This window comes from Flavilitoribacter nigricans DSM 23189 = NBRC 102662, from assembly GCF_002646595.1.
Taxonomy (GTDB): Bacteria; Bacteroidota; Bacteroidia; order Chitinophagales; family Saprospiraceae; genus Flavilitoribacter; species Flavilitoribacter nigricans.
Window position 1 is genome coordinate 403701 of record NZ_PDUD01000001.1, and the last position, 115343, is coordinate 519043.

At 52.7% G+C, this 115343-nt stretch carries 62 protein-coding genes (2 of these 62 cut by a window edge); 30 read left to right on the forward strand and 32 right to left on the reverse strand.

Annotation, left to right across the window (positions count from 1 at the left end; all coding sequences use genetic code 11):
* On the forward strand, positions 1 to 582 hold the 3' portion of the coding sequence (locus CRP01_RS01510) for a 4'-phosphopantetheinyl transferase family protein (RefSeq protein WP_099148208.1). It extends 141 nt beyond the left edge of the window; the window shows 582 of its 723 coding nt (coding positions 142-723); its start codon lies off the left edge, out of view; it ends in the stop codon at positions 580 to 582.
* A 108-nt stretch (positions 583 to 690) separates the two neighbouring features.
* On the opposite strand, the gene CRP01_RS01515 is transcribed toward CRP01_RS01510, so the two are convergent.
* From CRP01_RS01515 to CRP01_RS01555, 9 genes are all read right to left on the reverse strand, one after another.
* The gene (locus CRP01_RS01515) at positions 691 to 1209 is read right to left on the reverse strand and encodes an RNA polymerase sigma factor (protein WP_099148209.1); all 519 of its coding nucleotides are present in this window, start codon (positions 1207 to 1209) and stop codon (positions 691 to 693) included.
* A 319-nt stretch (positions 1210 to 1528) separates the two neighbouring features.
* Positions 1529 to 3421, reverse strand: coding sequence for a DUF5060 domain-containing protein (locus CRP01_RS01520; protein ID WP_099148210.1), 1893 nt, complete (start codon positions 3419 to 3421; stop codon positions 1529 to 1531).
* 134 nt (positions 3422 to 3555) lie between these two features.
* Entirely contained in the window at positions 3556 to 5052 is a 1497-nt protein-coding gene (locus tag CRP01_RS01525) for a DUF1501 domain-containing protein (protein WP_099148211.1), read from the reverse strand.
* Positions 5053 to 5096: 44 nt separating this feature from the next.
* Positions 5097 to 8336: a DUF1553 domain-containing protein gene (locus tag CRP01_RS01530; protein ID WP_143473224.1), complete on the reverse strand. Its 3240-nt coding sequence runs from the start codon at positions 8334 to 8336 to the stop codon at positions 5097 to 5099.
* 45 nt (positions 8337 to 8381) lie between these two features.
* Complete coding sequence (locus CRP01_RS01535; RefSeq protein WP_099148213.1) at positions 8382 to 9617, reverse strand: DUF6786 family protein; 1236 nt, start codon at positions 9615 to 9617, stop codon at positions 8382 to 8384.
* A 224-nt stretch (positions 9618 to 9841) separates the two neighbouring features.
* A complete protein-coding gene (locus CRP01_RS01540) occupies positions 9842 to 11494 on the reverse strand; it encodes a glycoside hydrolase family 16 protein (RefSeq protein WP_170110174.1) in 1653 nt (550 codons plus the stop codon).
* A gap of 187 nt (positions 11495 to 11681) precedes the next feature.
* On the reverse strand, positions 11682 to 13721 hold the full coding sequence (locus CRP01_RS01545; protein ID WP_099148215.1) for a hypothetical protein: 2040 nt from the start codon (positions 13719 to 13721) through the stop codon (positions 11682 to 11684).
* Between the two features lie 58 nt (positions 13722 to 13779).
* A complete protein-coding gene (locus tag CRP01_RS01550) occupies positions 13780 to 15249 on the reverse strand; it encodes a RagB/SusD family nutrient uptake outer membrane protein (RefSeq protein ID WP_099148298.1) in 1470 nt (489 codons plus the stop codon).
* Positions 15250 to 15259: 10 nt separating this feature from the next.
* The gene (locus CRP01_RS01555) at positions 15260 to 18280 is read right to left on the reverse strand and encodes a SusC/RagA family TonB-linked outer membrane protein (RefSeq protein WP_099148216.1); all 3021 of its coding nucleotides are present in this window, start codon (positions 18278 to 18280) and stop codon (positions 15260 to 15262) included.
* Positions 18281 to 18587: 307 nt separating this feature from the next.
* On the opposite strand from CRP01_RS01555, the gene CRP01_RS01560 reads away from it, so the two are divergent.
* On the forward strand, positions 18588 to 21413 hold the full coding sequence (locus CRP01_RS01560; protein ID WP_099148217.1) for a triple tyrosine motif-containing protein: 2826 nt from the start codon (positions 18588 to 18590) through the stop codon (positions 21411 to 21413).
* Between the two features lie 42 nt (positions 21414 to 21455).
* Here CRP01_RS01560 and CRP01_RS01565 read toward each other — a convergent pair whose 3' ends face one another.
* The 4 genes from CRP01_RS01565 to CRP01_RS01580 all read right to left on the reverse strand — a co-directional run bounded on the left by CRP01_RS01565 (position 21456) and on the right by CRP01_RS01580 (position 29707).
* Positions 21456 to 22889, reverse strand: a complete 1434-nt coding sequence (locus CRP01_RS01565; protein WP_099148218.1) for a DUF1501 domain-containing protein — start codon at positions 22887 to 22889, stop codon at positions 21456 to 21458.
* On the reverse strand, positions 22879 to 25680 hold the full coding sequence (locus CRP01_RS01570; RefSeq protein ID WP_099148219.1) for a PSD1 and planctomycete cytochrome C domain-containing protein: 2802 nt from the start codon (positions 25678 to 25680) through the stop codon (positions 22879 to 22881). The genes CRP01_RS01565 and CRP01_RS01570 overlap by 11 nt, the downstream gene beginning before the upstream one ends.
* Before the next feature lie 143 nt (positions 25681 to 25823).
* Positions 25824 to 27917 (reverse strand): hypothetical protein, encoded by a 2094-nt coding sequence (locus tag CRP01_RS01575; protein WP_143473226.1) that lies wholly within the window; start codon positions 27915 to 27917, stop codon positions 25824 to 25826.
* A 173-nt stretch (positions 27918 to 28090) separates the two neighbouring features.
* On the reverse strand, positions 28091 to 29707 hold the full coding sequence (locus CRP01_RS01580) for a sulfatase family protein (RefSeq protein WP_099148299.1): 1617 nt from the start codon (positions 29705 to 29707) through the stop codon (positions 28091 to 28093).
* Between the two features lie 484 nt (positions 29708 to 30191).
* Between CRP01_RS01580 and CRP01_RS01590 the strand changes: the two genes are divergently transcribed.
* Both CRP01_RS01590 and CRP01_RS01595 read left to right on the forward strand, forming a co-directional pair.
* Complete coding sequence (locus CRP01_RS01590; protein ID WP_170110175.1) at positions 30192 to 30779, forward strand: outer membrane beta-barrel protein; 588 nt, start codon at positions 30192 to 30194, stop codon at positions 30777 to 30779.
* A gap of 137 nt (positions 30780 to 30916) precedes the next feature.
* The gene (locus CRP01_RS01595) at positions 30917 to 31378 is read left to right on the forward strand and encodes an MgtC/SapB family protein (RefSeq protein ID WP_099148223.1); all 462 of its coding nucleotides are present in this window, start codon (positions 30917 to 30919) and stop codon (positions 31376 to 31378) included.
* Positions 31379 to 31395: 17 nt separating this feature from the next.
* On the opposite strand, the gene CRP01_RS01600 is transcribed toward CRP01_RS01595, so the two are convergent.
* Positions 31396 to 33582, reverse strand: a complete 2187-nt coding sequence (locus CRP01_RS01600) for a DUF4954 family protein (protein WP_099148224.1) — start codon at positions 33580 to 33582, stop codon at positions 31396 to 31398.
* 141 nt (positions 33583 to 33723) lie between these two features.
* Positions 33724 to 37083, reverse strand: a complete 3360-nt coding sequence (locus CRP01_RS01605; RefSeq protein WP_099148225.1) for a VCBS repeat-containing protein — start codon at positions 37081 to 37083, stop codon at positions 33724 to 33726.
* Between the two features lie 212 nt (positions 37084 to 37295).
* On the opposite strand from CRP01_RS01605, the gene CRP01_RS01610 reads away from it, so the two are divergent.
* The gene (locus CRP01_RS01610) at positions 37296 to 39344 is read left to right on the forward strand and encodes a T9SS type A sorting domain-containing protein (RefSeq protein ID WP_099148226.1); all 2049 of its coding nucleotides are present in this window, start codon (positions 37296 to 37298) and stop codon (positions 39342 to 39344) included.
* 99 nt (positions 39345 to 39443) lie between these two features.
* Here the strand turns inward: CRP01_RS01610 and CRP01_RS01615 are convergent, their stop codons facing one another.
* The 7 genes from CRP01_RS01615 to CRP01_RS01645 form a co-directional block, all read right to left on the reverse strand.
* Positions 39444 to 40448 carry an NAD(P)-dependent alcohol dehydrogenase gene (locus CRP01_RS01615; protein ID WP_222845635.1) on the reverse strand — a complete coding sequence of 335 codons (1005 nt, stop codon included), beginning with the start codon at positions 40446 to 40448 and terminating at the stop codon, positions 39444 to 39446.
* Positions 40449 to 40594: 146 nt separating this feature from the next.
* Positions 40595 to 42949: a helix-turn-helix domain-containing protein gene (locus tag CRP01_RS01620; RefSeq protein WP_099148227.1), complete on the reverse strand. Its 2355-nt coding sequence runs from the start codon at positions 42947 to 42949 to the stop codon at positions 40595 to 40597.
* A 67-nt stretch (positions 42950 to 43016) separates the two neighbouring features.
* Entirely contained in the window at positions 43017 to 43985 is a 969-nt protein-coding gene (locus tag CRP01_RS01625) for an NAD(P)-dependent alcohol dehydrogenase (RefSeq protein WP_099148228.1), read from the reverse strand.
* Positions 43986 to 44330: 345 nt separating this feature from the next.
* Positions 44331 to 45992, reverse strand: coding sequence for a sulfatase family protein (locus CRP01_RS01630; protein WP_099148229.1), 1662 nt, complete (start codon positions 45990 to 45992; stop codon positions 44331 to 44333).
* Positions 45993 to 46388: 396 nt separating this feature from the next.
* Positions 46389 to 47690 carry an acetylxylan esterase gene (locus CRP01_RS01635; protein WP_099148230.1) on the reverse strand — a complete coding sequence of 434 codons (1302 nt, stop codon included), beginning with the start codon at positions 47688 to 47690 and terminating at the stop codon, positions 46389 to 46391.
* Between the two features lie 284 nt (positions 47691 to 47974).
* Positions 47975 to 49546: a RagB/SusD family nutrient uptake outer membrane protein gene (locus CRP01_RS01640; RefSeq protein WP_099148231.1), complete on the reverse strand. Its 1572-nt coding sequence runs from the start codon at positions 49544 to 49546 to the stop codon at positions 47975 to 47977.
* 51 nt (positions 49547 to 49597) lie between these two features.
* Positions 49598 to 52855 carry a SusC/RagA family TonB-linked outer membrane protein gene (locus CRP01_RS01645; protein WP_099148232.1) on the reverse strand — a complete coding sequence of 1086 codons (3258 nt, stop codon included), beginning with the start codon at positions 52853 to 52855 and terminating at the stop codon, positions 49598 to 49600.
* 426 nt (positions 52856 to 53281) lie between these two features.
* Here CRP01_RS01645 and CRP01_RS01655 point away from each other — a divergent pair, with 426 nt between their 5' ends.
* Both CRP01_RS01655 and CRP01_RS01660 read left to right on the forward strand, forming a co-directional pair.
* A complete protein-coding gene (locus tag CRP01_RS01655; protein ID WP_099148234.1) occupies positions 53282 to 57391 on the forward strand; it encodes an ATP-binding protein in 4110 nt (1369 codons plus the stop codon).
* Between the two features lie 386 nt (positions 57392 to 57777).
* The gene (locus tag CRP01_RS01660) at positions 57778 to 58794 is read left to right on the forward strand and encodes a GntR family transcriptional regulator (protein WP_099148235.1); all 1017 of its coding nucleotides are present in this window, start codon (positions 57778 to 57780) and stop codon (positions 58792 to 58794) included.
* Positions 58795 to 58843: 49 nt separating this feature from the next.
* Here CRP01_RS01660 and CRP01_RS01665 read toward each other — a convergent pair whose 3' ends face one another.
* The gene (locus CRP01_RS01665; protein WP_099148236.1) at positions 58844 to 59965 is read right to left on the reverse strand and encodes a serine hydrolase domain-containing protein; all 1122 of its coding nucleotides are present in this window, start codon (positions 59963 to 59965) and stop codon (positions 58844 to 58846) included.
* A 201-nt stretch (positions 59966 to 60166) separates the two neighbouring features.
* Here CRP01_RS01665 and CRP01_RS01670 point away from each other — a divergent pair, with 201 nt between their 5' ends.
* The 4 genes from CRP01_RS01670 to CRP01_RS01685 all read left to right on the forward strand — a co-directional run bounded on the left by CRP01_RS01670 (position 60167) and on the right by CRP01_RS01685 (position 64375).
* Entirely contained in the window at positions 60167 to 60532 is a 366-nt protein-coding gene (locus tag CRP01_RS01670; protein WP_099148237.1) for a hypothetical protein, read from the forward strand.
* A gap of 318 nt (positions 60533 to 60850) precedes the next feature.
* Complete coding sequence (gene ggt, locus CRP01_RS01675) at positions 60851 to 62623, forward strand: gamma-glutamyltransferase (RefSeq protein WP_222845636.1); 1773 nt, start codon at positions 60851 to 60853, stop codon at positions 62621 to 62623.
* Between the two features lie 76 nt (positions 62624 to 62699).
* Positions 62700 to 63473 carry an SDR family NAD(P)-dependent oxidoreductase gene (locus tag CRP01_RS01680; RefSeq protein ID WP_099148238.1) on the forward strand — a complete coding sequence of 258 codons (774 nt, stop codon included), beginning with the start codon at positions 62700 to 62702 and terminating at the stop codon, positions 63471 to 63473.
* A 305-nt stretch (positions 63474 to 63778) separates the two neighbouring features.
* Entirely contained in the window at positions 63779 to 64375 is a 597-nt protein-coding gene (locus CRP01_RS01685) for a hypothetical protein (RefSeq protein ID WP_099148239.1), read from the forward strand.
* 99 nt (positions 64376 to 64474) lie between these two features.
* Here the strand turns inward: CRP01_RS01685 and CRP01_RS01690 are convergent, their stop codons facing one another.
* Positions 64475 to 65899, reverse strand: coding sequence for a sulfatase-like hydrolase/transferase (locus CRP01_RS01690; protein ID WP_099148240.1), 1425 nt, complete (start codon positions 65897 to 65899; stop codon positions 64475 to 64477).
* An 83-nt stretch (positions 65900 to 65982) separates the two neighbouring features.
* On the opposite strand from CRP01_RS01690, the gene CRP01_RS01695 reads away from it, so the two are divergent.
* The 3 genes from CRP01_RS01695 (at position 65983) to CRP01_RS01705 (ending at position 71157) form a co-directional block, all read left to right on the forward strand.
* Positions 65983 to 67335, forward strand: coding sequence for a Gfo/Idh/MocA family protein (locus CRP01_RS01695; protein WP_099148241.1), 1353 nt, complete (start codon positions 65983 to 65985; stop codon positions 67333 to 67335).
* Positions 67336 to 67369: 34 nt separating this feature from the next.
* Positions 67370 to 68356, forward strand: a complete 987-nt coding sequence (locus CRP01_RS01700; protein WP_099148242.1) for a Gfo/Idh/MocA family protein — start codon at positions 67370 to 67372, stop codon at positions 68354 to 68356.
* Between the two features lie 236 nt (positions 68357 to 68592).
* Positions 68593 to 71157: an alpha-galactosidase gene (locus CRP01_RS01705; RefSeq protein WP_099148243.1), complete on the forward strand. Its 2565-nt coding sequence runs from the start codon at positions 68593 to 68595 to the stop codon at positions 71155 to 71157.
* 90 nt (positions 71158 to 71247) lie between these two features.
* Here the strand turns inward: CRP01_RS01705 and CRP01_RS01710 are convergent, their stop codons facing one another.
* Positions 71248 to 72231: an amidohydrolase family protein gene (locus CRP01_RS01710; RefSeq protein ID WP_099148244.1), complete on the reverse strand. Its 984-nt coding sequence runs from the start codon at positions 72229 to 72231 to the stop codon at positions 71248 to 71250.
* Positions 72232 to 72372: 141 nt separating this feature from the next.
* Between CRP01_RS01710 and CRP01_RS01715 the strand changes: the two genes are divergently transcribed.
* The 5 genes from CRP01_RS01715 (at position 72373) to CRP01_RS01735 (ending at position 80886) form a co-directional block, all read left to right on the forward strand.
* Positions 72373 to 73254 carry a 2-keto-4-pentenoate hydratase gene (locus CRP01_RS01715; protein ID WP_099148245.1) on the forward strand — a complete coding sequence of 294 codons (882 nt, stop codon included), beginning with the start codon at positions 72373 to 72375 and terminating at the stop codon, positions 73252 to 73254.
* Between the two features lie 112 nt (positions 73255 to 73366).
* A complete protein-coding gene (locus CRP01_RS01720) occupies positions 73367 to 75052 on the forward strand; it encodes a serine hydrolase (RefSeq protein WP_099148246.1) in 1686 nt (561 codons plus the stop codon).
* A 99-nt stretch (positions 75053 to 75151) separates the two neighbouring features.
* Entirely contained in the window at positions 75152 to 76762 is a 1611-nt protein-coding gene (locus tag CRP01_RS01725; RefSeq protein ID WP_099148247.1) for an L-serine ammonia-lyase, iron-sulfur-dependent, subunit alpha, read from the forward strand.
* Between the two features lie 74 nt (positions 76763 to 76836).
* Positions 76837 to 79251: a family 78 glycoside hydrolase catalytic domain gene (locus tag CRP01_RS01730; protein WP_099148302.1), complete on the forward strand. Its 2415-nt coding sequence runs from the start codon at positions 76837 to 76839 to the stop codon at positions 79249 to 79251.
* A gap of 333 nt (positions 79252 to 79584) precedes the next feature.
* Positions 79585 to 80886: an aminotransferase class V-fold PLP-dependent enzyme gene (locus tag CRP01_RS01735; RefSeq protein ID WP_099148248.1), complete on the forward strand. Its 1302-nt coding sequence runs from the start codon at positions 79585 to 79587 to the stop codon at positions 80884 to 80886.
* Positions 80887 to 80939: 53 nt separating this feature from the next.
* On the opposite strand, the gene CRP01_RS01740 is transcribed toward CRP01_RS01735, so the two are convergent.
* Together CRP01_RS01740 and CRP01_RS01745 are read right to left on the reverse strand one after the other, a co-directional pair.
* Positions 80940 to 81959, reverse strand: coding sequence for a hypothetical protein (locus CRP01_RS01740; RefSeq protein WP_099148249.1), 1020 nt, complete (start codon positions 81957 to 81959; stop codon positions 80940 to 80942).
* A 349-nt stretch (positions 81960 to 82308) separates the two neighbouring features.
* The gene (locus CRP01_RS01745; protein ID WP_143473228.1) at positions 82309 to 82905 is read right to left on the reverse strand and encodes an outer membrane beta-barrel protein; all 597 of its coding nucleotides are present in this window, start codon (positions 82903 to 82905) and stop codon (positions 82309 to 82311) included.
* Between the two features lie 334 nt (positions 82906 to 83239).
* On the opposite strand from CRP01_RS01745, the gene CRP01_RS01755 reads away from it, so the two are divergent.
* Positions 83240 to 83959, forward strand: coding sequence for a hypothetical protein (locus tag CRP01_RS01755; protein WP_099148252.1), 720 nt, complete (start codon positions 83240 to 83242; stop codon positions 83957 to 83959).
* Positions 83960 to 84260: 301 nt separating this feature from the next.
* On the opposite strand, the gene CRP01_RS01760 is transcribed toward CRP01_RS01755, so the two are convergent.
* From CRP01_RS01760 to CRP01_RS01770, 3 genes are all read right to left on the reverse strand, one after another.
* Positions 84261 to 84725 carry a hypothetical protein gene (locus tag CRP01_RS01760; RefSeq protein ID WP_099148253.1) on the reverse strand — a complete coding sequence of 155 codons (465 nt, stop codon included), beginning with the start codon at positions 84723 to 84725 and terminating at the stop codon, positions 84261 to 84263.
* A gap of 563 nt (positions 84726 to 85288) precedes the next feature.
* A complete protein-coding gene (locus tag CRP01_RS01765; RefSeq protein ID WP_099148254.1) occupies positions 85289 to 86089 on the reverse strand; it encodes a rhamnogalacturonan acetylesterase in 801 nt (266 codons plus the stop codon).
* A 49-nt stretch (positions 86090 to 86138) separates the two neighbouring features.
* Complete coding sequence (locus tag CRP01_RS01770; RefSeq protein ID WP_099148255.1) at positions 86139 to 86951, reverse strand: rhamnogalacturonan acetylesterase; 813 nt, start codon at positions 86949 to 86951, stop codon at positions 86139 to 86141.
* Positions 86952 to 87245: 294 nt separating this feature from the next.
* Between CRP01_RS01770 and CRP01_RS01775 the strand changes: the two genes are divergently transcribed.
* The 10 genes from CRP01_RS01775 to CRP01_RS01820 all read left to right on the forward strand — a co-directional run bounded on the left by CRP01_RS01775 (position 87246) and on the right by CRP01_RS01820 (position 113810).
* Positions 87246 to 88334 (forward strand): adenylate/guanylate cyclase domain-containing protein, encoded by a 1089-nt coding sequence (locus tag CRP01_RS01775; protein WP_099148256.1) that lies wholly within the window; start codon positions 87246 to 87248, stop codon positions 88332 to 88334.
* Positions 88335 to 88649: 315 nt separating this feature from the next.
* Entirely contained in the window at positions 88650 to 91364 is a 2715-nt protein-coding gene (locus tag CRP01_RS01780) for a gamma-glutamyltransferase (protein ID WP_170110176.1), read from the forward strand.
* Positions 91365 to 91778: 414 nt separating this feature from the next.
* On the forward strand, positions 91779 to 95969 hold the full coding sequence (locus tag CRP01_RS01785; RefSeq protein WP_170110177.1) for a hybrid sensor histidine kinase/response regulator transcription factor: 4191 nt from the start codon (positions 91779 to 91781) through the stop codon (positions 95967 to 95969).
* A gap of 246 nt (positions 95970 to 96215) precedes the next feature.
* Complete coding sequence (locus CRP01_RS01790) at positions 96216 to 97061, forward strand: energy transducer TonB (RefSeq protein WP_099148259.1); 846 nt, start codon at positions 96216 to 96218, stop codon at positions 97059 to 97061.
* A gap of 608 nt (positions 97062 to 97669) precedes the next feature.
* Entirely contained in the window at positions 97670 to 100759 is a 3090-nt protein-coding gene (locus tag CRP01_RS01795) for a LamG-like jellyroll fold domain-containing protein (protein WP_099148260.1), read from the forward strand.
* Positions 100760 to 101230: 471 nt separating this feature from the next.
* Positions 101231 to 104305 (forward strand): SusC/RagA family TonB-linked outer membrane protein, encoded by a 3075-nt coding sequence (locus CRP01_RS01800; protein WP_099148261.1) that lies wholly within the window; start codon positions 101231 to 101233, stop codon positions 104303 to 104305.
* Between the two features lie 102 nt (positions 104306 to 104407).
* Complete coding sequence (locus CRP01_RS01805) at positions 104408 to 106054, forward strand: RagB/SusD family nutrient uptake outer membrane protein (protein WP_099148262.1); 1647 nt, start codon at positions 104408 to 104410, stop codon at positions 106052 to 106054.
* A gap of 93 nt (positions 106055 to 106147) precedes the next feature.
* Positions 106148 to 109555, forward strand: coding sequence for a VCBS repeat-containing protein (locus CRP01_RS01810; RefSeq protein WP_099148263.1), 3408 nt, complete (start codon positions 106148 to 106150; stop codon positions 109553 to 109555).
* Between the two features lie 104 nt (positions 109556 to 109659).
* Positions 109660 to 110907, forward strand: a complete 1248-nt coding sequence (locus CRP01_RS01815; protein WP_099148264.1) for a PKD domain-containing protein — start codon at positions 109660 to 109662, stop codon at positions 110905 to 110907.
* A 134-nt stretch (positions 110908 to 111041) separates the two neighbouring features.
* On the forward strand, positions 111042 to 113810 hold the full coding sequence (locus CRP01_RS01820) for a LamG-like jellyroll fold domain-containing protein (protein WP_170110178.1): 2769 nt from the start codon (positions 111042 to 111044) through the stop codon (positions 113808 to 113810).
* 32 nt (positions 113811 to 113842) lie between these two features.
* Here CRP01_RS01820 and CRP01_RS01825 read toward each other — a convergent pair whose 3' ends face one another.
* A complete protein-coding gene (locus tag CRP01_RS01825) occupies positions 113843 to 114379 on the reverse strand; it encodes a DUF3237 domain-containing protein (protein ID WP_099148266.1) in 537 nt (178 codons plus the stop codon).
* Positions 114380 to 114587: 208 nt separating this feature from the next.
* Positions 114588 to 115343, reverse strand: partial view of a T9SS type A sorting domain-containing protein gene (locus tag CRP01_RS41800; RefSeq protein ID WP_143473229.1) — the 3' portion only. 4083 nt of this gene lie beyond the right edge of the window; the window shows 756 of its 4839 coding nt (coding positions 4084-4839); its start codon lies beyond the right edge, outside the window; the stop codon is at positions 114588 to 114590.

Consider the following 115343-nt stretch of genomic DNA (forward strand, 5'->3'; position numbering starts at 1 on the left):
TTCTATTTTGAAAAAGATCGGCACCAGTATATAGTCGGACGTGCCCGCCTGCGACTGCTGCTCGGACGATATCTGGACCTTGCTCCCCAGGCCGTACGTTTTGAGTTTAACCAGTTCGGAAAACCCAACTTCCCCAATGAGCAGGGACTTCAATTCAATATATCCCACAGCGGCGGTCTGGCCGTCATGGGCTTCACGCGAGACGCTGCGATCGGAGTGGATCTGGAAAAGATCAATCCCAACATAGAAGTAAAGCTTATCGCTTCCCGTTTCTTTGCAGAAGTGGAAAAACGCCAGATACTGGCCTTGCCAACCGAACGGCAGGCCTCCGCCTTTTACCGCTGCTGGACGAGTAAAGAAGCATTCATAAAGGCTCACGGTCAGGGTTTATCGCTACCTCTGGATCAATTTGAGGTAGAAATACACCCGGACCGGAAAGCCGCACTAAAAAATGTTCATTGGGAACCGGAACTCGTGGAAAGCTGGAGTATTATTGATTTTGTTCCGGAAGATGGTTTTGTAGGGGCGGTAATGTGTGACACTACCATTGAACGGGTTCGATGTTACAGTTATTTGAAATAATTGGGGTGTCGGTTCGCCCAGTTAAGTTGTCAGCGCCAGCAGAGAATTTCTTATTCTACACTCTACTGACTACTGACAACATCAGGGCTCTCTGCGACGTGATAAAAATTAAATACTGCTGATCGCGCTTTTCTGCTGAATAGCAGTTTTAAGCATCGAACGAGCCGTACTTAATCTACTCTTTATGGTTCCGATAGGAACGCCCATGTGTTGTGCAATGTCTTTGTATTCGTAACCGTTCAGGTGCATCAGAAATGGTGTACGGTAGATCTCAGAAAGATTATCCAGAGAACGGTAGATCTCCTGAATACGCAGATTCGATTCCCCTTCGTTGGGGACAATGTTTTTATTTTCTATAGCAAACGTAAAGGCCTCGATCGGCTCGCTCAGGTTGCGACGCTTTTGGTTATAGCGGCAACGATTGATAAAGGTGTTTCTGATGATGGTTGCCATCCAGGCCCGGAAGTTGGTTCCGGTTTCGAACTTTTCGCAGTAACGATATCCCCGGGTTGCGGCATCCTGGAAAAGGTCCTGGGCATTTTGATAGTCTTTAGTTAGTTTGAGGGCGAATGAAAAAAGTATGGATTTAGCGTTGGTCAGTTCGCGATCGAATTCTAAAGCTGTCATAGTCGTAAGCGTTTGTTAAAGTAGTAATGTAAGTAGTAAACAAGTAAACAATGCAAGTTCTTACTAATTACTAGGCAAACGGCGTGCCAACTTTTCAACAAATTGATTAACAATACCTTACGTAAAATAACAGCAAAAAAATACCCCTCCTATTGATTATATAAGATCAGGCCTGATTTTATTTAACCAGAAACTAAAAGACCGAAAAATAATTGCGGCCAAGCTGAAAAAATTTTTCATCCGCAAAAAAATTCTGGGTAGATCACCAGCACTGCGCACAGATTCACCCCAAACCTTTCACCGCGGTTTCTTCCAATGATCATTCCTTACGAAGCAGGATCACCCAATCCTGGCCATCTGTACCTGGCGGATCGCCCAGCTCAACCGATTCGCCACCGGCTACGGACGTCAGACTGCCCGTTTGCAGTTCGTCTCCCGTACGGGGATTGAACCACTGCACCTTGAAGTTTCCCGTAGCTTCCGACAGATCCAGAAGTACTGAGCCCTGGGAAGTTTTTGCGACATACACTACGTATACCTCACCCGACCGGGAAAAACAGTAAGCCGAATTTCCATGGTCCGGATTTCCGACCAGCTCATCCGTGTTTTCCATTTCCCAGAAAGGAATGTCCTGATCCCGGAAAAATTCCAGCGCCAGATTAGAATAAGACCAGGTTTTAGCCCGGCTACGCCAGTCTTCTGCGTTCAGGTCATTTTGCGGCAGGCGATACCCGAAATAATACTCAACTCCGGCCCCGCCGCCCATAAGATTTCCCCACAGCACCTCACTGCGGATCTCGTCTACCGTCGGCAGTTTGATCTTCTGCTCTCCCGATTCAATTTCCTGACGGGCCGCTTCCATGCCCGGATAATCATCATCCGGCGGCGTTCCCGTGATGGCGTTACCGGATTCATCGTGCGCGACCACCCAGGGGTATCCGGCGGCTTCGGATCGCTGGACCCAGTTTACGGCTTCCCGGTGGGTATCCGATACATCGCTATTCTGAATGGAAAGACCGTGGAGGACCTTGTCCTTTCCCAGAAGTGGCCCGTATACTTTTTCCTGTTGATTTGGATAACTATGCAGGACTACCGGATGATCGTAGGGGTCGGTATTCCGGATAAAGGCGGCCATATCCTGCACCTGAGCGGTCGTCTGGGTATTCTCTTCTCCCAAATTCCAGTTGAGCGCCAGCAGGTAGCCGTACCGGGCGATCAGCTCACGCAGATAGAGCTTTCGTTCGGGGCCCAGATCCCCGCCGTCCAGCGCCTGGTTTTCGGAGTCTTCGTTGGGGCCGTTTCGGTCGTCATTTTCCGTTTCCTGCAATTTAAAATGGAGATACATCCCCCGTTCCGTAGCGTGATCGAACAGAATGCCCCACTGATCCAGCTTGGAGCAGTCCAGGTGCAATTTGTCTTCCCGGCTGACGTGGGGCCAGACGTTATCTCCGTCCCCTCCCGCATTGTAGGTGAGAAAAGAAAACACATTGGCACCGGTACCGGACAGGTAATTAACGGCTCCGATCAGGCCCTTGCCTTTCCCGTTCTGCCAGGAAGGATCGCCGGCTTGCCAGTCCTGAACGTGGGGCGACCAGGTCTTCAGATTTGAGGTAACGGCTTCCCCCTCGCGCTTCACGCCCGCTTCCTTGGCCGAGTACGTGCCGTCAAAATCCGCGTAGGCCAGCAGCGATTCGGGAGCATCCGCCCCCGCTTTCAGGAAATAATCGCCCGTACCGGCAAAACGCAGGTACCGTTTCCCAACGTATTCCAGGCGGCCTTGGCCGCGCAGATCTCTCCCCGATTTATCGGAAGGCCCGATCTCAAAAGTTCCGTTTAATCCGGACCATTTCGTCGGCTCTCCGTTCAGGAGGAGATCAATTTGGTAAGTCCACTGGCCGGTCCGGTCCGGAGCCAGATGCGCCCGCCACTGATCCCCACTTTCGGCGGAACTCTCCGCTGCGTTACCGTCCGCCGCAAAGTAGCCGGGTACCTGGTATTCCAGGTCGCCCGATTCGTGACTAAAGGTGACCAGCATGGTATAATCGGTGAAAGGATTCGGGAGGGTATCCAGCTCGTGGGCCTCCGGTCCGTCCAGGGTAAGGGTGACTTTGTGCCACTGTTTTAATTCCCCGCTGATCATTACTCCGGGCTCCGGTTGGCAGGATACCAAAATAAGGAATCCCAGGCTTAAAAGGATCGCTATTTTTTTCATGCTTGAAGGTGTTCACATTATGAAGATCCGACCATTCGAAGAGCGTCGGTCGGTTATTGATTTGATCTTTCTCCTTGGGACAAATCAGGGTGCCGGGATCAATCCCGGAATCTGCCGTAAATCTAAAGCGGGGATCAGGCCAGCAGATCTTTGACGACCTTGCCGTGTACATCCGTCAGGCGGTAGCGCCGCCCCTGATGCTTAAAGGTCAACTTTTCGTGATCCACGCCCAGCAGATGCATCATGGTAGCCTGAAAATCGTGTACGTGGACCGGATCCTTGACAATATTGTAGCTGAAATCATCGGTCTCACCGTATACTGTGCCCGGCTTCACGCCCCCACCGGCCATCCAGATGGTAAAACAGCGCGGATGGTGATCCCGCCCGTAGTTATCATTGGTCAATCGTCCCTGACTGTAAACCGTGCGTCCGAATTCGCCACCCCAGACTACCAGCGTATCTTCGAGCAGGCCCCGGCGTTTCAGGTCCATCACCAAAGCGGCACTGGCCTGATCGGTATCTTTGGCCTGCAGCCGCAGATCGTGCGGCAGATCGACGTGCTGATCCCAGCCCATATGGTACAGCTGAATGAATTTCACATTACGCTCGGCCAGGCGACGGGCGAGCAGACAATTGGCCGCGAATGTCCCCGGTCGACGGGAGTCCGGACCGTACAGATCGTACACTTCTTCCGGTTCGCCGGAAATGTCCATCGCTTCGGGCACCGAAGTCTGCATCCGGTAGGCCATTTCGTACTGGGATATGCGGGAATACACCTCCGGATCTCCAAACTCCTTAGCCCGGATATCATTCAGTTCCGCCAGACGATCGAGTGCCCGGCGGCGATCCGGGGCTTCTACCCCATCGGGATTATTGATGAACAATACCGGATCTTTCCCAGCTCGGAACTGCACCCCCTGGTGCATGGAGGCCAGAAAGCCGTTGCCCCAAAGCCGGGAATAGATCGGCTGCGGCCGGATCAGGCCCCGCGACAATAAAACGCAGAAGGTCGGCAGATTTTCGTTATCACTACCCAAACCGTAGGACAGCCAGGATCCCATCGACGGCCGTCCCGGTTGCTGGGAGCCCGTCTGGAAAAACGTGATCGCCGGATCGTGGTTGATCGCCTCGGTATACATGGAGCGGACAAAGCACAGTTCATCGGCGATCTTTGCCGTATGCGGCATCAACTCGCTCAACCAGGCTCCGCTCTGCCCGTACTGTTTGAAAGAGAAAAAAGAAGGCGCTACCGGCAAGGAACTCTGGTAGGCCGTCATGCCGGTAAGCCGCTGACCCATCCGCACGGAGCCCGGCAGTTCGGCACCGAACATCTCGGCCAGTTTGGGTTTGTAATCGAACAGATCGATCTGAGCGGGACCTCCACTCTGAAACAAATAGATCACCCGCTTGGCCCGGGGAGCGATATGGGTCGTATCCAGGATGCCTCCCAGTCCGGTATTACCACTGACGGTCGGCACGCTCTCCGCCGGATTACATCCTGGCAAAAGGGAGGAGAGGGCCACGCCGCCCAGTCCCAGGCTCAAACGCGACAAAAATTGCCGGCGGTTGACCTGTAATGCGGCCTCGGTCTCCAGATCAGTGTATTTTAAAGGGCGGTTATGCTTAGCCATAATATCCTTGAGTTGCAGTTTTTAAATGTTTGGTTCTTTCGTGGTCAGGACCTCATCTTCGCTTCATCGAGATTCATGAGGGTATTGGCTACCATGGTCCAGGCCGCCAGTTTTCCGGGCGCAAGATCCCGGTCGGGGGCAACCGCTCCGATATCCAGATAGCGTTGGGCCCGTTGGGGATCGTCGCCGAAGGACCGCAGTTCGTCCTCCAGCAGCTGGGTTAATATGCCGAGTTCCTCTTCCGTCGGCTGCCGGGAAGTCAACATGCGGAAACCAAATTCAATCCCGGTCCGGACATCGCCGTCAGCGGCTTTTAGCATCCGGGTCGCCAGCTCGCGCGATGCCTCCACGTACTGCGGATCGTTCAGCAGCACCAGCGATTGTAAAGGCGTACTGGTGGCCTGCCTTTTCACTACACAAACGGCGCGTTCCGACGCATCGAAGGTGAGCATGGTGGGTGGCGGGATGGTCCGTTTCCAGTAGGAATATAAACTGCGCCGGTGCAGGCCGTCCCCGCGGGAAGCCCGGTATTTATTTTCTCCGATCTGATTGGCCAGCTCTTTCCAGATACCGGCCGGCTGGTAGGGTTTCACCCACTTACCGCCAATAGAATCGACGAGCAGACCACTGACGGCGAGCGCATTATCGCGGACCATTTCGGCCGAAAGCCGTTGGTTCGGACCGCGCGCCAACAGGCGGTTTTCCGGATCACGTCGAAGTTTATCCGGGCTGATCCGGCCGGACTGTCGGTAGGTTTCCGAAAGGGCGATCTTGCGCAGCATGGCTTTGATGTCCCAGTTGTTCTCCATAAAATCTACCGCCAGCCAGTCCAGCAGTTCCGGATGGGAAGGCAAAGCACCCTGGCTACCGAAATCTTCGGAAGTGCTGACGATCCCCTTGCCGAAAAGCTGCTGCCAAAGCCGGTTGACGAATACCCGGGCCGTCAGCGGATTCTCTGTATCGGTGATCCACTGGGCCAGCCCCAGGCGGTTTTTCGGTTGTTCTTCCGGAAAGACCAGCACCGAAGCGGGAGGTGCCGGTGCTACCTTTTCCGTAGGCGCATCGTAAGCCCCCCTGGCCAGGATAAAAGTTTCGCGGACGGTATCCATTTCCTCCATGATCATGATGTAGGGAATGGGCTGCACCCGTTCGCGCAGATCGTACAATTTTTCCTGTAGTACCCGGTTCTCTTCCGAAACCCGGAGCAGGTAATGCGGCAACAGGGTTTCCCGTTCGGCTTGCCGGCGGGCACCTGGCGCCATTGTCCGGTAGGCGGTAGCAAATGGCTTCTCCACGATCCCCTGTACTTCCAGCGGTGACAGTTCGCGGGCGTACACCCGGATCTCATCCAGCTTGCCCCCGGCAAACCCGTGGATATCACCGCGGGTCTTTTTGCGGTGGGTCCAGTTACCGGCCAGCAGGTCATTACCGTTGAGGATACTTTTGCGATCCAGTTGGTCCAGCAGCATCTCAACCGGCTGTTTTTCTCCATTGATGAAGAGCTGTATGCCTTTTGCTTTGCCCGAACCATTGTAAGTGGCAAAAACGTGGGTCCACCGTTCGGGCGCGATGCGGCTCCTGGTCTGGACTTCGATCCTTTCCGCGCCCTGGTTGTGGATGAGGCTCAGGCGCAGGAACCCCTCTTTGGTCAGGGCCAGCTCGTATCCGCCACGCTTTTGTTCGCCGTTCCGGCGCACCAGCAATCCGGCTGCCTTTTCGCGGTTCGGAGGCGCCTGGATCCAGGCACCCAGTGAAAAAGGATGGTACCAGTCAAAATCCCCAACATCTCCCAGATTCAGAAAATTGGAACCGTCAAATTCCAGAGCCTGCCCCCGGTAGCCGGCGATCAGGGCCGGAGGTTGCAGTTCCGCCAGCAGGCCGGTATTCATCCGGCCCGGTCGTTCCGGAGCTACTTCGTCGCGGGTTCGCAGTGCTTCAACGGCTTCCAGGCGATGGTAGCTGATGAGGTCTTCTTCCAGTTCTTCGTTGCCTTCCAGTTCTGCCCCTTCTGCCGTCAGCCATTCCCGAAAGGCCGGCAGATCGGTCCGCTGCATTAGGGAATCTTTGGTTTGCAGCTGGGTGATGGAGGTATCCAGAAAAGCGACCAGCGCTTCCAGTTCCTCATCCTCCATTTCCAGATTCGGGTAGGGCGCTTCGTTGAAATAATTGATCTGGCCTCTTTCATCGATACCATTGAAAAAAGCGAACAGACTGTAATAATCTTTCTGCGAGATCGGATCGTATTTATGATCGTGACAACGCGCGCATTCCATAGTCAGTCCCAGAAAGGCGGCCGAGGCGGTATTGGTCCGATCCGCAACGTATTCTGTGACGTATTCCTCGTTCACCACTCCCCCTTCCTGGGTAATAGCGTGGTTACGGTTGAAACCCGTCGCCAGTTTATGAGCGTAGGTAGGATTGGGCAGGAGATCTCCCGCCAACTGATAAACTACGAAGCTATCGTAGGGCATATTTGTATTAAAAGCATCGATCACCCAGTCCCGCCAGGGCCACATGGTGCGGGGCCGGTCATCCTGATAGCCGTGGGAATCGGCGTAACGCGCCACATCGAGCCAGGTAGAAGTCATGCGTTCTCCGTAAGCCGGATCAGCCAACAGGCGATCGACGACTTTTTCGTAGGCATCTTCACTATTATCCTGTACAAAAGCTTCGAGCTCTTCCGGCCCCGGCGGCAGGCCGGTCAGGTCAAAAGATACCCGGCGCAGCCATTTTCCCCGGCTGGCCGGCGACTCCGGCTTCAGTCCCTCCTGTTCCAGTTTGGCCAGGACGAACTGGTCGATCTCATTGCGCGGCCATTCGTTCCTTTTTACTTCGGGCAGAGCCGGCTTTTCCGGCGGGATAAATGCCCAGTGGTCCTTCCATTCAGCGCCCTGGTCAATCCATTTTTTCAATAATTCAATCTCGTAATCCGACAGGGTCAGATTGGATTCGGGCGGAGGCATCACCAGTTCGTGATCCAGACTCGTGATCCGCTGAATGAGGGAACTCTTTTTGAGATCGCCCGGCACAATGGCGTAGCGATTATCCGCGCTGTCCAGCAGCGCAAAAGCACCCGACTTGATATCCAGTCGCAGGTCGCCTTTGCGCGCTTTTTCATCGGGACCGTGACAGGCAAAACAGCGATCGGATAAAATAGGCTTTATGTGAAAGTTGAAATCAACTGTTTTGGGTAACTTCGCTTCCCCGCCGCTATCGGACTGACAGGCAGCCAGGGACAGTAGCAACACACTCAGTATTCCAAAGCCAGTAAAATTGGTCTTCATAATGGTGATCAGTTTGAAAAATTGAATGCCCAAATGGGCTTCGTTCTAAGGGACCATGTCCAGGGAAACGCCCAGTAATTCCCGGGCAATCCGATCGAGAATGGCCGCATCTCCTTCAAAATGGAAGGTATACTGGGTGTGACTGCCGCTCTCCCCTCCCGGCAGGGCGAGTGCGGGTGAAGAGGTTTCCAGTTCGTAAAAGGGCCCCATCGGATCGGCTCCCGGCTCGGGCGGTCCGTCATTATAGGAATTGACCGCATCTCCGGCGTAGGGCTCATCCTGGAGCTCCCACAGCGAGTTGACATAATCACTGACGCCAGCAGGCTTATCGTACCTGACAATGGTCAGGATCTGGTTCTGGGCGTCGTAGGCACCCAGAATATCTTTAGCCCGGGACGGGTTCAGACCGATCTTACTCCGGTACTGCCCGTCTGCGGTAAAGAACAGCACCCCCTCTCCTACCTGGAGTCGTTCGGCGGGTACTTTCCCAAAATAGGTATCGTTGACGGTAGCGCCCAGGGTCTCGGGATCTCCCGTTTCAAAAGGGACGATCACCGTTGTCGCATCGGAAGGATTGAACATCCCCAGTAACCAGATCGACAGCAATCCGGTCTCCTTTTTCCAGTCTTCTTTTCCGGTATTGGTAATGATGTTGGTGGTTCGATAACCGACGGACTGCAGGCTGTCGTTCGGAGGGAGTCCCAGGGTTTGAAAAATAGCAGCGGTTGGAAGTACCTCTACGCTGCGATCGATTTCCAGATCGAAGGTAAAGCCGGAGTAGTTGGTCAGCGAGGTCTGCTTTTGAAAACTTGCTTTTTGGGAAGTTTGGCCCACCGTATCGTAGACGTCCAGATCAATCACCCGGGGAGTCTGCCAGTGTTCGAAATCAAAAGGATCACCCTCCCGGAAAAAAATGGAATACTGACCACCTTCCGGGCCCAGCCAGAAACGCTCTTCACCGCCGAAAGCATTCATGTGTTCGAGGGTATCTCCCGATTCGAAGAGCCGCCGGTTGATCCAGCCGTAGCTGCGACCGGTATCTCCATTGGCCGAACTGGTCATCACCCGCCCTTGCAATGCCGGGGCTACGGCCACCCTACCGGTGCCGTTGGGTTCTTCCAGTACCATGACTTCAGTGTACTCCCGAAGAAAGTTTACATCTTCCTGAAAGGTAGTATAGGTTGGAGTGGGCTCCGGATCTTCTTCTTCCGGAGCTTCGGAGGAACAGGCGCAAAGGGCAGCCAGCGCCAGGGCCAGGCATAGGTTTTGTTGGTTCTTCATGTCCTTGTTTTGCTAAGCAATCAGGACATCAATATAGGCATTTGAAATTTCCTTCCAAAGACTTTCCCCTATTGGTTTAGGTAAATCCGAACGTCGTCCGCTACAAACTACCGGCGTTCCCGATCTCATCCAGAGGCTGGATGACGAACGGGTTTCGGATACTGGATCATTTCCCGGCACCCGAAACCCGTTCGGATCTAAATAAGGTATTTTCGCTTTTCTGCTTATTTCTGCTGGTACACACGGACATAATCCACTTCCATCACGCCTTCCGTAAAGGTGTTGTCGATCTCCCCGCCCAGAGCGCCGCCGATGGCTACGTTCAGGATCAGGAAGAAGTCTTTGTTGAACGGATAGGTTGACGCATCCTTTACCTCCGGTTCGTAGGTGTAAAAGTTGTTGCCGTCCACGCTGAATTTCAGAGCATCGGCAGTCCATTCCAGCTCGTATACGTGGAAGTCATCACTCACACCGTTTACCGTAGTGGACGCTTTATTTTCGGTATCGCCGAAGCTGGAAGGGGTATGAATGGCCGCCTGAACGACATTCTGATTGTTGCCGACATGCTCCATGATGTCCATTTCTCCGCAGGCCGGCCAGGTATTGGTCTGGTAATCCGCCCCCAGCATCCAGATCGCCGGCCAGGTGCCGCCACCGTTCGGGAGTTTGGCCCGCACCTCGATCTTGCCGTAGGTGAATTCGAATTTGTCCTCGGTTTTCAGGCGGGTGGAAGTAAACTGGGTACCGTTGTAGTTTTCGCGTTTGGCCACGATCTTCAACGTACCATTATCCACGTAGACATTTTCGGCCCGGTCGGTATAGAACTGCGCTTCTCCGTTCCCCCAGCCGTTGTCACCGGTGCCCAGGTCGTAGGTCCAGTTATCCGCATTCGGAGCACCGTCCGTATTGAATTCATCGGCCCATACTTCTTCGTATTCCACCACGGGATCTCCATCTTCGGCATCCTCGGCGATCAGCCGCTGGTACCAGGCAAACTGAGCGCCGCCGTCATCCGTCTGGATCGTCCGCAGATAGATCTCGTCTTCCGAATAGCTGATGATCTCGTAGGTATTGCTCCCCAGGAAATAACTGACGAATCCGTTATTTCCGATCGTAAAACTGATGTCCGTGGTGGTCGGGATGCCACTGTCTGATTCGAAAAATCCGACGCTGCTGCTGCCGGAGGTTTCGTAGTCGTAACAACGGTCCGCGTCCGGTACGGCTGCTCCCAGTTCCGCATTTACTTCACCGCGGTTGAAGTAGGTAATGCCCTGGTTGTTCAGCGTGTAGGAGATCGTATTATCGCCGTTCAGTGAGAAGGTCATGACGTCGTTGTACAGGCAGCCTTCGCTTTCTTTTTCAAAAGGCTGGGCCATGTACCAGATGGGTTCGCCCACCGGATTACCGCCATCATCGGCGAGCGGACCAACGCCCAGATGACCGGGCTCGGCTTTGTCCCACAGCCAGTTGCGGGAACTACCGCCCGTTAGTATAGCTACCAGATCGGTGGGCGGTTCGTAGGTTACCTCCACGGAGATCTCGGTAGTAGCATTGGTGGCCGCACCGCCCGGGCCGTAAGCAACCACGTTCACCGTGTAGTCGCCCGAGCTGCGATAAGCATAATCCAGGTTACCGTCACTACTCACTACCGGCCGCTCTCCGGCGCTTACACCCAGGTAATAGTGATAAACCATGGCGCCTTCGGCACTGGCATCAAAATTTACCAGCCCGGAGCCATCCTGCATTACGCTTGCCGTCAGCATCAGATTGGTCGGAGCATTGATGGCGGCAATTTCCGAAAGATCTTCTTCACAGGCAGGAAAGATCGCGGTGAGCAGGAGCAGAAAAAACATATTGAAATAAATCTTGGATTTCATTTTGGTAATTTTCGATTTTGCCGTGAAAGCGTTCAGCATGCCGGGCCGCCAGGCCTTCGTTCTAACTCTTAATCGCAAATCCCGGAATGTTGGACTTCCGGCGACACCCGGCATGCTCAACACCCTCACGGTAAAAAAATGTACTGCGCCTGCCGGACTGCATCCGAGCCCGGCAGGCTGAATTTGTTTATTTCAGTTGTACATCGTCATAGTAGTACTCCGACCCGTCGCCGTTGACGCCGAAGTCAAAGAAGATCACCACCTTGTGGTAAGCCTGACTTTTATCAATGGCACTCATATCGAAAGTCAGGGTTTCCCAGGCATCGGCCACGGAGTTGGTGACCTGTACTTCGTGGAAGATGTCCCCGTTCGTCGCATTTTCCAGCTTGAGCAGGACATTGATCCCGGATTTCGGAGACCAGGTTTTAATTTCGATCTGATCCATCGTGCTGAAGTCGATAGGTTCCGGCAATTCCAGAAAAGCGCCGCCCCATACTTCCGCACCGTTGGCTTTGGTTAATTTGGCTACCCGGGCTGAGGTATTGATCCCGCTTTGATCGGGATTATCCTGTACTTCGGCACTTACATTTCCGAAAGCGACGAAGCTGTAGTCCAGTGCGGTGGATTCAAAGGTCAGCGGTAGTTCCAGCACATCGTTTCCGCCGCCGGTAACGTACTGGCGAATATCATCAAAATAGTATTCGGTACCGTCACCGGTATTTCCAAAATCAAAGAAGACCACTACCCGATCGTAAGACTGATTTTTATCGATCGCGCTGAAATCGTATACCAGTTCTTCCCACGCATTGGCCTGGGTATTGGTGACATCCACTTCAAAATTGATATTCGGATCGGCGGAATTCTCCACTTTCATTTTCACGACAATACCGGACTTTGGACTCCATACCTTGAGGGCCAACTGGTCATTGGCGGCAAAATCAATGGGAGCGCCCAGTTCCATAAAGGATCCCGCCCAGATCTCCGCACCGGCCGTTTTGTTCATCGAACCAACTTTGGCGGAAGTATTGATCCCGCTGGGATCCGGATTATCCACCCGGCCGGCATAAGCATTGCCGAAATCCACAAAGGTGTAATCCACATTTTCCGCTTCAAAATCGATCGGCAATGCAAAGGCGGTCGTTTCCCCGATCAGGACGAATTCGTCAAAGTAGTAGGTCGATCCATCGCCTTCGTTACCAAAGTCCATGAAGATGACCACCTTGTGGTAGCTCTGGCTTTTATCGATCCCACTGAAATCAAAGCTGATGGTCTCCCACTGGTTGCTCGTCTGGGTGACGCCGTCCACCTCGTAGGCGATATTCGGATCCTGATCGTTCTCTACCTTTAATTTGACCACTGCGCCACTCTTGGGACTCCAGACCTTAACGGTAAACTGATCCCCGGAAGCAAAATCAATGGGGTTCGGCAATTGCAGTAAGCTTCCCGCCCAGATCTCGGCACCGGCATCCTTGACCAGTTGTCCAACTCTGGAGGAAGTATTCTCCCCACTGGCATCCGGATTGTCAACAACCGTAGCCGTAGCGCCGCCAAAATTGACGAAGACATAAGAAACGTCCGGGTTTTCAAAGTCGATCGGCAGGGCCAATTGTACGGCCGGTTTGACGATCTCCAGTTCTTCGGTGTATTCCAGGGAGGTCTGGGAGGCGCTCCGGGCTACTACCCGCAGCGTATACGTTCCCGATTCCGCGTAGGTATGTACGGCGGATGCTCCCGGCATGACCGAGGTAGGTTCTTCGTCGGCCACATCGCCGAAATAAACCTCAAATAAGGTCGCATTGTCCGCGGTCGGCGTCACGGTTACCGTATTGGTATTGACCGGATCCAGCGCTACATCCACATTCAGGTTGACCGGTGGTGTGAACTGAATATTCACATCCTGAGTCGTCTCGATACTTTCTCCGGAAAGGCTATAGGCTACCGCCCGCACGGTATAGGTGCCTTCGGTATAGAGATGGGTACCGGGCTGGCCGGTTTCCACCCGGTCCGGTTCGGTCGTACCGTCACCGTAGTAGATATCGAAGTAAGCGGCTCCGGTAGCCTCGGGATATACCGTCAGTAGCCCGGAGTCGTCGTTTGCGATAGCAAAGCTCAGTTGCAGATCGCTCGGCGGGCCGATAGCGATCTCGTAAAACTCTTTTTCATTGCAGGCCCCGAATACCAGCAGTACCAGAGCGAGAATGATAGAGGAATATTTATTGAATTTCATGTTTTTGGATTGAAGAGGCGTACAAGTCCAGGTTCCGGACCGGGATACACCTCCGGATTTAATAACCTGGATTCTGTTCCCAAATATTTCCGGCCAGTTCGATCTCTACCAGCGGAATGGGGAATAACTCATTTTTACCGGCCGTAAAATTGGGAATGGCATCCGCGGCCCGACCGGTACGAACCAGATCGAAAAAGCGGTGTCCTTCTCCGGCCAGTTCCAGCCTTCTCTCCTGGAGAATGGCATCGGTCAGAGCCGTTCCACCGGCAGCCACCGGAGCCAGACCGGCTCTCGCTCTTACCCGGTTGAGGTAGGTGAGGGCCGTTTCGTCATTATCCAGGGCGCGATGTGCTTCCGCTGCGAGCAGCAGAACATCCGCAAAGCGAATAGCCCGGTAATTCGTCGCATTGGTCAGGTTCGGATCCTGAAAGCTTTCGCCGCTGCGGGGAATGTACTTGTGGTTATAATATCCGGTGTGTTCGTAACCTTCGGAGTAAGTGACCTCAACGCCCAACGCAGCCTGGGCGGCCTGAAAGGCTTCAATATCAAAGATGGTCGGGGCCAGGCGCAGATCGCCGGGCGTGTACTGATCCACCAGGTCCTGGACCGGCACGTTAAAGCTGAAACCGCTCTGGTAGATCGGTCCGTTGTATCCCCGGACACCGCTGAAACCAACCGCCACATTACCCTCGCTACACTGGAGACAGCCGAAGCCGGCCCCCTGAATATTGGAGTATTGTACTTCAAAAACCGACTCGATGTTGTTCTCTCCCTGCTGCAGGAACAGGGTGCTAAAATCCGTGTACAGATCGTATACTCCGGAGTTGATCACCTCGTCGAGTACCGGTGCCGCTTCGGCGTATTTTTCCTGATAGACCAGCGCTTTACCGAGCAGCGACTGGGCCGCTCCTTTGGTAACCCGACCGGCATCATCCTGACGCAGGGGCAACACACTGGCAGCGTATGCCAGATCAGCCTCGATCTGAGCGTATACTTCGGAAGTACGGGCCCGCGGATAACTGGCAATATCATTGAAGTTTACCCGCTCGTCTACCGCCAAGGGTACATCACCGAACCATTTGACCAGTTCGAAATAGTAGTAGGCGCGCAGGAAGGCAGCCTGGCCCAGGATCTGCTCTTTTCCGTTGAAATCCAGTTTATCCTGGAACTCAAAAATGTAATTGGCGCGGTTGATACCGGCGTACATCCAGTTCCACAGATTGCGCAACTGATCGTTGGCGGCATTGTGCCGCATATCGTCGATCTCCTGCCAGCCGGGTACGTCATTGGCGTTCTCCCCGCCGCAAAGGGTGTTGTCCGATGCGATCTCCCCCATGATCACGTTCAGATAGGTGGAGGCCAGCAGATCGTAAGTACCGATCAATGCCTGCTGGTAGTCATCTTCGGAGTTGAAAAAGTTCTCGGAATTGATCTGGTTGATCGGCTCCACATCCAGGAAGCTCTCGGAGCAGGACTGGACGCTAAACAGGGCGATCAGGATCAGTATTCGATTATATGTTGCTTTCATTTCTATCATCTTAAAAGGTTACTTTAATCCCACCAATGAAGTTTCTCGCCTGCGGGTAGTAACCGATATCGATACCCGATGCCAGCGGACTGCCGGAAGAGATATTGGGATCATACCCCTGGTAATTGGTGAAGGTGTAGAGGTTGGTGATGGAACCGTAGATACGCAAAGCGCTCATGCCCGCCCGGGAGATCCAGGATTTAGGGAAGGTATACCCCAACTGCAGGTTCTTGATCCGCAGGTAGGAACCGTCTTCCACGTAGAAGTCCGAGAAAAGCGTATTCTCCGAAGCTCCGATCGTCAGGCGGGGGAAGTAATTGCTGGTGCCTTCGCCGTACCAGCGGTCGATGCTGTAGGCCGTACGATTGGTCAGCGGGAGGTTGCGTTCGTAGTTGCGAACGATATCGCGATTGAGTTGCGCATCGGCAAAAACGGAAAAATCGAAGTTGAAGAAGTTGACCTGGAAATTAAGGCCCAGGATATACTCCGGGATCGGATTACCGATCATGGTCCGGTCTTCCTGATCGATCGTACCGTCCTGGTTCAGATCCACAAAACGGATATCACCTGGTTGGGCGTTGGGCTGGGCCCCGTGGGCTTCGATCTCCGCCTGGTTCTGGAAAATACCGTCCGTCACCCGGCCGTAGAAATAACCGATCGGACGGCCAACTTCCCAGCGGGTGGGTGGCAGCTGACCGATACCGAAGGCGCCGCCCTGGATAAAGGCCACTCCGTCGTTCAGTCCCAGTGTTTCATTCTTCAGTTTGGTGGCGTTGAGGCCGATACTGAAATCTACCCGGTCGCTGATCCGATCCTGGTAGCTAAGCGCCAGCTCGATCCCCGAGTTGCGGATGGAACCGGCATTGGCGATCGGCAGTCCTCCGCCGGGTGCGGTGTAGCCCGTCAGGCCGGACACCGGCACGGCAAGCAGCAGGTCCTGACTTTCCTTGTAGAAATAATCCGTCGTCAGCGTCAGCCGGTTGTTGAAGAGGTTCAGATCCAGCCCCAGGTTGAACTGGACATTGCGCTCCCAGGTAATGTCCGGGTTGGCAATCGCTCCGATGGCTTTACCGGACACTAGATCGCCACCGTTGAGAATATATTCGGCTTCGCCGTTGAGCGAAGAAACGTAGCGGAAATCACCGATCTTATCGTTACCGGTTTCTCCGTAGCTGAGGCGCAGCTTGGCAAAGTCGATAAATTCGGCACCTTCCATAAAGTCTTCTTCCGACAGTACCCAACCGAGTGATACGGACGGGAAATAACCAAAGCGGTTATTGGGTCCGAAGCGAGTAGTACCATCCCGGCGCAGAATTACGGACACGAGATACTTGTAATCATAGCTATACTGGATCCGACCGAAGTAGGACGACAGGCGGAAGATCCCTTCTCCCGAACTGGCCCCGTTGTCCCGGATCTCATCGGCCTGGAAAAGGGCGGCAAATTCAAAGCTGTTGTTGGGAATGCCGAAGCCGGAGCCGTAGATCCCTTTGTAACGCTCTTCGTACAGGGAGCTACCCAGGGTGAAATTGAACTTGTGCACATCGTTGAAAAAGCGCTCGTAATTGATGACGTTATCCCAACCCCAACTGCTGTAATTTTCGAAAGACTCAGAAATGGAACTTTCCGTGGCGTTGAATACCTTACCCGCGCCGTAGTAAGCTTCCGGGCCGAAGGTCTTCGCCCGCACCTGGGAAAAGTTGTACGGCACGCTACTCTCAAAGGAAAGCCCCTTGATCGGTTCGAAGGTCAGTCCCACCTTACCGGTAAAGCGGTTGACATCTACATTATTATAGGTGTTGGCCATTTGGGCCAGCGGATTGATCACCTCGGCGCCCAGGCCTTCCGCCAGGGTGAACGCGCCTTCGGCGGTCCGGGTAGCAAAGCTCGGCGGCATGTTCAGTGCGTTGAACAGTACGGAACCGATCGCATTTTCGTTCAGGGTTTTCCGGTTCTGGTTGGCGTAGGCGACAATCGTATTGAATTTCAGATTGTCCAGGATATTAACCCCGTAGTTGAGGTTTCCGGTATAGCGCTGGAAACCGGCTTTGTCCCCACCGACAATCCCTTTCTGATCGAAAAAAGATCCGCCGATCGCATAGGTGGAGCGGCTACCGCCACCCCGCACATTAAGCGTTGTACTCGATAAAGGTGCCGATTGAAAGACTTCATCCTGCCAGTCGGTACCTGCTCCCAGTCCCGAGATATCGGTAAACGGCGGCGCACTGCCTCCGTTCACATAGGCTTCGTTGATCAGCAACGCGTATTCGGTAGCGTTGAGTACCGGGATCTTCCGGGCCGTTTCCTGCGATCCGTAGTAGGAATGGATGCTAACCGTGGGTTTCATTTCCTGCCGACCGGTCTTGGTCGTAATCAGGATTACCCCGTTCGCGGCCTGGACTCCGTAAATACTGGCGGAAGCATCTTTCAGCACATTGATACTCTCGATGCTGGAAGGATCCAGCGCGCTGAGATCTTCGTAACGTACTCCATCCACCAGGATCAACGGATTGTTATTGCCGTTGGAGGAAATACCGCGAATGCGAATATTGAATCCGCCGCCGGGAGAACCGGACTGCGAACTGATCTGCACCCCGGCCGATTGCCCCTGGAGGGCCTGTTCCAGCCGGTTGGGGTTCAGGGATTCGATCTCTTCGGCCTTCACCACGGATACCGCGCCGGTCAGTTCCTTTTTGGTGGCTGTCGAGTAACCGATCACCACTACTTCTTCCAGTTGGGAAGAGGATTCCGTCAGGCGAACGCTCAGCGGATTAAAATCCGTAACGGTGAGCCGCTGGCTGGTATACCCCAGATAACTGAACTCCAAGGTATCGCCGATGCGGGCATCGACCTTAAACGCTCCGTCCAGATCGGTTACGGTACCGGCACTGGTCCGTTTATTCAATACACTGGAATAGGGCAAGGGGTCACCACTGTCCTGATCCAGTATCACGCCCTGTACCGATCCCTCCTGGGCTGCCAGCAGCAGGGGCGCAAATACCAGTAATAAAAACGTTATTTTTGATTTCATATGGAAGGATTTTGATCTAATGGTTCCCAAAACTTAATAATGCCGGTTGAGCCTACTCATTAAGCATTTTTAGACCTCACATTTTTGATCGGTGTCCATTTTGCCTAAATCGCTCGATTTCGAATGCCGTTAAAATTAAATTTTGCTAATCATTCTAAATTTTGCATAAAATTAGGCCACAACACAGGAATCAGCATAAAATCGCAACCCAGTTAAACTACTCACTCAAAAAATTATTATAGAAATAGAGAAAGATTACTACTATTTTACTACTCACATTGCAAAAAGCACCAACGCACGACAGCGTATGAAGGGTAAGATGAGATACATTAGCCTGCGGGCGCTGAGCCCTTTGATCTGCTGCCTGTTTGCCGTTTCCGGGTACGGTCAAATGTTGGGTACTCCATTTGTGGATAGCTACTCAAAGACCGTTTATGGCTACGGTACCCAGAACTGGGACATCGATCAGGCGGCAAACGGCACTTTGTACTTCGCCAATAACGACGGATTGCTGGAATTCGACGGTGCGCAGTGGACGCTATTCCCCCTGCCCAACCGGACCGTTCTGCGATCAATTTCGGTGCAGGACCGGGTCATCTTTGCTGGTGGTCAAAATGAATTCGGGCGCTATGAATTGCATCCGGAGTTAAAATGGGCTTACCGATCGCTGGTCGATCTCATTCCTCAGGCCCATCGGGATTTCGAGGATGTGTGGGATATGCAGACGCTGGAGGGAACAATCTATTTCCGGGCTTCCGAAAAGATCTTCATTGTTCGGGATAATCAATGTAAAGTCATTGCGGATATACCCATCCACTTTATGGGGAAGGCCGGAAACCGGATATTTGTCCAGCATCGTGACGGTCCGCTTTTTTACCTGGAAGACGAAAAGCTTGTTGCTTTGCCGGATGATGAACGATTGAACGGTACGGAGGTGCGGAGCGTGATCGACAGCCCCCAGGGACTGCTGATCGCTACGCGGAAGCGGGGGATCTTCCTGCTGCGGGAAAACCAGATGGTGCTGTGGGAAAATGAAGGCGCCTTTCGGTACCCCGACCAGTTTATCAATACGCTCGGGCAGTTACCCAACCACGATATCGTACTGGGCACCGGCTTCCGGGGCGTGATCGTGGTGGATTCCAATGGGCAATTCAAATACCAGGTAGATGCGGAGGACGGACTGACTAACAACCGGATCATCTGCACCTTCGTGGATCAACAGCACAATCTCTGGCTCGGGCTGGACAACGGGATCAGTATGGTGCGGACCAACTCTCCCTTTTCCCGGATCTATCCGGATGGAGATCTGGAGGGTGCCGGTTACGATGTAGCCGTAAAAGATGATAAGATCTATTTCGGCACCAGCAGCGGGCTGTTTTACACCGACTGGCCGCAAACCTCCATTGCCAATCAGTTCCGGCTCGTGGAAAATTCGAGTGGACAGGTCTGGGGGCTGGATATAATCGACGATCAGTTGCTGCTGAGTCATAATGATGGAGCCTTTCGGGTCAACAACGGTCGGGCCGAACCCTTTTACCGCGAGACCGGTGCCTGGCTGTTTAAAGCGGATGAACAGGATTCCGAACTGGTGTTTTCCGGTAATTACCGGGGTATTACCCTCTTCGATCGGAACTCCTGGCAACTGCAGGAGCGCATTAGCGGTCTCGAAGAATCCAGTCGTTTCATCGTGCAGGATGACCTGGGTAATTGCTGGATGTCTCACCCCTACCGCGGCATTTACCGGGTCAGTTCTCCGCGCGATCCGAGCCGCCGGAAGGTGGAACTCATGGGACCAGAGCACGGGCTTCCTTCCAATCTCCATAACCATGTTTTCCGGATCAACGGAGAAATACTGATCTGCGCGGAAAAAGGAGTGTACACCTTCAATGAAAACCAACAACGCTTTGAGCACTACGAACCGATCGAGCAGTATCTGGGGGCGGATACTAAGATCCGGCGGTTGTTTGAAAGCCGGAACGGCGATGTCTGGTTCATTACCGAAAAGGAGATCGGATTATTGGAGATCGAAGATACCGGGCTCGAACGACAGATCAGCAAGCGGGTATTTCCGGAATTGAAACGCCTCATGAATGGCGGCTGGGAAATGATCTGTCCGCACGAAGATGATCAGGTCTTTATCAGTACCATCAACGGTTTTCTGCACTATAACGGTAAGCAACCGGAGGATTCGCTGCCCCGCTTCCGCGTGCTGATCAACCGAGTCCGGATCAATGAAGATAGCACTTTATTTGCGGGCATGTTGCCGGAAGGGATGCAGCTCCACTACCGGCAAAATTCACTCTTATTCAACCTGGCGGCCACCGAATTTGTCAATAATGCCGCGGTCCGCTTCCAGTACTTTCTGGAAGGTTTTGACGAAGGATGGTCCCACCCCACTGCATTGCGCTCCAAGGAATATACCAAGCTGTCGCCGGGCACCTATACCCTGCACGTCAAAGGGATCAACCAAAGTGGGGAGGAATCGGATCCGGCCAGCTTCACCTTTGAGATCAATAAGCCCTGGTATGCCACCTATCCGGCCATCTTTTTCTACCTGCTGCTGACCGGTGCGATCGCCTATTTGCTGTTCCTCAGATCGAGGAAGCGCTTCCAGGCGCTGGAGCAAAAAGTGGACTCTACCGTCAAAAGATCCAAAGAGGAGATCCAGCGGCTGGAAACCGAAAAGATCCAGGCCGAACTCGAACACAAAAAAAGGGAACTGGTTTCCGCAACGCTCCACCTGGTCAAAAAGAACGAGACCATCAGCGAGATCGCCGACCAAATATCGGTGATCAAAAAGAACAGCGGAGATCCGAAGGTGAGTCGGCAATTGCAAAAGCTGATCCATTCCCTCCGGCAGGAAGAGGTCATAGATGAAGGCTGGGAACAGGTGATGTACCACTTCAACGAACTCAATGAAGGTTACTTTGATCGGCTGAAGAAAGACTACCCCAGTCTTACGCCGAAAGACCTGAAGCTCTGTGCCTATCTGAAAATGAATCTGACGACCAAAGAGATGGCCAGTCTGATGAATGTGTCGTTAAGGGGTATTGAGGCCAGCCGCTATCGCCTGCGCAAAAAGCTGGACCTGGAAACCGAAGATAATTTGACGGCGTTTTTGATGAGCTTTTAGCCTTCCCTCCGCCCATTTTGAAAAAAAATGTCCAGTAGTGTACTACACCAGTTCCCGGATCAACTTACCGCCAAATTGTGACAACTGTTTGTAACGCCCCCCGTGAAAATAAGTCAGCCGGTTATCATCCAGTCCCAGCAAATGCAGCAGCGTAACGTGCAGATCGCTGATGGGATGCACCACTTCAACCGCTTCCTGACCGAGTTCATCGGTAGCGCCGATGGTATGTCCGGCTTTCACACCGCCACCCGCCATCCACACGGCCATCGCATTGGGATTATGGTCCCGGCCGTAAGCGATACCACCTTCCCGGATACCGTTATCGGCGGTACGGCCAAATTCTCCACACCAGACTACCAGGGTTTCATCCAGCAGACCGCGGCGTTTCAGATCCGTGATCAGGGCAGCGATGGGTTGATCGATACTTTTGATCAGCGATCCGTGGGCACGCGCCAGATAATCGTGTGAATCCCAGCCGGAAGAATAGATCTGTACGAAGCGAACGCCTTTTTCCACCAACTTCCGGGCCAGCAGGCACTTCCGGCCAAAGGCATTGGTCTCGGTCTGGCCGATGCCGTACAGTTCCTTTGTTTTTTCGTCCTCATCTTCAATATTGATCACATCGGGTACTTCCATCTGCATGCGGAATGCCAGTTCGTAATTAGCCATACGGGCGGAAAGTTCATCCTGATTGGCCTGTCCGGCACGGTGCTCCTCGTTGTATTTCCGCAACAGGTCCAGACTGGCCCGTTGGTGATAGCGGCTTACGCCGGGAGGCGGATCGATATTCAGGATGGGCGTTCCCTGTGGTCGGAAAGTTGTTCCCTGAAAGCGGGCGGGCAGGAATCCATTGGACCAGTTGGCCGAACCGCCCTGGGGAAAGGCCACTTCGGGCAACACCACGAAGGCCGGCAGATTTTCGTTGTAAGAACCCAGACCGTAAGCCACCCAGGAACCAATGGCCGGATCACCGCCAAATTGATTACCCGTATTCAGTTGGTACATCGCCGTGGGGTGATTGACGGACTCCGCCTGACAACCCCGGTAAAAACAGATCTCATCGGCCACCTTCGCCAGGTGCACAAAGGGCGCGCTCATATCGGCGCCCGACTGACCGACCTTCCGACTCGTAAACGGACTCCTGACAATATACCGGTTGCCGGAAGACATCGCCGAGAATTGCTCACCCTGGCGGGTAAACTTGCTCAAATGGTGTTTTTCCAGGGCCGGTTTGGGATCAAAGGTATCGATATGACTGGGTCCGCCCTCCATCGTCAGAAAAATACAGGCCTTGGCCTTGGGAATGAACATCGGCGGCTTGGCCTGCAGCGGATTCTCGATCGCTTTGACTACCTGTTCCGGAGTGATCTCCGCCGGATCACAGCCCAGCAGACTGCTCAGCGCCACGGCGCCGATGCCGGCACCAAGCCCGTAGAGGAAGTCCCGTCGACTGCGATGTGGTTGCTCAGTAGACATACATAAACTCGTTTGTATTGAAAAGAACCAATGCGAGATCCGCCAGCGCCCGGGTTTTCGGAGGGATATCCGTATCCTTCACATCCGGTTCGTAGTCGGCGTAAACATCGAGCACTTCGGTATAGTGAAAAGTCTCTCCCGTCATTTCTTCAAACATTTCCCGTTCCACTTCCCGGGCGTAACAGACCGGATCGGGTGGCACTTTGGTGTGGTACCGGATCATCTCCCACACAAAATCTACGGCCGGTTGTATTTCTTCCTCTTGCATCGGACGGTTCCAAACGACGGAAGCCGCCAGTTGCACCTGCTCGCGTAAACCCGCACCGGATTCTGCTTCGAGGCGAAGCGCCAATGCAATGGCCCGGTCACGCATCTGCGGGCTATTCAGCAAGCTGAACACCTGCGGGGTCACCGTAGAACTGGCCCGTCGTTCACAGGACATATCGGGAGCGGGCTGATTGAACACTTCCAGCATCGGATTGGGCAAACTGCGGTAACGCTCCGTGTAAATGGTTCGGCGGTTCCGCACTTCCGGACGCCGGGAGGGCTGGTAGGCCGGAGCGATGGAGCCCATAATATGCCGGGGTTGTAAAGCGATCTCCTGGTTGATCTCCGGCCGCACGGGAATACCTCCCGTTTCGGGATTTAATTCCCCGGAGATGGATAACATCGCATCGCGGATCTCCTCCGCGGCCAATCTACGGGGTTCAAAAACGGCCAGATATTCATTGTCCGGATCTTTCAGAGCCAATAACTCGGGATCAGCATGCTGTCCGGCTCGCTGGTAGGCTTGCGAACTCATGATCAGCCGGTGCAGGGCTTTGAATGACCAGCCCTGTTCCACAAAATATCCGGCGAGCCAATCCAGCAGTTCCGGATGGGTGGGCTTCTTGCCGGTAGTTCCCAGATTATTGGCATTTCCGGCCAGCCCCGTACCAAAATGATACTGCCAGATCCGATTGACTACCGATCGCAGGGTCAAAGGATGATCGGGTTGGGTCAGCCATTCGGCAAACGCCTCTCTTCGACCCGATACCTCATCCGGAATAGGATAAGCTTCGGGTGCCCGGGGAGCCGCATCCAGGGCCTGTTCCAGAGTGGATACCGCACTGAGAACACCCGGTCTTACCTCTTCGCCCGGAGCGTAGACCGATCCGCCCCCAAGTATGAAGGTAGCCGGTGGTGCTCCGCTGGTTTCTTCGGGAACTTTCATGGCCTGATGGCTCCGCACTTCGCGATTCGGCCCATTGTACACCGCATAGGCCAGCGGTTCGAAACGGGTGCGCGTCCGGTTGATCGTCTGAATGCGCTTATTCAATACTTTGCGGTATCCCAGGTCCTGATTGGTCAGTCCGAGGTAACGCGGCGGTTGTTCTTCATCGGGCAGTTTGCGCCGGTCTCTTTTGGTCAGATAGGGCCTGCCCTTTTGTTGAAACCAGGCCCGGGCCGCCGCTTCCTCCTTTTCGTTCATGGCTTTCTGCTCTTCGCGAGTGGAATGCAGCCATCGCTCCAGGCGAGACTTCTCCTCTTCCATCATTTCTACATTCTCTCCGGGCAAAAACGCAGCCGGGCGCTCGGCGAAATGGGTGGGTGCAAAAACTGCCTGGATCCGGTAGTAATCCCGGGTGGGAATGGGATCGTATTTGTGATCGTGACATTTCGCGCATCCCAGTGGAATGGACAAAAAAGTCTCTCCAACGATATTAGTAACATCATCCAGAAATTGTTGCCGGGTCTCCGCCGCCACGCTCATAGCCGTATGTTCCCAGGGGCCCATGCGCAGGAATCCGGTAGCGATCAGATTTTCCGGATCACCGGCATCGATCTCATCCCCGGCCACCTGCTCACGCACAAACTGATCGTAGGGTTTATCCTCATTGAACGACCGGATCACGTAGTCCCGGTACCGCCAGGCATTCGGCCGGATGAAATCATTGGAAAAGCCGTCGGTATCCGCGTAACGCACCACGTCCAGCCAGTGGCGTCCCCATTGTTCGCCGTAGTGGGGACTTGCCAACAGGCGATCTACTACTTTTTCAAAAGCCCGATCCGAGGTATCCGACAAAAAGGCCGCAATTTCCTGCTTGCTCGGCGGCAATCCGGTAAGGTCAAAAGTTGCGCGGCGGATGAGGGTTCTTTTATCCGCCGGACCGGTAGCAGGGAGGCCCTTTTCCTCCAGTTTGGTCTGAATAAAGGCATCTACCGGATGAGGGGCATCGCCAGCGGGCACCTCCGGTTTTTCCAGCGGCATAAAAGCCCAGATATTGTTGAGCTTGTACCGGCGATTATCCCAATCTTCCGATTGCCCACCGCTGGTGGCTACATTAATGCGATTACCGTATTGCCAGTCGCCGGCCGCCAGGATCGCGTCCTGTTGTGCCTCATCCGGCCAGGGCGCGCCCATTTCGATCCAGTCTTCAAATAATTCGATATCGTCGGGTGAAAGCGCCTCGTTTTCCTTGGGCGGCATGGCTTTATCGGGATCCTGTCGTTTCAGTGCCAGTACGAGCGGACTGATAGCCGGTGAGCCGGGTACGACGGCCGCTTCCCCCGATGCACCGCCGCGCAGCATGGTCCGGCGGCTCCGAAGGTCCAGATCTCCCCGCAGATCGTCCGGCTCGTTGCCGTGGCAGCTCAGACATTTGCGGTCCAGCATCGGTTGTATCTCGTGTACGAACAGGGCTTCCCCCGCACCGGCCGATGCAGCGGAATAATCTGAAGTACAGGAGTTTGCAAAAAACAGGACCGATAGAAAAAGAAATAAGCAGCAAAGGTACGGACGAAACGACATAGGCGTAGGCAGTATAAAGATGCCCCATCAAGATAATAAAAATTTGTTTAGTACCGGTCCGATACTTCCTGACTTATGTATCTTCAATTGCCCAGAAAGGTGCAAGTTGCAACACCGATCCTCCCGACCAAAACAATTCCAGGTCAGTAGATCTGCAGGCGAAGCGCACGTTTTCCGGGCACCTTCAGTTCCAGCCGGTTGATCTGCTCCGTCAATTGCACCTCCTGCCGGGAAACTTCCTTTCCGCTTTCATCCGCCAGAACCAGCTGGTAAGAGCCGGGTTGCAACAAATAAGTTTTAAACGGTACCGAACGGTGGCCGTCGAAGAAGCCAAACAGTTCCACTTCGGCGCTGCGGTCACTCTGCGTCTTTACCCGTACCGAAAGGTCGGTGCGATCCGTCAGCCACTGGAAACCGTTCAGTGGGAAATAAAGCGGATCTCCGGGGTCTCCGGTCAGGGCGCTGTACAACAAGCGGGTATTCGGTACCGGCGTTTCCGGATATTGTTTACGGAGGTAGTGGGAATTGAAATTGAGGATGCGATCCGTCCATCGCATCTCACTGGTGTAGAGCGGAAAATTACTGCTGAAAGCCGCCGCATTCTCCCGCATGGTGGTCGTGAAACCATCTTCCCGTCCGAAAAAGCTGTACGCCACGTAGGGATCCTGCTCCATTTCGAGCAATTCATCAAACTGGGTATCGCCGGTGATCAGGCGATATTTAGCCAGTGTACCGGTCAGAAAGCGGTGCATCTGAGCGGCGCACCAATCCTCGGAACCTTCCGTTTCGGGGGTTACCATTCCCTTGCGAAAATACTTTTGCCGGATCTCGGCCATTGAGATGATGGGAGTCAGGAACGAACGATCGCCAGTAATGTGGAAGGCCAGCAACAACGAATTGGTCATCATGCCCATTTGGCTGGGCCAGACGTAGAGCGGATTACTGGTATAGTTGCCGGGTTTCCACCACTGTTCTCCCACACCGCCCACTTTACCGTCCGGCCAGTGAATAGCCGAGGGGATGATGCCGGCCGGTTTTCCGCGTTCCGCGCGGCCCGCAGCATCCACCCAGGTTTTTAGCCACTGCGTAAAGATCTCGCTTAGCTCCGGATCCCGGGTGCGTTGCCAGAGCAGGAGCGCGGGTTGGACCGCCCGGGGATGATAAACCGTATCACAGGCTTTCCGGGGAGTCAGGTCTACTTCCGTATCGGTGAAATAGGTACTTTTGAATTGCAGGAACCCGCGTTCGTTCACACCCGTCCAGAGCGTTTTCATCAAATGGACCAGATGCCGGGCCCGGCTCGTCCAGGCTTCGTCCGTAGGGTCAATGTGCATCATGGCCGTGATGGTATCGGCGGAATCTTCGGCGGTGTGCTCTACATCATCGATCCGATTGGTATAGCCGCCTTTCATTTTTTCTATCTGGAATAGCCCGTGACTCAGTCGCCGTTGGGCATCCTGGATCTTTTGGTCCTGCAGACCAATGAGGGCGGGTGTCCACCAACGCCACATTTCCACGTCATCGCCCCAACCGCCGCCGTATTGCCCGTCGGTGAGTTGCCGGTTCGTGATCCACCAGTGGATGACGTCCTGCAGGCCGCTGAGTGCGGTTTTCTGAGCCACGGCCCAATCCGGCGCTTTTTCCGAAGCACGGTGATCCGTCGGCCACTTTTCCCGCTCTCCCAGGTACAGGCGGATAATACCGTTACGGGGATAAGCGTCGGCCGCTACCTGCAACAGGCGCCGGGATTCATCAATATATCGCTGCAGGATCTCCGGGTGCCCCTGGATCTCGCCGTATTCGATGGCCTGCCAGATCAACGTCCGGCTGCGATACCAACACCATAATGGATAAACGGGAGAATCTTCGGGTGGCGGCGGCGGAACGACCTCATCAATATCACCTTCACGAATTGGCCAGGGCAGGTAGTTCTTATTCTCACGATCCTGCCATTCCTGAATGGCAATAGAGCGACCGTTGGCCCAACGATCGACAAAGGGAAGCAGGGTCCGCAATTGTTCCCTGATCTCCGGATCGGTCGTATCCGACGCCATTACCGCCTCTAACAATTCCCATCGTTCTTTTTCTTCCCGGGCATTGCCCGCAGCGATGAGTTTGGAGGACGTCAGTTCACCGCTTGCAAGGCAGCCGCTAATATTCAGGCCCAGGTAGGTACTCAGGCCCAGCAATCCGGAATATTTGAGAAATCTTCGGCGTTGGTTGGCAGGGTATGGCATGATTTGGTATTTGTCATAAGACGGCACGCCACCCGGAATTGCCCTTACCGGGAATGAAGAAATGTGGTGCTGCATGCAATACTTTGCACCAGCCGCAAGGCAGTAACAACCCGGCAGCCAGCCATAACGGACCGGGCTAACGGGTTGTCACCCTGGTTTAGATCAAAATCGGATCACTTGTTATACTGATCGATAAATTTCTGATCCAGCTCGGCGGAGTCTTTGTATTTCACCCGCAATTCGGCCAGTTTATCCTTCAGTTCGGCTACGACATCGGCGTATTCCGGATCATCGTAAACATTATTCATTTCCTGCGGATCTTTCATCCGGTCGTAAAGTTCCCATTCATCCACATCGTAGTAGAAATGGGCCAGTTTGTATTCTTTGGTAACGACGCCATAGTGGCGTTTCACCATGTGCACCGCCGGATATTCGTAGTAGTGGTAATAGACCGCATCGCGATCCCAGCTGTCGTTCTCCCCTTTCAGGAGCGGCATCAGGCTTTCGCCCTGCATATCAGTAGGAACATCAATTCCGGCTGCCTCCAGGAAGGTGGGGGCAAAATCCAGATTCTGCACCATTTCATTGTTGGTGGAACCCGCTTCGATCACACCCGGCCACTTGACCATCAACGGCGTTTTGAAGGACTCGTCGTAAATGAACCGCTTATCAAACCAACCGTGTTCCCCGAGGTAAAAGCCCTGATCCGAGGTGTAGACCACGATCGTATTTTCGGCCAGGCCGGATTCTTCCAGATAATCCAGTACCCGCCCGACGTTATCGTCTACCGAGGAGATACAGCCCAGATAATCCTGCATATAGCGCTGGTACTTCCATTTCATTTTTTCTTCGTCGGTCATACCCGGCCAGTTTTCCTGAAAGAACTGGTTGATACTATCCAGGACCGGATCGTACTGTGCCCGCTGGGCGTCATTGGTCCGACCGTAGGGGCCGTTAAAACCTCCGGCAAATCCGGGCACTTCCGGTTTTACCTCTCCCATCGCTTCCAGAGTCTCCGGCCGGATCTTGCTGTCGTGGGGGTACTGCATGTGGTAAAGCAGGTTCATCTCCGCCGTTTTGGCCGCCGTGCCGCGATTGGAATAATCGTCAAACAGGCTGGCCGGTTCGGGGAAGGTCTTCTTCGTAAATTCCTTGAACTTATCCGGGCGGGGCCACCAGGGCCGGTGTGGGGCTTTGTGCAGATAGGCCATGAAGAACGGCTTATTGGGATCCCGCTTTTTATCCAGCCAGTCGATGGTCAGATCGGTAATGATATCGGTTACGTAACCCTCGATGGTGGTATCGCCTTCGGCCGTGATAAAGCGCGGGTTGATGTAATTGCCCTGTCCCGGAAGGATCATAAAATCATCTACGCCTTTGGGATTGTTACCAAAGTGCAGTTTGCCGTACATGGCCGTCTGGTAGCCGGCATCCTGAAAGATCTGGGGAAAAGTGACCTGGGTAGTATCAAACGGAGACCGGTTGTCGATCTTGCCGTTCAGGTGACTGTGTTTTCCGGTAAGGATCACGGCCCGCGAAGGTGCACAGATCGAATTCGTCACGCAGGCGTTGGAAAACAACATCCCTTCTTTTGCGATCCGGTCGATGTTCGGCGTCTGGATCAGATGATCCATGTACGCGCTGATCGCCTGGTAGGCATGATCATCGGACATGATAAACAGGATATTGGGCCGGGAAGGTGTTTCACTGGCCGTTTCCTGCTCGGTATCCGCACAGGAAAACAGACATAGCACTAAGCCAATGGTAAGGAGTACCGGGCTGAATTTCATGTTGGTGAAAGTTTTGTTTTGAATAAAGTCTTGCATGATACAAAAAAAATTTTGCCGATCGGTCTACGTCTGTAGGAGAATCTGCAAAAAGCGTTATTTTCACATCAATAATTTCTACCAATTTATCCATGCGCTTAAAGTAAAGAGCCCTAACCAATACGCTCTTTCCGGATCGCACCAACTCTGATGAAACATGACCTACGCCAACTGTACTCCCCGGCCAGTTTTATGCCCTGCTCCCAGGGCCTGTCTTCCTGCACGAACCCATCTTTTCCCTTTAAAAATATAATGTAAAGCCCCATAGGCATCGGACTACCTCTAGAATTTCCGATCACTCCCGGATACCTGACGCTCCTGTCAAACCGACGGGCGGTACGCCCTGCGTATCGGTTATGCTCCATACCCCCGAATTACTACTAATCCATTTTTTTTAACCTGTTATTTCAAATCAATGATTAAGTATTTAAAGCTCTCAGCACTCGCTATGATGCTGGCATTTTGCCAGACTTCGGCCTACAGCCAGGCCGTCGGTTTCAAGGCCGGGATCAACACCAGCCTGTCTACCATCGATGCACCGGCCACTTCGCTTTCCGGCAACATCGGTTATGTCTTAGGACTTTTTGCCGAAAGTCCCGTTGGCGCTTCGGCGATCAGTTTCCGGCCGGGCGTTTACCTCAATTTCGAGAAATACGATCTCTCCGTTCTCGATACGGAGGCCGGTAGTGGCAACCTCACTACCCTGAAACTCCCACTCTCTTTCGTTTATTCCCTGAGCGATACAGGGGAAGGGCTGGCCTTCGAAGCCGGCCCGGTGATCAACTGGATCCTGAATGCGGAGATAGAGAACCAACGGTTGATCACCAACAACTTTGATTTTGGCCTGGACCTCGGCGCCAACTATTTTGTCACCCCCAATTTTGGTCTGGGAGGGAACTTCTACACCGGATTTTCCAATCTGCTTTCCGGTCCATCTGCTACCGGCCTTCTTTTCGTGAATGAAAGCCAGGCCGGAGATTTTGAAGTAAAAATGAAGAACATGGCGGCCAATCTGACGCTGATCTACAGATGGTAAGCTGCTCATTCATCTGGTAATGAAGATACTCTGCGGACAGGCTTTGCACCGAATAGCGTGCGAAGCCTGTTCCTTCCCCAGCAAACTTCCAGCCTCCGATTGGAGTTAAAGCAGAAAGAACCCGGAAAATTCAGTTTATGGAATGGCTCGACCAGCTCAGGATCCTTCTTGATATTTTAATCGCCGCTGTTTTAGGTGGCGTGATCGGTTTTGAACGCGAAAAGAAGGATAAACCGATCGGATTTCGCACGAATATGCTGATCGCCAGCGCGGCTGCGCTGCTGGTGGCACTGGGAAAATTCGTAGCCTTTCAGATGGAGAACAGCCTGGATTCGGCGAGCCTGGGGGTTGATCCCACCCGTATCATCCACGCCATTATCGTGGGTGTGAGCTTCATTGGGGCCGGAAGTATTCTGAAAAGCGAAAAAGAGGAATCCATTAAATACCTGACCACCGCAGCCACCATACTATTTTCCGCGGGCCTCGGTATTGCGGCGGGATTGCAACTGTATCCCCTGGCCGTCGGCATCACCGTTTTGGGACTCACCATCAATTATGTGGTAGATAAGATCATGGATCTGAGTTCCGACAGCAATTGATATTCACCTGGGCGCATTTATGCGTGTCGATCCGCAAATTCAGCCGCCCGGCTGGCCATTTCCCGAATAAAGGGGTTCGCGTCGAGCGCTCCCTGCACCGCTTCCATTTCCTCCGCTGAGTTATACGTGAGCTGGCGGAACGGGTTGTCGTAGTCTTTCTGACGACTCGCTTTGGTCCTCCTGGCCATCATCCAGCTAATTTCGGTGGCCTGCTCTACCCACTTCCGCCACATCTCTTCGTTCACTGCAGGTGCATCTATCCCGTGTAACTCCAGCAGACTCGCATAAGCATTGGCGGCATTTTTCTGCCGGTAATCCCGGTCTAGGTCGACGTAGCGCGCGTGGAGTTCTTTCCAGGAATCTATATCGCCCCCTTTGATCTCGGCGAGCATCCGGTCCAGGTCCGCCCGGGCGATCAGTTGTCCGCCCAGATTAAACCAGTCTTCCCGTTGGCTTTCCCCGAATTGTGCCCGGAGGTTTTCCCAGGCCACCGGACCTTCCCCCTCCGTTTGGAGATCCAACAAAGTTCTTACGCCGTAAAAATGGAGCATCTCCCGGTAAGCCCGGTAGGCAGCGGTCACTTTCAGCAACCGGACTTCGCGGGCGGAATGTTCCATATCGTTCGCCCGGATGATGAGCCGATCAGCGATCTCCGGTCTTTCCAGCAGCAGCTCTTTTCCCAGCGCACGGCCTTCCAGTTCAATTTCCGGTGATGGATGGTCCTGCTCCCGAAATGCCCGGGCCGTGGCCTCTTCCAGATACGATAGCGCGTGAAACATTTCCGCTACCGTATCGGGAGCCAGAAAATCCGTTTCGAACGATTGCTGTTTGTAGGTTCGCTGGTCCCGCTCCCCGTATTTCCAGGCGTTGCGGGCCAGCGCGTACATATTGTACTGCCACCAAAAGGCCGGGATCACCTCCAGCCGGTCTTCGGATTCATTGTTGGCTACCAGGGAAAAAGGTAGATGGATGTGCAGCTCGGCGGGAAAATCACCCTTGGTGAGCAGACAGAAAGCCGCAAATTTGGAATTGTGTTTCAGGCTGACGCACAGTCCGGGCCAGAATCCCCGGCCGGCAATGATCTCACCGTCCGCACCGCGCGAGTTGTGATTCGAACCGATGGTAGCTCCGGCCGCAATATTGCTTTGCCCCAGGACGGTGGCGGCGATCAGGAAGGAATTATTGTGGTGCTGCTCGTGGCCTGGAAAGAGCAGAGAATTGAGCACTTCACAGCAGGAGATGGTCGAATTGTCACCCAGGATAGAGTTGATCAGCCGGGCGCCGTATTTTAGCGTACTGTTTTCTCCGAGAATAAAGCGGACGGCCTTTACCCCGTAAAACGCCCGGCTGCCGTAGCCCATGATCCCGTTGACCAGTTCCACCCCTTCGCCGATCTGGGAGGGAGCAGCTTCACTACTCTTGATGGTGAGATTCTTTAGTTTATTGGCACCTTTGATGTAGGCGTGGCTGCCGATCTTGACATCCTTAATACTCTCGGTATTTTTGATCACGCACTGCGTACCGACCGTGCCGTAGTACCCCCGACTTTGATCGAAAGCATTATCGGTCATTTTTTTAAAGGCAGCCATCAATTCCCGGTCATCGCGGGTACGGGCCCAGAGGCAGGCGTCGGCGGGCAACATATCTTCGAAGGGCAGCACTTTACGATTGCCGTTTTCGTTGCAGATCTCCAGCCAGATCCGGAGGTGCTCGGATTCGCCCTCTTTCAGGATACCGTTGCCGAATTTGGCGTGACTGGTGGTCTGCATTTCATTGACGTTGAACAGTACCGTTTCGTCGCCAATGATGTAATAAGCCAGATACTGCACGTTTTTGATCGCCACATAATTACCAATATCACAAGAGATGATGGTGCTGTTGTACAGCCCGACGGGGATACGGAGCTCGTGGAATTCCAGATAATAAGCTTCCAGTGCGCCGATGCGCACCCGGCCGTGAAAGTGACAGTTGCGCACCAGGTTCGGATCGAAGGCTTCGCTCACCCAGATGTCTTCCCAGTTATCCGCGACGTTCTCATTTTTCACCAGCGCCTCGATCTCCGATGCGGTCAGCCTCCGAAAATCCTTTCCGGGTCCGAACTGCCGGTACCGGATATGGTATTCATCCTGGCCGGGTTCCAGAAATTGGGGAAGAATAAAATCATAGCCGATCCGGCTGAGTGGTTTTCTCGATATTTTGCCCATACAACTTCAATAAAGGTTTGCTTACACCGATCAAATGCCAAATGCTGACCCGAAGTTCAATCGGTGCGCAGTTTTCATCGCGTGTTAGAGCAGATAAGCCATTCATTTCAGGTGGACGTAATACCAAGCCGCCTAAATAAATCAATGGTGATCATTATAGGAATATTGGGGAGCGGCCGTTTTCGATACTCCGAAAGTATAGGCCTGCAGCGGGCTCCCGTAACTGGAGACCAGAAACAGGCGATCCCCATTGGCCAGGGTGAGCGATTTCAGGCCCCGAACATCGCCGTCCATTTGCAGACTCGCCCCCAGGGCAGACACCGGCTCAAACTGAAAAGCGTTCCGTTGCAGCAGCAGGTCGCCGTAGGAAGCGTCGTACCAGCCAATCTGATTGGTTTCCGACGCATGAAAATTGCCGGCCGTAAGCAGGTCAATGGTACCGTTGTCGTCCAGGTCGATCAGTGCACTCCCCATTACCGGGGATAACTGACTGGAAGCGGGTAATACGTGGGTTACAAATTGACCGTTCCCCAGATTTTCCAGCACCACGGAGGCGAATCCATAGCAGGTTTTGACCAGCGCCCCTTCGAGGTCTTCTTCCGAAAAGGTATATTCCATGCCGGCGGAAGCGTATTTATCGTAATCGGGAAAGCGTCGCTTCATACCCGGTATCTGATCGATAAGCAGATCGCGCTCGTGAATGAGGTGTTCCCGGCCCTGCACATAGCAGGATAAAAGCGGATCGATCGCACCGTTTTCGTCAAAATCTTTAGCGTACAAGCGCACCGGTTCTGCTTTGCTGGCCCGTAGTTTACTGTTCAATCCGATATTTCCAAGCAGGAAATCCGTATCTCCATCCTGATCAAGGTCGGCCGCATTGAGGTGCATCCACCAGCCATTGGTCTGATTGGCGGCCTGATCGATGGTGAGCGCCATGGGTGCCAACTGCCCCTTATCATTGCCAAATACCGTAAGGGGCATCCACTCGCCAACCAGCACCAGTTCTTCCAGCTGGTCGCCGCCGATGTCTGTCCAGCGGGCATCCGTCACCATTCCCGGTTCCCGCAGGGCATCCGGCGTGACATCCCGGAAAGTACCGCTCTCGTTCCGAAGCAAATAACTGCGGGAGGCATACGGATACCGTCCCGGCTGGATACGGCCACCTACGAACAGATCAAGATCGCCGTCGCCGTCCACATCCGAAGCGCGCACACAGGAGCCCGAAGCGCTGATCTCGGGCAGGCGGTCCGGAGCGGGCTGGAATTGCCCCATACCATCATTCAGGTACAAGCGATCCTGGTAAGCCGCCATGTTCTGTACTTCAAAGGTGCCGCCGCTCACCACGTAAAGGTCCTGATCGCCATCGCGATCTACATCCAGGAACAGAGCATCTACGTCCTGATACATACTGTCCAGTGGAAAGTCCCGGGCGATAAACTTCCCCGCTGCGGATTGCAGGTAAAAACGTCCTTTCTGATTGCGGTTGCCTCCCACAAAGAAGTCTTCGAGTCCGTCGCCGTTGATATCGGCCGTGGCGAGGGCCGGACCGGCTTTTGACAGATCGTGGGGTAAGGTCCGGGTCGTTTTCAGATCGGTATGAAAGTTGTCTTTGTGGCGATAATCAATGCCCAGAGCAGCGGTTACCGGTCGAAATGCAGGTCCGGACGGTGCCGGCTGCTCCCGCAGAAAGGGTCGAGAGGGCGCGTCTTCGTAGGCGATACTGATCCGCTGATCGGCTCCGACATTCGATGTCGTGTTTTTCACCCCATTGGACCAATGCACCACGATGCTGTCCACCTGGGTATTCGTACCCAGGCCAAAATGCAGGATGTTAGTAACCGTGGATTTAAAACCCCGGTAGGGCGAGTATTCCTGGTATTGTTTCCGGTCACCGGTATAGACCAGAACCTTGGCGTTCTGTGCATTCAGATCGGGCCGGTCTTCGGTCAGCTCGATCTGCAGGTAGTGATTCCCTTCCGCTTTGACGGAGCGGTTCTCGATAATAAAAGCCGGTGCATCGATATTGTTGGTGACCAGTTCAAGGTCGCCGTCATTATCCAGGTCCACGTAGGCTGCTCCGTTGGAAAAGGAAGCTCTTTCCAGTCCCCAATCGGCGGTGGCATTTTCGAAAGCCAGTCCGCCGCGATTATGAAAAAGATAATTGGAAACGCGCACTTCGGCGATATTCTCCAGATCGCTGACGGCTTTTTGTTTTTTTGCTTCTACCGAGCCGAACATCTGGTTGTAACTGCTGTAATTGATGAAATCGAGATTGGTCACGTCCTTGCGGTAACCGTTGGTGATGTAGGCATCTTTCCAGCCATCATTATCGAAATCGGCGTAGAGTACCGACCAGCTCCAGTCCGTTGCCGCCATGCCCAGCAGATTACCGATCTCACTGAAACGCGCTTCCCCTTCGGGCGTAAATCCCTGATGGAGCTGCACCGTATTGCGCATGTATTGATCCTGGTAGCCCAGATCGCGCTTCATCTGAAATTTGTCATAATTCACCTTGGGGATCATCATTTTCTGGCGGTAATTATCCTCCGGCAACATGTCCAGTACCGTTATATCGGGCAGGCCGTCGTTGTTGAAATCGGCAATATCCACCCCCATACCGTTGTGGGTCTGGTGCTTGAGATAACGACCCGCTGCATTGCTGAAGGTGCCGTCCCGCTGATTGATCCAGATCAGGTCATTGGACAGGAAATCGTTGGCGCAGTAGATATCCGGATAGCCGTCAAAATTCAGGTCGGTCACATTCACGCCCAAGCCGTAACCTTCAATCAGGATCCCCGCTTCCTGGGAAACATTGGTAAAGGTCCCATCTCCATTATTGCGATAAAGGCGGTCCGTACTATTGGATTCCCCGGCCGTACGGCGGGGTTCCAGATTGTTGCGATTGTATTTTTCCAAAGCGTTGGTCAACAGGTACAGATCCAGGTCGCCGTCCAGGTCGTAATCCAGAAAGGCAGCCTGCGTGCTGTAGCCGGCATCGTTAAGGCCGTAAGCGACGGCGGCTTCCCGAAACTGCGGAACACCGTCCTGTCCCGGACCTTCGTTTATAAATAGAAGGTTTTCCATAGCCGCTTCCGCTACCTCGTAGCCGGCTACAGAAACGTAAATGTCGAGCCGGCCGTCATCGTTTACATCGGCCATGGCCACCCCGGTACACCAGCGGTCCGTACCCACTCCGGCGGGCAGGGTGATATCCTCAAACTGCAGATTACCCTTATTCAGGAACAGCTTGCTGCTGACCTGGTTACCGGTGAAGTACAGGTCCATCAGCCCGTCGTTATTGACGTCTCCGGCCGCTACCCCGCCACCGTTGTAGATGTACTCAAAATTGAGGGCATTGAAGGTCTCGGTAGTGGTGATATCATTGGAAAAGGTAATGCCCGTTTTTTCGGCGGGCAAAAATTCAAATACGGCAGGTTGGTGGGTACATCCAGCCGCAGCGAGAAGCAGCAGACTGAGTACCGTGTTAAGCTTTGGTCCCATAAACTTTTGATTTCCAGCCGAATTACTGCGCGTAGCCCGACCATCATTCCATCTAATTTAGGATGCTTCGTCCGGGGATGCATCCTGCCCTATGCTGCATTGTGTTAAGGGGCGGACCGTCCTATGGTGTCCGGTTGAAAATGCATTAAAATCAAGCTTTATTTGTTGGATATGCCCGGTATTTTTCAAGCTTAACGTTAAAACCTATTATCATGAAAATCCTCCAAATCGCCTGTCTGCTGCTCTTTTTCCAAATTGCTTATCTACAGGCGCAATCAACGATCACGGTCTCCCTCGATGATCAGCAACAGATCATTGACGGTTTCGGAGCTCACCAGGGCGACGATGCGGTCAACCAAAGCTGGTGGCTCGATCTCTATTACGATGATCTCGGCGCCTCGATCTACCGGGTGGATCTCACGCCGCAACTGGTATCGCCCTATTCCGACATTCGGGTATATTCCCCCTGGTTTATGGGCAGCACGGTAAACAGTGTTTTCAATTTTGAAGATCCGGACAATCCGGGCGGACCGGAAGGCAACCGGGTGCGCACCTATACCGGACCGGAAGACTATTCGCGCGAATTCGGAGGAGAGAACGCCCCGATCGCCGTCATGGGCCCGGATATCGACGCCAACGTCAACTACTTCACCTACCGGGAAAACCAGGCGATCACCACCGGACTGGCCAAAAAAGAAGAGCTGGGTGATTTTAAACTCATCGGATCCATGTGGTCTCCCCTACCCTGGGTCAAAGTTGCATCGGGCAATAGCTGGAATCAGAGCTGGTGGCCCGGTCCTGCCCAGGGTACGCCCTGGCCGTTTATCTGGGGCGGCAACTACGCCGGCGGCCGTCTGGATGTATCGAATACGCCGTTGGAAGTGTTCAATGACGGCACCGGTCCGACCAGTTCGCTTGAGCAGTTTGCCCGCAGTACAGCGGCCTACATCCGTGGCTTTCAGAACTTTTACGGGGCGCGCTTCTACGCGATCAGCATCCAGAATGAGCTGAATTTCGAGCAATATTACAACAGCGCCACCTATCCGCTTTCGTCCCAGTACATCGCTGCGATCAAGGCGGTACGCGCCGAATTTGACCAATACGAAGACCTGCGGGATATCCGCATCATGGGCCCCGAAGACCTGCTGGGCGGTGATGCCTACGGGATGTGGCAATACGGTGGCGGGGATGATCCCACCCACAAAAACCTGCAGTACCTCCAGAACCTGGCGGCGGATCCGGAAGCGCTGGAGGTCGTCGATTTCTTTTGCATTCACGGTTACGACGGCTCCGGCGTCAGTTCTTCCGGCGCGGCCTCCAAACTATGGGACTGGTGGGCGAAGGGTTGGTCCGAAAGCCCCGCCGCCGGCATTCCGGCGGATGTTGCCGGCTTCACGGCCTACGATAAAAAGAGCTGGATGACCGAAACGTCCGGCGAGAACTACCAGTGGTTGTTCCCCACTACCGGTTATCCCAGCAACGGGGGCTGGGGCACCGCCTTGCGCATTCATCAGGCGCTGACCGTCGGGCGGGAAAGCGCCTGGGTGTACTGGACCTTCTCCGGTGCGGGCGACAACGGTCAGGCTACCGATTTCACCCTGACCTCCCAGGGTACCCAGGCCACTTCTCCCAAGTACGTCGGGGCCAAACATTTTTTCCGCCACATTCGTCCCGGTTCGTACCGGGTGAGTACAAATGCCGAAACCGAAGAAGAAGTACTGAGCAGTGCCTATATCCACGAAACAGACGGTACGGTGACCGTGGTGCTGATCAATACTAACAGCGGCTCCCAGGAGCGGACGATCAGTATTCCGGGACTGGAAAACGGAACGATCACCTTTGACCGCTTTACCTCGAGTGACGGGCAATACTGGCAAGAGACCACCACCGATTTTACCGACGGTAACGCGACCATCAGTCTGCCCGGTTACAGTGTGGTCACGCTGTTCGGTAAGAACGCCCTCGCCACGGGTCTTTTCAACCCGCGACCGGACGGGCCGGCACCCTTCCGGCTTTTCCAGAATACCCCGAATCCCTTTTCGGAGCAATCCCGGATCACATTTGAACTGGACCGTGCGGCCTACGTGGAATTACAATTGCAGGACGTGGAAGGGAAAGTGGTCCGCACGCTGTTGTCCGAACGTAAATCGGCCGGGAAGCACGAAGTAGAGATCAACGGCCGGTCATTAGCCAGCGGATTGTATTTCTGTACCCTCCGGGCCGGCGGGCATATCCGGAGTCAAAAAATAATGGTGAAATAGGTCTAACCTGCCGGGAACCATTTCTAAGGGGCTTAAACCCGTCATGCCGGGAAAGACTCCGGGGAAATGGTTCCCGGAATTCCGGGCGTGGGACGAAGCTCAGCCGGCCATTTTCGGCGCGAGCATCAGTACCACGTTTCCGCGCTTGTGACCGGTATCGACGTAGCGGTGGGCTTCGGGCGCATCGGCCAGGGTGTAGCGCTTGTCTACTACGGATCTTAAATGGCCTGCCTCAAATATTTGCAGCAACTCAGCGATGAGCGGCTTCAACTCATCGGCGGATAAAAGACCGGTTGCGGAAAATTTGGCCTTTTTACCGTCCCCTCTGGAAGTTAATAGCATATCGATGAAGAGCCGAAATCCCATCACCGGAGAGATGTAACTACCGGTCGGCGCCAGTACGCCTTTGGTTTCGGAAAAAGTGCGGTTACCGATCGTATCGTAGATCACATCGTAAGTCCGGCCGGCTTGAGTAAAGTCCGTAGTGGTGTAATCGATGAAATGATCCGCGCCGAGCGAACGGACCAGTTCGGCATTTCTGCCACTGGCTACACCGGTCACGACGGCGCCGTAGTGTTTGGCGATCTGTACCGCAGCGGTTCCCAGGCTACCCGAAGCGCCGTTGATCAGCACTTTTTGTCCGGGCTGTAGTTTCGCCAGATTTTTCAGGAAATTGATGGAAGTCAGTGGTCCGTCGGTGATCGTGGCGGCTTCTTCAAAAGGAATGCCGGCCGGTTTTTTCAGTACGACCGCATCTTCCGCCAGACTGATGTATTCGGCATTGGCACCAAACTGGACGCCGGTTTCTCCGAATACTTCATCACCGATCGCAAAATGGGTGACTCCAGTTCCCGTGGCTACCACCTTGCCGGCAAAACCCGTACCGGTAACCGGATTTTTAGGTTTGAAAAATCCAAGGAAAAAACGACTGATGAAGGGGTCGGCACGACGCATCATCGTATCCGCTTTGGTAACCGTAGAGGCAATTACCCGGATCAGGATCTCATTTTCTTTGGGAGTGGGCACCGCGACTTCCTGCAACTGCAGATTGCTGGGTGAACCGTATTTGGTGAGGACGATCGCTTGCATTTTTGCCGTATTCATAATTTGTGTGCTTTGTAGTTGATTAAAAGGTTTTCTGCAATTCTGATACTACAAAGCTATGGGCATACGGTACGGCAATCGTTCGGATTTAAAATTCCGAACGAATTGCGAACGTTCGGTTTGTCACTTACCCATTATCCAAAGTACTACGCTCCTTCCTGCTGTTGCTTTACCACTTCCTTCCAGTAGGCCCGCGGAGTCTTCCCCATCGACTTTTTGAAAAAGGTATTGAAGACGGTTTTGGAGTTAAATCCACATTCGTAGGCAAGGCCCAGGAGGGTGAGATGCTGAAAAGCGGGATCGGCCACTTTGGTCTTGAAGGCTTCCAGCCGATAGGAATTGATATATTCGGAAAAATTCTGGTCGAAGCCCTCGTTGAGCAACTGGGACATGTGGTTGGGCGGCAGGTCCAGTAATTCAGCCAGGCTACGCAAACTGAGATTGGGATCTAGATAAGGCTGTTTTTCCGCCATCAAAGCTTCCAGTTTCCGGGAGTACTGCTCCATTTCTTCCCGGCTGAAGAGCATTTTTTTATACTTCCGGTCGGGTAGATCAAAACTGGTCGCTTCGCCCAGCACCTGCTTCATCAATTGCTGGAAACGCGGATCCGGCCACAGGGGTTTGAGCATGGGATCGGCGTAGAGGTAAACGATCAGGGGCAGGTGATAATTGACCGCCTGCTCCAGAAGGTTGAGCACCACATCGTGATTGCCCTGCACGGCCCGGCAAAAGATGAGGATATTCATCGCCCTTTCGAGCAGGCTCGTACTCAAAGCCGCTTCCAGTCGTTTGATGCCACTACTGACTTCAGCTTCATTGCCGAGAGCTGCGTGGGCGATAGTCATTCCGCCCAGTTTGAGCAGATCGTCTCCATTATCTTCGGGTAGCTTTCGGTAGAATTCCAGACAGTCCTTTTTTCGGTCCAGGCCGATCAGCGCACATCCCCAATACAGCATGGAAACCTGGAAGCCGGGATTCAGGGCCAGGCCTTTCTCAAAGCAAGTGATGGCCGTTTCAAACTGCTCTTCGCAATAATGGATAAAACCTTTCAGGTGAAAATTGATCTCCGAGAAGGGATCCATCTGCATTGCGATATCGATATAATGGTGGGCCGCAGCAAATTTCTTTTCGGCCACCAGGATGGACGCCATCGACTGGTAATAATCGACGATGGGCCGGATCTCCTGTACTTTATTGAGATGTAGGTAGGTAGCTTCCAGATCCCAGTCCTGCAGGAAACTGATCCAGGCCAGGTTCAACTGGCATTCGGGCAGGTCGGGTTCCAGTTCAATCGCTTTTTCCAGATGAGGTTTTCCCTTGGCGAATCCTTCTTCCGCGGGTATCAGTCCGATGGATCCCAGCATAGTATAGCCCTGGTGCATGCCCAGATGGGCCAGAGCAAAATCCGGTTGTTCCTCCAGAATTTCCTCCATGATCGCCAGTCCTTCGTCCAGATCCGCTTTGGTCATTTTCAGCAGATGATAATGGCCTTTCAGGTAGCGTTTGTAGCCGTCCACCGAAACTTTGGGAGCCTCCACGAGATGATCCTCGATATCCAGGTGACCGATCTGTTCCCGCAGCTTATCCGCGATCAACAAACTGATCTCATCCTGCACGGCAAAAATATCGTCCAGGGAGCGATCAAAAGTTTCGGACCAGAAGTGGTAATCTTCCGCCACGTCGATCAACTGGGCGGTGATACGCATGCGATTGCCGGCCAGGCGAATACTACCCTCGAGCACCGTGGAAACATTGAGTTCCCGACCAATCTCGGGGATGGGAATATTCTTTCCCTTAAAGAAAAAGGACGACGTCCGGGACGTAACCTTCAGATTTTTGATCTTGGTCAGCGCATTGATGATCTCCTCGGTCATGCCATCGCTGAAATATTCATTTTCCTCCCGGGCGCTCATATTCACGAACGGCAGTACCGCAATGGATTTACTCGGCTGCTTCTGCTTTCCTTTGAGCGCCGACCGCTCCGGTACGATGATGCCGCGGTTCGAAACGGCAAACACTTCCAGAGGATTGTCCACATTTTTAAATTCGAAATGACCGAGGGATACCGTGCTGATGTGTGGATGATTCTTCAGTTCGTGGTCCAGGTTACCTGAAATCAGAATGGCACCGGCCACACCCATGCTCTCGATGCGGGAAGCTACATTAACGCTGTCTCCGTAAATTTCCGTGCCGTCGTAAACGATATCGCCTACATGCAGGCCGACCCGTAAAGGAACGGCCGGTTCGGCGCTCAGGGCTTTCTGAATAGCGATCGCGCAGGAAACCGCTTCGACACCGCTTTGAAAAATGCTCAGCGAACCATCCCCGAAATACTGTAAGATCTCTCCGTTATAGGTCCGGTGTTGTTGTTCAAATACATCACGGTGGCGGACGCGCAGCGCCGTTGCCCGGGCCTCATCCTGTTGCATAATAGCGGTATAGCCCACTATATCCGTAAACATAATGGCGGCGAGACGTCGGGTTTTCTGTTCAGCAGGCATGGATAGTGCTTTGGAAAATTTGCCTAAAACTAATAAAAAGGTAAAGATCTGTCCCTTTCCGGGAGTATCACATTTTAATGATGATCTTTCCGTGGTGTTCGGCCCCGGCAAACCGTTGCAGGGCCATCGGAACTTCACTTAGCGGATAAACGCGGTCGATCAAGGGTTTCAGTTTGCCGGTTTCGTAGAGTTCGCGGATCTCCGCCAGATTTTTGTTAGGTTGAAGACTTAGTACTTCGAGGCGTTTCTTCAGGAACTGGGCGAACCACGGTCCCAGCAGCGTAATCTGCAGGATACGGCTCATAGCACCTCCCACAGTGATGTAGCGACCGTTGGGTTTCAACGCCCGGGCGTAGTGGGCAATGGATCGATTGGATTTTACGTCCAGGATAAGGTCGTAGGTATTCAGATCGGTTGTAAAGTCTTTCTGCCGGTAATCGATGACCTCATCGAAGCCCATTTCCCGGAGCATATCGAGTTTTCCGGCGCTATCCACACCGGTGACATGAACATCGTAAAGCCGCGCCATCTGGATGCCCTGGGTGCCGACCCCACCGCCGGCTCCATTGATGAGGATCTTCTGTCCGGACTTTAAGCCCCCCTTTTCCATTAGACCCTGCCAGGCAAGCATACCGGCGTGGGGAAGTGCAGCCGCATCCTCAAAACTCATTCCTTCCGGCATATTGATCAGAGCCTTTTCATCCGCACAGACGTATTCGGCAAAGGCCCCAAAACCACTTTCCGACAGATCACCGAAAACGGCGTCTCCAACTTCGAAGCGTTTCACGTTTTCACCAACCGCTTCCACCACGCCGGCTACGTCGACTCCCGGAATCGGTACCTGGGGCTTGCGTAAACCTCCCGTTACTACCCGGATGATGTAGGGTTTGCCCGTTACCAGTCCGAGATCCCAGTCGTTCATGGAGGCCGCAGCCACTTTAATTAAAACTTCACCTGCTTTGGGCTGGGGAACGGGTACTTCCTGAAATTCCAGTACATCCGGAGAGCCGTACTGCGTATACGTGATGGCTTTCATTTTTTTCCCTAAATCTGGGGAATCCGGTGCGGTCCGACAGGTATTTTCGACGAGTTACTTTTTTTCATGTATGGATAGCTCGCTCTTCGGTTAGGCTCTGCTCCCTGGCATTAGTCATGCGAATCAGGAGTTAAAAGTCCCGTAGGGACGAGATATAGGTAGACCGTCCAATCATTCGGGAGGTTCAGCGTGCCGTAGGTACGCAATATGGTTTGACATGGCGTACCTACGGCACGCTAAGCCGGGAAATAATCATTTTGCTACCTACATTTTGTGCCTAAAGGCACTTTAATTCCAAGTTTAATTCCTGATTGGCAATAGCCCTTCCACTGCCATCCAGGCTTTTTATTCGCGGAATACCCGATAGGGAAAATCTCGTAACGATTGGTCCGCTCCGATGTCGCGGGGTTCACAAAACCAGACCAGTTTGCCCAGCAGGCTTAATCCTTCCGGGCAATGATCGGCATCCGGATGGGTACGCATAAAGGTGTCCAGCATCCACTGTTGCATTTTTTCCAATAACTCCGCGTAATCCGGATCTTTGGCCAGGTTTTTGGTTTCCCGCGGATCGTCCGACAGGTGATAAAGCCGTTGATCAATCCCCGAAGGACCATATCCGGTCTGGTAGCCGATGCCCAGGTCCCGGCGTCCGGTGGTGAACATATACTTCCACTGGTCGGTACAGATCATGGCCATATTGTCTTCCAGGTATTCGGAAAAGGTATAGGGTCGGTGCCGATCCCGCTCCTGATCGATCACCGGTATCAGGCTTTTCCCCTGGACTTCCGCAATCGGGTCTTGCGCGATGAGTTCCAGTAAGGTCGGCACGACATCGATGTATTCCACGAGCGCATCTTCGCGTTCTCCGGCCCGGAAGTTTTTTCCGAGGCGCAGGATCATCGGCTGGTGAACCGCTTCCTCCCACATGGTGTGCTTTTCGAACCGCTTGTGATCGTTCAGCAAATAGCCGTTGTCACTGATGTAAAGGACTACGGTATTGGTGTCTAGTTGGAGTTCTTCCAGCCCCTTCAGCACCAAACCGACGTTTTTGTCCATATATTCAGTGGAGTTGTAGTAAGATGCGATGATGCCCCGTCGTTCTGCCTCCGAAAGATCTCGAAATTTTTCCGGCACCCAACGATCATCTTCCGGGCTACCGATTGGCATGAACATCCGTTCGGGCCGATATTTCCCGGCGTATTCGATCGGAAAGTAATACGGATGATGGGGTTCCTTGAAGGCCAGCCAGACAAAGAAGGGCTTTTCGCCCTGGTTTTTCATAAACTCCACGGCCTGTTGCGCATAGAAAGTGCCCTCACTCTGTTCATCGTATACCGGATGCGGCAATCCGCGCCAGTTCATCCATTCCGCTACATTGTCCCGCGTGCCTTGGCGATTGTAATATTCCACATCCGGCAGCGGCAGGGAATCCTGCCGGGCCAGCCACTGGCGGTATTCTTCGGCCTGTACCAGGGTATCGAAGCCATGATCAGGTAATCCGTTTTCGTAGAGCTCCTGCCAGATCCAGTTATTGAAATGAGATTTTCCAAACAAGGCCGTAGAAAAAGACTGCTCCTGCAGATGTTCTGCAATGGTTACATTTCCATCGTCCGGGAAGGGTGTAAACAAAAGATTGACGCCGGTGGCGTGTGGATATTTTCCAGTCAGCAAGGAAGCCCGGGAAGCTGAACAGATCGGAGCGTTGCAATACGCTCTGTCGAAAGTAATCCCCTGCTCCGACAGTTTATCAATATTTGGCGTGCGGATAATGTCATTGCCGTAGGCTCCGGTTACCTTCATCATGTGGTCATCGGCCAGAATTACGACTACATTTTTCAGATTGAGGGTATCGCGGGGATTTTGGCCGACGGCCGGTCGGGTCTGAAGCGTTAGAAATAACAGACTCGTACTGAGAACGGCGAAAAAGTTGCGCATGGCTTGAAAAGTTGGGAGGTGAAGGCGGGTGACGGTAAATTCCCGCCCCCGCAAAGTGCTTCTAAAACTCATTTATACTTTTTGAAGTTCTTTAGGGGGTAACGGAAATTGGGATATCAGGCAGACTTTCTAAGTTTTTGAAACTTAGAAAGTCTTAACCATTTGATATTTAGAACTTTATCAGCCACTCCTAATCCCTCAATTATTAAACAACCAAAGCATTGGCATCCTGGTCATCGGCCAAAATGACCACCACGTCCTTGATTATTTGAATCGAGACAGGCTTTCTAAGTTTTTGAAACTTAGAAAGCCTTAACCAATTGATATTTAGCGCTTTATCAGTCGCTCCTAATACCTCAATTATTAAACGACCAAGGCATTGGCATCCTGGTCAGCGGCCAGAGATAGACTTTCTAAGTTTTTGAAACTTAGAAAGTCTTAAACATTTGATATTCAGATTTTTACCAACTACTTCTTACCACGCAACTTACCATACAACCAGGCATTTGCATCCTGGTGTTGTTCGGGAAATGCCCAGTGCGCCGTTTCAGCAAAAACGTGCAGTTCTTTCGGCGATTGGATGGAATTGTAAGCGGCATACATGGAGGTCGGTGGGCAAACATTGTCATTATACCCCCAGGAATACCAGCCCGGAACGGTCAGTTGTTTGGCAAAATTGACCACGTCGTAATAAGGTGCCACCTTTTTCCAGTTGGGGTGCTCCGCCAGATCGACGTTTTTGAACATATGCGGCCACCCTCCGGCGCGACCTTCCAGATAACCAGTTACATCGCACAGAGCCGGGTAGAATGCCGCCAGGTATTTCACTCGTTTATCCAAACCGGCCGTCACAATGGAAAGCGCGCCGCCCTGGCTACCGCCGGTTACCGCCAGATTCTCCCCGTCGAATTCGGGCATACTGAAAATAAAATCGATCGCACGGACGCAGCCCAGGTAAACCCGTTTGTAGTAGTACTGGTCGAGATCATCCAGCTTATTGATCTGGTAACCGGCCAGCGCGGCGCGGCCCAACTGGGTGTAGACGTCCGGATCGAGATTAACAGGTATACCGTGGATACCCACCTTGAGCACGATGAAACCTTCCTCCGCCCGATCATCCCGGTAGTAGGGACGCACGCCGGCACCGGGCACGCCCAGTATGGCGGGATATTTACCGGGCGCTTTCGGTACCGATAGCATAGCGTAGAAACGGCTGTTGCCCCGCCAGGGTACCAGGGTGACGTTTTGCAGGCTTACGTGGTAGACATCGACCTTCGGCGTGCAGTATTCCGGCATGAGCGTCAGTTGGGCGTCCATGGGTATCGCCGCCAGTTGTTTTTTGCCTTCCTCCCAGAATTCCACAAAATCATCGGGCATTTCCACCACGGGCCGGATCGTTTCCGGGGCGAATCCGGCCGTCCCCCAGCCTGAATAAGTGCGACCTTCCCATTCGGCGCGCACCGTACAGCGGAGGAAACCTCCTGTCGGCATGCTCCCACCCTCGATAGTACCTTCGCCGTCCTTCAGGGTCATGCTGCCTTCTTTAGTGGGGGGCATCTGTTCCGGCCCCAGTTCATAAGTGACCGAAATACCGGGGATCGGCTGACCGTTCTTCAGAACCTTGACTTTAAAATCGGCCCGTTGTTCCAGCTTGTAGGTCCAGTCCAGCCGGTCCGGGCTGACGATCACCTCCACCAGTTTTTTGTTGGGCTGGGCCAGCAACAGCGTTGCCGGTATCCAAAATAGTAGCAGACAAAAAGTCCTGATCATTCTCAAACTCTTGTTTTTCATATTGTTATTGCCTAATTAAAGTTAATACGGATTCAACTTACAGAAGACGAGATTTCGGGTCGATTGGCGTAGTCGAATACCTAAAAGTTGGTTCTAAACCGGCATTTCAAAAAAAAGGCCACTCCGAATGAAGTGGCCCCATAGTGTTCAGTTTATGAACCTAAAAGCTTATAAACTTTAGTGAAATATGGATGAAAATTTCATTAGTTCGTAATCTACATGAATACATCCAGTTCTAGTTCCTGACATACTGCCCGGGCCGATCAATAGCCGGGATTGTTACTGGTAATGGCCGAATTGCGTTCCACTTCCGTCTGTGGGATTGGCAACAACAGGTGAGTCGGGTATTCGAACTGGAAGTTGGCCGAAAGATCCGTACTGAAGTGTTGATCACCACCGGTCCAGCCGTTGAGACTGACGTCTCCGGAAGCATCCCAGCGCTTGAGATCCCACCAGCGCACGTATTCCTCACCGCAGAGTTCGATCACGCGCTCGTCCATGATCCAGGAGAGGATCGTGGCGTCGCTGGTCTCGGCCACATCGCGGTCGGCGGGCAGACTGGCGTCCTCCACGATCGCATTGGCTTCGTTCCAGGCGCGCGCCCGGCTGCGTACTTCATTGATCAGAGCGATGGCTTCGGACTTACTGCCGCCGGAACGAAGGATCGCTTCGGCCGTCAGCAATTTCACATCCGCAAAGCGCAGTATTCTCGGATTATTGACGGATGCCGGCTTGTTGCTTTGAGATAACTGGTCGAGTTCCACCTTACCGTATTTGGTGAAGGAGCGGTCTTCTTCCGTAAAGTACGCGATCCGGGGATCGTCGCCATGTGCATTGAAGATCTTGTTGGTGACACGCCAGGTCGTACCGCCGAAATTGGTCTTGGCCGGATTGTTAGCTACCGTAAAGAAACCCCAGTAAGTGGACATCGTTTCCACCCCTCTCCAGGGGCCGTCATTGTAGAGCCAGACGTTGTCCTGACCCGGAGCGATGGAAGCCTGGAATTCAAACAAAGATTCTTCGTTGTTCTCCTGCAGGGCGTCGAAATTGTCGGTATAGGATGAAGTAAGCATTCTTCCGGTGATATTGTTGTAAGCCTGGATGGCAGCGGTGTAATCGGCTGCATTGCCGGTGTAATTCCCGCGGAAAACCAGCGCTTTCACCAACAGGCCGTAGGCAGAGGCTTTGAAGGCCCGGCCACGGTTGGTATCATCCCAGGAGTCCGGCAGGATGGGAGCCGCTTCCTGCAGGTCGGCAATGACCTGATCCAGGAGCTGCACGCCTTCCGAGCGTGGCGTATTGGTATTTTCGCTGGAAAGCCGTTCCGTGATCAATGGGGCCGTTCCGTACATATTATACAGTTTAAAATAAGTCATGGCCCGCAGGAACAGCGCTTCTCCCCGGTGGTAATCCAGGAAAGCCGGATCGTCAAAAGCCGTAGGATCCGCCTCCGTCGTTTTTTCAATGATCAGATTAACCCGTTGGATCAGTTCGTAGGATTTGTCAAAAAATTCCGTCACATAGCCGTTGGTGGGCGTGATACCGGAAAAGAGTTCGAAGGTAGCGAAGTTACCCGCCTCTTCCGTGATATCATCACCCGGCAGGTGCCAGAGCCGGTGCAGAATATTGCCCGATCCGCCGTGGTACCAGTACCAGTCGGTCATCTTGGCGTAACCGTTCAGCAGGGCCATTTCAAATTCGGCTTCGGTAGTGAAGTACGAATCTTCCGTTACCCCCAGGGGCGGCGTATCCAGTCGGGATACATCGCAGGCCATTATACCCAGCAATACGCCCAGGGTCATTAATAAGGATCTATTTTGAAGTATATTTTTCATGTTTTATTTTTTATGATCGTTATACAATGTTTGCTTTAGCCCGGGCTTCCGTTAGAAGCTGACATTGGCTCCCAGGAAGAAACTCCGGGGTAAAGGATAGCGATCATTTACCGGATCCACACCGGACCATTGCGTCAGGTAGATGTTGTTCTGCCCGCCGACATAGAGCCGGAAGCGGGAGAATACATTGGTGCGATCCAGCAGGCTTTGGGGAAGAGAATATCCCAATTGCCAGGTATTCAGGCGGAAAAAGGCAGCACTTTCCACAAAACGGGTGGAGAGGCGATTGTTTCCGGCCGGATCACCAACTACCGCACGTGGCATGGTGGTGGACGGATTACTGGGGGTCCAGCGATTCAGGACAGATACTGAGCGGTTGGTACCGGCTCCCGACAGGTTCTCCAGAACGAATTTCCAGGAGGCCACTTTGTCCACATCGCCTTCCCCGTAGAAATTCAGGCTCAGATCGAAGTTCTTCAGCTGGGCGTTGAAATTCAGTCCGTAGGTATATCCGGGGATGGTTTTACCGATCTCGGTCTGGTCGAAAGCGTTGATCACTCCGTCCGGCGTGACGGCGTAAAATGGTTCGGTTTCGGTTGGATTGCCGTACACATCCAGGAAGTACATATCACCGGGCGCCACGAAGGTCAGATCACCGATAGTCTCATCCGGGTTCTGGGCGAAATAGGCATCGATCTCTCCCTGGTTTTGGAAAACGCCGCCCAGTACATAGCCCCAGATATGGCCGATGGACCGACCTTCTTCCAGGCGGCCGAAGCCGCCACCCACGTCACTGTTGAAGGCAAAAGTTGTCAGCGGCTGATCGTTGTACAGTTCCAGTACTTCGTTCTTCAGGAAAGAAATGTTACCGGAGATGTTGTACGTCAGTTGACCAACGCGGTTGTTGTATCCCAACAACAGGTCGACACCGGTATTGCGAACGGAACCCACATTGAAGAACGGGTTATTCACCCCAACCGTCAGCGGAAGGTTTACTTCCTGCAGGATATCGTTGGTGGTCCGGTCGAAGACCTCTACGGTAGCGTTAAGCTTGTTGTTGAAGAACAAGGCATCAAAACCGATGTAGGTGGTCGTTACCGTTTCCCAGGTGATATCCCGGTTGGGCAGGTCGTTCAGGGCTACCGTTACATTATAGTTACCGTAGGCATCGCCGTTACCGGAACCCAGTCCGTAAGATCCCTGGTTGTTAACGCCAGACAGGTAGGCGTAGGCGCCGGCTACCGCTTCGTCATTACCGGCCTGTCCCCAGCCACCTCGGATCTTCAGATCGTCGATGAAATCCAGGCCCTGCATGAAGGGCTCACTGCTGATCCTCCAGGCACCGGATACGGAATAAAAGTTACCCCAGCGGTTTTCCTCGGGGAAACCGGCACTCGCATCCCGGCGGTAGGAAAGATCCAGGTAGTAGCGGGAGTCATAATTATAGCTCATACGGCCAACATAGCCGAACCAGAATTTCTGATCGCGACCGGAAAAGCCGGAAACCTGTGGCCGGTCGTTCGGAATAAACAGCCGATCGAAATCATTGGTAGTCAGGTTATCCGTACTCAGGTCTTCGTTGAAGCGCTTGTAATACTGATCCTGAATACCGGCTACCAGATTGAAATTGTGCAGGCCGAAAGACTTATTGTAAGTAGCCGTGAAATCAGCCTGATAGTTGATAAACTTATTCGTCCGGAAACCCAAACCACCGAAGGAGTTACCCGTACCGACCGTAGCGGGATCGGGCGAGTTGATCTCAAAGATCGACGCTTCGATGTTGCTAAAGTTCCTTCTCTGCTGGTATACGTAGTCTACGCTCAAACCACCGCGCAGCGAAAAGCCCGCAAAGGGTTTGATCTCCACGAATCCCTGACCGACACTACGCAACAGTTCGAAGCGGCTGTCGTCCAGTTGGGTGCTTCCCAGGTAGTTGTTGCGGGTACCCGTACCGTAAAGGCGGATCTGGTTCCAGCCGTTGCCCCCGAAATAGTTGTCGAACGGCAGGGCGTATCCGAGTGGACCGCGCGAATCGTAAAGCGGTTGCCACGGCGGTACCTCGGCAGCGCCGATCAGGTCAACCACACCCTGATTGAAAGAAGTCTGGTAAGCTGCCCGGTAGGTCAGACCTACGGACATAAAAGAACCGATATCGGCCGTCACGTTGGAGGTCAGGTTATAACGCTCCAAATCGTCTCCCCGGATGGCACTTTCCTGATCCACATAACCCAGAGACACAAAATAGTTTGCGGATTCGGAAGCGCCCGAAACCTTCACGTTGTAATTTTGAGTGAGGGCGTTTTGGTTGAGCATATCGTCCTGCCAGTTGTAGGTCTGACTGTTCCCCAGATAGTAAGGACTGCTGGGATCGTATTGCGGACTGAAGTTGCTCAACCGGGTAGCTTCATCGTCCTGAGCCTGGCCGTACAGATCTTCCTCCAGAGTGATATCCGGGTTGAGGCTGTTGGTGTAAACTTCCCGGCCAAATTCAACGAACTGATTCACGTTCAACAGATCATAAGTGGGAATATTCTGGAAACCGGTCTGCACGTTCAGTTCTACCGTAGGTTTACCCCTTTTACCTTTTTTGGTGGTGATCAGGATTACCCCGTTCGCCGCCCGGCTTCCGTAAATGGCAGCTGCTGAAGCATCCTTCAGTACGGAGATGGATTCAATATCATTCGGGTTGATGAGGGTCCAGAGGTTGATGTTACCGATCAGGTCCCGGTTGACGGCGGTAGGCGGGGAAATGATCTGGCCGTCAATTACATACAACGGTTGGGATTCCCCGTTAAAGGTACCGATACCGCGTACAAAAATACTGGGGCCGTCCGATGGGTCCCCACTGGTATTGACCACCCGTACCCCGGTCGTATTCCCCTGCAGGGCGAACTCCGGTGAGGCGTAGGGTATTTTTTCGATCTCTTCGGAACTAACCGTGGAGATGGAGCCCGTCAGGTCTTTTTTTCGTCGTTCCCCATAACCGATCACTACCACTTCATCCAGACTGGCGATATCTTCTTCCAGCCTTATATTCATGATGTTGCTGACTCCCACAGGTACTTCTTTCGCCAGGTAACCCGTGTAGCTGACGATCAGTTTCTCCGTACCCTGCGGTACATCCAGCCGGAAATTGCCTTCCGCATCTGTGGCCGTTCCCGTGGTGGTCCCCCCCACCATAATAGTCGCCCCGATAAGTGGCAGGCCTTCCGAATCGGTAATCGATCCGGTGATGGTCCTGTCCTGGGCAAAAGCCCATTGCACACTGGCTAACAAGAATAGGATTAATAGTTGTTTTTTCTTTTTCATAAAATGGAGTGTTATTAATTTTGACAGCAGGTTTCAGAATTATATTTTATTCTTCGAAAGAATAGTCCTTCTTAATTTTAAAATTAGAAGCATACAGCATCAAATGTATCCTGTACTGTGCTGGTGAAATCAGGGGTCTTAAGCAGTGAAAATGCTGGCTTTGAAGCCGTTCCGGCCCGGAAATTATTCCGGCAAAAAGGAGTAGATTCCCGTGTCCGAACACGCTGCCCGAATGCCGGCGTCCAGGACGCTTTTTCACATGAATCACCAAGCGTTTCGAAATCCAAAGTAGAGGTTCTGGAATGGGTGGGCATCATGTAGCCTACTGGTCGAAAGCATTAAATGGAGAAAAAAAATTTAACCGGAATCGGGAATTGTTAGCTCGACCCTTACGCTCATTTGTCAGGAATTTGTAACTTTATATAGATGAATCTTGTCAAGCCGATTGCCATTTTAACAACCATCTGCTCCCTCTGCGCTACTGCAATGGGCCTGGCACAGTCGTCTCTCCATATTCTTCCCGCCCCCGCCGAAAACCGCATTTCGGAGAATGCCACCCGCTGCCTGCTGAAGGATAGTAAAGGATTTATCTGGATCGGTACGATCGACGGGCTGAACCGCTACGACGGCTACCGTTTTCACACCTACCATTCCGATCCACGCGACAGCAATTCGATCTCCGGAAATTACATTACCGACATTGCCGAGGACGACGAAGGAAATATCTGGATCGGAACAGAGAAAGGATTGAATCTCTACGACCCGATCCTGGATGGATTCCGTCATTTTTCCGATCCGGAAAACAACAGCGGACGGCTGCCCGGCGAGTACATAACCGATATCCTGGTAGATCCGCAGGATACCGTTTGGATCGCTACCTTCGGGGGCTTCGGAAAACTGGACCGGGAGCAAAAGCGATTTTCCCGTTTCCCGCTGGATACCACCGAAAACCCACAGGCATTGCTCCACCAGGATGTGACCGCACTGAGTGAGTACACCGGTAACGGTTTCTGGCTGGGTTACCAGAATGGTCGGTTGAGCAAATATCAGAACGGGAAATTCATCCACTATCCGGGCCTGAGTGAGGAACATTCCATCGTAGATATCTACGAAGATGAATCGGGTATACTTTGGCTCGGCACCCATCTGGGCACTTACCGCTTTGATCCCCGTGCCGGGAAATACACCAAGTATCTGGAAACTTCCACCTGGGGGATCTTCCCCATGAACGGTAAGATCTGGATCAACGCCAGTATGAGCGGTGTGTACCAGTGGAACCCAGCGACCCAAAAGCTGGATCGCGTGCCCATATACCTCAATAATCAGCAGGTATTCGGTGATGTGAAGGTATTCGGCAAGGACGAAGAAGGGATCATCTGGACCTCTTATCACGGTCTGTACAAACAGGATATTTACGAAAGGCGCTTCACTTTTTACCGGCATGAGGTCACCAATCCCAATAGTATCAGCGAACAATTCGTAGCGGGTATGGTCGAGGATGAGCGTGGCAACTGGATGGTCATGAGTATCAACAAAGGGCTGAATTATTACGATCGCGCATCCCGAAAGTGGCTGAATTACCTCACCCACCCCTGGTACGATAACGCACTTGTCGGTAGTCGCGCCTCTAATTTACAGGCCTACGGTCACCACTTTTACGTGATGAGCCAGGGCGTCATTTATGACTTTAACGCCCGGACCGGTCAGATGAAACGCTTCAAGGTCAGAGAATCGACATTCGATTTCCGGGGTTCCATGATCGTAAAGGATCCGCGCAATATCTGGCTCGGCGGCATGGACCTGCTTCATCTAAATACGGAAAACGGACAGTTTCGATCTCTCACTCCGGAAGTGGTCAATGACGCCAATAACTATTACCGCGTCCTCCTGGATCGGGATGGAACCGTTTGGTCCATCTGTAAAAATAAGATCTACCGCCTTGAGACCGACACCTTCCGGTTACTGTACGAGTACGGAGATGCTGATCCGGCTTTTCAGGCGTCGGTCATTACTTTTGAGAAAGATGCGGATGGAAAGTTCTGGATCGGCCGTCGCAACGGGCTGGAATATTTTGATCCTGCAACCGGTGATTACAAACACTACTCCATTGCCGACGGGCTGCCGAACAATACCATCAGTAGCCTGGAAATCGACCTGAACGGAATGATCTGGCTGGGCACCAACAACGGGCTATCCCGCTTTAATCCGGAAAAGGAATCCTTCTGCAATTTTGATCGTCTGGACGGGATCCAGGACGAGATCTTTTTGCCCAATTCCAGTTATCAGACTCCGGACGGACGGCTGTTCTTCGGTGGGGTTAACGGATTTAATGTCTTCCATCCGGATTCCCTGGTCGGAAAAAATCCCCATCCGCCGCGTTTGCTGATCACCGATCTGCGCATATTTAACGAGTCGGTGGTGCCGGGTGAACATTCCATTCTCTCCCGCCATATCAGTGAAACCAAATCCATAGAGTTATCCTATAAAGATGCCGCCATCAGTTTTGAACTCCTGGCGCTTGGGTACAGTCAGCCGGAAAAGAACCAGTACAAGTACATGATCGAAGGGATCGATCCGAAGTGGAATCAGGTAGTATCCGGTCGTACAGCTTCCTATACCGGCCTGCCCCGTGGCGAGGAACTGATCTTTAAAGCCAAGGCAGCCAATCACGACGGCATCTGGAGCGAAACCCCTACCGTGCTGAAGATCTACATCCGGCCGCCGTTCTGGGAAACCGGCTGGTTCCGTCTGGCCTTGCTATCCTTTCTGCTGGGCATTGTGATTTTTTATTCCCGCTGGCGGATCCGCAGCATCCAGTTGCGTAACCTGTGGCTGGAGAAAGAAGTGAAAAAGCAAACGGCCGAGATCGAACACCAGGCCGCCGATCTCCAGCTCGCCAATGAAAAACTAAAACACAAGGCCAGGATCATTAAAGAAAAGGCCCAGCAGCTCGATCAGCTCAATAAAGCCCAGGCGCGTTTCTTCACCAGTTTGTCCCATGAATTCCGGACACCGCTCACCCTACTGCTCGGCAACCTGGAAGCCCTGCTCCAGGCGGAAGATCCCGAGCAGGTGTTTGAAAAGCTTTCCCGGCGCATGCAGATGAGTGCCCACCAGTTGCTGCTGCTGATCAACCAGCTGATGGATACGGCCAAACTGGAAAGCGGACAATACCGCCTGCGGGTAAATGAAGGCGAGATCAAGGAAGAGATCCGGGGCATCTGCAACACCTTTCAGGTACTGGCGGAGCAAAAGCAGCTGGCGTTGGACCTGAGTTTTGACAATGAGCTTCAATATCTTTGCTGGTACGATTCGGACATTCTGCATAAGGTGCTGAATAATCTGTTGTCCAATGCGATAAAATTCACCGAAAAGGGCAGCATCGCCGTGAGCGTAGCCATCGACATTGAGGGTGACGCAGAAAATCTGGTTTTGCAAGTCGCAGATACGGGGATTGGCATTCCGGAAGCCCAACTACCCTTCATTTTCAATCGCTTTTTCCAGGCGGAAGGGCCTCTGAGTGCCCGGAAAAAAGGTACCGGCATTGGCCTGTCCCTGGTGAAGCTGCTGGTCAGGTTGCACAAAGGGCAGATCCAGGTGCACAGCGAAAAAGGAGAAGGTACGACCTTTACCGTCCGCTTCCCCGTTGGAAAGAACCAGTTCAGCACCGCCGAACGCCCGGATGTCGTTCTCGAAAAGAGCTTCCAGGTAAATGGAATTCCGGAGGTCCTGGTTCCACAGGCCGAAGCGACGGAAAAAACCCAAAAGGAGAAGGTAAAATCCGATCCGCCTTTATTACTGGTAGTAGATGATAATGCCGACATTCGTTCTTACGTGGTCCGGCAGCTGCATCCGACCTACAAGATCATTGAAGCTGCCGACGGAGCGGAAGCGCTGGATGCGGCCATCCGGCATATACCGGATCTGGTGATCAGCGATGTGATCATGCCGAATATGAACGGCTTTGAGTTCTGTGAAAAGCTGAAGACGGATCAGCGCACCAGTCACATTCCGGTGATCCTGCTCACCGCGCTGGCCGAGCAACAACAAAAACTGGAAGGCTTGAAACAAGGGGCAGATGCCTACCTTTCCAAACCGTTCAGTCGCGAGGAATTGCTGCTTCGGATCAATAATCTGATCGGCTTCCGGGAAAAATTACGCCGCAGGTTTCTCAATGAATACACGCTCCACCAACTGCCGGAGGGGCTGAGTGATCTCGATCAGGCATTTCTGCAAACGCTCAATCAACTGATCGAAAACAAACTCACCGAAGAGACTTTCGGTATCGAGCAGCTGGTCAAAGCGTCCGGGGTGAGTCGCACCCAGTTATTCCGAAAGTTAAAATCGCTGACCGGGATGTCCGCCTCCGAATTCATCCGGGATTACCGATTACGGAAAGCCTACCAGCTACTGAATGAAGATCACCTCACCGTCAGCGAAGTGATCCACGCTACGGGCTTTAATTCCCGCTCTTATTTTTACAATGCGTTTAAGAAAAAATTTGGGGTAGCTCCTTCCCAGCTCAAGAAGGTGTAGATCGATCCGCCCTCCTTTCCCAAACTCATAATGGGGCCTGTCCCTCATTTACGTACGGCTAAAATTCGGAATTTGTTCACAGGATACTACTGGACAGGATTTCCGGATAAAGCATTTACTTTCCAAAGACGAACCTGAATGTTATTCTACATGCGCAAAGCTTCTCACTATTTTAAGGAGATCCTTTTTTTACTGATCGTAGGTATCATCATCTGGCTGTTAATCCTTAGTTTCTTTGGACATTAATAGGCTTCACCATTTATTATTTTATGAGCCATGGAACAATACAGGACATATTTGGAATGATACAGGACACCGCCGGAAGTGATTATGGATAGCTTAGCCTATACAACCAATTTTGCCATAATTACCTAAAAGCAATTACAATGATCAGTACTATCGAAATTCACCCCAACTCCCGAATTCCAAAGTACAAACAGCTCGCCTTCAATCTGAGTAGAGGTATCAAAAGTCAATCTCTTTCAACGGAAGAACGCCTGCCTTCGATCAATTACCTGAGTACGGTGCTGGAGGTCTCCCGGGACACCGTAGAAAAGGCCTATCGCGAATTGCGCAAAAAGAACCTGATCGAAGCCATTCCGGGTAAAGGGTATTTTGTAAAACCTTCAGCCAACACGGATAAGATGAAGGTATTCCTGCTCTTCAATAAGCTCAGCGCTCACAAAAAGATCATTTATGACCACTTTGTGTCTACACTGGGCAAACAGGCGGAGATCGATTTCCACGTGTACAACAATGACTTTACGATCTTTGAGCAATTGCTGTCCAGTAACTTTGACAATTACTCTTACTACGTGATCATTCCCCATTTTTACACCCACTATCACTCTGCGAAGGACATTATCAACCGCATCCCCAAAAACAAGCTAATCCTGCTGGATAAGCGCATCGAAGGTATCCAGGGCAACTACGCCGGTGTCTACCAGGATTTCGAACAAAACATCTACGATGCCCTCTGCGAAGCAAATCACCTGCTGGCCAAATACCAGACCATTAAACTGTTGTTCCCCAGCTGGACCTATCAGCCCCGGGAGATCATCAAAGGTTTTCAACGCTTCTGCATCGATTACAATTTTAAGGGAAAACTGGTACCGGAAATCAGTAAGGAACCGCTGGCCCGCGGGGAAGCCTACATTACCATGATGGAGGACGACCTGGTCTGTCTGGTGAAAAAGATCAAAGCATCCGGACTGCAGGTAGGCCGGGAGATCGGCATCCTTTCCTACAATGAGAATCCCCTGAAAGAAGTGCTGCTCGACGGTATTTCGGTTATATCTACCGATTTCCAGCTGATCGGTGAAACCGCAGCCAATCTGATCCTCAACAAGCAGGGTGGACAGGTAGAAAACCCCTTCCGTCTGATCCTGCGGAATTCGCTATAATCCATCCGGAGGTTCGGCCGCATGGGCGGCCGAACCTCCGGCTCCTTTCCTAATATTCCATCACCAGTTTAACCAGATCCCGCATGGCCAGGAACAGGGCCCGGTTGGCGGCATCCGACGTATTGGTCTGATAAGCGATAGCGATTCCCTTTTCCGGAAAATACTGCATATTGGTAATGTAGCCCGGGAAAAACCCGCTGTGTCCGTAAGCTTTCCCGTAGGGCGTGTCGGTGATGTGTACCCCGAGCCCCCACTGCCCGCCCAGGCGTTTGGCATCCACCCCGTCGAAGAAATCTTCCAGCAGTGCCGGATCGAATACCTTGCCTTCGTAGATCAGTTTCCCGGCCCGGGCCAGATCCTGGGGGTTCATCACAAAACCACCGCCGGCCCACTCGAATTGCAGGTTGTACTGGTAGACTCCGTTTTTAACAGTGCGACCGGGAAAAAACGGATCATCTGGGCCACTGTAACCGACGGCCAGGCCCTTGACCTTGCGGTCTACCTGCGGGCTGACCCGCTTCAGCTTGAAGGGTTTAAGTACATTTTTCCGAACGAGTTTATACATGTTTTTACCCGTGACTTCTTCCAGCACCATAGCGGCCAGGATATAATTGGTATCGGAATAGGCAAAATCGGTCCCCGGAGCGAAAAGAGGATCTTTATCCAGCACGTAGGCCAGTAGTTCGGCCGGCTTCCAGACCCGGTCCGCATCGAGCAAGACATCCTTCTGGAATTGTTCTTCAAAGACATAGCGGGAAATGCCCGATGAATGCCGCAGCAGATTCCTCAGGGTAAGTTGATCGGCATTCTGCACGCGGGCGTACCAGTCGTAGTGCCCCAGATATTCCCGGACAGGGCGGTCCAGATCCAGTACGCCTTTTTCGACCTGTTGCATGATCACCGCGGAAACGAAGATCTTGCCCGTACTACCACCGAGCATCCGGTGTTCGGCCGTCATCGGGATACCGGCCTCCTGATCTGCATAGCCGACCGGAACGGCTCCGTAGGTACCATCCGGCAAAACGACGGCAAAAATGGCACCGGCCCGGTCAATGGTATCGTAAATGGTGTGCATTTTTTCCCGCAGTTTTTCCAGCAGCGGATCAATGGAGCTTTGGGCAAAGGACGGAAGGTGGAGCAACAGGCAGTAGAGCAGGATACGAAATTTCATAAGCCGGTAAAAGTAATTTGGTGTACTGCATAATACTAATTGTCGGCCGATTTACAGAGGTTCCGCAAGGACGCAGGCCAGTTTTTCGACCAACCGGGCAACCACCCCTATCTACTGCATTTTAACGCCGCTTTCTTGCCATGTCAGTTCCAATACCGTAGATTAGCAAGATCATTCATTCACGCCTAAACTGTTTTCTCTATGAAAGCTTTGCTTGCCATTACCAAAACTTGTTTACTCTTATCCGCGCTCTTTGCCTTCCAGGCGATGACCCTTCCCGGAAATGTGGAAGGCGTCTGGGCCTACGAAGCCTCCGGCACCCCTCCCGAATATTCCAAAGGAGAGATCACCATCAAAAAAGTAGAAGGGGAATACCAAGTGGTGCTGACCATTGGGCAAATGAGCTTTAACGTCGATAAGGTAACCGTGGAAGACCAGAAAGTTGATTTCAGTCTGTACCTGGAAGATTCCCGGATCACCGTTACCCTGAATATCGACGGTGATAAGCTAAGCGGAAAAGCGGTATCCTACGACGGGACCTTCCCGCTGAAGGGGGAACGGAAATAAGTCATCTGTTCTAATCGTATAGTGCCGGGGAACAGCCTTCTTGTTTCCCCTGCACTATCCCCTAACATCCGCTTTAAAAGCATTCTCCGCCAAACCCGACGCAACCTCCCTCCTACCGGTGTTTCGGCAGCCAGTCACCCAGGTAGTGCTTTTCCCAAGCCTCCGCTCGCCAATTTTACCCGCAATCGGCTTGCAGCCCCACTGAAATTGACTAATTTACTTCCCACTTATCAAAAGACCTTCCGCCAAATGCGGCGACTGAGTACCCGATAGCGGAGTCTTTTCAATTTTACAACCTTCAATTGCACGCATTTTCAGATGAAAAATCACACTCACTACCAAACACTTATACCTTCTGTTATTCACTCAAATACCAAAGGACATTCCGGGATCCTGTTACTGCTGTTTTGCCTGTTTCAGTTTGCAGTAGCGCCGGTGATGGCCCAGAGTGGCAGAATACCCGCTCCGGCCAAAAACGGCATGGTGGTAAGCAGCCACTATCTGGGTTCAGAAGTCGGCCAGGCCATTCTGGAAGACGGAGGAAATGCGGTAGACGCGGCCGTAGCGACCGCATTTGCCCTGGCAGTTACCTTACCCTCGGCCGGAAACATCGGTGGTGGCGGTTTTCTGGTTTACCACGGCAACGACGGTGCGGTAACGTCTTTTAATTTCCGGGAAAGAGCCCCGCTGGCCGCCCATTCCGAAATGTACCTGGACGAAAACGGGGAGATCAAAAATAACTCCAATCACGCCGGACCGCTGGCCGTAGGCGTACCGGGAACGGTTGCCGGTCTCTGGATGGCGCACCAGAAGTTGGGTAAAAAACCCTGGAAAGAATTACTGCAGCCGGCTATCGAACTGGCCGAAAAGGGATTCCCTTCTACCTGGGCGATGCAGCGTTTCCTGAAAGGCCTGCAGGAGGAGGAAGATCCGATGTACGCCGCGGCGAAAACCGCTTTTTTGAAGAACGGTAAGGACGTATATACGCCGGGCGAAACCTGGAAGCAGCCCGATCTGGCCAAAACGCTCAAGCGCATCCAGAAGGAAGGACGCGATGGTTTTTACAAAGGTAAAACGGCCCGGCTCATTGCTGATTTCATGGAAAAACACGGGGGCATGATCACCGAAACGGACCTGGCCGCCTACGAAGCGGTGGAACAGGCGCCCATCCACGGCACCTACCGGGGCTACGATATTTACGCCATGGCGCCGCCCAGTTCGGGAGGGGTAGCCATCGTGGAGATGCTCAACATTCTGGAGGGTTTCAATCTTCAGGAAATGGGGCACAACTCGGCCCTTTACCTGCACGTGCTTACCGAAGCCATGCGCCGTGCCTACGCCGACCGCGCCGAGCACCTGGGCGATCCCGCTTTCAACCCGGATATGCCGATCGAACGGCTGACGTCCAAAGAGTACGCTAAAGAATTACGGGAAACGATCGACCTGTTCCGGGCTTCGGAAAGCGATTCTTCGCGCTTCAATAAGGCTCTGGCCATGTACGAAAGTGAGGAAACGACGCACTTTTCAGTAGTCGACGGCGAAGGGAATACAGTTTCTCTCACCTACACCCTGGAGTATAGCTATGGTTCGCGTCTGGTGGTGGATGGAGCCGGTTTTCTGCTCAATAATGAAATGGGGGATTTTAACCCCATACCCGGCCGGACCACCCGCCGCGGACTGATCGGAACGCCGCCCAATATTGTAGCTCCCCGGAAGAACATGCTGTCGAGTATGACGCCGACCATCGTAGCCAAAGACGGCAAGCCGGTACTGGCCATCGGTAGCCCGGGAGGACGTACCATCATCAATACCGTACTGCAGGTGGTGCTCAATACGATCGATCACGGGATGAATATCGGACAGGCGATCGAAGCCGGCCGCATTCACCACCAATGGCTGCCGGATCGCACTTCTTTCGAACAATTTGCGATTTCGCCCGATAGTCAAAAGTTGTACGAGATGATGGGGCACGAAGTGTACTTCCGCGGCGGTCAGGGTAGTGCGATGGGCATCTATATCGACCGGGAAGAGGGATTACTTTACGGCGCCGCCGATTCCCGGGCATTTGACGGAAAAGCGGTCGGGTATTAGATCGTTTTTTAAGAAAATACAGGAGGGATCTGCGACTGTACGTCTGATCACCGGCAATGGGCAATAATTGAAGAGCATGAATAAACATTGGATACAAGACCAAGTAGCCATCGTTTGCGGCGGCGGTTCCGGTATCGGCCGGGCCATTGTACTGGAGGCCGCGCGGAACGGGGCAAAAGTCGTAATCGCCGACATTCAGGAAACAGCCGGCCGGGAAACCCTGGAACTGGTCCGGCAACTGGGTGCCACCGGCACATTTATTCCTACCGACGTCACCGATCCACCGGCCATTGCGGAAATGGCCCGGCAGGCCTCCGAACTCGGACCGATCAAGTACCTGGCTAATTCCGCCGGCCTGCAAACTTACGGCACAGCGGAAACCACCACCGAAAAACTCTGGGATGACACCCTGGACGTCAATCTGAAAAGTATGTTCCTGGTCTGCCAACAGCTCATCCCAAAAATCAGGGAAAACGGCGGCGGCGGGATCGTCAATATCAGTTCGGTGCAGGGACTCCGGTGCCAGAAAAACGTACTGGCCTACGCCACCTCCAAAGCGGCCGTGATCGGCATGACCCGCTCCATGGGGCTGGATCACGCTGCGGAAGGGATCTACGTCAACTGCATCTGCCCCGGAGCGATCGATACGCCGCTCTTACGCTACGGGGCGGCCCAGCACGGCGAACTGCAAACTATCCTCAAGGAATGGGGCGACCACCACCCGATCGGACGGATCGGCCAACCCGTCGAAATTGCCCGAACGGCCATGTTCCTCTGGAGTCCGGATTCCAACTTCATCGTTGGGCAGGCCATTGTTGCCGATGGTGGTCTGGGGAGTATTATTCTGTAAGTGCGCTTTCACCTCCCCTACCCTCAGATTCGGTGGCCGAACCATTGCGAAGAAAGACGCTACGCTAATTCTATACTGCACAAAATCACTTACTGTCAAGTATAAAACTAAAACGGAGAAAAGCCCGTATATGTATTGCAGGCCGTTTTCCTAAACTAATTGCCGGCCAGCTAGTTACTATACCTGACGAGAAGTGGTTTGATGTTGACGGTAATTGAAATCTCAGTCCCTAAACTCCTTCGGTCAGCATTTTACGGTCATCAACTTTTCCCCCGGTATGCCTTCACCTCAAAACCAGGAAGCTTATGAAATATCTGTACGTTGGTTGTTTATTCATCTTTTTGCTATCGGCCTGCTACCAGACACCCGACGTGGTCCCCATTTTCAATCCGGTGGAAGATCCACGGGGGCTGGATTGCATTCTGGCAACGGATGAGAACGGGGCGACCATTGGCACCTTTCCCGATTGCGACCCTTTGGGACAATGGATCCAGACCAATCTCAACTCCGAAGAGCTAAAGATCCTCGATTTTCCGGATACCGTTACCGCCCAGTTGGCCACTTCCCTGCTGAAAGTCAGGCGGGCATTCGCCTACCCCAACCCTATCGGCGTCAACGAATCTTTAACCATCGGCTTCAACGGCATCGATCAACATCTGGTGAAGATCAAACTGGCGGTAGTGAATGAAGGGACCCAAACGGTGCAACAAACGACCATCCTTTCCGACCGAACGGATACGATCCAACTGAATATTGCCAGTAATATCTATAATCCCGGTTCCTATTACCGGGTCTACTTTCAGGTGCTGGGCGACAATGATGAGATCTTTATCGAAGGCTATGGCAACATTTTTATCTGCCGGAGTGCCACGGTAGAGAATGTAGAAGAGTGTTTTCAGTAACATAACACTGCCTGATCGGAGCATACCACGAGCCGTCCGATCAGGCAATTTCATCTTTCAATATCCGGATTGATTTGCTGCAATCCAGCTCTCCTGGGTCTAGTGACCGCCGGTGTCCGCACCTTCTTCCGGAGCGAAAAAACGTTGCTGGTGGGCCTTAGCCAGACGGATGAGTTCATCCGCAATCTCCCGCTGCTGATCCAGTACATTTTCCGTTTCCATTCCATCTCCATCCATCCGGTACAGAGCCGTATCGATCTGCATTTGTTTATATTTTCCCGCCATACCGTCCATGCCCGGTTCCACCAGTACCCGATAATTGTGGGGCAGGTGTAATTTCCAGTTACCGTCACCGCTCATTACTCCTTCAAAATGACTGCCGGTAGAGATCGCGTAATAATCGTGGGGATTTTTCGCATCGGGTTTGCCTTCGATCAGATCCCAAACATTCATCCCGTCGATTTCATTACCCGGCAGGGGTACATCGGCCAGGTGGCAAAGGGAGGGCAACAGATCAATGGAGAAAAAAGTGGAAGTAGAGGAACTACCGGCCTCGATCAGGGGCGGGTACTTGATGATGCAGGCCGAGCGGATCCCACCGTCAAAGGAAGTAGCTTTGGCCTCCCGGAAAGGCGTTTGACCGGAATGATTACCGTAGGAAGTCCAGGGGCCGTTATCCGAAGTAAAAATAACTATGGTGTTTTCCTCCAGGCCGTTGTCCTTCAACGCCTGGTTGATCTGGCTAACGGACCAGTCCAGTTCCAGCAACACATCGGCGTAAAGGCCCTGCCCCGATTTACCTTCGAATTCATCACTGACGAAAAGCGGCACGTGCGGCATAGAATGCGGTACGTAGAGCAGGAAGGAGGTGTCTTTATTTTCTTTGATAAAATTCACGGCGCGTTCGGTATACCACTGCGTCAGATGTTTCTGATCCTCCTTGGAAACGTCCTCGATGGTAACCTCGCCGTTTTCCCAGTATTTGATCGGGTACTGTCCCCAGTGCTCGGGGCTTTCAGGGTGGTGTTTCCACATATCGTTGGAATACATCAGGCCCGAACTGCGGTCAAATCCCCGGGCGGGCGGGCGCGTATCCGGCTGATCTCCGCAGTGCCATTTCCCGAATATGGCGGTGGTATAACCCGCCGGCTTGAATACCTCACCCATCGTGGCGAAAGTTCTTTCCAGCCCCCGTGCATTAGGGCCATGCGCGCCGAAAACCTTGGTCCGGCCCGGATAACATCCCGTCAGCAGCGCCGAGCGGGAAGCCGAACAGATCGCCTGGGGTACGTAAAAGTTCTTAAACATACGTCCTTCTGATGCCAGTGTGCTGACCCCCGGGGTAGACAGCTCCTTATTGCCGAAGGGTTCGAAATCTCCCCATCCGGAATCATCGAGAAAAATGATCACCACATTGGGCGGGGCCTGTTCCTCCTCCGTTACGGGCTCTGCGGAGCCCGAACAGCTTTCGAAAGCAAAAGAAAGGATCAGGAGAAAAGAAAAAAGCGAGAAAAAAGACTTCATAGGTTTAAGAATTATTATTCGAAAGATGGCTTCCGGAGCTGCAAATTAATAAATTCAATTATTTTGGTAAAAAAATCAAAAGCATGGCAAACCAACCGCATTCAAGAAGAAAATTTATTAAGAAAGTTACCGCCGGCTCCGGTTTAGTGATGGCCGGGGGCATCGTCCCCGGTTTCAGCGCCCGCAGTTACCGACGTATTCTCGGGGCCAACGAGCGGGTCAATGCCTCCGTGATGGGCGTGAATAGCCGTGGAAATGCCCTGGCCCGGAACTTCGCCGCCCAGGAGCGCTGCGATGTCATTCATATCTGCGATGTCGACAGCCGGGCCATCGAAAAGTGTATTGAAGGTTTGGAAGAACGGCAGACGATGAAACCCAAAGGCTTTACCGATTTTCGGAAATCCCTGGAAGACCCGGATGTGGACTGCCTCGTTATTGCCGCTCCCGATCACTGGCACGCTCCCGCGGCCCTGCTGGCCATGCAGGCGGACAAACACGTATACATTGAAAAGCCCTGTAGCCACAATCCGCGGGAAGGAGAGATCCTGGTGGAGGCCCAAAAGCGCTACAATAAGGTGGTGCAAATGGGGAACCAGCGCCGATCCTGGCCCAATGTAATGGCGGGTATCCAGGCCATCAAGGACGGAGCGATCGGCCGGGTCTATTACGGTAAAGGCTGGTATACCAACAACCGGCCATCCATCGGGATCGGCAAAACCACGGCTCCTCCCGCGTGGCTGGACTGGGAACTCTGGCAGGGACCGGCCCCCCGTCGTTCGTTCAAGGATAACCTCATTCACTACAACTGGCACTGGCACTGGCATTGGGGCACCGGCGAGGCCCTGAATAACGGCACCCACATGATCGACCTGCTCCGCTGGGGCATGGCCGTTGACTATCCGGTGAAGGTCAGCTCCAACGGCGGGCGCTACCGCTATCAGGACGACTGGGAAACCCCGGACACCCAGATCATCAATCTGGATTTTGCCAATGATATGACCATGTCCTGGGAAGGTCGCAGTTGCAACGGCAAGGACATCGAAGGCAGTTCGGTCGGCGTGATGTTTTACGGCGAAGAAGGCAGCATCCTCATTCCCGGAGGCGACAGCTACACCCAGTTTGACCTGAAGGGCAAAGTCGTCCAAAAAGCCGATGCCAAAATGGCCATCGATCCGCGGAACACCATGAATCCCGCCGAGCAACTGGACGCGCTCCACATCAACAATATGTTTGATTCGATCGCCAAAGGGACCTCCCTAAACTCGGATATCGATTCAGGTCATAAAAGTACTTTGCTCGTCCAGTTAGGGAATATCGCCCAGCGCGTAGGTCGTTCGCTCAATATCGATCCGAAGAACGGCCACATCATCAAGGATAAAGAGGCGCGCAAGCTGTGGAGCAGAACGTACGAGAAAGGTTGGGAAATGAAGTTATAAGGCAGAAAAGTATGCCGTAAAAAATCGAAAAATCATGTCTTCAAGAAGAACATTCTTAAAAAAACTGGGAAAAGGGGCAGCGGTCTCTTCACTGGCACTTTCCCAGTCACCGGCCCTGGCGGCCGGTATATTTTCCGGTTCATCCGGAGCACTTAAAAACATTCGTATCGGGATTATCGGAGCGGAAAATTCCCATACCCGGGGATTTGGCAAGATGTTTAATATCGATAAATTGTTTCCCGGAGTGGAAGTGAAATACGTTTGGGGGGAAACCGAGGAATTTGCCAAGGACGCCATGGAACGGGGCGGTATCCCCAACATGGTCAAAGATCCGAAGGAAATGATGGGAAAAATCGATGCCCTGATCGTCGACCACCGGCACGCAAAATACCACCTGGAAGCCGCGGAGCCCTTTGTGAAAGCGGGTATACCGACCTTTGTGGATAAACCTTTCTGCTATCGACTGGAAAAAGGGGTCAAGTTCCTGGAAATGGCCCGCAAGGCCGGCACTCCGGTAACTTCCTACAGTTCCATCGCCCACAGTGAAGGCACGCTGGATATGCGGGAGCAACTGCAGGAATTGGGAGAGATCAATCAGATCATCCGGTCCGGTCCGGTAGAACTGGATTCAAAGTACGGAGGGGTTTTCTTTTACGGAGTACACATTGTCCAGCCCCTATTGTATCTATTTGATCAAAAAGTAGAAAAAGTACGGATCACCCAGAACGGTCAGAACAGTGGAGCCAATCTGGTTTTTGACAACGGTATGATGGCCAGTCTCGTATTTACCACCAAAAAATACGGTTGGCAGACTTTCGTAGAAACGGAAGACGGGCTCGTTGAGCTCACTCCCCGAAAAGAGGAAGCCAAACCGGCCAAGAACTACGTAGACATGGTCGAAATGTTCCGCACCGGTACGGAGCCGCGCAGCCACGAAAGCATTCTGGAAGGGGTGGCCGTCCTGGAAGCTCTCGAACGATCGGTTAAATCCGGCAAATGGGAAAAAGTGGAGCAGGTCTGATCTGCCCCAATAACGATCCGGTGGCCGGAACAGGGCCGCTAAGCGCATTTAAAACTTAGCGGCCCTTTATATTTATCGCCGAATAGAAGTGTAACTTAGCCCCTAACCTGTTCAAAAACTAGCTGCCATTGGACACCATTGACAGGTCGAACGGGACACCCTCCGAATAGCATGATCCATTTAAAAATAGTGTTCGCAGTCTGCGTTCACCCCACGAAATAACTATTAACATCCTTATGCGTAATCTAAAAGCATTACTTACCGCTTTATTCTTAATTACCGGTTTATTACTCACCGCACAAGTCCGGTATCAGGATGACGTTCTCTACCTGAAAAACGACGTATTTGAAAAGCAAATCCGGATCGGAGAAAAGGGTAACGGTCCGATCCAGGTTCAGGCAATACTGGATCAAAACGGCAATAATGTACTGAGCAGCAGTACGGAAAGCCCGCTTTTTGAGTTCATCATCGATAAAATGCTGATCACGGCGCTGGCTCCGCTCTGGCGTTACGAAGGTTACGAGACCCGGGCCATGGGAAATGGCGGTACGGAGGTAGTCATTTCGATCCTGGGGATGCGCAATCCGGTGAAAGGCCTGCAACTTAAACTATACCAACAACTATTTCCCGGCTCCACGCTGGTTCGGGAAAAGCTGGAGATCCATGCCGAAGAAAACAAAACGTTCCCGCTGAGTAAATGGGCCGATCAGATCCATTTCGTTTTCCCCCAGTACGATATTGCGAGTAGCAATACCCGCCGGTCTACTGAGATCCGCATCGCCTCCTGGGCGGCGGATCTGTTGGAGGTGGACACTAAGGCCACTTACGATGATCGCTTTCCCGATGGCTTCAACGATCATAACCTGGCCATGAACCACATGTACCATCCCAAAGTGATAGAGCGTCAGCTAATGCCGGATACCGTCACAATCGCAAAAGGCCCAATCCATCTGCTGCGATCGGATCAATTACTTTGGGTCAGCACCTACGAACACGCCTCCCAGGATGATCTGAGCGGATTGTTCAAACAAAATGGCGTAGAAGACGGCGGGGTGATCCGCGACGCAGCCCAGGGCACCAAAGGGGTATTTAATTTTCCGATCTCCGCCAATGATTTTCACTTTCTGGGAATTTCGCAGGAAGTACAGCCCGACGGTACCCGCCTGGGAGTCCGCGCCCTCCGGGGAGCCTATCTGGACGGAGAGATCATCGACGAGGAACATCCCTACGCTTCAGTCTGGACGGCAAGTGGTTTTAGCCGGGATACCGCAACCGTAGCCGCCCAGCGGTTGATTCACGATTACCTCTGGAAGTGGATCTGTGAAAAACCGGCTTCCCGCCAGCCGGAATTCTACTACAATACATGGGGCATGCAGCGCCGCCTGAACGGACAGGGACAGGAACTTCGCGGTGTACTGACCGAGCAAAAGCTGATCGAAGAGATCCGCCGGGCCGCCGAACTGAACGTGGACATTTTCGTCCTCGACGACGGCTGGGAACAAAACCAGGGTGACTGGACGCCCCATAAGCAACGTCTTCCCCGGGGACTGGCACCGATCAAAAGTGAATTGGATAAACACGGCATTAAGATGGGCCTCTGGTTCTCGCCCATGGGCATCGATAAGACCACAGCGCGCTACCAGGCCCATCCGGAATGGGTGATCCGCGACTCGGAAGGCCAACCGATCGGCGCCCAGTGGGACCATCCGGCCTTTGATTTTGTTTCCGGCTTTTACGACCTGTTCATCGAAGACTGTAAAAAGCTGATCGACGCGGGCGCCCGCTTTTTCAAATGGGATGCTATTAATACCTTTTACAGTGTGCTGCCCGATCTACAGCACGGCTCCAAAGAATACACCAAAGAGGAGATTCGCGCCCGTTACGAGTACCTGTTACCCATTTACGTCACCCGCGCCATGCAGGAATTGACGGATTATGAGCCCGAGTTGATCATCGAGATCGACCTCACGGAAGCCCGCCGGGTGATGAACGGCCTGGCTCCACTGAGTCAGGGTAAGGTATTCTGGATGAATAACGGCGCCAGCGGCTATAACGACTATTCCGTCTACCGGGCCAAATCCATGCGCAGCATTCCCAATCAATACGCCGGGATCATTCCGCTGGAACTGTTTACCTACGCCAATTATCCGCATGATCACCGCTTCTCCCGCCGGTACAACGTCAACACCTCCCTGATCACCGGACACGGATTCTGGGGGGCACTGGAAGAACTCCAGGAAGAAGAAAGAAAGATGATCGGAAAAATGGTCACTAAAAGCAAACAGGTACTCCCTTATCTCCCGGAGGTGATCCCGCAGGTGATCGGGCGGGTCGGCGGCTCCCCGGAGATCTACACCTTAATGAATACCGAAGCCGGCGCCGGGCAGGTGATCGCCTTCAGCGGCCAGGCCATGAACTATACCCACGAAATTGAAGTAGAACCGGAAAAGGTATTGGGCGTCATGAATCACGCCTACCAAATAGCGGATAATAAATTGCACCTGAATTTTCAGTTTCCCATGCCGGACGCTACCCGCGAAGCATTCATCATTCCGAATGATGGAACCGGCATCCGCATCACCCGTTCGAACGTTTGGATGGATGAAGTTAAGATCTTTCGGGGGACCGTGACCATCACCTGCGGTGCCGACGGCGAACTGGAGATCTATTGGCCGAAAGATCAGGGATCACCGCAAATCGGAAGCTATTCCGGGGTTGATATCCAAATGGAGGAGCTGACGGATCATTACCGGATTCTGATCCAGGGGAAAACTAAGGGGCAGCGGTTGTTGGTGCGGTAGGATGGGGAAGTCCGGATGGGGAGATGGGGTGACGGGGAGATGGGGTGAAAGCCTTCGCCCCATCTCCATTACAACGTAAAAATTCTCCTCTCACTCAAACCGACTCGCATCCAAATTAAAAAACCGCACCGCATTATTAAAAAAGATGTCTCGTTTCTGATCCTCGGAGAGGTAGTTGGCACTTTCGATAACGCCGATGGAAGTTTCCAGCAATTTGGGCCAGATCATCAGATCGGTACCGTAGAGGATGCGTTTACTGAATCCGGCCTGAACGAGTCTTTTGAGATAAGCGTGGATCTCTTCGAGTGGATAACTCCAGATGAAACCGGCCAGATCTACATACACGTAAGCATTGGCGCCCATGAGTGCGATCATTTCATCGATCATCGGGTAGCCAGCGTGCATCACCCAGATCTTTAATTTGGGATGCCGGGCCAGCATGTCCTCCAGCAGGAAGGGGCGACCGAGCGACGCCCGGTATTTGGGATTATTGATATTGATCATACCGTTGCCGCCGGTACCCATGTGGATCCCTACGGGGATACCGAGTTTTTCCGCTACCCCGAAATAGGCATCCAGGGACAGATCGCTGGGCGACATTCCCTGGTACTGGGGAGCTACTTCTCCCATCACTTTATAAAATCCATTGGAAAGGGAATCCTCAAAAGCGGCGATGGTCATTTCTTCGGCGTTACTGATCGCCAGGGAAGGAATGATCCGGTCCGGAGCGGCATTGTACCAGTTGTGCAGGATCTCCGCGTCTCCGCTGGCGACCATGATCACATTCAGCGCTTCGGCCTTTTCCAGCAGGATCCGTTGCATTTCCTCGTCCGAAGTGGCGGCTTTCAGTGGGTCAACACAATTGGCATTGGCGAAGGGCGGAGCCGGTTCGTTGGGATCCGCACCCGGCATATCCTTGAGGAACCACGGACATAGATCTCCCGTAAAATTCGGATTGAGTTTCATCGCATGTACGTGGACATCGATAATGGGTGGTCGTTTCGGTGTATCCTGGGCGGATAGCGTGCCGTTCTGTAAAACCAACAGGGATAGCAGGACCGCAAAACGGGTCATTGAAGTTCTTTTTTGTTCCATAAGCATTGAAGTAAGCGATAGATTATACCAGCCAATATAGGGAATACTTCGCTTCTGCAAAACCAACGCTATTTTCATCCATTAATGCTTATATTGGCTTCCACAAGTAAAACACCATCGATGAAAACCCATACCTACCTATTGCTGATCCTGGGCCTTTGCCTGGGATTCTTGGCCTGCCAATCTTCGGAAACAACAGATACCGAAGTGGAAGAGGCCACCTTAACCACCGATCAGCTGGCGGACTCCATCCGTTACTTCCGGCAAAATTTTGAGCAAACCGATTTCCTTTCCCGTCGGGTACACGATCTCGAACGGCAGCAGTCCTTCGATATCCAGTTAAAAATGCTGGAGCAGGAACTGGCCGCCGGAGCCAAGGTGGTCGGCTGGAAAATGGGCGGTACCGCCACACCGGATTCAGCCGCTTTCGATCCCGTTTTCGGTTACATCCTGGATCGCTATCTGGTGCCTACGGATAGTATAGTCGACAGTGATCACTTTCCCGGTGGCTCCATGCTGGTGGAAGGAGAGATCGGCTTTATCATCAAGAATGACCTCAAGGAAGGTGTAGCGAGCAAAGAAGCCCTGATGGATCAGATCGACCAGGTGATCGGCGCTGTGGAATTCGCCCAGAGCACCGCAATTCCCGCCGGGGAAGGTCCGCTGAACCTGAATTACGTGATCGCAACCGGTATGGGTCAGGTGGGTACACTGCCCGGCACGGTACAGGTAGCGCCCGGGGATTTTGACTTCGACGCCGAAACCGTCCGCTGTTACGTCAACGACGAGTTGGCTGCCGAAGGCTCTTCCGCCAATATTTTCGGCAATCCGCTCAATGCGCTTTACGAACTGGCCAATCTGCTCCCTACCCAGGGACAGTACCTCAAAGCCGGCGATATCGTCATTACCGGTTCTACCTACCAGAATCCTTCGATTGACGGCCCGGCCGATGTACGCCTGGAATTTTCCACACTCGGAACGATCAATTTTAAAAGTAAATAGGCAGATCGAATGCGGCTAGAAATGTCGCTATTGGATCAGCGTGCGAGCAGACTGGTTTATTGGATTGCCCGATTTTTCCTAACTTATTTGCCTGTCAAAAGCCAAAACAACCATGCAAACCTTTCCCAAAGCCGTTTTCCGATCGTTGCTTCTTGGGCTCATTGCCTTATCCTTTGCTCCGCTTGCGCTGGCCCAACCGGCCCCGGAAGATCTGGAAGCGAAAGTAGATGAACTGATCGGGATCCCGGCCGACGACTACCGTCCGGGTTCGGCCGTATTGGTGGTAAAAGACGGGGAGGTCCTGCTGAACAAAGGCTACGGACTGGCCAATCTTCCCCACCGGGTGCCGGTTACGCCCACTACGGTCTTCGATCTGGCCTCCGTTTCCAAACAATTTGCCGGTTTTGCCATCGCAAAATTAGTTGTGGACGGGCAGATCGATCTGAAGGATGATATCCGCAAATACATTCCGGAATTGCCGGATTTCGGATCGACCATTACGATCGATCATCTCGTACACCATACTAGTGGGGTTCGGGACTGGACCAATACTCTCCATCTGGCCGGCTGGAGCTTCGACGACGTGATCTCCTTTGAACAGATCCTGAATATGGCCTACCGGCAGGAAAAGCTGAACTTTACGCCCGGAGCGGAATACAGCTATTCCAATACCGGTTATAATCTGTTGGCGGAACTGGTCCAGCGGGTCAGTGGCCTGAGCTTTCGGGAATGGACGGATCAACACATTTTCCAACCGCTGGGCATGACCGACACCCGCTTTCTCGACGATCATACCGAAGTCGTTCCCCGTCGTGCAAGTGGATATTACCGGGCACAGGACGGCAACTACCATGCATCTCCCAACAACCTGATGGCACTGGGTTCCAGCTCTCTTTTTTCCACCACTACCGACCTGGCGTACTGGGTCATGCATCTCGCCAATCCCAAGCCGGAAATGAAAGCGATCGTGGAGCGGATGATGCAAACCAGTCCGCTCAACGACGGCAAACCGAACAATTACGCCTTTGGCTTAAGCGTGGGTAGTTTCCGGACTACACCCTCCGTAAACCATTCCGGAAGCTGGGCCTCTTTCCGAACGTATCTGCTGGTATTACCGGAAGAAAACCTCTCGGTGGTGGTACTCAATAATTACTCCAGCAATCCCGGAGCAACTGCCCGGACCATTGCCTCCTGGTTTGTGGAAGCTCCGGAAGAAACGCCGGAGGAAGAAAAAGCGGTTTTACCCGATCCTCCCCAGCTATCGGCAGCGGACCTAGACCGGTATACCGGAACTTACCGTCTCGGTCCCGGCTGGTACGTAACGCTTACCCGGCAAGGGAAGCAATTATGGACCCAAGCGACCAATGAGTCCAATTTTCCGATGACGTTACTGGCTAAGGACTTGTTTCGGATCGATGCCTATTCCGGACGAACGATGGAGTTTTTCGCCGGTGCGGAAGGGAAGATCATTCACCTGGTCTATTCCGGTATGGAATGTCCGAAAATGGAGCAGCCACTGGGGGCGGAGGATAAAGCACTGGACGAATACACCGGCCGCTACGTCAGTCGGGAACTGCTTACGGAATACGAAGTCATGCTCGATGGCGATCAGCTCAAACTCCGGCACCACCGTCTCGGTGAGCTGGGGTTAAGCCCGGCCTACGGGGATGATTTTGTCGGTTCTCAGTGGTTCATCAGCTCGGTTGAGTTTTATCGCGATGAGGATGGTACAGTGCAGGGATTCCGGGTGACCAGTGGGCGGGCCCGTCTGCAGGATTTCCGGAAAACCTCCCGATAAGCTACCCCGGCTCCAATTGGCGCCGGTTTCTGCTCAAACCGGAATTATTGACTATATTAGTTGTGTCACTACCGACCACTCCATAAAATTTCCACTGATATGAAAGTCTATCCAAGTATCTTCAATGATGTTCTGGGTCCCGTGATGCGGGGACCGTCCAGTTCCCACTGTGCCGCTGCGCTACGTATCGGGCGCATATGCCGGGACCTGATGGACGGACGGATCGATCAGGTCCTGATCTACTTTGATCCAAACGGTTCTCTGGCAACCACGCATAAAAGCCAGGGTTCCGACATGGGGCTTTTTGGGGGATTACTTGGCTGGGAGGCGGATGACGAACGCCTGCCCGACTACGAACGCGCCATCGCCGAAGCGGGAATTGATATCCGGATCCATATCGAAGATATTGGGGCGGACCATCCGAATACCTATAAGATCAGCCTTTTCAATGACGATGGAATGCGGGAACTAACCGCTAATTCTACCGGTGGCGGTATGATTGAGGTGATTGAGATTGACGGGGCACCGGTAAGGATGGATGGCGATTATTTTGAAACGCTGGTCTATGTCGATCAGCCGGAAAAAGTACAGGCCTACCTGCAGGCCAGTGTGGATTTCGACGATATCGTGGTACACCGCGGCCGACAGCATTTTATCCAGATCAAATCACAGGCATTTTTACCGGATGAGATCCTGGCTGAATTACACGCCATGGAAACGGTGCTTTTTATCAAACAAATCGCACCGGTACTGCCCGTCATGTCGCGCAATGATCTGGAAGTTCCCTTTATCACCTGTGAAGAAATGCTGGCCTACAACGAGGATAAAAATCTTTCACTTTGGGAACTGGGCCTACAGTACGAAAGTGCCCGCGGTAATATTTCCACGGAAGAAGTCTACCGTCGCATGCAGGACCTGGTGCGGATCATGAGCAATTCCATCGGGCAGGGACTCAAAGGTACCGAATACGAAGACCGGATACTGGGCAGCCAGTCGACCAATTTCCAGAAGCAGCTCGATCAGAATAAACTGATCCACGGCGATGTGCTCAATCGCATCATTCTCTTTGTCAGCGCTATGATGGAAGTAAAAAGTTCAATGGGAGTGATCGTTGCGGCGCCAACCGCCGGATCCTGCGGTGCACTGCCCGGAGCGGTACTCGGAGCCGCTTCCGCCATGGAGCTTTCCGAAGACGAGACCGTTAAGGCGATGCTGGCCGCGGGCATGATCGGCATTTTCATTTCCGCCCATGCCACTTTTGCGGCGGAGGTCGGTGGCTGCCAGGCAGAGTGCGGTTCCGGTTCGGGAATGGCCGCAGCCGGTTTGGTCGGTATGGCGGGCGGCGATCTGAAGCAGTCGCTCTCGGCGGCTTCCATGGCCCTGCAAAATTCTCTGGGGATGATCTGCGATCCGATCGCTAACCGGGTGGAAGCCCCCTGTCTCGGACGCAATATCATGGCCGCAACCAACGCCCTCTCCTGTGCCAATATGGCCCTGGCCGATTACGACCATCTCATTCCGATCGATGAGGTGATCGAAACGATGGACCAGGTCGGAAAAAGCATTGCCAACGAATTGAGATGTACAGCCCTCGGCGGTTTGTCGATTACTAAAACCTCCAAAGCCATCGAAGCCCGACTCAATGCCCAATCGGGCACTCCGGAACCGGAAACACTGGAGGAGACCCGTCGGCGCTTCAAGATCTGCTAACACCCAGACTATTTGTTCGCACCATTAAAACTGGCTGCCCACGCAGCCCCGATCCACTTATGAACCTGCACCTCATGCTCAGAAATATCTTTTACGCACTGGTCTTCGGCTCCTTATTTGCCGCTTGTAGCGCTCCATCCGTATCCAGCATTCCGGATTTTGCATCCGGCGAAACTGCCCGCTGGATCCAGGACGATCGGCCTTTACCTACCGCAGATTCCCTGTTCTACCTGGACCATCCCGCGCCCTTATTTCGCCGGGCATTTACCACGGATCAACCTATTCGCAAAGCTACCCTGCTCATTACTGCTGCCGGATACTACCAGGCTTTTGTCAATGGTGAACGCATTGGGAAAAATGTACTTGATCCCGCCTGGACTGATTTCAGCAAACGGATCTATTATTCGGAATACGATCTTACAGACCAGCTCCGGGAAGGCGAGAATTGCCTGGCGGTTGCCCTGGGCAATGGGTTCTACAATCCCCTACCGCTGCGAAAGTGGGGCCGGCGAAATCTGCGGGAAGATCTGGCGGCAGTGGGTAACCCCACATTCATCAGCAAACTGCAGATCGTCTACGAAAATGGTACATCGGAAGAGATCATCTCCGATGATTCCTGGAAATATACCTACGGCCCCGTGGTAAAAAACAGTGTTTATCTGGGTGTGGTATACGACGGCCGGCGTGTGATCGACGGCTGGCAAGCACCCGGCTTTGACGATAGTTCCTGGTCTTCCGCCACCCTGAGCGATGGTCCTGGAGGAGCACTCCAAAAGGCATTTTTTCCGGCCGTACAGATCGCCCAAGAGATCAGTCCCGTAGCGATCTCTTCCCTGAAGGCGGGGACCTGGATGGTGGATATGGGCGTTAATTTTACCGGCAGTTACCGGATCCAATTATCGGGAAATCCCGGTGATACGGTTAACTTTCGGTTTGGCGAAAGGATCTACGAAGACGGCACACTGAACCCCATGACGGCCGTCATTGGTCAGATCAAGCGGGCGGGTACGGGCGGCCCCGGAGCACCGCCCATTGCCTGGCAAACGGATACTTACATTTTTGGAGAAACACCGCAAGTCTGGTTCCAACCGGAATTCACTTACCATACCTATCGCTATATGGAGATCACCGGCCTGCAAGGACAACCGTCCGCTGAGGATATTAAAGGCCTGTTTCTGCATTCCCAGGTACCGGCACCCAATAGTTTTGCCTCTTCTTCCGAACTGTTGAACGACATCCAGGAAGCCACCGAACGTACCTTTCTGGCCAACCTCATCAGTGTACAATCCGATTGTCCGGCCCGGGAAAAATTCGGATACGGCGGGGACATCAACGCCACCAGTGAGTCCTTCATCTACAATTTTGACATGCAGGATTTTTACCGCAAGACCATTTACGACTGGCTGGACGCCATGAACGATACCACCTTCGTGGATACTGCGCCCTACGTAGGGATCCAGTACTGTGGTATTAGCTGGGAATCGGCCTTTCTGCTGACGCAGTACTATCTGTACCTCTACTACAACGATACGGCTATCATCGAAGAACTGTACGAACGAGACCGGCAGTGGATGGACAAAGTAGCCCGCCTGCACCCGGAAGGACTGGTCGAACAGGGCCTCAGTGACCACGAATCGCTGTTGCCTGTACCAGTCGAGCTGACGGGTACCGCCCACTACCTGCAGTGTGCACGGATCATGGAGACCTTCGCCGGGGTAATGAAAGACGAGGTCCGACGGAAGCAATACAGCGAACTGGCCGACCAACTGCAACAAATAATCAAAGAGCGATTCTGGGAGCAGCCGGTAACGGAAGAGATCAACCGGCAAACGCTGTTTTCCACCTTACTTTACCACGGCATTGTCCCGGAAGAAGAGCTGGAGGCGGCAAAGGATTCTCTTTTGCTGGCGGTGCGGAATGGGCCGGCCGGCCATTTCAACACGGGTATTTTCGGGACTAAATACGTACTGGAAACCTTATCCGAGCACGCCGGCCCGGAAACTGTATTCGAGATCGTCAACAGTACCGCCTATCCCGGCTGGGGACATATGATCGACCGGGGAGCGACCACCATCTGGGAAACCTGGAAGGAAAGCGACAATGTCTACTCCAATTGCCATCCGATGTTTGGTACCGTTACCGAATGGCATTACCGCTGGCTGGCCGGTATTCGGCCGGATCCGGAACATCCCGGCTTCCGGGAATTTATACTGGCGCCCGCAACCCCCTCCGGACTGGATGCGGTCAACTGCACCTACCAGACCCCGCTGGGGCCTGTCGTCTCCAAGTGGGAAAGGCAGTCCGACGGTACTTACCAGTACGAAATGAGTATTCCGTCGGGAAGTAAGGCAAGGGTAACTATCCCCCATTTGCAGGCACAATCCATTGTTATCAAACGGCTGGAGGACGAGGGTATGGAGCAACCCGCGGGATTGGAAAACGGAAATTTCGAACTGGATGCCGGCACTTATCTGATCACCGTCTCCTGACCGATGAATTGGGAGGAATTTTGAGGTCGCCTTTCCGTAGGATATCTTACACGGATGAATTTGATTTGTAATTCAAATTACAGCGCCGTATTTTACAGAGCAAGCTGAGATCTTTTGGGCTCCGGACACTAACCGGGTCCTTTGATCCCTTTTACACACGCCCTTTCCCGCCCGAAGCAAGGACAAAAGTGCCTTTAGAAAACACCCAACTCATTGCTAACCCTAAGCCTTTATCCAACTTCCGTATTTTGCTTAATAAAGAAATGTGCTCCGGTAAATGACCGGCAGGCCGTTCCAATCGGAAGGTAGGAGACCGCTTAAAAATTTGAACTAATGCAGCGCCATTCCGCCTTCAAAGATTCGAATAAGCAGCGTCGAAATTTCCTAAAAAAGATCGGTGCCGGCCTGACCGCCAGCGTGGCCACTCCCCTACTGGCCCGGGTGCCGGATGCTCCTATTCCTAATTCGGAGCTATTGCTCAGTCCGATTTCATCTCCGGACGAAGCTTACTGGGAAATGGTAAAAAAGCAGTTCGTGATCCCGGAGGGTCGCATTATGGTCAACGCGGCCAATCTCTGTCCGAGTCCGCATTTTGTCAACGAGCGGGTTGCCGCTTTGGCCAGAGACCTCGCAGGGGACGTGTCTTTCCAAAGCAGGGCTAAATTAGGGGTGGGACGTACCGAAGCGATGGAGCAACTGGCCGGCTATCTCAACGTGCCGTTAAAAACGATCGGGATCACCCGCAACACCAGCGAGAGTAATAACATTGTAGTGAATGGACTGGATTTTCAATCCCGGGACGAGGTCCTCATCTGGGAGCAGAATCATCCCACCAATCATATTGCCTGGCAGCAACGGGCCCGACGCTACGGCTTTCGGGTCAAGATCTTTAAACTGCCGGCAGACCCCGCTAATCCGGAGGAATTACTCAATACCATTGCCGCTGCGATCGGTCCGCAAACACGTCTGATCGCCTTTTCCCATATTTCCAATGTCAGTGGGCTGGCCCTGCCGGCGAAAGCCATCTGTCAACTGGCCCGGGAACGCAATATTATGAGTCTGGTGGATGGAGCGCAATCATTCGGCTTCATCGACCTGGACCTGCAGGATATGGGATGCGATTTTTATACCGGCAGCACCCACAAATGGCTGATGGGACCGATGGAGAACGGTGTCCTTTACGTCCGCGAAGAGCGGATGGATCAGATATGGCCCAATATCATTGCTGCGGGCTGGTCGGAAGATCATCAGACTCTGGATGAAAAAGTTTGTGTACTCGGTCAGCGCAATACGCCCTCCACTCCCGCTATTGCGGATATACTTTCCTTTCATCAGACCATCGGCAAGGCGAATATTGAAAAGAGGGTGCGGGAACTGAATACTTATCTAAAAGGCCAACTACGGGAAAAACTGCCGCAGACGGAATTCGTCACACCATTGGCCCCGGAATTAAGTGGTGGCGTGACGATCATCAGTTTGCCGGGACAGGACTCGCGCGAACTCTTTTCGCAACTTTACGAGCAGTATGGTATCGCGGCGGCTCCAACGGGAGGCGTTCGCCTCTGTCCCCACATCTACTGTACGCTGGAGGACGTGGATAAAGTGGTACAGGCTCTGGTCGAACTTAGTACTTAGCATTGAACCCCAGCACTGCTGCAACGATATCCGGCAGCAGTGCTGGGGCCTTATTAATTTTCCGGTAATAATTTGGGCAGTAAGGTACCGGTTTCCAGTTCTTCGTAAAACTCGGTCAGGAACTCCCGGATATCTCTTCTGGCCCGCCCGCCAATCAGTTTGAATGCATCAACGGTGTCGATCAGTTCTTCCCGCTTATCCCGGAACAATTGCAGACAGGCGGTCCATTCGGTTTCCGTCCATCTGCCACCGATGTAGATTCGATCCCGGATTGCGGTTTGGTTCAGATCAACGTTCGGTTTTGCGTAGGCCGCATTGACCAGTCCCGAAAAATCAAAGTCGTAAGGCGCCATCAATTTTCTGCCGTCTGCTTTTACCGGACTGAAGATCTTCATGTTGTGGTATTTTTCCCGGGACCAGTCGGTATTACCGATCATATACTGGAACAGGTCGTGGATCCGCATATTCGAGGCATCGAAATCATCGTGTTCCACCCCGTAGCAGTTCTCACAATCTTTTGCCTCCAGGCGTTCCGCCAGGGCATCGGTATCCTCGATAAACATACCGTAGGTGACCATCTCCTCGCCGGTTGCCGAATCGCGGTAGGTGATCCGGATCATCTGGGTGCGCAGCGACACATTGGTCAGGCGGGCGTACAACTGGTAGGTCAGGTATTCGCGAAACAGATTTTCCCGGGCCTCCTTATTGTCTTCGCAGTGGGTGACCAGTTTTACATCATTGTGCCGGCCAAAACCGGCTGCTTTCATCTCCTGCTTCGGGAACTTCAGTTTGAGCGGGGGGAATTCGCACCGCATCCGGCGGTAGCGTCCTCTGGCCCTCACTTTAATGTCCCAGGTTACCAGTTGACCGTCCGGGTCCTTAAAAGAGAACTGGGCGGGAACGTAGGTATTCGTCTTGCGTTGATCCAGCAGGGTCTGGATGTCCATTTCCAGCGTAACGTACCAGAGTTCCGTTTGGGGCGGTAAAGAGGTCGACGCGGCCGATACCGGAATAGAAATCAGGGATAAAAAAAACGTAATCCAAATGGCAAATACACCAATATAAGTTCTCATGATCAGTGGCTTGGGTTGAGTTTTAGAGGTTTATTGTACCCCAAAATTGCTGCCTTAACACCACTTTTCCATCCCCTCTTTAGCGAATGGTCGTTCTACATGAGTGAAGTGTTGCGATCATACTGCCAAAACGGATTTTTCACTCTATTTCCCGCTTGAAAGCTGCTGTCGACCAGATTTTACGAATTATTTTGGTAAAACTTTCACCCTGCCCCGGGCGTAGCGGGTCAGCCGTGGAGTACACCGATCTGTCAGATGTAAAATAAAATTCACAGGGGCGAAAAACAAGGCACCTTATCTCTACCGGAGTAAATAACCCAGCTCGCCTTCCTCCACCCCGATGATCCCGCTACAAGGTAAACCGGAGCGCGACGGAAATGTCGGCCAGATCAATAGCCTGCCCCCGGTCGCCGGCCGGAAATCCTTTATAATACCGCAGGCCGCCCTGAATGGAAAAATGATCCGATAGCTGGTAGTTCGGTGCCACAATTACCCCTACCTGGGGGCTTACATTCGTAAAAGTATCGCCAATGCTACCGTTAATACCGTTATGGTAACGGATGATCGTTGCACCGCCACTCGCTAAAAAACCCACGGAAAGCGGCCCGCTCAGGTCCAGCCGGTAGCCCAGCGAACCGTGGAAACTTTCTCCGCCGTTCAGGTTGCTGTCTTCCTGAAAGGTGCCCAGTAGTGGCCGGGTGTACTGTAAGCGACCGATAACCACCCCGTATTCCAGTTCTCCGTGAACACCGATCACCATGCCGAAATTTCCATCATTTCCCTGGGTCACTGCGGGAGCGTATCCGATCGATGCCGCTACCGATGCCCGTAATCCGGAAGGGCTCTGGGCCGTTAGCGTTATACTCAGTAAGGTACCGACCAGCGTTATAAGGATCGAACGAGTTACACAGTTTATCGCTTGGAAATTCATTTTCAATTGGGTCATGATCTACATTTTTTTTGGTTGGTCCAAAGGTGCATATCCGACCAGGACGGGAGCTTACACTCATGTTGTGGATCACTGTAGCTATGTTGAATTCCGGCGTAAAAGCTGCTTTATTGCTATTTTCACGGATCTATTAATGCTCATTTTGCGAATGAATAATAAGGTCTTCTATCTCCTGATCGCACTTGCATTCGGTTGTGCGCAGCCAATGGCACATAAATCATTACGGGATGGCCGCTCTCAACCCGCGCCCTCCCCCCAACCGATCGAAAAGTCTATACCTCCCTTTTCCATTCCCTAACGTGCCGCTGATGCCGAAACCGGTTCCACTTTTATGGCCCGGATAGCCCCCCTGCCTCTGGCAGAGCGAGAAGAAGCGATCTATCAGGCCCTGGCCGCAGGAAACCTGCCGGATTTTCTCCGCCATCCCATCCGCTTGCGGGCCGAATTCCCCGATACGAACGGTGTAATTCACCAACTGGAGTACGAGGTGCTGCCCGATTATCTGGCCGTGGGCAGTGCTGAAGATTACTGCCGGATCCCCATGAATCCGCATACCGCCCAGCGCCTGGCCGATCTTTTCGGGGCGTCCCTGATCACGGCTCAGCTCAGCGATCATATTTACAGCGAGGCCGAAATACGCCTCGAACCGTTCTTTTATAAACCGATTGGCAATGCCAATGAAACCGTGGAAAAATTTGTAGTGCACAACGCCCAGATTGAAAACCAGAAGGCCGCGGCCGGAGGGATCGACGGACAACTGATCGCGGGCATCAAAAAGGATGTCATTCTTTCCGAACGGATCGCGGATCGTACCGACCGGGTCGTGATCTACGGCTGGCATCAAATGAACGGACAGCCAATTCAACCCGTCTACAGCGGTCATATCGACTGGTACGTGGATTACAGCCACGGTATCCGCTTCATGAATAAACAGGTAATCCTGGATGGTAGGCCGGTGCCGGTAACCGAATTATTATCGGATCCGGTCCGGTTTAGCATTCTGAGTAACGAAAGGAAGGAAATGAAGCAGCCGGTCTACGCTCGGCAATAAGCCGACGCCAGGAGGCCACTCCATGGAAATGAGACGATCAGACCGACCCTGCCAAAGAGCAGGGCCGGCCCGAAACACCTCGTGTAAATGTTGTTACAACACATATTGATAATAGTCTATATAGGAACATTGATCCCCAAAAGACCGCTCAGGCGGAGGATAATTGCCTGAATTATGCATGACGCGAATTGGTTTTGGATTTCCAAAACCAATTTTACGTCATTATAAATGAACAAATAAACTGCGAGGGACCAGAGCGGACGGGCCGAAACAGCTCATCCGCCCGGGCGATCCGAAAGTTTTAGTGGTAGAAATTGGTTACGTCCAGCGTTTTGCCGTTAATGATCAGCGAAACACTGAGGATGTGAACGTCTTCAACTACTCCCGTCCACTTCCAATTCGGACAGGATACTTCAATGTTAAGGGCCGCACACACGTTTTGCAGATTCGCTTTACCATTTTTGCAATCGAAAGTTTGTGCTTCACCTTTCACCGTAAAGGACTGATGGCCAGGTACTCCTACATCATCTTTAGCACCACCTGCCGGGTTGTAACACAAAGTTTCAGCGTCTACAGCTACTTCCAGATATGCGGTTACGGAGGAAGCGTTACCGTTGCCGGCTACCACACCGGAAAAACAAACGATCTCCGTACTCCAGTCAGCCACAACACCCGCCTGGTCCTTTTTGTTGATATGTGGGTTTTGTGCAGACATCGTTCCAACGACCAGAAATAGACTTAGTGCCAATAAAGAAAGCTTTTTCATAATTGAGGCTTTAAATGCTTGGTTAAAAAATTTGATTGAAATGTATTGATAACCGTCCGTCCTGGGGGAACGGGATCGGTTGAATCCATAACTGCCGCCTATAGGAATCCAGCCAAATAAAGCGCAAATCACTTTAGATGGAATCAGCATTACGCAATCCATTTACCCGCCAAAGCAAATTGGCCGGTATGCGGTTTTGCATCACTGTCTAGTTGTACCTGATGTTAGTGTTAGTCAAAGTAAAGCAGTTAGCTGACTGCCTGAGGACAAACTCAGAGGAAGGTCATCCATTATCTGAGTTGTATTTGCAACATAACCCTTACCGGGTGCATTGCACACAACTGCTAAAATGAGATCTATTGAATGTGGTTGAAAGTCAAACTAAGTGTTGGTCAGCAATTTCGAGGAGAGGACATAGTGGTATTGCGACGTAATTTATAAATAATATTACTATTAAACAAGTCTGTGCCCTGGTGTCAGTGGAGATTTTTATCACCATTTTGTTCCTGGCCTTGGCAATCGCAGCTTTACTTCTCTAAGTAACTGGAGCAGTTTGGCGCCGCTCATTTAGTGACATTTGCGGCAATCCCCTTGAGGGCATCAAACACCAGTTGGGCGACCACCTGCCCTCCTTCCGTTTGCAGATGGGTATTGTCCTTGAGACCATCCGGATTGGATGAATATTTACCGGCCGGAAGGTTCATGAAGTAATGAGTACTGACGTAATCCGGGCCGGATTCCTGAAACTTCTGCATAGAGGCCACGGTCAGATCGATCACTGTACAATCCATTTCCTGACCGAGCGCTACCATAGCCCGATAATACGCCCCGTGCGAATTTTGGATCTCTCCATCCTCCCATTCATTCTGGTTTACCGGTGTGATGAGGATCGGCGTGGCCCCCTGCTCTCTCGTTTGGCTTACGTACAGGCGCAGGAATTCCTGATAGGCCGTCGGAGTCACCGCCCGGTGGGGCCGGATCTCCGCCGGCGTGGCATCATTGTGGCCCATCTGGATCAGTACGATATCTCCGGCCTGCAGTTCATCGTAGATCCGCCGCCAGCGCCCTTCCTGAAAAAAGGAGCGGGTGCTGCGCCCGCCGATTGCGCGGTTTTCCAGCACGGCCGTATCTCCGTGCAACAGACCGGTGAGTAAAGCCAGGCTGTCTTTATTCATATAGGCTTTAAAAGATTGGCCCCAACCGGTAAGCGGAAAGGCCTTTTCCTGGTAATTCTCGTAATAATTCTCGTAGTCCATCACGGTAGAATCGCCTACCATGAAGATAGTGGGCACATCGCGCTGGGCCTTCAATGCAAAAATGATCGCCAGAAGTGCAACCACCAGGCCGGTAATCAGATTATTCATATTGTTTTAGATAATTCTTTATCGGTTTTTCCCATGCACCCACAGCATTTTAATTTCGTTTTTGCTCCATCTTTGATCGCTCTGCGTTCAATCGTTTCAATTCGCTAAAGACCAGGGCGGCGATCATTTCGGCACCGGCCGTCTGAAAGTGGGTGTTATCCTTTTTACCTTCCGGCCAGCCGGGGTATTTCCCGGGCGGGAGATTCATAAATACGGAGGAGGCAACATACTCGGGATCATCCAGGGAATTGAACAACTCCACCGAACGCTTATTCAGATCTACTACCGGTACGTCCATCCGCTCCGCTACTTCGAAAACCGCCTCGACAAAAGTGGGTAATGATGGGCTGAACCTGCCGGTAGAATCGGGATTATTGTGGTTCACCGGCGTAACCAGGATGGGCTGTGCACCCGCCTGGCGGGTTTGCAGCACGAAGAGCCACAAATATTCCTTGTACCCTTCCACATTCACAAAGCGTTCGAGCTTGCGCGTATCGTTATCGTTGTGTCCGAACTGGATCATCACCACATCTCCCGGCTGCAGGGAATCGCGAACCTGCCGCCAGAGCCCTTCGGAAAAGAAGGTACGGCTGCTGCGCCCCCCGCGGGCTACATTCCGGACGGTCACACTGTCGGCGGGGATCATTTGATCCAGCAGGGCCAGGCTATCCGGGGTGAGCCATCGGGGAAATACCTGGCCCCAGCCGGTCATTGGATAATCCTTCGTCGCATAACGCTCACTCTGGGAGTAGTCTTTCATGGTAGAATCTCCCACCAGCCAGAGATGAATGATCTTTTGCTCCCGTTGCTGGCAGGAAAGCAGTACGCTGGCGATGATCAGGCCGGTAAATATGGTTTTCATTGTACAGATCCGTGCTGGTTGTTGGGTAAAGGTAGCGATAAGCTTTAAGACCATCGGTAATTGTGCTTCGTGAATGACAATCCTCAGTAGGCCTTTTTCACAAAAGCACTAACTTCAGCTATAATTCATTCCAGTTTCGATACTTGGATTGTAGAGAGTAAATGGTAAAGCGTAGAGAGACTGCAATCGTTAAAATGAGCGATTTTGCTCCATTTTGACGATAGGTAAACCTTCTACCCTCTACTTTATACCCTCTCCCTAAGTTGCGATGCAACTTAGATTAATTAATTCGCCATGAAATCCTCCAAATCCTTTAACCGAAAATTCCGGACGGTGCTCTGGATCTGCCTGGGCTGGACACTGGTTTCCGTGCTGCAGTTACTCTACGAACTGGCCGTACTGAAAGAATACGGTTATTCGTACCGCTGGAGCAATGCTGATAGTGTAATGACCTATTTTTTGATCAATACCCTGGCCTTCGTTCTGAACGGTTTTATAGCCGGACTCGTGATCGTTTTTTTCCTGCAGCACTGGATCCGGGATCGCTCCTATTCCCTCGGTATCCTCTACGGTGTCGCCGTTTATTCTTCCCTGTTCTTCATCATGACCGCCCTCCAGAATTACTTTGTCGTTCGGTCCATCTGGGACGGCAGCGGTTCCTTTTTTGCAGCTTACGTACAGGGCTTGCGGGACTACTTTTTCAGCTACGAATTTGTGCGGATGTTCCCCTTTTGGTTACTGGTACTCATCGCCACGCTGATCGCCCTGCTGGTCAATGATAAATACGGTCCCGGCGTGCTGAAAAACTTTTTACTGGGCCGGTATTTCCATCCCAGGAGTGAGCAAAGGATCTTCATGTTCCTGGACCTGAAAGGATCGACCACCATCGCGGAAAAACTCGGAGAACAAAAATATTTCAACTTTATCAAAAGGGTTTTCCGGGATGTGACGCCGGCCCTGCTGGCTACGCAGGGCGAGATCTACCAGTATGTAGGCGATGAGATCGTGATCACCTGGACCGTCAAACAGGGCGTTAAAAAGCTCAATTGCATCCGCTGTTTTGAGCAGATCCGGAAGATCCTGGCGGATAAAGCGGCACGTTACCGGGAGGATTTCGGCGCGATCCCCCAATTTAAAGCCGGCCTGCACGTCGGTACGGCCATTGTGGGCGAGATCGGTGTGATCAAGCGAGATATCGCCTATTCCGGAGATGTGCTCAATACCACCGCCCGCATCCAGAGCCTGTGTAACGAATACGGTGAGACGCTGCTCCTTTCCGGAGAAATCCTAAAACTGTTGCCCACAGCTCAGTTGGTTCCGAAGCCCCTGGGGGAAGTGGTCCTGCGGGGTAAAACGAAAGCAGTAGAACTGTACGGCCTTTGATCTTATGGCCTCCGGTTAAAGCACGAACCAGCTTACCCGCGCTATTTACAGCATTTAAAAAATGAAGTGAGCCCGGTTTCAAAGCGGATGAAAATTTCTACCTTCCCGGACTAAATGCATCTACTTATGAATTCGCTTCCGCGTCCCTTCGCTGCTGATCGGAAAACGTCCGCTCGGTTTAAACTCGGCACTGTAAAAGCATCCGTTTTAATTCCCTTTAGTAGTCGACGGCTATTCCTTTGGCTCCTTCCCATCTGCTGCCTCCTGAAAGCAGATAGACCCGCTGCGTTCCCACCAATACTTCAACCCAGTTCCGTGGCCTTCAGTGCCGAAGGACGCCTGGTTGTAGCCTGGCGGGGCGACCTCTGGCTGGTGGAAACAGCACCCGAAAAAGAGACGGTCATCAGTGGCAGCTGGCGGCAACTGACCAGCGGGATTGCGGAGGAGCGGGACCCGGTATGGCTTCCCGACGGACGGACCCTTTTGTTCGCCTCCGACCGGGCGGGAAAATTCGACCTCTGGAAAATCGCGGTTCCACCCAGCGGAAAACCCGGAAACCCCGAAGTGGTCATCGAATCGCCCGGTGCGGATATCCAGCCCAGTGTAGCTGGAGACGGGACGATCTGTTGGGTTAGAGGGCTCGGTGCCAATGCGGATATCTGGGTCAAAAACCCGGAAGGGAAACCAACGCAGTTGACGAGTATTTTAGGTCCCGATCATTCTCCGGCTATTCATGCGGATGGGAACCTGTTGGTCTACATCAGTGAAAGAAAAGGGAAACCCAGTTTGGTGCATATGGATATTGCCGATAAAAAGAAGCGACGAACGATCCTGGACGGAAAGATGATCCTGTCTCCGCAGTGGTCGCCGGACGGGCAACAATTAAGCTTTTCCACCCGCACGCAGCCAACCGGAGTCTGGACGACGGATCTACAGGGATCGTACACCAACCTGATCAGCACCAGTCGGTCACTGGCGGTTTGGTCTTCCGACGGATCGCACCTGATCCTGGTAGAGACGCCGCGAAATCCTCCCGCTTATAACGGTGACCCACAGCCGGCCGGTGTGCGGCCCGACCAGGATCCCTACGGTCAGGACCTGAAGGTGGCCTTCCTCCCCGCTCCCATTCCTCCGGACCGGGGCCAACAGTATACCTACGCAGCGATGGAACTGAATTCCGCACGTCAGTATCTGGATTATTTTGATCGCACCGTAAATTATCTGAACCAAAAGTACCAACTCGCGGACCATGCCGCCTGGAACACCAACGTGCAACGCAGCCGGGAAGCCGTAAAAAAAGCCGACTCCACCGAAGCGGTGGATCAACTGGTTTACCAACTGCTGCGACAGCGCCCGCCTCTGCGGGAAGAAAAACGGGGAAAAGCGGGCATTTCCAGCGCACACCCGCTGGCCACGGCGGCCGGACTGCGCATCCTCGAACAAGGCGGGAATGTAGTGGATGCAGCAATTGCCATTTCCTTCGCCCTGGGCGTAGTGGAACCGGACGCCAGCGGCCTGGGAGGCTACGGAGAAATGTTGATCTATCTAAAAGATATGGAGTCCCCCACCTGCATAGAATTCCTGACCAGAGTTCCCGAAGCGGGATCTCTCACCAATGGCCAACTGCAAAATTTACCGGGAAGCGGACCGATGCTGGTCAATGTACCCGGCACGGTGGCCGGCATGGAACTGGCCTGGCAAAAATACGGCAGTAAAAAACTCAGCTGGGCCGATCTGGTACAACCGGCAATTGAACTCGCCCGGGATGGCTTTCCCGTAAGCGAAGGTTTTGCCTCTACTCTGGAAGTAGAAAAAGAAGCTTACGCTACCTGCGATCGCTGTCAAAGTCTGTTTTATCCCGAGGGAAAACCCCTGACGGCGGGCGACACCCTGCGCAACCCGGATCTCGCCTGGACGCTGGCCCAGATCGCCCGACGCGGGCGGGACGGCTTTTATCAGGGCCCGGTCGCCCAGCGGATGGTCGAAGATCTCCGGTCCGGAGGCAACGTCATGAGCACCGAAGATCTCGCCCGCTACTACGCCGTGGAACGAACACCCGTCCGGACCCAGTACCGCGGGCACACCATCTACTCGGGACCGCCTCCGGTGTCGGGTGGGGCCCTACTCACCGCCAAGCTGAACCTCCTGGAAGGCTATCCAGCCGCAAAGCCCTACACCGAAGACGCGGCCACGCTACACGCCATGATCGAAGCCTGGAAACTGAGCCCGTCCACCAGCGGCCGCATTGCCGACCCCGGTCTGTGGCCGGTGGATCTGGATCCTTTTACCGATAAAACTTTCGCCGGTGAACGCTGGCAATCCTGTTTCAATGCCGAACAAAGTGTGATGCCGGCCGACAGTAACTGCCTCGATACCCGCGTGGCCATCAGTTGGGGAGCAGAAGGTATACTCGAAGCCCGGTCGTCTACGGGAACGACCGCTTTCGCGGTGGCCGATGCGGCGGGCAATATGGTTTCGGTGACCCAGACCCTGGGTACCTGGGGCGGCAATTTTTATGTTACCCCGGGACTGGGCTTTATTTACAACGACAAGCTGCGTTCCTACAACTCCAATCCCAAACGCTACAATGCCCGGATCCCTTTTGCCCGCAACGTCACCAGCATTAGTCCGACGATGATCTTTAAAGCCACTGAAGGACAACAACAACCGCTTGCCGCCCTGGGCGCGGCCGGCAACGCCTGGATCAGTTCCGCCGTCTACCAGATGTGTAGCGGCATAATCGACCAGGGACTGGGCCCCCAGGCGGCCCTGGAATTGCCCCGCTTTCTGGTGGGGGTGCAACGGGATAACCAGGACCGGCAGAAAGTAAAGGAGATTGTCGTCCAAATGGAACAGGGCTTTGCTCCGGCTGTCTTAAAAGAAATACAACAACTCGGCCACGAACTACAACTCATCTCTGCTCCCGGAGAACTCCGCATGGGATACGGAGCTGCGGTGATGATCGACCGGGGTGTCGTCCGGGCCGGCGCGGATCCCCGACGCTCGGGCGAAGCGGGGGTAGTTGAGTAAGCGCCACCGGTACCTCTGATGAATAAAAAAGGCTATGTACCATTGCATGGGTACATTTATGTTTGGTAAAAAACCGGATCATGCCCGGTATTTATTCCCCCAATATCGATTTTAGGACAAAAAATACCCATAGACTGATCTACCCCCCATCAATGGTCAATCATTCCCCACTTCAGCCTGCATAAATCCTTTTATTGCAACCTATTCATATCCTGTCAGGCATTGATCGATATGCGAATGAAGGCCTGGCAACCAATTTATTGCGAATTGCGGGTTGCGGGTTGGTCTTTCGGTCAACTCGGCAACTCGCGATTAGATATGCCCTAAGAAACTGATCGGGTATCCGAAGGCGAGGACCAAAATTTACCTTCAAAAAATGTGTATCTTTTAGACATGCGCTTAAATAAAACCAACATGATCAGCATATTAAACGCGGGCAGACTAGTTGTGAAGCGTTCCATCCCGGAAAACCGGGAGCAGTCTGAATTCCCTCTGCACCATAGCCGGCTCTTATTTCTACCGGATTGGGAAGGCGTTTCTTATGCGTGCCGGGGGCTGATCCTATTGGGTTTCATGGTATTTTGTGTTAGCAGTTTCTCCCAGAGTTCCCTGTTTACCCAGCATAAATTTCACCGGCTGAACGAAGAACAGGGATTGATCAATAATGTCGTCAATGACATCATCCAGGACACCCTGGGGCAGGTGTGGGTAGCTACCAATGAAGGCCTGTTTCGCTACCAGGGATTTGAGTTTCAAAAATTCATTAAAAACAAAAGCAATCCCGATCAGCTCCACAATAATTTTATAGAACGACTTTATCTGGACGAATCCAATAATCTCTGGCTGATGACGGACGACGGTGTCGGCAGATACAGCTATGAAACAGACGTCATCCGCCGGTATTTACCCGATCAGCTAAAAGGCCGGGTAAGCTCGATGGCGATCGATGCCGATGGGGTACTGTATTTTGGGAAGCACGGTAATAACGGCATCGTAAAAGTCTTAAATGACAGTGTTTATTACCTTGACCTGTACGATGAACGCTCCGGTATAGACTTTGGAGAATCCAGCATTACGGAAATGGTTTTGGGAGGGGATCACCTTTGGGCGGTAGCTGCCGGACGAGGGGTTTTCTGCTATAACCTCCGCGATCAGTCTATTACCTATTTCAGTGCCCAGGAGATCGTCGGCAAGCCCTATGTAAATTCCTTTGACCTCCTGGTGGAGGACCAAAATACCGTTTGGCTGGGTACGGAATCCAGTGTTTACGCCCTGCACCTGGATCACAATTCCTCAAAACGGATTGAACGGACGCTGGCGGACCTACTGCCCGACGATGATTACCTGACCATTTACCTCGATGACAAACAAAATCTCTGGCTGGGATCCCGCCAAAACGGCATGTTTATGCTGTCGAAAGGAGCCGGCGGCGAATACGAACTGATCAATCACTTTTCTCCGGGTTTCGATGAATACAGCATTTCCCACCGGACGATCAGTAAGATCTACCAGCAAAAAAACGGATACTTCTGGCTGGGCACCCACAACGGTGGAGTCAATATTTTTAATCCCGAGGGGGAGATCGTTCGTATGATCACCAAACAGGCCAGCGACTCGGAATATTCCCTGAATTACCAGAATGTATGGGGGATCTACGAGGCGCACGACGGAAGAATATGGGTAGGAACCGATGGAAAAGGTATCAGTTTGCTGGATCCCCGTACCGGGAAAATTCAGAACAATGCGATCCGTGAACTGGAGAACAAAGCGGTGCTTTCCGTGCTGGAGGATTCGCAGCAAAGGGTCTGGATCGGTACCTACGCCCACGGCATCTATTTATACGATCCGGCGGACGGACAACTGATCCAGTTTACCAAGGACACTCCCAATTCGGAATTACTCGTCAATGATATCCGTTGTTTTTACGAAGATAAAGACGGCAGCATTTACATCGGCACCAATCGCGGAGGGCTTTATTCCTACGATCCCGACACTCAGATGATCCGGCTGGAGCAAGGCGTTTCCCCTTCGGACATAAGATCCATTGCATCGGTAGAGCAAGGCGTGCTCTGGCTGGGTACTTTTGGCGACGGTTTACAGAAATACAATGTGCTGCAAAAGAGGGTCATCCATTCCGCCTGGAGTGAGGATCCCATCCACGCCAAAGATGTAGTCTACGATATACACAATGATTCGGGCCGGTTCTGGGTGGGTACCCGCCACAATGGCCTGGTGGTATTTGATGTACCGACGGAACAGTTTATCGAAATGCCCGTACTTGACGATCTGCTGGACCGCCTGCTGTCCGGCGTTCAGATGGATGGGGATCAGAATCTATGGATCAACACCAATACGGGGATCGTCCTGTTCGACCGCAAAAAAAATGAACTGAGAGAATTTGGTGCGGAAGATGGTTTTCAGATCGGGCATTTTAATAATGGTTCGATCTTTTACTCCCGTAGGGGCGGGTATATGGCCAATGGAGGTATCCACGGCCTTAATTTATTCTACCCGGATGAACTGAGAACGGAAACCAAGAAGACCAGGATCATCCTCAATCAGTTGAAGGTGTTCGATAAGGTGGTTACTCCGGAGAATTCCAATATTTTCCCGCAGGATCAAAGTATATTCCTGACCAAGGAGATCCAGCTCGATTATTCCGATAATATTTTTTCCATCCAGTACGCACTCCCGGGTTTCAGCATGCACAGCAAGAAAGACTTTGTTTACATGCTGGAAGATTACGAGCAGCAATGGCAGTACGGTGCCGAATCGAATCTGGCCAGTTACCGTAACGTTCCTCCCGGTCAGTATCTATTTCGCGTAAAAAACTCGCAGGATGATTCCGAAGCGTCGCTCGCAATTATCATAAATCCGCCAATCTGGAAGACGTGGCAGGCCTATATAATTTACACGCTGATCATCGCCTTCCTGATCTGGAAGTGGAATAAATTCAGTAACAGTAGAATAGCATTAAAGCAGAAACTTCAGTTTGAGCAGGAGCTGCGGGAAAAAGAACAACTGATCATGCAGGAGAAATTGCGGTTTTACACCAATTTCTCCCACGAACTAAAGACGCCGCTGACCCTCATTCAGGGGCCGGTGAACGATTTGCTAAGGACCGTTGCGGACAAACAGCAGCAGCAATACCTTCGATTGATCAGGAAGAATACGGGCATTATTCTGAAATTCATCCGCAGAATGCTGGAATTCAGAAAGATCGAACTTAGTAAATCGGTTCTGAACGTCGGTAAGCACGATCTGAAAATACTCGCCCAGGAAGAAGCGGAGAGTTTTGGTTATCTGGCCAAAGAAAAGGAGATCCGGTTCGGGTTTTACTGTGTAAGCGAACTGGAAGCCTGGGTGGACCTGGAAAAGATCCAGATCGTGATCAACAATCTCTTGTCCAACGCTTTTAAATTCACCCCTAAAGGCAGATCCGTAAACTTTGGCGTTTACGAAGAAGGAGATGATCTCGTCATTGAAGTAAAGGACGAAGGGCTCGGTATAAGAAAGGATGAACTGACCAACATCTTCACGCCATTTTTTCAGGCCAGTAATTCCTATAGCGCCGGAGGCACGGGCATCGGTTTAACCCTTTGTAAGAGTATTGTAGAGCTCCATCTCGGCACCATTGATCTGCAAAGCCGGGAAGGGAAAGGAACCCGCGTGTTGGTCAGGATACCCAAAGACAGGGCGAAATTTGGGGATAAGGAGTACGTGCGGTATATCTACGCGGATGAGAAGGAACTTATCCTCACCAGTGAATTCGGCGGTTTGGACGAAACCAATGTAGCGCCGAATGACAACGAAAAAATGCTTTTGCTGGTCGATGATAACAAGGATATTACGGCCTATATCAGAACGCTTTTTGAAAAAGAGTTTAAAATCCTCATTGCCGATAACGGCGATGATGCCTACGAACTGGCCGTAAACAGTACACCGGACCTGATCATTTCCGACATGATGATGCCGGGTATGGACGGTCAGGAGTTTTGCCGAAAAATTAAAGGGACCATGTCCACCAGTCACATTCCGGTGATCATGCTGACCGCCAAGGACAACAAAAAAGATAAGATCAGCAGCTACGCGGTTGGCGTCGATGATTACATTACCAAACCTTTCGCTTCCGATCTGCTGATCGCCCGGGTAAATAACCTGCTGAAAAGCCGCGAAATGCTGGAACTCCACTACGAAACCAACGAATTGGTCGATCCGGAAAGTGACCAGAATCCCCGGGAAGTGGAATTTGTCCTCCAGACCGAGGCCGTTATCCTGCGCATGCTGGAACAGGCGGAATTCGACATTCCCATGTTGTGTAAGGAACTGGGCATGAGTCAGAGTGCACTATACCGAAAGGTGAAATCGCTGACCGGGCTGTCCATTCAGATCTTCATCAAAAAGATCCGGATAAAACGGGCCGCTCAGTTATTGCTTTCCGAAGATATGGCCGTTTCGGAAATTGCCTTCTCCCTAAATTTTTCCGATCTGAAATATTTTCGGAAATGCTTCAAAGAGCAATTCAAGATGACCCCGTCCGAGTATAAGGCCAACCATTGTTCGCGCTCGGGGGATGTCAAGATCGAGCTGGATTCTATTAAATGAACGGGCTAATTGCCAGAAACTCGATTCCTTCATCCCGAAATTTTGTATCTGCAACAAACGGGCCGGCCATCGCGCTTATTAGCGTAGTCCGATCCTCGTCCAGCCAAGGGTCCTCTCGCAAAAAAGTATTTTCGGCTACTTCGGCTTCCCTGATCCATATTTTTAGTTTGCCTTTACAATTATTTACAATTGCCCGGCGGTACTAAGGGGAGAATAGTTTTAGATTTGGAGAAAATACTGCAAGTCATGAAAAAACGTATGGTAATTGTCGGCACCCTGTTCTGCTTCATCGGACTGACGGCTTTTAGTTTTATCAACCGGAAGCATTCGGCTACCGTCCCGGGTCCGGTGCTCCCCCTTTCGGAAATGCTTTTACCGACGTCCCCGACTGATGTGGATTTTCTCTACGAAGTTGACAATCGCTTCCAGGCGACCATCACGAAAGAAGAACTCGAAAACGCCCGCTCTATCATTGATATCCTTTCGCCGAATCACCGGAATTCCGGCGCCAGTAAGATCGTATTCAGCACTTTTCAGGAGCTTCCCCGGCAGCAGCCTATTGTAGAATCCTATCATAATATTGCGGTCTCTACCTTCGGCGGGCTTTACCAAAAACAGATCCGGGCCAGAGGAACGGATGATCATCTTAATGTTGATCAGATCCAGTTGTTGCGCTCCCTGGATTACGGCAGCAGCTTTTACATTTCGGGGCATACCCTTCGAAAAGATAAATTCCGGAAAGAGCTCGTTAAGGATACCCTGATCCAGTATATGAGCGTCGTACCCCAGCAGGCTGCCGTCTACAGCGCGGGCAAACCGGCCCTGCTGAAGTACCTCAAAGAGAACAGCACCGCCACCGTTGCCATAGCCCGCAGGGATCGCCTGCAACCGGGAAAGATCGGCTTCACTGTAACGAAAGATGGAAAAATTGGCCAGGTCCGCCTAAACTACCCTTCCGGCTATAACGCCATCGACGAAAAAATGCTGCAACTCATCCGGGACATGCCCGGAAGCTGGGAACCGGCCATCAATGCCAGAGGAGAAAAAGTAGAACAGGAGCTGGTCTTCTTTTTTGGGCTAATAGGTTGCTGATCCGCTAACTTCTCCCCATAGCATAGACCGCCCCGATAGATGATATCTCCTATTTTCGGTAAGGCGATCATCAGAAAGTAAAAGCTGCCCTCAAATCGGGGCGTAATCAATTGGGGACAAGTGATCTTGCGCCCCCTCCCCTTTTCCAGTCATTTCGATCTGCAATAGTCCTACACCTCATCGCTATTATTCTCTTCGTGGACTGTACGCTTGTTTTTCTGGCTTGACCTACACCTAACGGCAGTTGGAATGCCTTGCCAACGGTGAACCAACACTACCTACAAACCCATCAATTTTACTGAAAAAAATCTTATAGAAGATATTATTGATGGCAAATAATGTCATTTGCAAAATATAAAATACCGATCAGCCCCCGCTAATTGACCAACCGTTCCCCTGCCGAATCCAGTATTTTCAGTTCATTTGTGTTAATTCTTCGCTTCGTTTCTAACCAATCGTAACAACCCGGCAATAACGCCAAAGACCATTCCGGTAATTCGTCTTTCGGCCCGGTCGGTCCGCTTTTCCGACTGAACCATTATTCAGCAAACCTCACCGTATCGACTACGGTGCAGGGATGGATACTTCATCGTTAACCAAAAAAAATTATGGAAAAAATCATTACCTCAACCCTTGCCTTATTCTTATTTGCAATTTTTACGATCCAACTCCACGCCCAGTCCGCCAGTAGCAGCGATAATCTGGTGGCCCAGCCCATACCGGACCGGATCGTACCTTTCGACCTGACGGACCCCGGCGTGAGTAAAACGGTCGAATTCGGGCCCGACCTGGCCTGGGCCAACGAACAGAATTTCAGGAGAGTTATCCGCTTCATGGGTCTCGATCAGGTGGATATTGTCCGAGCCTCCTTCCAGCCTACTTACGCGCTGGTAAACGGCCAGTTAACCCAGGCCCAGATCGACGATCTCGATTACCGGCTTTCCCTGATCAACACCTACGTGGGGCCGAATACCGATCTGGCCCTGAACTGTGATCACCCTTTCGTGGATGACTGGTATCTGGGTTTCCCCGACCGTTGGGAACAACTCATCGAGGTCTCTACCCAGCGTTATCTGAACGCCGGACACAATGTAGTCACGGTGGGGGCGTTCAACGAACCTGACTACGGCTGGGGCCAGGGCTCCGCCCAGGATATGTACGATATTACCGCATTATTGAACAGCAATCCGCTGTTCAGTAACATTCGGCTTTCGGGCGGCAACACCTTAAATTGCGATGAAGCGCAGGGCTGGTACGACTTTCTGGTACCGGCCGGCGTCAACGAAGGTAATACCCACCAACTGGCCGGTAGTTTTGACAGCTTCGCCAGCTTTTTCCAAAACGTTCGCGCCAATGGGCACCACGCTAGCGGTGATGAGTTACACAATGTAGTGGAAGGCCTGGTGGGCTATGAATACGGTATGCAAACCGGTATCTGGTGGGCCGCCGCGGAATACGCCCGGGGCGAAATGGTCAAAGCCTTTGACGGGGAACGGATCGGTTACGCCGAACACCGCCCCAACTGGACGGCCGCGGCAGTCTACCGTACTCCCGAAGGCAAGGTGCAGGCCTTTGGTGGCACCTCGGAACGGCAGGCCGTGACGACAACCTACAACTACATTTCCAAAGATCGCCTGGTGTATTACGATGGCTACGGGCCGCAACGCGAATTCGTACTGGAGATGCCCGGCGGCACGGGTTACTGGACCGGCCAGACCAATGCCGAAAGAGTGGTCAACATTACCTGGGGAGATGATATACAGCCGGTAATCGACGGGAGTTATTACCTGGTCAACCGCGCTACGGGGCAGGTTATGGATGTAAACGGCAATATCGCCCAGGATGGAGCCAATGTCGAACTAAACGCCTTTGCCGGTGCGAGTAGCCAACAGTGGAATGTGACGCCGGTGGACTCCCGGATCGGCGGTGACTTCAGCTACTGGCGTATCCAACCGGCTTCCAACAGTGATAAATCCCTGGACCTCTATAATTTTTCTCTGGACAACGGCGCCAATCTCAATCTGTGGACTAACGGTAACCAGGGCAACCAGCAGTGGTACCTGGATTACGCAGAAGACGGCTGGTTCTACATCCGCAGCCGGGAAAGCTCCTATTGTGTAAGTGCGGAATCGGGAGGAACCAATATCGAACAGTGGGAAAAAACGGGCAATACCGGGCAGCAGTGGCGGTTTCTCCCCGTGGGTGCACCGCTGGAGTTCACGGCGCCCGCCGCACCGCTCAATTTGTCCGCTACCGCCCATGCGGTTTCGATTCAACTGGACTGGTCCGCCAATTCCGAAAGCGATCTGGCCGGATACAGCATTTTCCGGGCTACCGCTCCGGGCGGTCCTTACAACACGATCGCCCGTGGAATAACGGCCAATTCCTTCGTGGATAATACGACCCAAAGCGGGACAACCTACTACTATGCCTTAAAAGCGGTGGATAACTCCCTGAACCGTTCGGGATACTCCAATCAGGTATCGGCTACCGCCAGCGGGAACGATGCGCTGGTCACCCATTTTGAATTTGAGCAGGATACCCGGGATAACAGTGTCAATTTCAACCACGCTGCGGTCTACGGAGGTACTTCTTTTGTAGCCAGTCAGGCCGGCACCGATGCCATTGCGCTGAATGGCTCCGATGCCTTTTTACAGTTGCCACCCGATATTGCCAATCATCAGGAGATCTCCGTAGCTACCTGGGTCTACTGGGATGGCGGCGGTGCCTGGCAACGGATCTTCGATTTCGGGAACGGCACCGATCAGAATCTTTTCCTGACGCCGAGTACCTGGAACGGAGAACTTCAATTTGGCCTGATCAACGGAGGTACGCAGCAAAATCTATATTCCACCGGATTACCGACCGGACAGTGGGTACACGTAGCGGTTACCCTGGGTGCCTCGGGGGTGCGGATGTACGTTGACGGTCAGGAGGTCGCCCAGCAGGCAACGGCCGTTGTCAGCCCGCTGGATTTCAAACCCGTATTGAACTACATTGGCCGCAGCCAGTATCCGGATCCGCTGTTTGACGGCACGATCGAAGATTTCCGGATCTACAACTACGCGCTTTCCGCCGGGGAAGTAGCCGATCTGGCGGGATTGACTGGCGGCACATTCATGGCTGTGGAATCGATCACTACCGGGACGGCCAATGCCGGACAGGGCAAAAAGCGCGGCACGGCCCAGGTACTCATACAGGACCACCTGAATAATCCGGTAGCCGGTGCAACGGTGACCGGTACTTTCAGCGGCAGCTTTTCGGAAACGGTGAATGGGGTGACCGCAGCCAACGGGATCGTATCGTTCCAGACCAGCGGAACGGCCAAAGGCAATGTTACGGTTGATTTTTGTGTCGATGACGTTACCCACGCTACTTTGCCCTACGATCCGCTGCAAAACCAAATTTCCTGTACCAATGGCTCGGCCCGATTAACGAACGGTATCGGTGGTATCGGAACGGAAGGGTTAGCCATCTTTCCCATTCCTACCCGGGATATACTGAATATCCATATCCAGGAAAATGACCTGCCGCTGCGGGTTAGTGTTGCCGACCTGCTGGGCAAAACGATTCTAAAAGTCCGACTTACTAACGGACAAAACCAACTCAACCTAAAAACGCTGCAGGCCGGTGTCTATCTACTGCGCATAGAAGACGAAACGGGCATTATCGACACGCAGCGGATCATCAAAAACTAACCAACTATAAACAAAATTCAGGATCACCGGGGGCACTTTTGTGCTCCTGGCGACCTGCTTTGTCGTTTATCCGCCGATTGTCAGCGCCCCTACTCTACCGGACCGGTCTTTCCCTTCTTCCCGATCTATTCATTTTTCTACTATCAGACTGCTCGGTTCCACTGCTTATGATCGGGGCTATCCAAAGAAAAAAATCACCCACATCTGCAGCGGGGCGACGAAAATGACCGTTCAGTCTCCTCTTTGGACCGACCGCACCTCCTCCTGCCCGTATCGTAGATATCCAAAGTTAATATCACATTTACCACTAGGGCAGAATAAAGTTTTAAATAAGGACAAAAAACAGCATCAGACCGATCACCCCCCCTTATCTGGTTGATGATTGCCCACGCCTGGACGGCTTTAATCCTTACTTGCAGTATCGTTTTGATCTTCAACAAATGAAATGTCAACCTTTAAAGTAGATGTAATATGAAAGTAAGATTACAAAGCAAGACCAGTCTATCGGGCGGGGTCATACTGCTGGCCATGCTGCTGGCGACCCTGAACCTGACTGCTCATAGCACGAACCATTCCCGGCTCGAAATGGCGCTGGAGCGCGAATACGCAGTTGTGATTACCGGGACGATCACCGATGAGAACGGTGAGCCTTTACCCGGTGCTACAGTTGTTGAAAAAGGTACCCAGAACGGTACGATCACGGATGTGGACGGCAGTTACCGGATCGAAGTAGATGAAAACGCCACCCTGTTGGTATCCTTTATCGGTTTTGAAACAATGGAGGTTGCGGTAAACGGCCGGACCCAGATCGACTTCTCTTTGCAATCCTCGGCCGCAGCCCTGGACGAAGTGGTGGTCATCGGTTACGGTAGTCAGAAACGGAGCGATATTTCCGGCGCTGTATCCCAGGTCTCGGAAAAAGAACTCTCCAAAAACCCGGCTCCTAACTTAAGTAATACGTTAGTAGGACGCACGGCGGGTATTATTGCGGTGCAGCGTTCGGGTGAACCGGGAGAAGACGGATCGGCTATCTTCATTCGCGGTATCGGTACCACCGGTGATGCCTCACCGATCTATGTGATTGACGGTATCGTACGGTCAGCCCGGGATTTTTCCCAGTTGAATTCCAATGAGATCGAATCGGTTTCCATCCTGAAAGATGCCGCCAGTGCGGCCGTATTTGGAGTTCGAGGGGGTAACGGAGTGGTGCTCGTGACTACCAAACGGGGATCACAGGGAAAAATGCAGATCAGCCTGACCACCAGTGTCGGGGTGCAGGAAAGAACCAGAGATCCCGAATTTCTGGGTTCCTACGAGTGGGCGCAGTTGTACAATGAAGCCCTGATCAACGAAGGCAAGGCTCCGCAATACACGCAGGAAGATCTCGATAAATACCGGGACGGCAGCAGTCCGGATACGCATCCGAATACCGACTGGTTGTCCGTACTGAAAAATACCGCGATGCTGAGTCGCTACGGTATTACCGCCAACGGCGGATCGGAGCGCGTCCAGTACGCCGCTTCCCTGGGTTACCTGGAACAGGACGGTATTGTCCCTTCCAATACCCACAAAAGATACAATTACCGGTCTAATATCGATGCCAAGGTAACCGAAACAACCCGCTTATCTTTCGATATTGCCGGCCGGGATGAGAATACCAACAACGTGGCGGCTCCCGAGCTTTTCCGTTGGCTGGTTTCGGCACGTCCCAACCTCGCCCCCATTCAATGGTCAAACGGAGGGTATTCCGCCGGTCCGGCCTATCTGGCGCTGCCGGAAAACGGCTACCGCAACCGCCGGATCCAGACCTTTAACGGGCGCATCCAGTTGGAACAGCAGTTGCCGGTCACGGGGCTGTCCATCAAGGGGATCGCTTCCTACAATAAGTGGTTTGCCGATCAGAAGAACTATACCTACGCCCAGACGCCTTTCTACAGTCGTTTGTCGGATGGTACATTCGTGGAGCAACCCAGGGGTAGTACTTCATTGTACCAGGACCATAATGATTTTCAGGGAATCACCCTGGAGACCCACCTCAATTACAAGACCTCTTTCGGTAAAAGTGATGTTTCCGCCTTGTTGCTGTATACCCAGACCAAGGAAAGATGGAATTTCATCAGCGGCTTCCGGGATGGCTATACCCTGTCCATCGACGAACTCGATTTTGGCGGTGCCGCCAACCGGACCAACCGCGGTTACGCCGGATCCAGCGGCCGTCAGGGAATCGTTGGTCGCCTGAACTGGACCTTTGACGATAAGATCATTGTGGAGGGAAGTTTCCGGGCCGACGGTTCGGAGCAATTTGCCGACGGAAATCGCTGGGGATTCTTCCCTTCCGGCTCGCTGGGTTACGTGATCTCCCGCGAATCCTTCATGGACGATCTGTCTTTTGTGGATTTTTTCAAGATCAGAGGCTCCTACGGTATTCTGGGTAACGATCGCCTGGGCGGTGCGAGGTTCCTATATTTGCAATCCTACAATCAGATCGGCGGTGCGGCGGTTTTCGGCGACGGAGATGTCCAACCGGGGATCGTGGAAGGCAACCTCGCCAGTCCTTTTGTAACCTGGGAAACCGTCAAGAAATTCAATATCGGATTCGATGCCAATTTCCTGGATTACAAGCTGTCCCTTACGGTGGATTATTTCAAAGACAAACGGAGCGATATTCTGGGCTCCCGCAACCTATCCGTACCGAGCCTGCTGGGTGTCGGTCTGCCGGTAGAGAACCTATCCAAGGTGGATAACGAGGGAATTGAACTCAACCTGGGCCACACCAATTCTTTCCGTAGTGGCTTCGGCTATTCGCTCGGTGGTAACTTAACCTATGCCCGGAACGAAATTGTCTTCATCGATGAACCGGAATCCGAGAACCCAAACATTCGCAGGACCGGACGTCCGCTCGGAGCACAGTTTGGTTACCGGGCATTAGGGCTCTTTCAGTCGCAGGAAGAGATCGATGCCGCCCCGACTCAGATCGGTGACATTGCCCCCGGTGATGTCCGCTACGAAGATGTGAACGGAGACGGACAGATCGATGATCTGGACCGGGTTTACATCGGCAGTTCCAACACGCCGGAGATCATTTTCGGTTTCAACGGCAACCTGAACTTTAAAGGCCTCGAATTATCCTTCCTGTTTCAGGGTGCTACCAATGTTTACCAGGGTTACGGCGGGGAAGCTGCCTGGCCTTTCTTCCTGGGTACCAGTGGTATCTACCGGCAAAACCTGGATCGCTGGACGCCGACCAATACCGACGCCAGCGAGCCCCGCGTACTGATCAATGCCGCCGGTAACAACCATGCCGGATCTTCCTTTTGGCTGAGAGACGGTTCTTATCTCCGCCTCAAAAATGTGGAACTGGCCTATAATCTGAATGCAGAGAATCTGCCCGGGAATTTCATTCAGGGGATCCGCATTTATGTAAATGCCAATAACGTCTACACCTGGAGTAAAATCCCCAATTTCGATCCGGAGGACGGCGGTGGCCGCGGTTGGGGCTACCCTCAATTGCGGGTCTGGAATGCCGGAGTAAACTTTAATTTTTAAGAACTGGAAGTGCAGTGGAGCCTAGTCTTTGCGGGTTAAAGCTCTACTGTCATTTATTCAGCCAAAACGTTGAACTCAAGCTTTTGCTAAAAAGATATTCCAATGAAAAAAATAAATAATTTGACACTGCGATACACCGGCCTGCTGCTATTGGCTCTGGTGTTATTCAGTTGCGAGAAAGATATTCTGGATCAGGTCCCCAAGGATTCGCTGACGGAGGAACTGGTCTGGACGGATCCCCAGGGAGCGATCCAGTTTGTCAACCTCATCTACGGCGATATGCCTTCCGGTTTTGACCGAAACTACGATTGGTGGGCCAAAGGGCTCTACCTGCTCGACGGTGCCAGTGACGATGGCGATGTCTCTATGGGATGGACACACTCCTCCCTGCTGCAAACGGGCGATTTTCTGCCCACCTACGTACCCTGGGGCAACCAGTGGCCCATTTATTACGGACTGGTCCGTAAAACGAATGTAGCGCTGGAAAATCTGGACCGCCTCGAGGACGAGGAATTGAGAAATCGACTGAAGGGTGAGGTGTACTACCTTCGGGGATACATCTACCACGACCTGCTGCGCCTTTTCGGTCTGAAGAACGGCGGCGGAGAAGCCACCGGCGTTCCCCTGATCGATAAAAGTCTGAGTATAGAGGATGATCTCCAGATCCCACGCGCCACTTATTCGGAGGTAGTTGATTTCATCATCAGCGATCTGGATATGGCCGCCGGCTTACTACCGGCTAAAGGAGATATTGCCGAAGGCCGGGCTACGTCGGGAGCCGCCAAAGCGCTGAAAAGCCGGGTGCTGCTGTACGCGGAAAGATGGGACGAAGCCGCCAGTGCCGCCAATGAAGTGATCAGCCGGGGAGCGTATTCCCTGTTCCCGGATTACCGAACCATATTCCTGACCAAAAATAACGAGGAGGTCATTTTCGCCAAAAAGTTTCAATACCCGGATAAACACCACCAGTCCAATGCCGGTGGAACCCAGGGCGCCGGATGGGACGTGTACAATACTCCATCTTCTTACAAAGGCCCCAGTGATGCCGGTTGGGGCGGCAACCTGCCAACCCAGAACTTTGTAGACTCCTACGAAATGGTCGATGGACAGGCACAGTCGGAATCATCCCTATTCGATCCCGTCCAGCCTTTCGAAAATCTCGATCCCCGCTTTGAAGCTACGGTAGTCCACAACGGAGCTAACTTCCGGGGTCGTGAAGTGGAGCTGTTTGAAGGAGGTACCGATATTCCTTTCATCCATACCGGCTATTTCCTGCGCAAATTCCACAACGAGGACCTGGTCATCTATTCGCAATCCAGCGATCAGGACTGGATCTTCATTCGCCTCGCGGAGGTATTATTAAATTACGCCGAAGCTAAAAACGAAACTTCCGGCCCCGACGGTTCGGTCTACGAAGCGATCAATCGCATTCGGCAACGCGCCGGAATGCCCAACCTCCCGGCCGGTCTTTCCCAGGACGACATGCGGGAACGCATCAGAAATGAACGCCGGGTTGAACTCGCTTTCGAAGAACACCGCTATTTCGATATCCGCCGATGGGGTATCGCCGAAGACCTGCTGAACGGCCCGTTGCTGGGGATGAAGATCACCCCGAACGGCCTGGGCGGTTATACCTACTCTAAGATAGAATTTGAGGAGCGCAAGTTTCCGACCAAACTGTACGTATTACCCATCCCACAGGATGAGATCGATAAAAACCCAGCCGCCAGGCAAATTAATGGCTGGTAGTTTTCAGCGTAAGTGCAAGTCATTTTTTGGGAAGTGCATGCCCGTTCTGGGCTGCTCTTCCCCAGTTTTAATTTCCTTCATCATAACGGGACCATGAAAAGGGCAAATAAGAACCTTGCAATTCTAATTATTTCGGGTACGGTGATCCTGCTGGGTTGCCAACGCACGGAACGGCCGCTTTTTGAGCAACTGCCGACGGGAACAACCGGTATTTCGTTTACCAATGTGGTGGACGAGACGGAAGAGCTCAACGTCATGCAGTACGAATACTTATACAATGGTGCCGGTGTTGGTGTGGGAGATTTTAACGGCGACGGGCTGGCGGATCTCTATCTGACTGCCAATACGCTGGAAAACAAGCTCTACCTCAACCGGGGCGACTTCAGTTTTCAGGATATTACCAACGAATCGGGCGTAGCCGGAAAGAAAAGCTGGAGCACCGGCACCAGTGTTGCCGATGTGAATGGGGACGGTCTGCTGGATATTTATGTCTGCTATTCCGGCTTGGGCTCCGACCCGGACCGGGCCAACCAGTTGTTCATTAACCAAGGCAATGGACCCGACGGGATACCGGATTTCGTGGACGAAGCAGCAGCTTACGGTCTGGATGCCCCGGGTAGCCTCAGTACCCAGGCCGCCTTTCTGGACTACGATCTGGACGGAGACCTGGACCTGTTCCTGCTGAATCACTCCAAGACTTTCTATTCTCCGTTTTTCAATTCGACTAAACTGCGGAATACCCGCCACCCGTTTTTTGGTAACTCTTTGTACCGGAACGACGGGGGCACTTTTGTAAACGTCAGCGAATCGGCGGGCATCCACGGCAGTGGATTGAACTTCGGACTCGGAATCGCGATCAGCGATTTCAATCAGGACGGCTGGCCGGATATTTACGTATCCAACGATTACGATGAGCAGGACTTTCTCTACCTCAATCGCAAGAACGGGACCTTCACGGATGCGACCAAAAATTCCTTCGACCATATCTCCAAATACTCCATGGGCAATGATGCCGCCGACCTGAATAATGACGGCTACGTCGATCTGGTCACCCTGGATATGCTTCCCGAAGACAATTACCGGCAGAAACTCCTGAAGGGTCCGGATAATTACGACCGCTACCATCTGGCCGTAGACAGTGCCTACCACAAGCAGCAGATGCGCAACATGTTGCAACTGAACCTGGGCCTGGAACCGGGCGGTGTACCAAAATTTAGTGAGATCGGTCAACTGGCCGGCGTATCCAATACCGACTGGAGTTGGGCACCCCTGGTCGCTGATTTCGATGCGGATGGCCGGAAGGACCTGTTTATCACCAACGGTTATCTGCGGGATTACACCAACAAGGATTTCATGAAGTTCGAGATGAACGAGGCCATCTCCCAGGTAAGGGCCAACGGTCAGGAACTGTTTGGAGAGCAGGGAAAGAAAGAATACGCCGCCGTCATTTACGAGCTGGTTAAAAAAATGCCGTCGACCAAGATACCGAATTACATGTATAGGAACCGGGGCGACTATTCCTTCGAAAACGTAGGCGATGCCTGGGGGCTTTCGGCGCCAACGGTATCCACCGGCGCGGCTTATGCCGACCTGGACAATGACGGAGATCTCGATCTGATCGTCAACAATACCAACGAACCGCTGGGCGTCTATCGCAATAATCTGGCCCGTGATCAGCACAACTTTGTGCGGATCAAACTGAAGGGATCGGATAAAAATAGTTTTGCTTTAGGCGCTAAGGTGTGGGTGACTACTGAGGGATCAACCCAGTACCTGGAGAATTATCCCGTCCGTGGTTATCAATCTGCCGTAGATCCGGTGCTCTATTTTGGATTGGGTACCGCCGATCGGGCCTCCGTTAAAATTCTATGGCCGGACGGCAAGCTTACGGAGACGGACAACATAGTGCTCAATACCCTACTGGAATTTGACCAGGCCGGATCACAGACTATGGCCGTCAGGGAAACCATTCCCACGGAAAAATACTTAGAATGCGTTTCCGATCAGCAATTGATCCCCTATACTCACGAAGAAAATGACTTTGTGGATTTCCGGGTCAACCGGCTGGCGCTGAAACAAAGTTCGATGTCCGGACCCAAGTTGTCGGTCGCCGACGTCAATGGCGACGGCCGGGATGATCTCTTTATCGGTGGCGCTCAGGGCGCTTTGAACAAGTTGTACCTGTCGCAGTCCGATGGAAGCTACCTGGATGCCGATTACGACTGCTTTCAAGCCGGCAGCGATTCGGAAACGACGGGCTCCGTTTTCTTTGATGCGGACAATGATGGTGATCAGGACCTTTACGTGGTTAACGGCGGCAGTCAGTATCCGATGGGATCACCCCAATTATCGGATGCGCTGTATCTGAACGACGGTACGGGCCATTTCGAATTAGCTCCGGCGGGCAGTTTACCCGCAGCCGCCTCCAATGGTAGCGTAGTGACTGCCGGTGATTTTGATCAGGACGGAGATGCTGACCTGTTCGTCGGTGGAGGTTCCCTGCCGGTAGCTTATCCCGATTGTGCGGTTGGTGGCATCCTGAGAAACGATAGCGATCCTGCAACCGGGCTCGTAAAATTCAGTTTGGCGACCGATGCAGTAAACTCCTCTCTCCGGGCACCGGGCATCGTTACCGGAGCGCTCTGGCTGGACATCAATAACGATTCCTGGCAGGATCTGGTAATTGTCGGCGAATGGATGCCCATTCGGATCTTCGTTAATAGTCACGGAAAATTGGAGGAAGTTACCGAGACCTATAACCTGGGCAACAGCCATGGATTATGGCAAACGGTACAGGCAGCGGATATGGACCTGGATGGAGATCTGGACCTGATCGTCGGGAATATGGGAAATAACCTGCCCTTTAAAGTTTCGGATCATACGCCTTTAGAAGCCTTTATCGGCGATTTCCGGGGAGATGGTGTAGCCTCTCCGCTGATCAGCAACTATGTGCAGGGGCAACGCTATCCGGTCGCTTCTCTGGACGATCTGCTGGGCACCTTTCCCGGGCTGAAGAAAAAGTTCCTAAAACACCAACAATATGCTTCCGCCACCCTGGATCAGGTGTTTAGCGCGCAACAACTAAGCGAAGCTAAACAATTGAAAGTGTCCGAACTCCAAAGTATCTATCTGGAAAATACCGGAACGGGTTTCCAACGCCATACTCTGCCCGCCGAAGTGCAGTTCTCGGCCATCCAGGGAATTATCGCCGAAGATCTGACCGGCGACCTCAAACCGGACCTACTTCTGGTGGGAAATTATTTCCCGTTGCGGGTAGAATACGGGCCCAATGATGCCGGGAAAGGCCTCCTCTTACAAGGAGATGGACAGGGTCATTTCACGGTAACGGCCCGACAAAGATCGGGCGTCCTGATTGAAGGGGATGTACGGGACGCAGCCCTGTTGCGCCAGGGAGCCAACACCTATGTGGTAGCTTCCAAAAACAGCGACAAGCTGCAAATGCTGCGCCTGCACCGCGAGCAGATCGCCGAAAACCAATGATTCTGACCGGTTAAAGCATACTGGAAAACTGACCTGATTACGATGTCAACTCGAGCATAGTCAACAATGATGTCAAAAACTTATGAACTAAAATTAATTGAAAGATGAAAAACTTCAACAATATCAAATGGGGAATATCACAATTGGTATTCCTGCTGATCACCTTGTTTGTTTCCTGCAGTCCGGAAGCTTTGGTCGATCTGCCGCCCTTCAGCCCAACGGTGGAGATCTCATCCTCGGTTGATGCTGAGAATCCGCTGATGGTTTCCTTTACCAGTAAAACGACCAACGCATTTACCTTAACCTGGGATTTTGGAGATGGTAATTCCTCCAACGAGCCCAATCCCGTCCATACCTACGCCACGGGAGGCGACTACGCCGTAATGTTGACCGTAGTTGGCGAGGAAGGTTCTATTCCGGCTATTGCCGAAAAGACGGTCGTGGTCCGGGAAAAAGTAAGCGCGAAGGTAACGGGTTCCATTATCGGTCATCCGGGATCCTGGGACGGCGTGAACGGTCTGATCACCACCGCCTTCGACGGTGATCTGAACACCTTTGTAGATGCTCCCGGCGAATTTGCTTCCACCGGCTTCGTCGGCTACGATTTCGGTGCAGAGAATGCGCCTATTATTGACCTGGTGAAATTCGCACCACGTCCGGGTTTCGAAGGACGGCTTGTCGGTGGTGAGATCCGGGGTTCGAATGATCCCTCTCTGACCGAATATACCGTGCTCTATACGATCACCGAAGCGCCGGCGGCCGGCGAATTGGCGGAAGCGCCGATTGCGGGTGGCGGAAGTTACCAGTACGTTTATTACTACACCGCCCCGGACGGCTACTGCAATATCGCCGAGCTGGAATTTTACGGAGAATTTGATCTGGGCCTCATCAACATGAGTAACTGGACGGAAGAAGTCGTGACCCCGGGTATCTCGGTGACCATGACGGAATATACCATCAATTTCTCCGGAGGAGCTTCGGACTGGCCCGGTTCCCACATCTATCAGGAAATAAGTGTGGAACCCGGCACCTACCAGCTCACCGGATCCGTTACCGTGCATTCAGTGATCAACGATGTCTGGTCCGAACTGATCTTCAGTGAGCAGCAGCCGCAGGCCGGGCAGGATTACGCGCCGGGCATCCCCTATCAGGTGGTATACAGCACCTGGAATGGCAGTCCTACGGCACCCGGCACCTACAGTTTGGGAGATACCAATCGGGGTGGAGAATTCCCCGTGGACGGCATATATACGTTTGACGCTGCGACCACCTTCTACATCGTCATCAAGAGTGGCGGCGCACAGCCTTACGACCTGACCTGGAATAACCTGGCCTTTAAGAAGGTGCGATAGTCCTTCCGGAATGACCGGAATTTAGTGAGATCCACACCGGCATTTCATTTTTCCTACGGAGTTTGTTTCAATTAAGGCAGCACTGAAGTTCAGGCTACTTGGGTGGGAAAAATGAAATGCCCAACTTTAATACTATGCTTAAGAAAATAATGACATTATTATTCCTTGCTTTCTCCGGAATGATCCTGTCACCGATCAACGCGCAAATTGCCGGCAGCAGTGATAATCTGCAGGTGCAACCTATTCCTGACCGCAGTGTGCTGTTTGATATCAGCGATCCCGGTATTTCCAAAACCGTCAAATTCGGTGCGGACCTGGCCTGGGCCAATGAGCAGAACTTCCGGCGGGTGATCCGTTTTATGGGCCATGATCAACTGGATGTCGTGCGGGCCTCTTTTCAGCCGACCCACCCTCTGATCGGTGGTTTTCTTTCGCAAAAACAACTGGACGATCTCAACTGGCGCTTATACCTCATCGATACGTACGCCGGGCCAAATACCGCCCTGGCGCTCAACTGCGATCACCCGAGGGTGGATGACTGGTTTTTCGGCCATCCCGAGCGCTGGGAACAGCTGATCGAAAGAACGACCAAACGGTACCAGGATGCCGGTCATAAAGTGATCTCGGTAGCTCCCTTTAACGAGCCGGACTTCGGCTGGGGACAGGGGTCTAATCAGGATATGTTCGATATCACCGCTTTACTCAACAGCAATCCGCTGTTCGACAGTATCCGGCTTTCGGGCGGCAACACCCTCAACTGCGATGAAGCACTGGGCTGGTACGGCTACCTGGTACCCGCCGGCTGCAATGAAGGCAATACACACCAACTGGCCGGTAGTTTCTCTAATTTTGCCACCTTCTTTGAAGTCGTCCGGGCTAATGGCCACCACGCTACCGATGACGAATTACACAATGTGGTAGAAGCACTAGTCGGGTACGAATACGGTATGCAAACCGGCATTTGGTGGGGCCCCGCCGAGCTCGCGCGCGGAGCAATGGTCAAGGCCTTCGACGGGCAACGCATCGCCTACGCGGAGCACCGGCCCAACTGGACAGCAGCGGCCGTGTACCGCACGCCGGAAGGAAAGATCCAGGCCTTTGGCGGCACTTCGGAAAGGCAGGCCGTTACCACCAGCTACAACTACATCTCCCGGGATCGGGCCGTTTACTACGACGGTCACGGCCCCCAACGGGAATTTTTCCTGGAAATGCCGGGTGGTACCGGATACGCGCAGGGGCAGACCAATGCGGAGAGGGTAGTGAATATCACCTGGGGAGACGACATCCAGCCGGTCATCAATGGCCGCTACGTGCTGGTCAATCGCAGCAGTGGAAAAGTCATGGAACTTAACGGAGATGTCAATGCCAACGGCACCAATGTACAGCAGGGAAATCATACCGGCACCGACACACAACTCTGGGACGTCACCCCGGTAAGCGCGCGGATCGGCGGCGATTTCAGCTACCACCACATCAAACCCGCCGCCAACGCCAACATGTCCCTGGACCTCTACAACTTTTCCCTGGACAACGGCGCTAACCTCAACCAGTGGACGACCGGAAACGGCGGCAACCAGCAGTGGTACCTGGATTACGCCGAGGACGGCTGGTTCTATATTCGTAGCCGGGAAAGTTCCTACTGCGTGAGTCTGGCCGCCGATGGCACCAACATCGTTCAGTGGGAGAAAACCGGCAATACCGATCAACAGTGGCGCCTGCTTCCGGCCGGAACGCCCATCGAATTCGATGCGCCCGCTGCACCTCTTGACCTGGTAGCAACCTCTAAAGCCGTTTCGGTCCGCCTGGATTGGACGGCCAGTCCGGAGGCTGATGTAGCCGGCTACTATGTTTACCGTGCCACCGCCCCGGAGGGGCCTTATAATACCATTGCCAGAAACGTGACCACCACTGCCTTTGTGGACAATACGACCCTTACAGGCATACCTTACTACTACGCCATCAAAGCAGCGGACCACTCTCTCAACCGTTCGGAATATTCCACGCAGGTGACGGCTACCGTTACCGGAGCCCAAACGCTGGTCGCCCATTACCAGTTTGAAGAAACGCTAATTGACAGCACTCAGAACCTCAATCACAGCGCTGCTTACGGCACCCCTTCCTTTACCTGGGGACGGGTAGGCAACTGCGCCCTCAGCCTAAACGGCACCGACGACTTCCTGCAATTACCGGCGGATATCGCCAGTCACCAGGAGATCACCATCGCCACCTGGGTCAACTGGGACGGAGGAGCCGCCCAACAACGGATCTTTGACTTCGGCAACAGCACCTCCCAAAGTTTATTTCTAACCCCCAGTAACCAGAACGGGCAACTGCAATTCGGGATCACGGATGGCGTCACGGAGCAAACCTTGTCGGCCCCTGCCCTGGCGAGCGGGCAATGGACGCACGTAGCAGTTACCCTGAGTTCAGCCGGCGCCCAACTCTATATCGATGGCCAGGAACTTAATCCATCCGCTATCGCCCCGATCAGTCCGCTGGACCTCCGACCGGTACTGAATTACATCGGTCGCAGCCAAAATCCACAACACCCCTTATTCAACGGCACTATCGATGATTTTCGGATCTACAACTACGCCCTGTCCCTCAGTGAGATCAGCGAATTGGCGAGTCAGGTGGTTGGGGTAGCTAACACAAACCAGCACTTTGGGAAGGTCAAGCTCTTTCCAAATCCGACGAGTGATTTTCTCCATATTTCGTTAGACGATCCTACTCAGGATGCCGAGCTTTTCCTTTCGGATGCGATGGGACGGGTGCTTCTTCAGCAACAGCTATCCGGATCCCGGGGGACACTGGATCTCAAAGGCCTTCCGGCGGGTGTTTATTGGGTGCGGATGATTGACCGGGATGGGGTGAGTGGGGTTTGGCGGGTGGTTAGGGAGTAAGGATATTTGTATCATCCTAAAATTCAATATTCCTACAGCACCTTATAAAAATGCAGAATGACGCTGTTCGCCCGGCGAATGCCCGTAGAAATAACGACCGCCTTATTGAGCCAGTCGTACGGACTGCCGGTTTCCACTTCAAATTTGGCGGAAGTACGCATGTAATATTCGGAGGGTGGAACATCTTCCCCTTTGGCGAGCCGGGCTAACACCTCGGGCGATGCGGTTCGGATGCCCTCATTCTGAATGTAAATGATCACGCCATCATCGGTTTGTAGGCTGTAGTTGGCTACCAGATCGGCCGTACCGTCCTGCCGGACAGTTTGCCAGTCGGCTCCGCCGGGCAACACTACGCCTTTAATGTTGGGGCCGTTAAATGTGCCGCCGTTGATGCCGATGATTCGCCGTTTACCATATTTTGTAATACCCACTTCGCGCGGTGGATCGAGGGTAACGGTAGCTTCGAAGATGAATTCCAATCCGGGCTTGGGCGGCTCGTGCTGGGCAAAAGCCGGTTGCGCACCAACAGTAAATATCAAGACGGCAAGGAGAAGTGTTGAAGGCTTCATGAAGATGTTTTTCGTCGAAATAAGCGAAAGTAAATGATCTCTTTGTGTCAAAAATACACAAAAAAGAACCATTCAATTCCCTGAACACGCAAAACTAATCCAGCTCAGACATCTACCTACAACGAAGCTGAGCAACCTTCGATCGGGCGGCACGAAAAAAAGCCGGACCACCAAAGGCAGCCCGGCTGGATAACCTGCTAATTACTACTTATCTTTTGGCGATGACCACCCTTTCAATTTCCTGCCGCTTACCCTGAACGGTTATGATGGCATAGATCCCGCTGGTGAACCCATCGATCGGCAAGGTCACGCGGTTGCTGCCTTCCCTGGCGGAGAAATCGGTAGCGTAAACGACCTTCCCGCCGGGATCGACCATGCGGACGGTGGTGATGCCCTCCCGGTCGGCCGGATAATCAAGCGTGAGATGTTTGGAAGCCGGATTGGGCCAGACCTTGATTCCTTCGGCCTTCAGCTCCTCCTCTTCCTCGCTTTCCTCTTCTTCGCCTTCTTCTTCCTCGCCTTCCTCTTCTTCACCTTCCTCTTCTTCACCTTCTTCTTCCTCACCTTCCTCTTCCTCGCCTTCCTCTTCCTCACCTTCCTCTTCCTCACCTTCCTCTTCCTCACCTTCTTCTTCTTCACCTTCCTCTTCCTCGCCTTCCTCTTCTTCACCTTCCTCTTCCTCACCTTCCTCTTCCTCGCCTTCCTCTTCTTCGCCTTCCTCTTCTTCGCCTTCTTCTTCCTCACCTTCCTCTTCTTCACCTTCTTCTTCTTCCTCTTCCTCGCCTTCCTCTTCTTCACTTTCTTCTTCCTCGCCTTCTTCTTCCTCTTCCTCTTCTTCAGCAACATCCTCCTGCTCTTCTCCCTCTTCCTGGACCCCGTTGGGATCACATTCGTTAATCACCACGCTAATTTCGCTGCAGCCCTCAAAATATTCATTGATGGAGGCGCTCAGATCCGTGATCAT

Coding starts and splice junctions, on each gene's coding strand:
- CRP01_RS01670 (WP_099148237.1), top strand. CDS start 60,167: ATGAAAGCTTTGCTTGCCATTACCAAAACTTGTTTACTCTTATCCGCG.
- CRP01_RS01745 (WP_143473228.1), bottom strand. CDS start 82,905: ATGACCCAATTGAAAATGAATTTCCAAGCGATAAACTGTGTAACTCGT.
- CRP01_RS01725 (WP_099148247.1), top strand. CDS start 75,152: ATGAAAGTCTATCCAAGTATCTTCAATGATGTTCTGGGTCCCGTGATG.
- CRP01_RS01755 (WP_099148252.1), top strand. CDS start 83,240: ATGGCCCGGATAGCCCCCCTGCCTCTGGCAGAGCGAGAAGAAGCGATC.
- CRP01_RS01550 (WP_099148298.1), bottom strand. CDS start 15,249: ATGAAAGCAACATATAATCGAATACTGATCCTGATCGCCCTGTTTAGC.
- CRP01_RS01700 (WP_099148242.1), top strand. CDS start 67,370: ATGTCTTCAAGAAGAACATTCTTAAAAAAACTGGGAAAAGGGGCAGCG.
- CRP01_RS01535 (WP_099148213.1), bottom strand. CDS start 9,617: ATGAAGAACCAACAAAACCTATGCCTGGCCCTGGCGCTGGCTGCCCTT.
- CRP01_RS01655 (WP_099148234.1), top strand. CDS start 53,282: ATGAATCTTGTCAAGCCGATTGCCATTTTAACAACCATCTGCTCCCTC.
- CRP01_RS01810 (WP_099148263.1), top strand. CDS start 106,148: ATGAAAAGGGCAAATAAGAACCTTGCAATTCTAATTATTTCGGGTACG.
- CRP01_RS01715 (WP_099148245.1), top strand. CDS start 72,373: ATGAAAACCCATACCTACCTATTGCTGATCCTGGGCCTTTGCCTGGGA.
- CRP01_RS01795 (WP_099148260.1), top strand. CDS start 97,670: ATGGAAAAAATCATTACCTCAACCCTTGCCTTATTCTTATTTGCAATT.
- CRP01_RS01735 (WP_099148248.1), top strand. CDS start 79,585: ATGCAGCGCCATTCCGCCTTCAAAGATTCGAATAAGCAGCGTCGAAAT.
- CRP01_RS01540 (WP_170110174.1), bottom strand. CDS start 11,494: ATGAAATCCAAGATTTATTTCAATATGTTTTTTCTGCTCCTGCTCACC.
- CRP01_RS01825 (WP_099148266.1), bottom strand. CDS start 114,379: ATGAAGCCTTCAACACTTCTCCTTGCCGTCTTGATATTTACTGTTGGT.
- CRP01_RS01695 (WP_099148241.1), top strand. CDS start 65,983: ATGGCAAACCAACCGCATTCAAGAAGAAAATTTATTAAGAAAGTTACC.
- CRP01_RS01635 (WP_099148230.1), bottom strand. CDS start 47,690: ATGATCAGGACTTTTTGTCTGCTACTATTTTGGATACCGGCAACGCTG.
- CRP01_RS01565 (WP_099148218.1), bottom strand. CDS start 22,889: ATGTCTACTGAGCAACCACATCGCAGTCGACGGGACTTCCTCTACGGG.
- CRP01_RS01610 (WP_099148226.1), top strand. CDS start 37,296: ATGAAAATCCTCCAAATCGCCTGTCTGCTGCTCTTTTTCCAAATTGCT.
- CRP01_RS01685 (WP_099148239.1), top strand. CDS start 63,779: ATGAAATATCTGTACGTTGGTTGTTTATTCATCTTTTTGCTATCGGCC.
- CRP01_RS01645 (WP_099148232.1), bottom strand. CDS start 52,855: ATGAAAAAGAAAAAACAACTATTAATCCTATTCTTGTTAGCCAGTGTG.
- CRP01_RS01595 (WP_099148223.1), top strand. CDS start 30,917: ATGGAATGGCTCGACCAGCTCAGGATCCTTCTTGATATTTTAATCGCC.
- CRP01_RS01520 (WP_099148210.1), bottom strand. CDS start 3,421: ATGAAAAAAATAGCGATCCTTTTAAGCCTGGGATTCCTTATTTTGGTA.
- CRP01_RS01660 (WP_099148235.1), top strand. CDS start 57,778: ATGATCAGTACTATCGAAATTCACCCCAACTCCCGAATTCCAAAGTAC.
- ggt (WP_222845636.1), top strand. CDS start 60,851: ATGAAAAATCACACTCACTACCAAACACTTATACCTTCTGTTATTCAC.
- CRP01_RS01740 (WP_099148249.1), bottom strand. CDS start 81,959: ATGAGAACTTATATTGGTGTATTTGCCATTTGGATTACGTTTTTTTTA.
- CRP01_RS01760 (WP_099148253.1), bottom strand. CDS start 84,725: ATGAAAAAGCTTTCTTTATTGGCACTAAGTCTATTTCTGGTCGTTGGA.
- CRP01_RS01600 (WP_099148224.1), bottom strand. CDS start 33,582: ATGGGCAAAATATCGAGAAAACCACTCAGCCGGATCGGCTATGATTTT.
- CRP01_RS01805 (WP_099148262.1), top strand. CDS start 104,408: ATGAAAAAAATAAATAATTTGACACTGCGATACACCGGCCTGCTGCTA.
- CRP01_RS01545 (WP_099148215.1), bottom strand. CDS start 13,721: ATGAAATTCAATAAATATTCCTCTATCATTCTCGCTCTGGTACTGCTG.
- CRP01_RS01580 (WP_099148299.1), bottom strand. CDS start 29,707: ATGAAATTCAGCCCGGTACTCCTTACCATTGGCTTAGTGCTATGTCTG.
- CRP01_RS01560 (WP_099148217.1), top strand. CDS start 18,588: ATGAAGGGTAAGATGAGATACATTAGCCTGCGGGCGCTGAGCCCTTTG.
- CRP01_RS01530 (WP_143473224.1), bottom strand. CDS start 8,336: ATGAAGACCAATTTTACTGGCTTTGGAATACTGAGTGTGTTGCTACTG.
- CRP01_RS01525 (WP_099148211.1), bottom strand. CDS start 5,052: ATGGCTAAGCATAACCGCCCTTTAAAATACACTGATCTGGAGACCGAG.
- CRP01_RS01590 (WP_170110175.1), top strand. CDS start 30,192: ATGATGCTGGCATTTTGCCAGACTTCGGCCTACAGCCAGGCCGTCGGT.
- CRP01_RS01690 (WP_099148240.1), bottom strand. CDS start 65,899: ATGAAGTCTTTTTTCTCGCTTTTTTCTTTTCTCCTGATCCTTTCTTTT.
- CRP01_RS01800 (WP_099148261.1), top strand. CDS start 101,231: ATGAAAGTAAGATTACAAAGCAAGACCAGTCTATCGGGCGGGGTCATA.
- CRP01_RS01710 (WP_099148244.1), bottom strand. CDS start 72,231: ATGACCCGTTTTGCGGTCCTGCTATCCCTGTTGGTTTTACAGAACGGC.
- CRP01_RS01730 (WP_099148302.1), top strand. CDS start 76,837: ATGCTCAGAAATATCTTTTACGCACTGGTCTTCGGCTCCTTATTTGCC.
- CRP01_RS01625 (WP_099148228.1), bottom strand. CDS start 43,985: ATGAAAGCCATCACGTATACGCAGTACGGCTCTCCGGATGTACTGGAA.
- CRP01_RS01775 (WP_099148256.1), top strand. CDS start 87,246: ATGAAATCCTCCAAATCCTTTAACCGAAAATTCCGGACGGTGCTCTGG.
- CRP01_RS01605 (WP_099148225.1), bottom strand. CDS start 37,083: ATGGGACCAAAGCTTAACACGGTACTCAGTCTGCTGCTTCTCGCTGCG.
- CRP01_RS01575 (WP_143473226.1), bottom strand. CDS start 27,917: ATGCCATACCCTGCCAACCAACGCCGAAGATTTCTCAAATATTCCGGA.
- CRP01_RS01785 (WP_170110177.1), top strand. CDS start 91,779: ATGATCAGCATATTAAACGCGGGCAGACTAGTTGTGAAGCGTTCCATC.
- CRP01_RS01570 (WP_099148219.1), bottom strand. CDS start 25,680: ATGTCGTTTCGTCCGTACCTTTGCTGCTTATTTCTTTTTCTATCGGTC.
- CRP01_RS01720 (WP_099148246.1), top strand. CDS start 73,367: ATGCAAACCTTTCCCAAAGCCGTTTTCCGATCGTTGCTTCTTGGGCTC.
- CRP01_RS01820 (WP_170110178.1), top strand. CDS start 111,042: ATGCTTAAGAAAATAATGACATTATTATTCCTTGCTTTCTCCGGAATG.
- CRP01_RS01555 (WP_099148216.1), bottom strand. CDS start 18,280: ATGAAATCAAAAATAACGTTTTTATTACTGGTATTTGCGCCCCTGCTG.
- CRP01_RS01765 (WP_099148254.1), bottom strand. CDS start 86,089: ATGAATAATCTGATTACCGGCCTGGTGGTTGCACTTCTGGCGATCATT.
- CRP01_RS01790 (WP_099148259.1), top strand. CDS start 96,216: ATGAAAAAACGTATGGTAATTGTCGGCACCCTGTTCTGCTTCATCGGA.
- CRP01_RS01515 (WP_099148209.1), bottom strand. CDS start 1,209: ATGACAGCTTTAGAATTCGATCGCGAACTGACCAACGCTAAATCCATA.
- CRP01_RS01665 (WP_099148236.1), bottom strand. CDS start 59,965: ATGAAATTTCGTATCCTGCTCTACTGCCTGTTGCTCCACCTTCCGTCC.
- CRP01_RS01615 (WP_222845635.1), bottom strand. CDS start 40,448: ATGAATACGGCAAAAATGCAAGCGATCGTCCTCACCAAATACGGTTCA.
- CRP01_RS01815 (WP_099148264.1), top strand. CDS start 109,660: ATGAAAAACTTCAACAATATCAAATGGGGAATATCACAATTGGTATTC.
- CRP01_RS01620 (WP_099148227.1), bottom strand. CDS start 42,949: ATGCCTGCTGAACAGAAAACCCGACGTCTCGCCGCCATTATGTTTACG.
- CRP01_RS01680 (WP_099148238.1), top strand. CDS start 62,700: ATGAATAAACATTGGATACAAGACCAAGTAGCCATCGTTTGCGGCGGC.
- CRP01_RS01630 (WP_099148229.1), bottom strand. CDS start 45,992: ATGAGTTTTAGAAGCACTTTGCGGGGGCGGGAATTTACCGTCACCCGC.
- CRP01_RS01705 (WP_099148243.1), top strand. CDS start 68,593: ATGCGTAATCTAAAAGCATTACTTACCGCTTTATTCTTAATTACCGGT.
- CRP01_RS01640 (WP_099148231.1), bottom strand. CDS start 49,546: ATGAAAAATATACTTCAAAATAGATCCTTATTAATGACCCTGGGCGTA.
- CRP01_RS01770 (WP_099148255.1), bottom strand. CDS start 86,951: ATGAAAACCATATTTACCGGCCTGATCATCGCCAGCGTACTGCTTTCC.